The 113130-nt window shown below is 61.8% G+C and carries 108 protein-coding genes (2 of these 108 cut by a window edge); 55 read left to right on the forward strand and 53 right to left on the reverse strand.

Annotation, left to right across the window (positions count from 1 at the left end):
- The 4 genes from AC07UR_RS23055 to ribH all read right to left on the reverse strand — a co-directional run.
- Positions 1 to 940 carry the beginning of a sodium-translocating pyrophosphatase gene (locus AC07UR_RS23055; RefSeq protein ID WP_173419635.1) on the reverse strand. It extends 1196 nt beyond the left edge of the window, so only the first 940 of its 2136 coding nucleotides appear in the window; its start codon is at positions 938 to 940; its stop codon lies off the left edge, out of view.
- Between the two features lie 199 nt (positions 941 to 1139).
- A complete protein-coding gene (locus AC07UR_RS23060) occupies positions 1140 to 2345 on the reverse strand; it encodes an MFS transporter (RefSeq protein ID WP_173421001.1) in 1206 nt (401 codons plus the stop codon).
- Between the two features lie 31 nt (positions 2346 to 2376).
- The gene (gene nusB, locus AC07UR_RS23065) at positions 2377 to 2859 is read right to left on the reverse strand and encodes a transcription antitermination factor NusB (RefSeq protein ID WP_025426528.1); all 483 of its coding nucleotides are present in this window, start codon (positions 2857 to 2859) and stop codon (positions 2377 to 2379) included.
- On the reverse strand, positions 2856 to 3317 hold the full coding sequence (gene ribH / locus AC07UR_RS23070) for a 6,7-dimethyl-8-ribityllumazine synthase (protein WP_077498536.1): 462 nt from the start codon (positions 3315 to 3317) through the stop codon (positions 2856 to 2858). The genes nusB and ribH overlap by 4 nt, the downstream gene beginning before the upstream one ends.
- Before the next feature lie 276 nt (positions 3318 to 3593).
- Between ribH and AC07UR_RS23075 the strand changes: the two genes are divergently transcribed.
- From AC07UR_RS23075 to AC07UR_RS23090, 4 genes are all read left to right on the forward strand, one after another.
- Positions 3594 to 4307: an HAD family hydrolase gene (locus AC07UR_RS23075; protein WP_234941938.1), complete on the forward strand. Its 714-nt coding sequence runs from the start codon at positions 3594 to 3596 to the stop codon at positions 4305 to 4307.
- A 174-nt stretch (positions 4308 to 4481) separates the two neighbouring features.
- Positions 4482 to 4982, forward strand: a complete 501-nt coding sequence (locus tag AC07UR_RS23080) for a cupin domain-containing protein (RefSeq protein WP_173419634.1) — start codon at positions 4482 to 4484, stop codon at positions 4980 to 4982.
- A gap of 37 nt (positions 4983 to 5019) precedes the next feature.
- Positions 5020 to 5598: a GNAT family N-acetyltransferase gene (locus AC07UR_RS23085; protein ID WP_209791224.1), complete on the forward strand. Its 579-nt coding sequence runs from the start codon at positions 5020 to 5022 to the stop codon at positions 5596 to 5598.
- A gap of 276 nt (positions 5599 to 5874) precedes the next feature.
- Entirely contained in the window at positions 5875 to 6225 is a 351-nt protein-coding gene (locus AC07UR_RS23090; RefSeq protein WP_173419632.1) for a hypothetical protein, read from the forward strand.
- Positions 6226 to 6310: 85 nt separating this feature from the next.
- On the opposite strand, the gene AC07UR_RS23095 is transcribed toward AC07UR_RS23090, so the two are convergent.
- The 7 genes from AC07UR_RS23095 to AC07UR_RS23125 form a co-directional block, all read right to left on the reverse strand.
- Complete coding sequence (locus AC07UR_RS23095) at positions 6311 to 6931, reverse strand: riboflavin synthase (protein ID WP_077498544.1); 621 nt, start codon at positions 6929 to 6931, stop codon at positions 6311 to 6313.
- Entirely contained in the window at positions 6931 to 8040 is a 1110-nt protein-coding gene (ribD, locus tag AC07UR_RS23100) for a bifunctional diaminohydroxyphosphoribosylaminopyrimidine deaminase/5-amino-6-(5-phosphoribosylamino)uracil reductase RibD (RefSeq protein WP_209791223.1), read from the reverse strand. The genes AC07UR_RS23095 and ribD overlap by 1 nt, the downstream gene beginning before the upstream one ends.
- A 19-nt stretch (positions 8041 to 8059) precedes the next feature.
- Entirely contained in the window at positions 8060 to 8533 is a 474-nt protein-coding gene (nrdR, locus tag AC07UR_RS23105; RefSeq protein WP_003529310.1) for a transcriptional regulator NrdR, read from the reverse strand.
- Positions 8534 to 8543: 10 nt separating this feature from the next.
- Complete coding sequence (gene glyA, locus AC07UR_RS23110; RefSeq protein ID WP_173419629.1) at positions 8544 to 9839, reverse strand: serine hydroxymethyltransferase; 1296 nt, start codon at positions 9837 to 9839, stop codon at positions 8544 to 8546.
- A gap of 183 nt (positions 9840 to 10022) precedes the next feature.
- Positions 10023 to 11348, reverse strand: coding sequence for a L,D-transpeptidase family protein (locus tag AC07UR_RS23115; protein ID WP_173419628.1), 1326 nt, complete (start codon positions 11346 to 11348; stop codon positions 10023 to 10025).
- A gap of 392 nt (positions 11349 to 11740) precedes the next feature.
- On the reverse strand, positions 11741 to 12253 hold the full coding sequence (gene ldtR / locus AC07UR_RS23120) for a transcriptional regulator LdtR (RefSeq protein WP_173419627.1): 513 nt from the start codon (positions 12251 to 12253) through the stop codon (positions 11741 to 11743).
- A gap of 130 nt (positions 12254 to 12383) precedes the next feature.
- Positions 12384 to 12821 carry a DUF6163 family protein gene (locus AC07UR_RS23125; protein WP_173419626.1) on the reverse strand — a complete coding sequence of 146 codons (438 nt, stop codon included), beginning with the start codon at positions 12819 to 12821 and terminating at the stop codon, positions 12384 to 12386.
- 181 nt (positions 12822 to 13002) lie between these two features.
- On the opposite strand from AC07UR_RS23125, the gene hemB reads away from it, so the two are divergent.
- From hemB to AC07UR_RS23145, 4 genes are all read left to right on the forward strand, one after another.
- A complete protein-coding gene (gene hemB, locus AC07UR_RS23130; RefSeq protein ID WP_173419625.1) occupies positions 13003 to 14019 on the forward strand; it encodes a porphobilinogen synthase in 1017 nt (338 codons plus the stop codon).
- Positions 14020 to 14117: 98 nt separating this feature from the next.
- Positions 14118 to 14582, forward strand: coding sequence for an RDD family protein (locus AC07UR_RS23135; protein WP_209791222.1), 465 nt, complete (start codon positions 14118 to 14120; stop codon positions 14580 to 14582).
- A 134-nt stretch (positions 14583 to 14716) separates the two neighbouring features.
- Positions 14717 to 15505: an arginyltransferase gene (locus AC07UR_RS23140; protein ID WP_209791221.1), complete on the forward strand. Its 789-nt coding sequence runs from the start codon at positions 14717 to 14719 to the stop codon at positions 15503 to 15505.
- A gap of 3 nt (positions 15506 to 15508) precedes the next feature.
- Positions 15509 to 16408, forward strand: coding sequence for a DMT family transporter (locus AC07UR_RS23145; protein WP_209791220.1), 900 nt, complete (start codon positions 15509 to 15511; stop codon positions 16406 to 16408).
- A gap of 46 nt (positions 16409 to 16454) precedes the next feature.
- Here the strand turns inward: AC07UR_RS23145 and AC07UR_RS23150 are convergent, their stop codons facing one another.
- Positions 16455 to 16784 carry a helix-turn-helix domain-containing protein gene (locus AC07UR_RS23150; RefSeq protein WP_412728391.1) on the reverse strand — a complete coding sequence of 110 codons (330 nt, stop codon included), beginning with the start codon at positions 16782 to 16784 and terminating at the stop codon, positions 16455 to 16457.
- Positions 16785 to 16929: 145 nt separating this feature from the next.
- Complete coding sequence (gene parC, locus AC07UR_RS23155) at positions 16930 to 19206, reverse strand: DNA topoisomerase IV subunit A (RefSeq protein WP_209791219.1); 2277 nt, start codon at positions 19204 to 19206, stop codon at positions 16930 to 16932.
- 452 nt (positions 19207 to 19658) lie between these two features.
- On the opposite strand from parC, the gene AC07UR_RS23160 reads away from it, so the two are divergent.
- On the forward strand, positions 19659 to 20852 hold the full coding sequence (locus tag AC07UR_RS23160; RefSeq protein WP_209791218.1) for an aq_1923 C-terminal domain: 1194 nt from the start codon (positions 19659 to 19661) through the stop codon (positions 20850 to 20852).
- A gap of 162 nt (positions 20853 to 21014) precedes the next feature.
- Here the strand turns inward: AC07UR_RS23160 and AC07UR_RS23165 are convergent, their stop codons facing one another.
- Positions 21015 to 21425 (reverse strand): hypothetical protein, encoded by a 411-nt coding sequence (locus tag AC07UR_RS23165; RefSeq protein ID WP_209791217.1) that lies wholly within the window; start codon positions 21423 to 21425, stop codon positions 21015 to 21017.
- 32 nt (positions 21426 to 21457) lie between these two features.
- Here AC07UR_RS23165 and AC07UR_RS23170 point away from each other — a divergent pair, with 32 nt between their 5' ends.
- The 4 genes from AC07UR_RS23170 to groL all read left to right on the forward strand — a co-directional run bounded on the left by AC07UR_RS23170 (position 21458) and on the right by groL (position 26015).
- Positions 21458 to 22888, forward strand: coding sequence for a cytochrome P450 (locus AC07UR_RS23170; RefSeq protein ID WP_209791216.1), 1431 nt, complete (start codon positions 21458 to 21460; stop codon positions 22886 to 22888).
- On the forward strand, positions 22878 to 23885 hold the full coding sequence (locus AC07UR_RS23175) for a lysophospholipid acyltransferase family protein (protein ID WP_209791215.1): 1008 nt from the start codon (positions 22878 to 22880) through the stop codon (positions 23883 to 23885). Before AC07UR_RS23170 ends, AC07UR_RS23175 begins: the two co-directional genes overlap by 11 nt.
- Before the next feature lie 168 nt (positions 23886 to 24053).
- A complete protein-coding gene (locus AC07UR_RS23180; RefSeq protein ID WP_025426507.1) occupies positions 24054 to 24272 on the forward strand; it encodes a hypothetical protein in 219 nt (72 codons plus the stop codon).
- 114 nt (positions 24273 to 24386) lie between these two features.
- Positions 24387 to 26015, forward strand: coding sequence for a chaperonin GroEL (gene groL, locus AC07UR_RS23185; protein WP_209791214.1), 1629 nt, complete (start codon positions 24387 to 24389; stop codon positions 26013 to 26015).
- A gap of 68 nt (positions 26016 to 26083) precedes the next feature.
- On the opposite strand, the gene AC07UR_RS23190 is transcribed toward groL, so the two are convergent.
- Complete coding sequence (locus AC07UR_RS23190; protein WP_209791213.1) at positions 26084 to 26776, reverse strand: TetR/AcrR family transcriptional regulator; 693 nt, start codon at positions 26774 to 26776, stop codon at positions 26084 to 26086.
- Positions 26777 to 26800: 24 nt separating this feature from the next.
- On the opposite strand from AC07UR_RS23190, the gene AC07UR_RS23195 reads away from it, so the two are divergent.
- Positions 26801 to 28006: a serine hydrolase domain-containing protein gene (locus AC07UR_RS23195; RefSeq protein WP_209791212.1), complete on the forward strand. Its 1206-nt coding sequence runs from the start codon at positions 26801 to 26803 to the stop codon at positions 28004 to 28006.
- 79 nt (positions 28007 to 28085) lie between these two features.
- Here AC07UR_RS23195 and aspS read toward each other — a convergent pair whose 3' ends face one another.
- On the reverse strand, positions 28086 to 29873 hold the full coding sequence (gene aspS / locus AC07UR_RS23200) for an aspartate--tRNA ligase (protein ID WP_173419612.1): 1788 nt from the start codon (positions 29871 to 29873) through the stop codon (positions 28086 to 28088).
- A gap of 311 nt (positions 29874 to 30184) precedes the next feature.
- Between aspS and AC07UR_RS23205 the strand changes: the two genes are divergently transcribed.
- From AC07UR_RS23205 to AC07UR_RS23220, 4 genes are all read left to right on the forward strand, one after another.
- Positions 30185 to 31423, forward strand: coding sequence for an MFS transporter (locus tag AC07UR_RS23205; RefSeq protein WP_209791211.1), 1239 nt, complete (start codon positions 30185 to 30187; stop codon positions 31421 to 31423).
- A gap of 101 nt (positions 31424 to 31524) precedes the next feature.
- Complete coding sequence (locus AC07UR_RS23210) at positions 31525 to 32925, forward strand: multicopper oxidase family protein (RefSeq protein WP_209791210.1); 1401 nt, start codon at positions 31525 to 31527, stop codon at positions 32923 to 32925.
- 78 nt (positions 32926 to 33003) lie between these two features.
- The gene (gene rnd, locus AC07UR_RS23215) at positions 33004 to 34155 is read left to right on the forward strand and encodes a ribonuclease D (RefSeq protein ID WP_173419609.1); all 1152 of its coding nucleotides are present in this window, start codon (positions 33004 to 33006) and stop codon (positions 34153 to 34155) included.
- A 172-nt stretch (positions 34156 to 34327) separates the two neighbouring features.
- Positions 34328 to 35368 (forward strand): adenylate/guanylate cyclase domain-containing protein, encoded by a 1041-nt coding sequence (locus AC07UR_RS23220; RefSeq protein WP_209791209.1) that lies wholly within the window; start codon positions 34328 to 34330, stop codon positions 35366 to 35368.
- Positions 35369 to 35371: 3 nt separating this feature from the next.
- Here AC07UR_RS23220 and AC07UR_RS23225 read toward each other — a convergent pair whose 3' ends face one another.
- Positions 35372 to 35779, reverse strand: a complete 408-nt coding sequence (locus tag AC07UR_RS23225; protein WP_209791208.1) for a DUF2000 family protein — start codon at positions 35777 to 35779, stop codon at positions 35372 to 35374.
- Here AC07UR_RS23225 and AC07UR_RS23230 point away from each other — a divergent pair.
- Positions 35778 to 36674, forward strand: coding sequence for an AraC family transcriptional regulator (locus tag AC07UR_RS23230; RefSeq protein ID WP_209791207.1), 897 nt, complete (start codon positions 35778 to 35780; stop codon positions 36672 to 36674). The genes AC07UR_RS23225 and AC07UR_RS23230 overlap by 2 nt on opposite strands.
- A gap of 114 nt (positions 36675 to 36788) precedes the next feature.
- Complete coding sequence (locus AC07UR_RS23235) at positions 36789 to 38147, forward strand: esterase-like activity of phytase family protein (protein WP_173419605.1); 1359 nt, start codon at positions 36789 to 36791, stop codon at positions 38145 to 38147.
- Between the two features lie 56 nt (positions 38148 to 38203).
- On the opposite strand, the gene ppx is transcribed toward AC07UR_RS23235, so the two are convergent.
- From ppx to AC07UR_RS23255, 4 genes are all read right to left on the reverse strand, one after another.
- Positions 38204 to 39727, reverse strand: coding sequence for an exopolyphosphatase (gene ppx / locus AC07UR_RS23240; RefSeq protein ID WP_209791206.1), 1524 nt, complete (start codon positions 39725 to 39727; stop codon positions 38204 to 38206).
- A gap of 11 nt (positions 39728 to 39738) precedes the next feature.
- A complete protein-coding gene (locus AC07UR_RS23245; RefSeq protein ID WP_209791205.1) occupies positions 39739 to 41925 on the reverse strand; it encodes an RNA degradosome polyphosphate kinase in 2187 nt (728 codons plus the stop codon).
- 65 nt (positions 41926 to 41990) lie between these two features.
- Entirely contained in the window at positions 41991 to 42680 is a 690-nt protein-coding gene (hdaA, locus tag AC07UR_RS23250) for a DnaA regulatory inactivator HdaA (protein ID WP_209791204.1), read from the reverse strand.
- A 46-nt stretch (positions 42681 to 42726) separates the two neighbouring features.
- The gene (locus AC07UR_RS23255) at positions 42727 to 43848 is read right to left on the reverse strand and encodes an AI-2E family transporter (protein ID WP_173419601.1); all 1122 of its coding nucleotides are present in this window, start codon (positions 43846 to 43848) and stop codon (positions 42727 to 42729) included.
- Between the two features lie 260 nt (positions 43849 to 44108).
- Between AC07UR_RS23255 and purM the strand changes: the two genes are divergently transcribed.
- Positions 44109 to 45179: a phosphoribosylformylglycinamidine cyclo-ligase gene (purM, locus tag AC07UR_RS23260; RefSeq protein WP_209791203.1), complete on the forward strand. Its 1071-nt coding sequence runs from the start codon at positions 44109 to 44111 to the stop codon at positions 45177 to 45179.
- Positions 45176 to 45850 (forward strand): phosphoribosylglycinamide formyltransferase, encoded by a 675-nt coding sequence (gene purN / locus AC07UR_RS23265; protein WP_173419599.1) that lies wholly within the window; start codon positions 45176 to 45178, stop codon positions 45848 to 45850. The genes purM and purN overlap by 4 nt, the downstream gene beginning before the upstream one ends.
- A 7-nt stretch (positions 45851 to 45857) precedes the next feature.
- Here the strand turns inward: purN and AC07UR_RS23270 are convergent, their stop codons facing one another.
- From AC07UR_RS23270 to AC07UR_RS23290, 5 genes are all read right to left on the reverse strand, one after another.
- A complete protein-coding gene (locus AC07UR_RS23270) occupies positions 45858 to 47243 on the reverse strand; it encodes a virulence factor family protein (protein WP_209791202.1) in 1386 nt (461 codons plus the stop codon).
- Positions 47240 to 49849 carry a bifunctional lysylphosphatidylglycerol flippase/synthetase MprF gene (gene mprF / locus AC07UR_RS23275; protein WP_209791201.1) on the reverse strand — a complete coding sequence of 870 codons (2610 nt, stop codon included), beginning with the start codon at positions 49847 to 49849 and terminating at the stop codon, positions 47240 to 47242. The genes AC07UR_RS23270 and mprF overlap by 4 nt, the downstream gene beginning before the upstream one ends.
- 103 nt (positions 49850 to 49952) lie before the next feature.
- On the reverse strand, positions 49953 to 50549 hold the full coding sequence (locus AC07UR_RS23280; protein ID WP_209791199.1) for an NUDIX domain-containing protein: 597 nt from the start codon (positions 50547 to 50549) through the stop codon (positions 49953 to 49955).
- A 47-nt stretch (positions 50550 to 50596) separates the two neighbouring features.
- A complete protein-coding gene (locus AC07UR_RS23285; RefSeq protein WP_209791198.1) occupies positions 50597 to 51490 on the reverse strand; it encodes a cation diffusion facilitator family transporter in 894 nt (297 codons plus the stop codon).
- 15 nt (positions 51491 to 51505) lie between these two features.
- Positions 51506 to 53641, reverse strand: coding sequence for a molybdopterin-containing oxidoreductase family protein (locus AC07UR_RS23290; RefSeq protein ID WP_209791197.1), 2136 nt, complete (start codon positions 53639 to 53641; stop codon positions 51506 to 51508).
- A 69-nt stretch (positions 53642 to 53710) separates the two neighbouring features.
- Between AC07UR_RS23290 and AC07UR_RS23295 the strand changes: the two genes are divergently transcribed.
- The 4 genes from AC07UR_RS23295 (at position 53711) to AC07UR_RS23310 (ending at position 56591) form a co-directional block, all read left to right on the forward strand.
- Positions 53711 to 54583 (forward strand): 23S rRNA (adenine(2030)-N(6))-methyltransferase RlmJ, encoded by an 873-nt coding sequence (locus AC07UR_RS23295; protein WP_209791196.1) that lies wholly within the window; start codon positions 53711 to 53713, stop codon positions 54581 to 54583.
- A gap of 47 nt (positions 54584 to 54630) precedes the next feature.
- Positions 54631 to 55077, forward strand: a complete 447-nt coding sequence (locus tag AC07UR_RS23300; protein WP_173419592.1) for a hypothetical protein — start codon at positions 54631 to 54633, stop codon at positions 55075 to 55077.
- A gap of 2 nt (positions 55078 to 55079) precedes the next feature.
- Positions 55080 to 55796 carry a ribonuclease T2 family protein gene (locus tag AC07UR_RS23305; protein WP_209791195.1) on the forward strand — a complete coding sequence of 239 codons (717 nt, stop codon included), beginning with the start codon at positions 55080 to 55082 and terminating at the stop codon, positions 55794 to 55796.
- A 204-nt stretch (positions 55797 to 56000) separates the two neighbouring features.
- The gene (locus AC07UR_RS23310) at positions 56001 to 56591 is read left to right on the forward strand and encodes a glutathione S-transferase (protein WP_209791194.1); all 591 of its coding nucleotides are present in this window, start codon (positions 56001 to 56003) and stop codon (positions 56589 to 56591) included.
- 48 nt (positions 56592 to 56639) lie between these two features.
- On the opposite strand, the gene AC07UR_RS23315 is transcribed toward AC07UR_RS23310, so the two are convergent.
- Positions 56640 to 57278 (reverse strand): outer membrane protein, encoded by a 639-nt coding sequence (locus AC07UR_RS23315; RefSeq protein ID WP_209791193.1) that lies wholly within the window; start codon positions 57276 to 57278, stop codon positions 56640 to 56642.
- 365 nt (positions 57279 to 57643) lie between these two features.
- Here AC07UR_RS23315 and AC07UR_RS23320 point away from each other — a divergent pair, with 365 nt between their 5' ends.
- The 5 genes from AC07UR_RS23320 (at position 57644) to AC07UR_RS23340 (ending at position 61973) form a co-directional block, all read left to right on the forward strand.
- Positions 57644 to 58408 carry an SDR family oxidoreductase gene (locus AC07UR_RS23320; RefSeq protein ID WP_209791192.1) on the forward strand — a complete coding sequence of 255 codons (765 nt, stop codon included), beginning with the start codon at positions 57644 to 57646 and terminating at the stop codon, positions 58406 to 58408.
- Positions 58405 to 60429, forward strand: a complete 2025-nt coding sequence (gene uvrC / locus AC07UR_RS23325) for an excinuclease ABC subunit UvrC (protein ID WP_209791191.1) — start codon at positions 58405 to 58407, stop codon at positions 60427 to 60429. Before AC07UR_RS23320 ends, uvrC begins: the two co-directional genes overlap by 4 nt.
- A 230-nt stretch (positions 60430 to 60659) precedes the next feature.
- Positions 60660 to 61247: a CDP-diacylglycerol--glycerol-3-phosphate 3-phosphatidyltransferase gene (gene pgsA, locus AC07UR_RS23330; RefSeq protein ID WP_077498627.1), complete on the forward strand. Its 588-nt coding sequence runs from the start codon at positions 60660 to 60662 to the stop codon at positions 61245 to 61247.
- On the forward strand, positions 61244 to 61504 hold the full coding sequence (gene moaD / locus AC07UR_RS23335) for a molybdopterin converting factor subunit 1 (protein ID WP_209791190.1): 261 nt from the start codon (positions 61244 to 61246) through the stop codon (positions 61502 to 61504). The genes pgsA and moaD overlap by 4 nt, the downstream gene beginning before the upstream one ends.
- 4 nt (positions 61505 to 61508) lie before the next feature.
- Positions 61509 to 61973, forward strand: coding sequence for a molybdenum cofactor biosynthesis protein MoaE (locus tag AC07UR_RS23340; protein WP_173420999.1), 465 nt, complete (start codon positions 61509 to 61511; stop codon positions 61971 to 61973).
- Between the two features lie 17 nt (positions 61974 to 61990).
- On the opposite strand, the gene AC07UR_RS23345 is transcribed toward AC07UR_RS23340, so the two are convergent.
- Positions 61991 to 62887 carry a branched-chain amino acid ABC transporter permease gene (locus tag AC07UR_RS23345; RefSeq protein WP_209791189.1) on the reverse strand — a complete coding sequence of 299 codons (897 nt, stop codon included), beginning with the start codon at positions 62885 to 62887 and terminating at the stop codon, positions 61991 to 61993.
- Positions 62888 to 62952: 65 nt separating this feature from the next.
- Here AC07UR_RS23345 and AC07UR_RS23350 point away from each other — a divergent pair, with 65 nt between their 5' ends.
- Both AC07UR_RS23350 and AC07UR_RS23355 read left to right on the forward strand, forming a co-directional pair.
- Positions 62953 to 63513 carry a CGNR zinc finger domain-containing protein gene (locus AC07UR_RS23350; RefSeq protein ID WP_209791188.1) on the forward strand — a complete coding sequence of 187 codons (561 nt, stop codon included), beginning with the start codon at positions 62953 to 62955 and terminating at the stop codon, positions 63511 to 63513.
- The gene (locus tag AC07UR_RS23355; RefSeq protein WP_209791187.1) at positions 63510 to 64019 is read left to right on the forward strand and encodes a hypothetical protein; all 510 of its coding nucleotides are present in this window, start codon (positions 63510 to 63512) and stop codon (positions 64017 to 64019) included. The genes AC07UR_RS23350 and AC07UR_RS23355 overlap by 4 nt, the downstream gene beginning before the upstream one ends.
- Before the next feature lie 74 nt (positions 64020 to 64093).
- Here the strand turns inward: AC07UR_RS23355 and ndk are convergent, their stop codons facing one another.
- Complete coding sequence (ndk, locus tag AC07UR_RS23360; protein ID WP_025426476.1) at positions 64094 to 64516, reverse strand: nucleoside-diphosphate kinase; 423 nt, start codon at positions 64514 to 64516, stop codon at positions 64094 to 64096.
- Positions 64517 to 64618: 102 nt separating this feature from the next.
- Positions 64619 to 65308: a glutathione S-transferase family protein gene (locus AC07UR_RS23365; protein ID WP_209791186.1), complete on the reverse strand. Its 690-nt coding sequence runs from the start codon at positions 65306 to 65308 to the stop codon at positions 64619 to 64621.
- Positions 65309 to 65448: 140 nt separating this feature from the next.
- Between AC07UR_RS23365 and AC07UR_RS23370 the strand changes: the two genes are divergently transcribed.
- Positions 65449 to 65961 (forward strand): DinB family protein, encoded by a 513-nt coding sequence (locus AC07UR_RS23370; protein ID WP_209791185.1) that lies wholly within the window; start codon positions 65449 to 65451, stop codon positions 65959 to 65961.
- Here AC07UR_RS23370 and AC07UR_RS23375 read toward each other — a convergent pair.
- A complete protein-coding gene (locus AC07UR_RS23375) occupies positions 65902 to 68556 on the reverse strand; it encodes an AMP-binding protein (protein WP_209791184.1) in 2655 nt (884 codons plus the stop codon). The genes AC07UR_RS23370 and AC07UR_RS23375 overlap by 60 nt on opposite strands.
- Before the next feature lie 249 nt (positions 68557 to 68805).
- Here AC07UR_RS23375 and AC07UR_RS23380 point away from each other — a divergent pair, with 249 nt between their 5' ends.
- Positions 68806 to 69891: a GGDEF domain-containing protein gene (locus AC07UR_RS23380; RefSeq protein ID WP_209791183.1), complete on the forward strand. Its 1086-nt coding sequence runs from the start codon at positions 68806 to 68808 to the stop codon at positions 69889 to 69891.
- Positions 69892 to 69975: 84 nt separating this feature from the next.
- Here the strand turns inward: AC07UR_RS23380 and AC07UR_RS23385 are convergent, their stop codons facing one another.
- The 3 genes from AC07UR_RS23385 to AC07UR_RS23395 all read right to left on the reverse strand — a co-directional run bounded on the left by AC07UR_RS23385 (position 69976) and on the right by AC07UR_RS23395 (position 71170).
- Positions 69976 to 70446 carry a MarR family winged helix-turn-helix transcriptional regulator gene (locus tag AC07UR_RS23385; RefSeq protein WP_173419579.1) on the reverse strand — a complete coding sequence of 157 codons (471 nt, stop codon included), beginning with the start codon at positions 70444 to 70446 and terminating at the stop codon, positions 69976 to 69978.
- Positions 70447 to 70534: 88 nt separating this feature from the next.
- A complete protein-coding gene (locus AC07UR_RS23390) occupies positions 70535 to 70813 on the reverse strand; it encodes a hypothetical protein (protein ID WP_173419578.1) in 279 nt (92 codons plus the stop codon).
- Positions 70814 to 70882: 69 nt separating this feature from the next.
- Positions 70883 to 71170 carry a hypothetical protein gene (locus AC07UR_RS23395; RefSeq protein WP_173419577.1) on the reverse strand — a complete coding sequence of 96 codons (288 nt, stop codon included), beginning with the start codon at positions 71168 to 71170 and terminating at the stop codon, positions 70883 to 70885.
- 325 nt (positions 71171 to 71495) lie between these two features.
- On the opposite strand from AC07UR_RS23395, the gene AC07UR_RS23400 reads away from it, so the two are divergent.
- Positions 71496 to 73385: an ABC-F family ATP-binding cassette domain-containing protein gene (locus tag AC07UR_RS23400; RefSeq protein ID WP_173419576.1), complete on the forward strand. Its 1890-nt coding sequence runs from the start codon at positions 71496 to 71498 to the stop codon at positions 73383 to 73385.
- Between the two features lie 42 nt (positions 73386 to 73427).
- Here the strand turns inward: AC07UR_RS23400 and AC07UR_RS23405 are convergent, their stop codons facing one another.
- The gene (locus AC07UR_RS23405) at positions 73428 to 74270 is read right to left on the reverse strand and encodes a GNAT family N-acetyltransferase (RefSeq protein ID WP_209791182.1); all 843 of its coding nucleotides are present in this window, start codon (positions 74268 to 74270) and stop codon (positions 73428 to 73430) included.
- 226 nt (positions 74271 to 74496) lie between these two features.
- Between AC07UR_RS23405 and AC07UR_RS23410 the strand changes: the two genes are divergently transcribed.
- The gene (locus tag AC07UR_RS23410; protein WP_209791181.1) at positions 74497 to 75423 is read left to right on the forward strand and encodes a Gfo/Idh/MocA family protein; all 927 of its coding nucleotides are present in this window, start codon (positions 74497 to 74499) and stop codon (positions 75421 to 75423) included.
- 181 nt (positions 75424 to 75604) lie between these two features.
- Here AC07UR_RS23410 and AC07UR_RS23415 read toward each other — a convergent pair whose 3' ends face one another.
- Together AC07UR_RS23415 and AC07UR_RS23420 are read right to left on the reverse strand one after the other, a co-directional pair.
- On the reverse strand, positions 75605 to 76054 hold the full coding sequence (locus AC07UR_RS23415) for a DNA polymerase III subunit chi (protein ID WP_173419573.1): 450 nt from the start codon (positions 76052 to 76054) through the stop codon (positions 75605 to 75607).
- 41 nt (positions 76055 to 76095) lie between these two features.
- A complete protein-coding gene (locus AC07UR_RS23420) occupies positions 76096 to 77586 on the reverse strand; it encodes a leucyl aminopeptidase (RefSeq protein WP_209791180.1) in 1491 nt (496 codons plus the stop codon).
- A 325-nt stretch (positions 77587 to 77911) separates the two neighbouring features.
- Between AC07UR_RS23420 and lptF the strand changes: the two genes are divergently transcribed.
- The 6 genes from lptF to rsmA all read left to right on the forward strand — a co-directional run bounded on the left by lptF (position 77912) and on the right by rsmA (position 85508).
- Entirely contained in the window at positions 77912 to 79081 is a 1170-nt protein-coding gene (gene lptF, locus AC07UR_RS23425; RefSeq protein WP_173419571.1) for an LPS export ABC transporter permease LptF, read from the forward strand.
- Positions 79078 to 80160 (forward strand): LPS export ABC transporter permease LptG, encoded by a 1083-nt coding sequence (gene lptG, locus AC07UR_RS23430; protein WP_173419570.1) that lies wholly within the window; start codon positions 79078 to 79080, stop codon positions 80158 to 80160. Before lptF ends, lptG begins: the two co-directional genes overlap by 4 nt.
- The gene (locus AC07UR_RS23435) at positions 80160 to 82511 is read left to right on the forward strand and encodes an LPS-assembly protein LptD (RefSeq protein WP_209791179.1); all 2352 of its coding nucleotides are present in this window, start codon (positions 80160 to 80162) and stop codon (positions 82509 to 82511) included. The genes lptG and AC07UR_RS23435 overlap by 1 nt, the downstream gene beginning before the upstream one ends.
- Before the next feature lie 184 nt (positions 82512 to 82695).
- On the forward strand, positions 82696 to 83637 hold the full coding sequence (locus AC07UR_RS23440) for a SurA N-terminal domain-containing protein (protein ID WP_209791178.1): 942 nt from the start codon (positions 82696 to 82698) through the stop codon (positions 83635 to 83637).
- A gap of 15 nt (positions 83638 to 83652) precedes the next feature.
- Positions 83653 to 84681: a 4-hydroxythreonine-4-phosphate dehydrogenase PdxA gene (gene pdxA / locus AC07UR_RS23445; protein WP_209791177.1), complete on the forward strand. Its 1029-nt coding sequence runs from the start codon at positions 83653 to 83655 to the stop codon at positions 84679 to 84681.
- Positions 84681 to 85508 carry a 16S rRNA (adenine(1518)-N(6)/adenine(1519)-N(6))-dimethyltransferase RsmA gene (gene rsmA / locus AC07UR_RS23450; RefSeq protein ID WP_209791176.1) on the forward strand — a complete coding sequence of 276 codons (828 nt, stop codon included), beginning with the start codon at positions 84681 to 84683 and terminating at the stop codon, positions 85506 to 85508. Before pdxA ends, rsmA begins: the two co-directional genes overlap by 1 nt.
- Positions 85509 to 85733: 225 nt before the next feature.
- Here rsmA and gmk read toward each other — a convergent pair whose 3' ends face one another.
- The 7 genes from gmk to fabD form a co-directional block, all read right to left on the reverse strand.
- Positions 85734 to 86393 (reverse strand): guanylate kinase, encoded by a 660-nt coding sequence (gene gmk / locus AC07UR_RS23455; RefSeq protein WP_112810031.1) that lies wholly within the window; start codon positions 86391 to 86393, stop codon positions 85734 to 85736.
- A 3-nt stretch (positions 86394 to 86396) separates the two neighbouring features.
- Positions 86397 to 87284, reverse strand: coding sequence for a YicC/YloC family endoribonuclease (locus AC07UR_RS23460; RefSeq protein ID WP_209791292.1), 888 nt, complete (start codon positions 87282 to 87284; stop codon positions 86397 to 86399).
- A 104-nt stretch (positions 87285 to 87388) separates the two neighbouring features.
- Positions 87389 to 88576: an endolytic transglycosylase MltG gene (gene mltG, locus AC07UR_RS23465; RefSeq protein ID WP_209791175.1), complete on the reverse strand. Its 1188-nt coding sequence runs from the start codon at positions 88574 to 88576 to the stop codon at positions 87389 to 87391.
- A gap of 371 nt (positions 88577 to 88947) precedes the next feature.
- Positions 88948 to 90213, reverse strand: a complete 1266-nt coding sequence (gene fabF / locus AC07UR_RS23470) for a beta-ketoacyl-ACP synthase II (RefSeq protein WP_173419563.1) — start codon at positions 90211 to 90213, stop codon at positions 88948 to 88950.
- A 220-nt stretch (positions 90214 to 90433) separates the two neighbouring features.
- On the reverse strand, positions 90434 to 90670 hold the full coding sequence (locus tag AC07UR_RS23475) for an acyl carrier protein (RefSeq protein WP_003531676.1): 237 nt from the start codon (positions 90668 to 90670) through the stop codon (positions 90434 to 90436).
- Between the two features lie 336 nt (positions 90671 to 91006).
- Positions 91007 to 91744, reverse strand: coding sequence for a 3-oxoacyl-[acyl-carrier-protein] reductase (gene fabG, locus AC07UR_RS23480; protein WP_077498685.1), 738 nt, complete (start codon positions 91742 to 91744; stop codon positions 91007 to 91009).
- Positions 91745 to 91771: 27 nt separating this feature from the next.
- Positions 91772 to 92716, reverse strand: a complete 945-nt coding sequence (fabD, locus tag AC07UR_RS23485; RefSeq protein WP_209791174.1) for an ACP S-malonyltransferase — start codon at positions 92714 to 92716, stop codon at positions 91772 to 91774.
- A gap of 246 nt (positions 92717 to 92962) precedes the next feature.
- Here fabD and AC07UR_RS23490 point away from each other — a divergent pair, with 246 nt between their 5' ends.
- From AC07UR_RS23490 to rplI, 6 genes are all read left to right on the forward strand, one after another.
- Entirely contained in the window at positions 92963 to 94006 is a 1044-nt protein-coding gene (locus AC07UR_RS23490; RefSeq protein ID WP_173419560.1) for an aldo/keto reductase, read from the forward strand.
- A gap of 14 nt (positions 94007 to 94020) precedes the next feature.
- A complete protein-coding gene (locus AC07UR_RS23495; RefSeq protein ID WP_209791173.1) occupies positions 94021 to 94533 on the forward strand; it encodes a ClbS/DfsB family four-helix bundle protein in 513 nt (170 codons plus the stop codon).
- A 284-nt stretch (positions 94534 to 94817) separates the two neighbouring features.
- Entirely contained in the window at positions 94818 to 95264 is a 447-nt protein-coding gene (gene rpsF / locus AC07UR_RS23500) for a 30S ribosomal protein S6 (protein WP_025426449.1), read from the forward strand.
- A 27-nt stretch (positions 95265 to 95291) separates the two neighbouring features.
- On the forward strand, positions 95292 to 95540 hold the full coding sequence (rpsR, locus tag AC07UR_RS23505; RefSeq protein WP_025426448.1) for a 30S ribosomal protein S18: 249 nt from the start codon (positions 95292 to 95294) through the stop codon (positions 95538 to 95540).
- Positions 95541 to 95735: 195 nt separating this feature from the next.
- On the forward strand, positions 95736 to 96689 hold the full coding sequence (locus tag AC07UR_RS23510) for a DUF2232 domain-containing protein (protein ID WP_209791172.1): 954 nt from the start codon (positions 95736 to 95738) through the stop codon (positions 96687 to 96689).
- A gap of 34 nt (positions 96690 to 96723) precedes the next feature.
- Entirely contained in the window at positions 96724 to 97299 is a 576-nt protein-coding gene (gene rplI / locus AC07UR_RS23515) for a 50S ribosomal protein L9 (protein WP_173419557.1), read from the forward strand.
- A 73-nt stretch (positions 97300 to 97372) separates the two neighbouring features.
- Here rplI and AC07UR_RS23520 read toward each other — a convergent pair whose 3' ends face one another.
- The 3 genes from AC07UR_RS23520 to AC07UR_RS23530 form a co-directional block, all read right to left on the reverse strand.
- A complete protein-coding gene (locus AC07UR_RS23520; RefSeq protein ID WP_209791171.1) occupies positions 97373 to 98437 on the reverse strand; it encodes an HlyD family secretion protein in 1065 nt (354 codons plus the stop codon).
- 17 nt (positions 98438 to 98454) lie between these two features.
- The gene (locus AC07UR_RS23525) at positions 98455 to 100023 is read right to left on the reverse strand and encodes an MFS transporter (RefSeq protein WP_209791291.1); all 1569 of its coding nucleotides are present in this window, start codon (positions 100021 to 100023) and stop codon (positions 98455 to 98457) included.
- Positions 100024 to 100166: 143 nt separating this feature from the next.
- Complete coding sequence (locus tag AC07UR_RS23530) at positions 100167 to 100610, reverse strand: MarR family winged helix-turn-helix transcriptional regulator (protein WP_173419555.1); 444 nt, start codon at positions 100608 to 100610, stop codon at positions 100167 to 100169.
- A gap of 330 nt (positions 100611 to 100940) precedes the next feature.
- On the opposite strand from AC07UR_RS23530, the gene AC07UR_RS23535 reads away from it, so the two are divergent.
- Positions 100941 to 102443: a replicative DNA helicase gene (locus tag AC07UR_RS23535; protein ID WP_115420622.1), complete on the forward strand. Its 1503-nt coding sequence runs from the start codon at positions 100941 to 100943 to the stop codon at positions 102441 to 102443.
- 19 nt (positions 102444 to 102462) lie between these two features.
- Here AC07UR_RS23535 and AC07UR_RS23540 read toward each other — a convergent pair whose 3' ends face one another.
- The 3 genes from AC07UR_RS23540 to AC07UR_RS23550 all read right to left on the reverse strand — a co-directional run bounded on the left by AC07UR_RS23540 (position 102463) and on the right by AC07UR_RS23550 (position 104399).
- Positions 102463 to 102768 carry an AzlD family protein gene (locus AC07UR_RS23540; protein WP_209791170.1) on the reverse strand — a complete coding sequence of 102 codons (306 nt, stop codon included), beginning with the start codon at positions 102766 to 102768 and terminating at the stop codon, positions 102463 to 102465.
- Positions 102765 to 103418 carry an AzlC family ABC transporter permease gene (locus tag AC07UR_RS23545; protein ID WP_209791290.1) on the reverse strand — a complete coding sequence of 218 codons (654 nt, stop codon included), beginning with the start codon at positions 103416 to 103418 and terminating at the stop codon, positions 102765 to 102767. Before AC07UR_RS23545 ends, AC07UR_RS23540 begins: the two co-directional genes overlap by 4 nt.
- 123 nt (positions 103419 to 103541) lie before the next feature.
- Positions 103542 to 104399: an AraC family ligand binding domain-containing protein gene (locus AC07UR_RS23550; RefSeq protein ID WP_494700202.1), complete on the reverse strand. Its 858-nt coding sequence runs from the start codon at positions 104397 to 104399 to the stop codon at positions 103542 to 103544.
- Between the two features lie 154 nt (positions 104400 to 104553).
- On the opposite strand from AC07UR_RS23550, the gene alr reads away from it, so the two are divergent.
- From alr to AC07UR_RS23575, 5 genes are all read left to right on the forward strand, one after another.
- The gene (gene alr, locus AC07UR_RS23555) at positions 104554 to 105693 is read left to right on the forward strand and encodes an alanine racemase (RefSeq protein WP_209791168.1); all 1140 of its coding nucleotides are present in this window, start codon (positions 104554 to 104556) and stop codon (positions 105691 to 105693) included.
- A 154-nt stretch (positions 105694 to 105847) separates the two neighbouring features.
- On the forward strand, positions 105848 to 107251 hold the full coding sequence (radA, locus tag AC07UR_RS23560; protein WP_209791167.1) for a DNA repair protein RadA: 1404 nt from the start codon (positions 105848 to 105850) through the stop codon (positions 107249 to 107251).
- A gap of 134 nt (positions 107252 to 107385) precedes the next feature.
- Positions 107386 to 108009 (forward strand): CvpA family protein, encoded by a 624-nt coding sequence (locus tag AC07UR_RS23565; protein ID WP_173419549.1) that lies wholly within the window; start codon positions 107386 to 107388, stop codon positions 108007 to 108009.
- Positions 108010 to 108153: 144 nt separating this feature from the next.
- The gene (purF, locus tag AC07UR_RS23570) at positions 108154 to 109644 is read left to right on the forward strand and encodes an amidophosphoribosyltransferase (RefSeq protein WP_209791166.1); all 1491 of its coding nucleotides are present in this window, start codon (positions 108154 to 108156) and stop codon (positions 109642 to 109644) included.
- A gap of 12 nt (positions 109645 to 109656) precedes the next feature.
- Complete coding sequence (locus AC07UR_RS23575) at positions 109657 to 110397, forward strand: SDR family NAD(P)-dependent oxidoreductase (protein ID WP_209791165.1); 741 nt, start codon at positions 109657 to 109659, stop codon at positions 110395 to 110397.
- Positions 110398 to 110473: 76 nt separating this feature from the next.
- On the opposite strand, the gene pssA is transcribed toward AC07UR_RS23575, so the two are convergent.
- The 3 genes from pssA to AC07UR_RS23590 all read right to left on the reverse strand — a co-directional run.
- Positions 110474 to 111346, reverse strand: a complete 873-nt coding sequence (gene pssA / locus AC07UR_RS23580) for a CDP-diacylglycerol--serine O-phosphatidyltransferase (protein WP_209791164.1) — start codon at positions 111344 to 111346, stop codon at positions 110474 to 110476.
- Positions 111347 to 111356: 10 nt separating this feature from the next.
- On the reverse strand, positions 111357 to 112055 hold the full coding sequence (locus AC07UR_RS23585) for a phosphatidylserine decarboxylase (protein ID WP_209791163.1): 699 nt from the start codon (positions 112053 to 112055) through the stop codon (positions 111357 to 111359).
- A 113-nt stretch (positions 112056 to 112168) separates the two neighbouring features.
- On the reverse strand, positions 112169 to 113130 hold the 3' portion of the coding sequence (locus tag AC07UR_RS23590; RefSeq protein WP_209791162.1) for an ABCB family ABC transporter ATP-binding protein/permease. The gene runs 931 nt beyond the window's last position; only the last 962 of its 1893 coding nucleotides appear in the window; its start codon lies off the right edge, out of view; its stop codon occupies positions 112169 to 112171.

Consider the following 113130-nt stretch of genomic DNA (forward strand, 5'->3'; position numbering starts at 1 on the left):
GCGACGTAGCGGCGCCAAGCCCGACGATCGACAGCAAACCAGTGACGATCAGGCCCCGGTAGAGCGCACCCATGATCGAGTTGTTGGTCCCGAGCTTGACGAAGAAGGTACCGATGATCGAGGTGATGATGCAGGTCGCGCAAATCGCCAGGGGATAAGCCATGACGGTCGAGAGCACGGGCGTTCCGGCAAAGAAGATCGCAGCCAGAACCATGGTTGCAACCACCGAGACTGCATAGGTTTCGAACAGGTCGGCCGCCATGCCGGCGCAATCACCGACATTGTCGCCGACGTTGTCGGCGATGGTGGCAGGGTTGCGCGGATCGTCTTCCGGGATCCCGGCTTCCACCTTGCCGACGAGGTCGCCGCCGACGTCCGCACCCTTGGTGAAGATGCCGCCGCCGAGACGAGCGAAGATCGAGATCAGCGACGCGCCGAAACCGAGCGCCACGAGCGCATCGATCACCTCACGCGACCCGGGCTCGTGCCCGAGGCCCGCAGTCAGGATGAGATAGTAGACAGATACGCCGAGCAGGGCGAGGCCCGCGACGAGAAGACCGGTGATGGCGCCGGATTTGAAGGCGATATCGAGACCAGATGCGAGGCTGACAGAGGCGGCCTGCGCGGTGCGCACGTTTGCGCGAACCGAAACGTGCATGCCGATGAAACCGGCAGCACCCGAAAGCACTGCGCCAACGAGAAAGCCGAAAGCGGCTGCGGAAGAAAGAAGAAACCAAGCGCCGATGAAAACGACGACGCCGACGATGGCGATGGTTCTGTATTGACGCGTGAGATAGGCTTGTGCCCCTTCACGAATGTAGCCTGCGATTTCTTGCATGCGGGCGTTCCCCTGGTCGGCGGCAAGCACCGACTGTGTTGCCCAGATGGCGTAAGCCACCGCGAGCAACCCGCATGCGATAACGCCCAATAAAATGGTCATTTCGCATTACCCTCCGTTTCAACCCGCGGACTCACTCCCGGCCGCAGGCCCCTCAAATCCGCGAATCACGCACCACCTCCTCAAGCAGCACCCCTCACGGCGAGGCCAGAGTGCGGTTGCAACGAAAGATCGTCAAGCCCCGGAAATCTAACTACCGGCGGCCTTCTGAGAACTGAAGATTTAGGAGAAAAGTGGCGGCTCAGGCCGCAACGTTAGGGCGAGCGCGCATCAGCAAGAAGAGCAGGAGAAGGCAGACTGATGTCACCGGCCAGACGACGGCATTCAGCATATCCCAGCCATAAACCGAGAGAACCTTGCCCGAGGCAAAGGACGACAGCGCGACGGTGGTGAACAGGACGATGTCGTGAAAGGCCTGAACCTTGTCGGCCTCTTGAGGGCGATAGCTGCCGGCAACGATGGCGGTCGAGCCGATGAAGCCGAAATTCCAACCCAGACCGAGAAGCACCAGCGCACCCCAGAAATTCCAGAGTTCCAGGCCCATATGTGCGACCGCAGCGCAGGCCATGAGCAAGAGCAGACCGCAGGCGACGATGCGTTCGGCGCCGAAGCGCGTGATCAGCCACCCGGTAAAGAAGCTCGGCGCGAACATCGCAAGCACGTGCCACTGGATGCCGAGCGTTGCAAGCTCGGTGGAAAAGCCGCAGCCGACAACCATGGCAACCGGCGCACCGGTCATCATGAATGTCATCAACGCATAGCTCGAGATACCGCAGACCATGCCGGTGACGAAGCGTTGGTTGCGAACGATTTCGCCGAGCGTACGCGTGGGCTGGCCATGATACTCGCTCGCCACTGTCCCCTGCTCCGGCAAGCGCAGCGGCGCAAAGAACAATGCGGCCAGCAGGCAGATCGGCAGCAAGGCGATGAAGGCGCCGACGAAGGCGACGGGCGCGAACAGATCTCCGGCGAAAATGACGATCTGCGGGCCGAGAACGGCCGAAACGATTCCCCCGCCCAGGATCCACGATATCGCCTTCGGCTTGTAGAAGGACGGCGAGGCGTCGGCGGCGGCGAAGCGCAGTTTTTGGGTAAAGCCGTTGGAGGAACCGAGAACGGCGAGACCGAAGGCAAAGAGCCAGAAACTCTCCCGGAACAGCGCGACTGCGGCGATCGCGGCGCCGACGGACGCAATCCCGGTACCGACCATGAAGGCGAACCGCCGGCCGATAAGGCGTGAGAGCGTTGCGACGAGAATGACGCCAAGCGCCATACCGACATTGTAGGCGGTCAGCGGCGCCGTCGCCAGCGACTTGTCGTCCGCGAGCAGCTGGTAGCCGGCAACGCCGCCGACTGCAAAGCAGATCGGGCCGACGACACCAAGGATCGCCTGCGCCGCCGTCAGAAGGAAAACATTGCGGCGCGCTTCTCGAAGGGCAGAGCCCATATCATCGACGGCAGCCGCAACCATGGCCGCGCTACTTCTTGGGCTCGCCGCGAACCTGCCGGGCAATCCGATCAAGAACGGCATTGACGAGCTTCGGCTCGTCGTCGCCGAAGAAAGCCTTGGCGATTTCGACATATTCGGTGACGATCACCGCAACAGGCACATCCTTGCGCTCCAGCATCTCGAAGGTGCCGGCGCGCAAAATGGCACGAACGGTTGAGTCGAGCCGCGACAGCGCCCAGTCGTCCTGCAATGCCGAGCCGATCAAAGGATCGAGCTTGCGTTGATCGCGCACGACGCCGGCAACGATCGAGCGAAACCACGAGGCATCGGCCTTGAGATAGGTATCGCCGTCCAGCTCCTGGCCGAGGCGATGCATTTCGTATTCCGCGACGACTTCGAGTACGCCGGTACCGCCGATATCCATCTGGTAGAGCGCCTGCACGGCTGCAAGACGCGCCGCGCCGCGTTGGTTAGCCTGCTTCAACGGCTGATCCGAGGGGGTGTTCGTCACTGTTCTGTGCCCAATTTCTTCTTCAGTTCAATCATGGTCAGCGCAGCACGCGCGGCAAAACCGCCCTTGTCGCCCTCCGACCGGCGCGCACGCGCCCAGGCCTGATCGTCGTTTTCGACCGTCAGGATGCCATTGCCGATGGCAAGGCTTTCGCTGACGGCGAGGTCCATGATCGCGCGCGAGGATTCGTTCGCGACGATATCGAAATGATAGGTCTCGCCGCGAATGACCATACCGAGCGCGACGAAGCCGTCATATTCGACGGCGCCCTCGTCTGCGCCATCAAGCGCCATTGCGATTGCCGGCGGGATTTCGAGGGCACCGGGTACCGTTACGATATCATAGGTCGCGCCGGCTGCATCCAGTGCATGTTTGGCGCCATCGAGCAATGCGTCGGCCATATCGTCATAGAAGCGTGCTTCCACAATCAGGATGTGGGCAGCCTTGGTCTTCGCCATGGATCACCTGTCTTGAGATTTCCGCGCCGGTGCGACCGGCTGAGGCGGCGGTCAAACCATGACCGGCGTCGAATGGCAAGCAAATTCCGCTGTTGGCGCCCTTTTGCCGCGTTGCGCGCCCTCCAGAAGAGCCCGTGACAGACGGCGTGGAACGCTCATGTCACGCTTGAGGGGGTAGCCAGGCGTTTCCGACAATGACAATAATCAGGACTGACACAACGCCTGATCGGGGACAACGCCGCTTAGGCAAAGGAAATCGAGCGAAAGTTGTCTCCGATGCATGATGTCGATCCGTCGATGTCGATCCGCCTGCCCCGTATGCCTCAGGCCGTCGTCTTTGACATGGATGGCCTGTTGTTCGATACCGAGGCGCTCTATCGCGATGCCATGCTCGCCGCTGCGCAGGTGCTCGGGCGGACCATGCCACTTTCGCTCTATCTGGCATCGATCGGCCTTTCGGGCGAAGCGACACGACAAGCGCTCGGCGAATATTTCGGGCCGGATTTCGACCTCGATCGCTTCTGGAAACAAGCGGCGACCGCCTTCCATGCTCGGACAACGACCGAACTGCAGTTGAAGCCGGGCGTGGTCGAGCTCGTCGGCTCCCTGGAGGAGCTCGGCATTCCCTTTGCTATCGCAACATCGTCCGGGCATCACGATGTCGAGCGAAACCTGGGCCTCTACGGGTTGTTCGATCGCTTTCCGGTCGTCGTCGCCCAAGGCGACTACCAACTGGGCAAGCCGCATCCCGAACCTTTCCTGACAGCTGCCCGGCGGCTCGATGTCGCGCCCGAGCTTTGCCTGGCGCTGGAGGATAGCCATAACGGCGTGCGTTCGGCGTCATCAGCCGGCATGATGACGATTATGGTGCCGGACCTTCTCGCGGCAACGGAGGAGATCCGAAGCCTCTGCATCGGCGTCGCAGGCAATCTTGGTGACGTTCACGCCGCCCTCCTCCACCATGCACGGGGCGCCCATGTCCCCGCCTGACCGCGGCCCTGCCACGGCCCCTTGGCCGCGATCGATTTGCAAACGCTTCCGCGGGAATGGACGGCCGCCACCGGACACGTGAGAGTTTGGCAATTGACGGAAAGTCAAACGCCCGACACGGATGACCGGGAGCGGTTCTCCGTTCGGAGACGATAACGCCGGGGAGGAATATATATGGCGGACAGCAACAAACCCATCATCAACCCAAGGGACCTTGCCCTCGACCATTGGTCGGAAGGCACGTTCTTCGAATCCAGCGACACGTCATTCGGCAGCCGGCTTGGCCTGAAAGACCTCGGCGTCGGCTATGGCGAAGTACCGCCGGGCAAATCCGGTTGCCCCTTCCACAACCACCACGTGGAAGAGGAACTCTTCATCATTCTCGAAGGCGAAGGCACCTATCGGTTCGGAACAGAGCGCTATGCCGTCGGACCGGGCGACATCCTTGGCGCACCGGCAGGCGGGGCGGAGACGGCGCATCACCTGATCAACACCGGAACCGTGCCGCTCAAATATCTCTCCATCTCGACGATGGCCGCCACCGAGATCTGCGAATATCCGGATAGCGGCAAGTTTCACGCCAGGACGCGCACAGCCGCCGGCGAACGCCGGTTCCAGTTTACCGGCAGGCCTGAAAGTGCTGCCGACTACTGGGACGGCGAGCCCGGCATCTGATCATCCCACCTACCAAACCCATAGCAGCGGATAAAACATGCACAGTGTTCCTATCATCGAGACCGAACGTCTGGTCCTGCGCCCCTATAGACGCGACGACTTCACGGCCTATGCCGCCCTGTTTGCCGACAGCGAGGTTACGCGTTTCGTCGGCGGCGTTCCCTATACGCGCGAGCAATCCTGGACACGTTTCCTGCGCCAGGTCGGCATGTGGCATTATTTCGGCTTCGGTTTCTTCGCCATCCAGGATCGTACGACCGGCACCTTTCTCGGAGAGGCCGGATTTCACGACGTGCATCGGCTGATCACGCCGTCGCTTGAGGGGACGATGGAGACCGGTTGGGCGCTCTCCCCAAAAGCACACGGACAGGGGCTTGCAACCGAGGCCGTCAGCGCCGCGCTCGAATGGGCCGATCGGCAGTTTCCCCAAGTGCGAAAAACCTGCATCATCGATGTCGGCAACCGTGCCTCGGTCCGTGTCGCCGAAAAGCAGGGCTTCAAGGAATTCTGGCGCACGCGCTATCACGGCACGCATGTCATCATGTTTGAACGGCAGCGAACGCTTGCTGGTGCCACGGCCCGTAAGGCGCCAATGCCCGCGCATTTGGAGACGTAAACAATCCTCAATTGTCGTTTTGATGAAAACGCCATCGAAACGTCTATATTGCAGGCAAGATTGCCTGGCATCGGGTGCAGGCGAACTACAACAGGCAACACCACCCGATCAGACAAGGGAATCCAACACATTTTGCTGCGGGTAAGTCGCCCGTAATGCAGCCTGCTGACGACTGCGACACGCATCTCAGCAGGCCTTCCGGAAACCCGCATCGGGTATTGTGTTCGGGTATCAGGTTACTGGTCACTGCGCCGCAGACAACCAAGGAGCATGATCATGAATCGCATTGCAAAGCTATCAGTCATTGCTGCGTTCTCGTCCCTCGCCTTCGCAGCTATACCGCACGCTCAGGACGCCAAAATGGAATGGCCGGCTGAAATCGAGCAGACGGTGCGCGACTTCAAGGGGGACAAGTTCAACATCGTCGATATCTCCACGCTGAGCGAGCAGGATCAGACCCGCCTGTGGGTCGAGCATGCGACGGCCGAACAACGCGCAGCCCTGCAAGCTGCGGTCAACGGCAACGCGGAATTGGCCGCGCAGCTAAAGGCCAAGAACGTCGAAATGGGTAATATCGGAGGCGCTCAGCAGGGTGCCGACGGAAGCCTCACCATCTACATGCGTTGAATACGCGTTCAGTCAACGAATAAGAAGCGCACCATCTCCACACGCGAGATGGTGCGCTTAGTCGGTTTCTGGCGGCGGCGGCCGTCTATTCGGCCTTCGGGGCCGGAAACTCCGCAAGGCGAGCGGCGTAGCGCGCCATCGTGTCGACTTCGAAATTGACGAAATCGCCCGCCCGGCGTTCGCCCCAGGTCGTCACCTCAAGCGAATGGCGGATCAAGAGGACGTCAAAGTCGGCTGCATCGACTTTGTTGACTGTCAGCGATGTGCCGTCGAGCGCAACGGATCCCTTCGGCGCGACGAACTTGGCCAAATGCGCGGGCGCACGCAGCCTGAACCGCACGGCGTCGCCCTCGGGTTCGACCGATAGAATCTCCGCCTTGTCGTCGATATGACCGGAAACGAGATGTCCACCGAGTTCATCGCCGATCTTCAATGACCGCTCGAGATTGATCCGCGTCCCCTTTTTCCAGCCAGCGATGGTCGTCAGGCGCAAAGCCTCTTCCCACGCCTCGACCTCGAACCAGCGTTCGTTGCTGCCGCCGTCCGGCAGGGCCGTCACCGTCAGGCAAACACCGGAATGGGCGATGGACGCCCCCATATCGATGGTCTTCGGATCGTATGTGGTGGCGACGCGTAGCTTCACGCCTTCCTTCAGCGGCGTGACGGCATCAACGGTGCCGATGTCAGTGACAATGCCTGTGAACATCAGTTCTCTCTTTCGTATTCTTCGAAAAGATCGTCGCCGTATTGCGCGGAGCGAACGAGCTTAAAGCCAGGGGGCACGGATTTCCGATCAAATGGGGATGCGATGCCGTTTTCGCCAATGGTTTGCGGGCCGGTATAAATCTGAATGCGATCGACCAGCCCAGCGTCCAGGAAAGCGCGAGCGGCAACTGCACCACCCTCGACGAGCAAAGAGGAAATGCCGCGCGAGCCCAGTGCCGTCAGCAGATCGGCAACCGTTCCGGTTTCCAGCACCTCGACACCGGCGGCCTCCAGCGCAGCGCGCCGGCCAGCCCGTTCGCTGGCCTGCTCCAGTTCCGATTGTGTCGATGGCTCTCCCGACACCACGATGACAGGGGTTTGCGCCGCCGACCGCACGAGCTTCGAGCCTAGCGAAAGATCCAGTCGCCGATCGAGGACGATGCGGATGGGCGAGCAGTCTTCAAGACCTGGCAAACGCACGGTCAATTCCGGATCATCCGCAGTCGCGGTACCAATGCCCACGAGGATCGCGTCGGTCTGCGCCCTGAGGATCTGGACCTGCGCCCTGGAAATCGGGCCTGTAATACGGACCTGTCCGGCACCTGTTCGGCCGATCATGCCGTCGGCAGAAACTGCAAGTTTGAGAGTCACATGTGGGCGCTTGCTGACCTGTCGCGTGAGATAGGCTTCGAGCGCGCCATGTCCCTCCAGCGGCAAAACGCCGATATCGACCGCGATGCCGGCTTCACGCAAACGCACCACGCCGCGCCCGGCGACGCGTTCATCGGGATCGAGGATCGAAATGACGACGCGGGCAACGCCGGAGGCGACCAGCGCATCGGCGCAGGGCGGCGTCTTGCCGTGATGAGAGCAGGGTTCAAGGGTGACATAAGCAGTTGCGCCGCGTGCCCGCTCGCCCGCTTCGGCAAGTGCCTGAGCTTCGGCATGGGGCCGGCCGCTTCTTGCCGTCACCGCACGTCCGACGATGACACCATCCTGGACGATCAAGCAGGCGACGGAGGGATTGGTGGATGTCTGGCCGAGATGCTGGCGTGCCAGCCGCAGCGCCGCCGCCATGAACCTCTCGTCCTTACGGGTGGGGTTGGCCATGGCGGTCCGGTGCGCCTTCCTATTCGCCGGGGTCGCGCGCAATCTTGGCGCTGATCTCGGCGATGACCTTTTCGAAATCTTCGGCGTGGGAGAAGTCCCGATAGACCGACGCGTAGCGGACGAAGGCGACATCGTCGAGGCTCTTCAGTGCTTCCAGCACCTGCAAGCCGATCTCCTCCGAAGGGATTTCAGTCTCGCCGGAGCTTTCGAGCCGACGCACGATGCCGGAGACCGCCCGCTCGATGCGGTCACGATCAACAGGGCGTTTTCTGAGCGCGATCTCGAAGGACCGCAGCAGCTTGTCCCGGTCGAAAGGCACCTTCCGACCGGTCTTCTTGATGATCATCAGCTCACGCAGCTGCACCCGTTCGAAGGTCGTGAAGCGACCACCGCAATCCGGGCAGATACGGCGGCGGCGAATGGCGTTGCCGTCCTCTGCCGGACGGCTGTCCTTCACCTGGCTGTCTTCGGAACCGCAATAGGGGCAGCGCATGATGAGCCGATCACATGTAGCCGTACATCGGGAAGCGGCCGGTGAGCGTCATCACCTTTTCGCGCACGCCCGCTTCGACGGCGGCATTGCCTTCGTCGGAGTTGGCGACCTTGAGGCCGTCGAGGACTTCGACGATCAATTCGCCGATTTCCTTGAATTCGGCTTCCTTGAAGCCACGGGTGGTGCCCGCCGGGGTACCGAGACGGACGCCCGACGTGACGAACGGCTTTTCAGGATCGAACGGGATGCCGTTCTTGTTGCAGGTGACGTAGGCACGGCCGAGGGCTGCCTCGGCGCGCTTGCCGGTCGCGTTCTTCTTGCGCAGGTCGACGAGCATCAGGTGGTTGTCCGTGCCGCCGGATACGATATCGAGGCCGTTGGCCTTGAGCGTCTCGGCAAGCGTGCGGGCGTTCTTGACGACCTGAGCCGCATAGTCCTTGAAGGACGGCTGCAGTGCCTCACCGAAGGCAACGGCCTTGGCGGCGATGACGTGCATCAACGGGCCGCCCTGGAGGCCCGGGAAGACCGCCGAGTTGATCTTCTTGGCGATATCCTCGTCGTTGGTGAGGATCATGCCGCCGCGCGGACCGCGCAGCGACTTGTGCGTCGTCGTCGTGGCAACGTGGCAATGGGGAACCGGCGACGGATGCTGGTCACCGGCAACGAGGCCGGCGATGTGCGCCATGTCGACCATCAGGTACGCGCCAACTTCATCGGCGATCTCGCGGAAGCGCTTCCAGTCCCAGATGCGGGAATAGGCGGTGCCACCGGCAATGATCAGCTTCGGCTTGTGCTGGCGTGCCTTCTCGGCGACATCGTCCATGTCGAGCAGGTGATCGCTCTCGCGAACGCCGTAGGAAACCACGTTGAACCACTTGCCGGACATGTTGACCGGCGAACCATGCGTCAGGTGACCGCCGGAATTGAGGTCGAGGCCCATGAAGGTGTCGCCCGGCTGCAGGAGCGCGAGGAACACAGCCTGGTTCATCTGCGAGCCGGAGTTCGGCTGCACGTTGACGAACTTGGCGCCGAACAGCTTCTTGGCACGCTCGATCGCCAATTCCTCGGCGATATCGACGAACTGGCAGCCGCCATAATAGCGCTTGCCTGGGTAACCCTCGGCATATTTGTTGGTCATGATCGAGCCCTGAGCCTCGAGCACGGCGCGCGAAACGATGTTCTCGGACGCGATCAATTCGATCTCGTGGCGCTGACGACCCAGCTCCTTTTCGATCGAACCGAAGATTTCCGGATCGCTGTCGGCGAGAGAGCGGGTGAAGAAGGCATCATTGTTCTGTGCAAGCATCGGCGCGAGGCTCCTCTCAAAGGTGGCAGTTCTTTAGCTTCCTCGCACGGCGAGAGCAATATCCGCTGTGCGGTTTGCGTCATTTCCCCCATCTGCCGCGCCTAAACATCGCAGCCGCGGACCAACGAAAAAGCCGCGCTGCCAGGGGAAGCGCGGCTTTTGCAATGAATTGCCCGACTTTGCTTATTGCGGCAGAGCATCCGACTCGACCGAGCCGGCCGATTGCTCGACGCCGTAAGGCGTCTGCAGCGCCAGTTCGGTCGCGCCATCACGCTGATAGATGTCGTCGCGGAACTGCACGACACCATCCTTCGCCGACCAGGCAGTGATGTAGGTGAAGAAAACCGGGACCTCTTCGGCCAGCGTGATCGGCGTGTTGACACCGGTCTTGATCGTGGCCTCCATCTGCTGGCGCGACCAGCCGGGGGTTTCCTTCAAAAGCCAGCTCGAAAGGTCGCGAACGTTCTGGACGCGAACGCAGCCGGACGATTCGAAACGCATCAGCTTGTTGAACAGGCCCTGCTGGGGCGTGTCGTGCATGTAGACCTGATGCTCGTTGTGGAAGTTGATCTTCGTCGAAGACATCGCGTTGATCTTGCCCGGATCCTGACGGAACATCAGGTTCGGCGCCTTCTCGGCATTCCAGTCGACCGTTTCCGGCGACACTTCGCCACCGCTGCCGTCGAACAGGCGAATGGCGTTGCGCTTCAGGTAGGTCGGGTCCTTGCGCATCAGCGGCATGATATCCTTCTGGATGATCGAGCGCGGCGCAGTCCAGTAGGGATTGAGGATGACCTCATAGATCTTGGAGTTGAGGATCGGCGACTGGCGGTCGATCTTGCCGACAATAGCGGTGTGGCGCAGCGCGACGCGGCCGTTTTCCACCGCTTCGATGTAAGCGGCCGGAATGTTCACCATCACATAGCGGCGACCGAGATCGCCGGACATCGACTGCAGGCGCACGAGGTTGGTCTGCAGCTGGCCGAGACGGGTGGTCGCCGGAACGTTGATTGCCTTCAGCGTGTATTCGCCAATGACGCCGTCTGCCGGCAAGCCATGGCGTGCCTGGAAATGCTTGACCGCGCCGTCGACGTAGGAATCAAAGGACGACGAGATGCCGGCGGAACGCGGCAGATCGCCGGAAACCATCAGGCGCTGACGCAGTTGCTGCACCGAAGGATCCGTAACACCGAGTTCGAGCTTGACGCTGGTTTCGACCATCGGCCAACCGCCCGACGAAACGATGTTCTGATAATCGAAGATCGCCTGCTGGACATGGTTGATCGTCTCCGGGCCGAAGACCGGCGTATTGGACACGACCGTCGTCGCCGTGCGCGACGCCTTTGCGTCGTACTGGTCGTCCCAGGAGCCGCGGCGAGGCGAATTGATGATCTCGTTCAGGGCGTCCTGAGCGCCTGCGGCTCCCGCCCAAGCGACGGCACCGAAGGTTGCGGCCGAACGCAGAAATGCGCGGCGCGAGAATGCATCAATTCCATTCTTTTTTGACATATCCTACCATCCCAATGCGTTGGCACGCGCCCTATGCGCAGGCACGCATGTTGCCGGAGCCCTAACACGATCGTGGTTAACAAAGGTCAACCAACGAGCCACCCTGCCCTCACATGATTTCACGATACCGCGAGCGAGGACCCTCATCCGGCAGGCGAACGCAAAACGAATCCACGTCGATGAAAACACGTGGCCGCACCTACCGCATACCCTCGTCGCTGTCACAGCAATATGGCCAATTCGTGTCTCGGACTGCGGCCGAAGGCATGTGGCACGCCTCTTGCTTCAAGCCACTGCAGCCTTTCTGCAACATCGCCGGTGTGGAAAAACGGCAAAGGCCGGACACGCAGGGATTGCGTCCGGCTCTTTGAACTGGAGGTGTGCGACGCCTGTTACAGGCGGTACATGATCGAGTCGTTCCAGAAGCGATCAAGGCGCTGCAGCAGCTTGTTCATCTGGGTGAATTCGTCCGAACCGATGCCGCCGACCTTCTGGATCGAGCCGATATGACGCTCGTAGAGCTTGGCGACGGTTTCGGCGATTTCCTGGCCGTCTTCCGTCAGGCTGATGCGGACCGCGCGACGGTCGACACGCGAGCGCTGGTGGTTGATCAGGCCGAGATCGACGAGCTTCTTGACGTTGTAGGAAACGTTGGAGCCGAGGTAGTAGCCACGCGAGCGAAGCTCGCCGGCGGTCAGTTCGGAGGTGCCGATGTTGAAGAGCAACAGGGCCTGGACGGCGTTGACATCGTCGCGACCCTGACGGTCGAACTCGTCCTTGATGACGTCGAGCAGACGGCGGTGCAGGCGCTCGACGAGGTGGAGGGATTCCATGTAGAGACCACGGACGGCTTCTTCCTGAGGGTCTCGGGGCGCAGTGACCTGCGGCTTCATCTTCGTGTTCATTTGACTGCCTCACTGTTTTGTTTGGCGGTGTCTGTTTGTCTTCCCGCCTTGAGTGAGAACCTAACGAATACGTCTAAAATTCTACTTAAACCGCAGCCTTAACATGAGCTTACCAATCGGCGACCCTGTCTCAGGGTGAATCAACCCTTACCTGTCTTGCCTGCCGGAAGCGCTGATAGAAGAGTGCTGCCCTGAAAAGGATGAATGTGACGGCGACCGCGACGTGCAAGACAACCAGCATCGGACGGTGGCCGAAACTGACGGGATAGAACTCGTACATCGCGATTTCGATCGCTGCCGCCACCACCCATACAACAGGCCCCCAAGAGACCAGCAGCCACAGCCCAAGGGCTGCAACCGGGTAGACGACGGCAAGCGCGGTTGCCGCTGCCCGCCATTCCGGCGTCAGGAGATCGAAGCGGCCGGCACCGCCATGGGAAAAGCCGATCAGCATTGCCCAATAGTTCAGCGCGAACCAGAAGCACGAGGCCGATACCAGCCGCAGGAACAGACCGAAAAGGATCTCGGTCAGCGATGGTTTCGGAACATGGGCAGAATCATGAAGCATGGGCGGCAAGATAGGGCGGGTCGGCGCCATCCGCCAGCACGAAGGAAGCCCCCTCCCCCGCCGCGGTCCAGCAAAAGGAAGAAATGCCGCAGGCCCGTTGTCGGCGGCACCGTTCCCAAGCGCGGCCCCCACATGATAAAGCGCATCCCAGCTCACAGTTTTCAGGGAAAGGCGCGGCGCGATGAACGACAGGACGAATCTTGTGGACAGGATCACGGGCCACCGCCGCATGCGCCGCAACCGCAAGGCCGACTGGACGCGCCGGCTTGTGCAGGAGAACCGCCTGACGGTCGACGACCTAATCTGGCCGATCTTCATCGTGCCGGGCGAGAACATCGTCCAGCCGATCGATGCCATGCCGGGCGTCAACCGCATGAGCATCGACAAGGCTGTCGAAGCGGTGAAGGAAGCCGCTGATCTCGGCATCCCGGCCATCGCCACCTTTCCCAACATCGATCTGTCGCTGCGCGACGAGACCGGCTCCAACAGCCTTGCCGCCGACAATCTCATCAACCAGGCAACGCGCGCCTTCAAGAAGGCCGTGCCCGAGATCGGCGTCATCACCGACGTGGCGCTCGATCCCTTCACCAGCCACGGCCATGACGGCATCCTGCGCAACGGCGAAATCGTCAACGACGAGACGGTCGAGATGATCGCCAGGGCAGCCGTTGCCCAGGCCGACGCCGGTTCCGATATCATCGCCCCCTCGGACATGATGGATGGCCGCATCGGCGCGATCCGTCAGGCGCTGGACGCCGCGGGCCACCAGAATGTTGGCATCATGGCCTACGCGACGAAATTCGCTTCCGGCTTCTATGGGCCATATCGCGAGGCGATCGGCACCGGTGGCCTGCTCAAAGGCGACAAGAAGACCTATTACATCGACCCGGCCAACGGCACCGAGGCGATCCGCGACGCCGCACTCGACGTCGAGGAAGGCGCCGACATGCTGATGGTCAAGCCCGGCCTTCCCTACCTTGATATCTGCTGGCGCATGAAGGAAGCTTTCGGCCTTCCGGTCTTCGCCTATCAGGTTTCGGGAGAGTACTCTCAGATCAAGGCCGCTGCCGCCAACGGCTGGATCGACGGCGACAAGGTGATGCTCGAGACGCTGCTCGCCTTCAAGCGGGCCGGCTGCGACGGCATCCTCAGCTATTTCGCCGTCGAAGTCGCCAGGATCCTGGCCAAGGGGCGGTAACACGCCTTGCAAACGACAGGCGGACCGTGGTGGGCAATCCTTGTTTTGCCGGCAATGCTAACCCATATCCAGCTTGAAACCATGCGAGGCCACGAGAGATGACGATGCACAACGATGAACTGCGGCTGCCGAGCAATGACTGGCGCGCCTACCAGGGTGTGCTGTCGCGGCGGGTGTTCGCCTTCATTCTCGATTATGTCATCATCGCGCTGTTGTGGATCCCGGCCGCCGTGGTGGTGTTCTTCCTCGGCATTCTGACGCTCGGCCTTGGCTTCCTGCTCTATCCCGTGCTCTTTGCACTGGTGGCGATGCTCTATTTCGGCGTGACGGTCGGCGGCCGTGAGCAAGCATCGCCCGGCATGCGGATGATGGGACTGGCGATTGCGCGCACGGACGGGCGCCCGATGGATTTCCTGACGGCGATCGTGCATCTCGTCATCTTCTGGATCGCCAACGCGCTGCTGACGCCCCTCATTCTGCTGATCGGGCTGTTCACGGATCGCAGCCGTCTGCTGCACGATCTCTTGATCGGCACCGTGACGGTCCGTCGCGAAAGCTACTGATCCCCGCCGAAACAATCAACGACGAACAATCCGCGCGCCAGGGGCAACCGCCCCAAACGTGTGAGTTGACGTTTTTCATTCTTCCGCCATGCTACTGTCATGAACAACCGCGCCAAGAGTGACCGCCGCACTCGATGAACACACAGACCACACCGTCTCCGCAATTTTATCTCACTGCGCCGGCAGCCTGCCCTTATCTGCCGAACGAGATGGAGCGAAAGGTGTTTACCCACATGGTGGGGGAGCGCGCACCGGAGCTCAACGACCTCCTGACCCAGGGTGGCTTCCGTCGCTCGCAGAACATTGCGTATCGGCCGGCGTGCGAAACCTGTCGCGCCTGCGTTTCCGTTCGCATCCTTGCGAATGAATTCTCGCCCACCCGATCGATGCGCCGCGTGCTCGCCGCCAACAGCGATGTGATTTCGTCGGAGTATCCGGCCGAACCATCGAGCGAGCAATACAATCTCTTCCGCCGCTATCTCGACCAACGGCATCAGAAAGGCGGCATGTCCGACATGTCGGTTCTCGACTATGCGATGATGGTCGAGGACACCCATGTGCACACCAAGATCATCGAATATCGCCTAAGGGTCGAAGGCGACGGTATCAGCGAGAGGGCTCGCGGGCCGTTGATCGCAACCGCGCTGACCGACCGGATGGGTGACGGGCTTTCGATGGTCTACTCCTTCTTCGACCCGGCCTACGAAGACCGCTCGCTCGGCACCTTCATGATTCTCGACCACATCCGCCGCGCCAAGGAACGGGGCCTCCCACACGTTTATCTCGGCTATTGGGTCAAGGGGTCGCGCAAGATGGGGTACAAGACGAAATTTTTGCCACAGGAGCACCTTATGCCGCGTGGCTGGGAGCGTTACGATGGTCCTGAGCCTGTTTCAGAAACGCCCCCCACCGAAACGGATTGAAAATTGAGCCCTTCCTCTGATGCCGCGCTGCACCGGCGTGGACTTGCCATCACCGGCCTTGGCGGCCTTGCTCTCTCCTTCGACATTCCGCTCATCCGATCCGCCGGTGGCGAAGTCTGGTCGCTGCTCGCCGTGCGCAGTCTTTCGACTTTCGTGATCGGGCTCCTGGCATGGTTCGTGATCAACAAGGTACTTGGTCGCAAGATCTCGCTCATGCCGGGCAAGGCCGGACTGATTGTCGGCCTCTTTTACGGCATCAACTCGTGCACGTTCCTGCTCGCCGTCTTCAATACGTCGACGGCGAACGTCGTCTTCATCCTTGCGTTTACATCGATGTTTGCGGCCCTGCTCTCCTGGATATTTCTGAAGGAGCGCCCCTCCAACGCAACACTTGTGACAATGGGAGCAATGGTGCTCGGCGTCGGGCTGATCGTGCAGGACGGACTTGAGAGCGGTCATCTCTTCGGCGATGCGATGGCGGCAAGTTCCGCCTTCCTCTTGGCCAGCGCCATCACCATCAGCCGGGCAAGCGGCCGCGACATGGCTTTGGTTCCGCTGGTGACTGCCATCTTTCCAGCCGCAGTGGCACTTCTGATGCTACCTGCCGGTGGTTTTGCGATCGCAGCTCCGCAATACATCTTCTTCAACGGTTTGGTGATGATCCCGCTGGCGTTCTTCTGCCTGGCCACGGGCCCGCGGTTCCTGTCGGCACCGGAAGTGGGCATGTTCTATCTGCTCGAGACCATCCTGGCGCCAATCTGGGTCTGGCTGGTCTTTGCGGAAAGCCCGACGGCGCAAACGCTTGCGGGCGGCGCGATCCTGATCTTCGCGCTCATCGGTCATTCACTTTGGCAGATGCGCAGCCGGGCGGCCCGCGGCGCGGCACAGCCCTGCCCGGAATAGACTGCCGACACCTCGAGGCAGCGCTGGTATTGGACAACTGAGGTCGTCAGGTTGGCGTCACGCCGGCCTCCAGGGATTTCGGCGCATGGATGTGCATCGACCAGAGTTCGCGGTTCATCTCGATCCACGCGGCAGCGATGTCCAGAGGCGCGGGATTGCCGCACACGGCCTCCCCGCCGCCGGCAGGCAGCCGCGAAACCAGGCAGGCCTCCTCCAGGATGCGCAGATGCTGCTCAAGCGCATCAGGCGTCACGGCAACGGCGGCCGCAACCTCGACAACCCGAGTTTCCCCCCCGAGCAATATTTCGAAGATGCGACGGCGAATCGGATTTGCCAGGGCGAGGAGAATATCGTCGAGGGCAGCGGAATTCGGCATGGTCTTCATCCTGTTGGGATGGGTATTGATCCACGACCGCACGTTGCTTTCAAGCGCCGAAAACGGGGCATTCCTCTAAATTTCAGATTGCTTACGAAGTCGACGAGACCTGCCCGCGCAGCGAAGCCGCGCAGGCAGCGATGAATCAGCCGCTGAACTTTCCGCTGCGCGGGAAGCCCTTCGGCACCACACGGCCAGCGGAGGCACGATCAGCAAGCCACTCGATCAGTTCGTCCTTGCTCTTGGTAAAGACGCGGCCGGCACTGTCTTCCCAGACGAGGCCGTCTGCGACCGCAAAGCAACGGATATCCGAAATGCCGCCATCCTTGTAGCGCTGCAGCCGGACACCTTTGCCACGCGCCATCTCAGGGATCTGCACCAGCGGGAAGACGAGCATCTTGCGGTTTTCACCGACGACCGCAACGTGGTCGCCCTTGACCGGAATGACCAGCTTGGTTTCATCGGGCATGGCAACGTTCATCACCTGCTTGCCCTTGCGAGTGTTGGCAACGATATCGCCTTCTGCAACCACGAAGCCATTACCGGCCGCCGACGAAACGATCAGCTTTCGGACAGGATCGTGCACGAACGCCGTCAGAACGTCCTGATCGTTTTCCATATCGACAATGATGCGCAACGGTTCGCCATGACCGCGACCGCCTGGCAGCTTGTCGCCGCCGAGCGTGTAGACCTTGCCGCCGGTGGTGAAGACCAGGATCTTGTCGGTGGTCTGGGCCGGGAATGCGACCTTCAGCGCATCGCCTTCCTTGAACTGCAGCGTCGAGGTATCGGAGATGTGGCCCTTCAGCGCGCGGATCCAGCCCTTTTCCGAGATGACGACGGTGATCGGCTCCTTCTCGATCATCGCCTGCTGGATGGCTTCAATATCGGCCTCCGGCGCATCGGCAAAGGTGCTGCGACGCTTGCCGATCTCGGTCGCCTTGGCGAACTTCTTCTTCACTTCGCCAATTTCCCAGGCGACGGTCTGCCACTGCTTCTCCTCGGAAGCGAGCAATGCCTCGATCTCCGCCTTTTCCTTCGACAGCGCGTCGAACTCGGTGCGGATCTCGAACTCTTCCAGCTTGCGCAAGGAGCGCAGCCGCATATTGAGGATCGACTCGGCCTGAAGGTCCGTGAGCGAAAACCGCTCCATCATCACGGCCTTCGGCTCGTCGTCCTCGCGGATGATGCGAATGACCTCGTCGATATTGAGATAGGCGACGAGGTAACCACCGAGGATTTCCAGGCGGCGATCGATCGCGGCCAGACGGTGACGCGAACGTCGCTGCAGGACATCGCGGCGGTGGGCGAGCCACTCCGAAAGCACTTCGTTGACCGCCATGACGCGCGGCACGCGCCCCATCGACAGCACGTTCATGTTCAGCGGAATACGGCTTTCGAGCTCGGTGAGCTTAAAGAGAGATTCCATCAGGATGCCGGCATCGACAGAACGGCTCTTCGGCACCAGCACGATACGGATGTCTTCGGCCGATTCGTCGCGGATGTCTTCCAGTAGTGGCAGTTTGCGCGCGACGAGAAGCTCGGCGATCTTCTCGATCAGCCGCGACTTCTGGACCTGGTAGGGGATCTCGGTGATGACGATCTGATAGCCGCCCCGCCCGAGCTCCTCGGACGCCCAGCGCGCCCGCACGCGAAAACCGCCGCGGCCGGTGCGATAGGCTTCCGCCATGCTCGCGCGGCTTTCGACGATGACGCCGCCAGTCGGGAAGTCCGGCCCCTCGATCCCACCCTTCTGCGGATTGGCCGGATCGTAGAGAAGGTCTTCGACGGTTGCCTCCGGATGGCGGATCAGGTGCAGCGCCGCATCGCAAAGCTCATGGGCGTTGTGCGGCGGGATCGACGTCGCCATGCCGACGGCAATGCCGGTCGCGCCGTTGGCGAGCAGGTTGGGGAAGGCTCCCGGGAGCACGGTCGGCTCCTGGTCTTCCTCGTTGTAGGTGGGCCGAAAGTCCACCGCGTCCTGATCGATACCCTCAAGCAGAAGCGAGGCGACATCGGTCATCTTCGCTTCGGTGTAACGCATGGCGGCAGCGTTATCGCCGTCGATATTGCCGAAGTTACCCTGGCCATCGACCAGCGGATAACGGATGGCAAATTCCTGGGAAAGCCGCACCAGTGCGTCGTAGATCGAGGCGTCGCCATGGGGGTGGAACTTACCCATGACGTCGCCGACGATGCGGGCGCATTTCTTGAACGAGGTGTTCGGCCTCAGCCCCATCTCGCTCATGGCATGAACGATGCGACGATGCACCGGCTTCAGGCCGTCGCGGACATCAGGAAGCGCGCGATGCATGATGGTCGACAAGGCATAGGCCAGGTAACGCTCTTCCAGCGCCGCCTTCAGGTCAACCGGCTGAATATGATCATCCCCGCCAGACGGGGGAGTAAGGCTTTGTCCCATATGTTCTTGCTAGCGCAACAAACCCGGAACATCAAGGATTTCAGGGGATCGCGCTGTGGAGAACCACATGGCGCCACCTATGCGCTATTGAAGGGCGCAGACCCGGTCCTGCAATGTTCGTGCAACGTCCAGACGGTTATGGCATGGGTGAGCGAGCGCCGTCGGTAACGTCCTGGAAAGCATCCGGGCGAGGAAGCGCGCGTGATTTCATCGAGCGAATATAATTTCGCCCTGTTTCGTATTAGGTTCGGCTGCTGTTGATTTGGATGATTTGCGAGGGGGACATTGCGGGACGCGAACTGACGGGAGGACGGGCCTCAGGCATGGCATATTTCGCCGGCCGATACGGCTATCTGCCTCAGTTGACGCAGCTTGCCGACATGAACCAGACTAGCGATGCCGCATCCTCGACACAGCTAAACAATCAGATATTTTCACGAAGGAACTCCACAATGATGCATACGCGCAAGATCCGCCTGATGATGGCCAGCGCCGCACTCCTGACCCTCACCGGCCCGGCCTTTGCGCTGGACGGCGCGGACCTGATGAAGAAGCTCGATGCGGCGATGAGTTCGAACGGCACCACGCTCACCTTCGACAAGGCCGAAGTCAGCGGCGACACCGTGACGGCCTCGGGCGTCCAGATCAAGCTCGCGGGCCAGCCCGGCGACGCGTTGAAGATCGGTGACATCACCTTCGAAGGCGTCGAGGAAACCGAAGGCGGCGGCTACTATGCCGAGACCGTTTCCTTCCCTGACGTCAACGTCGCACAGGATGAGGGCAGCCTCGCCGTCAAGGACATTCTCGTTTCGGGCCTGTCCATTCCGGCCAACCCGGCAGGCGGCACGCTCGACGATATCCTGCTTTACGAAAGCGCGAGCACCGGCCCGATCACGGTCAGCGCCAAGGGCAAGGAAGTCTTTTCGCTGGAAAGCAGTGAAGCAAACCTCGCCCGCCAGGAAAACGATGCCGGCTTTGACTTCGATGCAACCGCTGCCGGCCTCAGGGCAGACCTTTCGCAAATCGAAGACCCCAAGACCAAGGAGGCCATCGAAAAGCTTGGCCTGACCAAGCTGGATGGCGCGGTGACGATGAAGGGCAGCTGGGAAGTCGAAAGCGGCAACGTCGCGCTCGAGGAATACGCCTTCGACTTCAAGAATGTCGGCCGGCTGAACCTCGCTGTTGACATCTCTGGCTACACGCTTGCCTTCATGAAGTCGCTTCAGGAAGCCATGAAGTCCGCCGAAGCGAACCCCAACAAGGAAGAGGCCAATCAGGCGATGGGTCTCGCCATGATGGGGCTGATGCAGCAGCTGACCTTCAACAGCGCCGAAATCCGCTTCGACGACGCCTCGATCACCAAAAAGGCACTCGACTACGCGGGTTCGCAGCAGGGTGTGACGGGCGATCAGCTGGCGCAGTCGCTGAAGGGCCTCGTTCCGTTGATGATGGCACAGCTCAACGTGCCGGAACTGCAGAACCAGGTATCGTCCGCAGTCAATACCTACCTCGACGGCCCGAAGAGCCTGACGATCAGCGCAGCTCCGGAAAAGCCGGTTCCGTTCCCGATGATCATGGGCGCAGCAATGGGCGCACCGAACACGATCCCTTCGGTCCTCGGTGTGAAGGTGACGGCAAACGATTGACCGGTAAAGCTCCGGCCTGAAAATCAACGCCGGCGACTTCGCATGACCTGTCGGTCGTCGAAGTCGCCGGCGTTTCCGTATCCAGCACACAGCCCGGCTTCACGACACGCATGAGGACCGCAGATACGGCGTTCGACGGCCACGATACCCAAGCACCAGTTCTCATTCAGGCCGAGCAGTCAATCGCGTTTCGGATTGCCTCCTCGCAGCCGTGTCATATTCTTGTCGAGTGGCCGTTTTCGGTTGAAAACCCTTGTTTCGACGGCCTGTTTTACTTGCGCCGCCTTGCGCCTCGAAGACTGCACCGCCAGTATTATCCCCTGATCTGCTTCGAACGACCGCAGCTTTTTCTCGCATGCCCCATTCGCATGAAACGTCAACGGCGTTTTGCCTGACCATTCCGTACTGCACGCATTTTTCGACCACGCTGTAATCCCGGATGAAGAACAATTCAGATCCGGCAACCGTGAAAACTGTCGTTTTGTAGAACAGGCGCAAGATAGAGAACAGCAGACAAATATCGAGAGCCACACTCTCGCGAACATTGTTCTGAACGCCGAAACGTAAGTGCATTTATTCGTTTCTTTTCGACAGATCGGGCGTCAATGGCTGGATGGTTCCATCAATCGGTAAAGTTCAGAGAAGAGCTGTCGGAAGAAAGATTTGAGCCTGCGCGCGCCGACTATTACTCCGGCCCACCCGGCAAGCCGCTGCGGCTTCTGCTTCAGGCACGAACGGATTTTCTGTCGATCTGGCGTAACAACGACTTTACGGAGAAGGTTTCCCAGATCCGGCTGATCGGGCGGCAGGTCATTCTGGTTAACTCGCCCGACCTCATCCGCCAGGTTGTCGTCAAACGTCATGAGAACTTCGAGCGCAAGAGCCCGCAGATGCGCCGCGCACTCGAGTTCCTGCTGGGCGACGGCCTTTTCATCTCGGACGGCGACATCTGGAAACAGCGGCGTCCCCTGGTCGCCGACATCGTCCATGCCAAAAGGGTGCCTGCCTTCGGTCCGGTCATGGAGCGCACGACCAGCGAACTGGTCGCGCGCTGGAACGGGATGCCAGACGGTGCGCAGGTCAACGCCCTGCACGAAATGGCTGGCCTGACCGCCGAGATCATTGCGCGCAGCGTCTTTGGAAACCAGCTCGGAGACGACAGCGCGGCGGCAGTCACCGACAGCTTCACCAGCTACCAGTCGCTGGTCGATTCGATCAATCTCGGCTACTTCCTCGGCTTCGACGATGGGCTCCCGATCTTGCGAACACCGACACTTCGTCGCTCGGTCAAGCGTATCCACCGTATCATCGACAAGGTGGTCGAGGATCACCTCGAAGGCTGCGGCGACCACAACTCCATGGTTGAGCTGTTGATCCGTCGCCAGCAGCGAAATCCTGAACTCAAGCTCGACCTGGTTGCCCTGCGCAACGAAGCGGCGACGATTTTCATGGCGGGTCATGAGACGACGGCCGCCACGCTCACCTGGGCCTGGTACCTCCTGTCCCGCGCCAAATGGGTCGAAAAGGCGCTCCATGATGAGATTGGCCGCGTCTGCGGCGATCGGGTGCCGACGATCGACGACGTGCCGCAGCTCGAATTGTGCAAGGCCATCATAGAGGAGACGCTTCGCCTCTACCCGCCCGTTCCCATTCTGGCGAGACAAACCCGTCAGGCAGAAATGATCGGCGATATCGCCGCGGAACGCGGCTCGCTCGTGCTGATCGTGCCTTGGCTTCTCCACCGGACGGAAAGCCTGTTCGAGGACCCGCATCATTTCCGCCCTGACCGGTTCATGGGAGGGCGTCGCCCAACGCCCTATAGTTTCATTCCATTTGCCAGTGGGCCGCGCGTCTGCCCCGGCTTGCATTTCGGGCTCACGGAAGCAATTCTGTGCCTGGCGATCATCGCGCAGCAGTTTCGGGTAGCGGTCGTCGACGGCCACAAGGTGGAGCCCATCTGCCGCCTGACGCTGCGACCGAAGGGCGGGCTTCCGGTCACCCTCCATCGACGGCAGAGGCCATCCCATGACCATTGAAGAACCGCAACGGGCCGAAAGAATTGCCAAGCGCAAGGCATGGACATTCGCCAGCCAAGAGCGCCCCTCCCTTGCGGATGCGCTTTCCGGCCGGGAGGGCTTGCGTGCCTTCTGGCGCTACTGGGTAACCGATAATCTCTGGAACCTCGCGCACCTCAGCGGGCATTTCGGCATGAAGCTCCTCCCGATGGATGCCTGTTCCAAGCTGGGTGCAGCGCTCGGTTTGTTTGCCATGCCGCGCTTCCACAAGGTGGCGTCGCGCCGCGCGCAGGAAACCATCCGCGCATTGCGGCCGGACCTCAACGAGACCGAGCAGCAGGAACTGTTTCGCGAAAACTGCCGAGCGCAGGGCCGGCTGATGACCGAGTTCTCCGTGGTGAACCGGTTGCAGAACAATCGCGATCGGCTGATATTCCACGGTCTCGACATCATCGATGATGCCGTCAAGGCCGGCCCGGTCATCATCGTCGGCATGCATCTCGGCAACTGGGAAGTTGGGCCAACCGTTCTTCAGAGGATCAACGTCCACCCCTATGCCTTCTACCTCCCGCCCAAGGGCCGGGCCAAGGCCTGGATCGCCGAGCGCGTTCGCAGCAAGGCGGGTTTGCGGTTCCTGCCGCCCGGCGCCGAAGGCATTCGCCCTGCGATCAAGATCCTGAAGAGCGGCGGCGTCGTCAGCACCTTCTGCGACGAAGGTTTTGGCGGCTTGATCCGTGGTCCGTTCTTCGACCGCAAGCCACATCTCGAAGGCAACCTCGCCATTGCCATCCGCCTCGCCCGCATGACCGGCGCCACCATCTGCCCGTGGTACAACCTGCGCGCCGACGGCTTCCGCTTCGAATGCCGGGCACTGCCCCCGATAAAGCTTCCGCCCGAGGACCGCCCCGGCGCCCGGCAGCTGGATGACATCCTGATGTTGAACAACGCGATCGAACCGATTATCCGGGCCAATCTCGACCAGTGGTACTTTCTCGACAATAGCCTTCGACCCGAGTGATCCGATCGGAACCTGGCAAGCCCGTCCTCAAGCCGGGCTTTTTCGCGCGAACACGTTCCATGTTATGATGGCCTCTGCTTGATGCACGAGCGCCGTCGCCTATCTACATTTCTCTGAAGGCAAGACTTCATCCGGCATTCCTGACCGATCACACGGAAGGAGAACGTCATGGGACTGAAACATGCGGATATCACCGCCATTCTTGGCCCGGTCGACGAAACGCTGATGGCGGAGCTACTGGCGACGGGAGCCAGTGCGGCAGAACTCGCCGAAGCAATCGCCTGGGTCAACAACGACGAGGCGCTGATCGGCGAAGGACGGCATCTGCCGGCTGGACGGGTCGCTGCGTTGATCGACATCCTGACGCCTGATGATGGCGAAGAGTAACGTGTTGAGCGGCAGCGCTTCCGATGAGGGCGCCACATTGACGATCGGTAGCGTCAGGGCCCTTTTCGATCGCGGGCCACGTGACTGCGAGTTTCGTGTTGAGGGAGGCCGACAATGACAGCCAAGGAAGTCAAATTCAGTAGCGACGCGCGCGACCGCATGCTGCGCGGCGTCGATATCCTTGCCAATGCCGTGAAAGTGACGCTCGGACCGAAGGGACGAAACGTCGTCATCGAAAAGTCCTATGGCCCCCCGCGGATCACCAAGGACGGCGTTTCCGTCGCCAAGGAAATCGAACTCGAAGACAAGTTCGAAAACATGGGCGCACAGATGCTGCGCGAGGTGGCATCGCGCACCAGTGATGTTGCGGGCGACGGAACGACGACGGCAACAGTCCTCGCGCAGGCGATCGTCAAGGAGGGCGTCAAGGCGATCGCTTCCGGGATGAATCCGATGGACCTCAAGCGCGGCATTGACCTGGCCGTGGACGCCATCGTCACCGAGCTCAAAGTCCGCGCCCGCAAGATCGCCAATAACGAGGAGATCGCGCAGGTCGGCACCATATCCGCCAACGGCGACACGGAGATCGGCCGTTACCTCGCCGAGGCGATGGAGAAGGTCGGCAATGAAGGCGTCATTACCGTAGAAGAGGCCAAGACTGCCGAGATCGAGCTGGAGATCGTCGAGGGCATGCAGTTCGACCGAGGCTATCTCTCGCCCTATTTCATCACCGACCAGCAGAAGATGCGGGTCGAATTCGAAGATCCCTACATCCTCATCTACGAAAAGAAGCTTTCCAACCTGCAGGCGATGATCCCGATCCTCGAATCGGTGATCCAGGCGAGCCGCCCACTTCTCATCATTGCAGAGGATGTCGAAGGCGAGGCCTTGGCAACACTTGTCGTCAACAAGCTGCGTGGCGGCCTCAAGATCGCTGCCGTCAAGGCGCCGGGTTTCGGCGACCGGCGCAAGGCGATCCTCGAGGATATCGCGGTGCTGACCGGCGGTACGGTCGTTTCCGAAGATGTCGGCATCAAGCTTGAGAATGTCACGCTTGAAACGCTCGGCCGTGCCAAACGGGTGATGATCGAGAAGGAAAACACCACCATCGTCGACGGCGCCGGCAGCAAGGCCGACATCGGCGCCCGGGTCAGCCAGATCAAGGCGCAGATCGAGGAAACAACCTCCGACTACGATCGGGAAAAACTGCAGGAACGGCTTGCCAAGCTTTCGGGCGGCGTGGCCGTCATCCGGGTCGGAGGCTCCAGCGAACTGGAGGTGAAGGAAAAAAAGGACCGGGTGGACGACGCGTTGCATGCCACCCGTGCGGCCGTCGAAGAGGGCATCCTGCCAGGCGGCGGTGTCGCCCTGCTTCGGGTGGTCGGTGCGCTGGACGGCATCAAGGTTGCCAACCAGGATCAGCGGGTCGGCATCGAGATCGTCCGGCGCGCGGTGGAGATGCCGGTGCGCCAGATTGCCGAGAATGCCGGCGCCGAAGGTTCGATCATCGTCGGCAGGCTGCGCGAGAAAACCGACTTCGCCTATGGCTGGAATGCACAGACGGGCGAATACGGTGATCTCTTCAAGATGGGCGTTATCGATCCGGCCAAGGTGGTGCGCGCAGCGCTTCAGGACGCTGCCTCCGTTGCCGGACTTCTTGTGACCACCGAAGCGATGATCGCCGAGAAGCCGAAGAAGGATGGCGCCGCACAACCGCCCAACGGTCCGGGCATGGACTTCTGAGAAGCGGGGATGAGTGCCATGGGTTGCGGACCGGCCAGCTCAGACCGAGGAGCGGGATTGCCGTGAACTCAGGCCGCGGCCCGGCAGTGACGCGCGACCTCGGCAATGGCAAATTCGGCAATCGGCAAGAGATCCGCCTCTCCGGCTCCGTCCTGAGCCTGCACCGTCATTCCCTGCAGGATGGCGCCGATAAAGCGAGCAAGCCCGCCCGCATCCGTGTGCTCTTGCAATTCACCTTCTTCGATGCCACGGCGAAGCCGCGCCTCGAGCGCCGCGAGTGTCTGGCTGCGAAGAGCGGTCACGTGGCGGGCGATCGCGTCATTTTCGACAGCGCATGTCAAAACGGCGGTCGAGATCATGCAGCCTTTCGGCCGACCGGGAAGCGAAAACTCATGGGCTGAAATCCGAAGAAGCCTCGCAATAGCATCGACCACGTGCCCTTCACCGTTCAGGCTCCGGCCGGCCGCCGCCCCTTCCTCCTGCCGATAGCGCTCAAGCGCCTCGCGATAGAGCTCCGCCTTGGAGACGAAGGCCGCATAGAGGCTCTGCGGCGTAATCCCCATGGCTGCGGTCAGATCGGCAATCGATGCCCCCTCGTATCCCAGTCGCCAAAAGGTTTCTCCGGCGGCCGCAAGCGCAACATCGCGGTCGAAAGCACGTGGTCGTCCACGCCGGCGGGTAGATGATTCCAACAAACTGCTATTTTTCACAACGATCACTCTAGAATTAGAATCGCATCTGACATATTCAGGAACGGTCATTGTGATTATAGGAGGTTTTCCACGATGAGTCTCCACCTCAAGAGTGCTGCCCTGGTCTCCGCGCTGCTCGCCTTTCCGGCACTTGCCGACGATCACGGCCAATCGGCACTCAAAGCGCAGCTCGACCCGGTGATCGATCGAGCGATTGCCGAAAAACGCATTGTCGGCACCGTCGTTCTCGTCGCTCGCGATGGCGAACTTGTTTATGCCAGAGCTGCGGGCATTGCCGACCGGGAAGCGAACCGTGCCGCGCACCAGAACGATATCTTCCGCTTTGCCTCGGTGACCAAGCCGTTGGTAACGGTGACAGCGATGCGGCTTGTCGAACAGGGACGCATCAAACTGGACGATCCCGTCAGCAAATGGCTTCCGGATTTCCGGCCCAACTTCGAGGGCAACGAGGCGCCGATCCTGGTGCGCCACCTCCTCAACCATACCGCCGGGCTCGAATACGGCTTCTTCCAGCCGCCAGGCGGTTCCTACGCGAAGGCCGGCGTTTCCGATGGGCTCGATCTCTCCGGCATCACCCTCGACGAGAATCTGAAGCGCATCGCCACCGTTCCGCTCGCATCGCGACCGGGCGAGACCTGGCGCTATTCCGTGGCGATCGACGTGCTCGGCGCCGTCATCGAGAAGGCCACGGGCAAGACGCTGGACAAGGCTGTCGACGAACTGGTCGTGACGCCGCTTGCATTGGCCGACACCGGGTTTTCGGTGAAACAGACGGACAGGCTGACCGCAGCCTACTTCGATGGCTCGCCCGCGCCGGTCCGAATGGAGGGTAACGCGGCCGTACCGATCGGCGAGGGCAAGGTGCTCTTCTCGCCCGACCGCATCCTCGACGCCCATGCCTTCCCCTCTGGCGGCGCCGGCATGGCGGGGACCGCGAACGACCTGCTGACGTTCCTGGAAACGATCCGCAAAGGCGGCGGGCCACTGCTCTCGCCGGAAACGGTCAGCACCATGATGCAGGACCACACCGGCCCCAAGGCGGAAACACAGGGTCCCGGCTGGGGCTTTGGCTACGGCTGGGCCGTGCTCGTCGATCCCGCGGCGGCCGGCACGCCGCAGTCCAAGGGCACGATCCAGTGGGGCGGCGCCTATGGCCACAACTGGTTCGTCGACCCGGTCGAAAACATCACGGTGGTGGCGCTGACCAACACGGCGTTCGAAGGCATGTGGGGCCAGTTTACCCGCGATGTGCGCGATGCCGTCTACGCCAAGCCCTGAGCTTGCACCCACGTAGAAATGAAAAGACCCGGCGGTGAAGGCAACCGCCGGGTCTCTTGTTTCTCAGTCTGTGAAGACCTTAGTCCTTCTTCTGCGGGATCGGGCGAAGCGCCAGTTCACGCAGCTGCGCCGGCGTCGCCTCGGACGGCGCGCCCATCAGGAGGTCGACGGCCTGCTGGTTCATCGGGAAGATCGAGATCTCGCGCAAGTTCTTGGCACCGACGAGCAGCATGACGACGCGGTCGATGCCGAAGGCCATGCCGCCATGCGGCGGCGCGCCGTACTGGAACGCACGGTAGAGACCACCGAACTGCTCTTCGACTTCCTGCTGTGACTTGCCGGTCAGCTCGAACGCCTTGACCATGACTTCCGGCAGCTGGTTACGGATCGAGCCGGACGCGATCTCGAAGCCGTTGCAGACCATGTCGTACTGGTAGGCCTTGAGCGACAGCGGATCTTCGCTGTTCAGCGCCTCAAGGCCACCCTGCGGCATCGAGAAGGGGTTGTGGGCGAAATCGATCTTCTTTTCGTCTTCCAGCCATTCGTAGAACGGGAAGTCGACGATCCAGCAGAACTCGAAGCGGTCACGGTCGACGAGGTTCAACTCCTCGCCTGCCCGCGTGCGGGCCTCACCGGCAAACTTGTAGAACTTCGACGGATCGCCGGCGACGAAGAAGCAGGCATCGCCGTCATCGAGACCAAGCTGCGTGCGGATCGCATCGGTGCGTTCCTCGCCGATGTTCTTGGCAAGCGGGCCAGCGCCTTCGAGCTTTTCGCCTTCCTTACGCCAGAAGATGTAGCCGAGGCCTGGCTGGCCCTGGCTCTGCGCCCAGGCATTCATGCGGTCGCAGAAGGCGCGCGAACCACCGGTCTTGGCCGGGATGGCCCAGACTTCGACCTTCGGGTTCGAGGCGATCATGTTGGCGAAGACCTTGAAGCCGGAACCGGCGAAGTGCTCGGTAACCGCCTGCATCTCGATCGGGTTGCGCAGGTCCGGCTTGTCGGAGCCGTATTTGCGGATGGCCGTGTCGTAAGGAATGCGCGGGAACTTTTCCGTCACCGGCTTGCCGTCGGCAAACTCGACGAAGATGTCGCGGATGACCGGCTCCATCGTCGTCCAGACGTCTTCCTGCTCGACGAAGCTCATTTCCAGGTCGAGCTGGTAGAATTCGCCCGGCAGGCGGTCGGCGCGCGGGTCTTCATCGCGGAAGCACGGCGCGATCTGGAAGTAGCGGTCGAAACCGGCAACCATCAGCAACTGCTTGTACTGCTGCGGCGCCTGCGGCAGGGCGTAGAAGCTGCCGGGATGGATGCGCGACGGCACGAGGAAGTCGCGTGCGCCTTCCGGCGACGACGCCGTCAGGATCGGGGTCGTGTATTCGGTGAAGCCGACTTCGCCCATGTGGCGGCGCATCGACGAGATGATCTGCGTGCGCTTGACGATGTTCTTGTGCAGCGTGTCGCGGCGCAGGTCGAGGAAGCGGTACTTCAGGCGCACGTCTTCCGGATAATCCGGCTCGCCGAAGACCGGCAGCGGCAATTCCTTGGCGGCAGAAAGAACCTCGATCTCCTGGGCGTAGAGCTCGATTTCGCCCGTCGGCATGCCCTTGTTGACGGTGTCGTCCATGCGGGCCTTGACGAGGCCGTCGATGCGCACGACCCATTCGCCACGAACCGTTTCGGCCGCCTTGAAGGCGGGGCTGTCGGGATCGGCGACGACCTGGGTGATGCCGTAGTGGTCACGCAGATCGATGAAAAGCAAGCCGCCATGGTCGCGGACGCGGTGGACCCAACCGGAGAGGCGAACGGTGGAGCCGACATCCGACTTGCGGAGGGCGGCACAGGTGTGGCTGCGGTAGCGGTGCATCGTGTTATCCCGGAATTGCAAAGCGCCGCGCAGGCCGGAACGGCGCGCGGCAACATGATCAAAATCGGGCGGAAAAGCGCATGATGCGCCGGCTTTGTCAAGCCGAGACGTCTGCGTTCCCTTCGGGAAGCGTCGCCGACGGCGGACAAATTCGCCCCTGTTCACGGGCTGAAGACAAGGCTTTCGCTCAAACGGCGCGAAAAGAACGGATATCGTCACAATTCGCGACTGTGCGCCATCCGAATGCGCCGTTACACATATTGCGTCCGCCTTTATCCCGACTCGCGAGCCCTTCGGAAGTCGCCTGCCCCATGTCGCAAATTCGTCCGCTCATTCCGCTTCTTGTCACCGCAGGCATCCTCATCGGTGGCAACGGACTGCAAGGCACGTTCATCTCGCTCAGAGCGCTGGAAGAAGGCTTCTCGACATCGCTGATCGGTGTCATCGGCGCCGGCTACAATATCGGCTTCGCGCTTGGCTGCATCTATGTCACCCGCATCCTGCGCTCGATCGGGCATATCCGCACGTTCTCGGCGATGGCAGCAATCGCATCGGCGGCGGCGATCGCCATGGTGCTCGTCATCAACCCGTTCATGTGGTTCCTGATGCGGCTGGTCGCCGGTATCGCCTTCGCCTGTCTTTTTGCGACCGTTGAGAGCTGGCTGAACGCCAGCGTCACCAATACGAATCGCGCGCGGACGCTGTCCGTCTATCGCCTGGTCGATCTCGGCTCGGTTACCGCGGCCCAATACATCATTCCTGGCATCGGGATCGGCGGCTTCGAACTCTTTGCCATCATCTCGATGGCATTGACCCTGTCGCTCGTGCCTATTTCCTTTGCCGATCGGTCGAGCCCGGTAGCGCCGGAGGCGATCCGCTTCGACGTCAGGGCGCTCTGGAACATCTCACCGCTCGCGACCGTCGGGTGCATCGTCGTCGGCCTGACCAATGCCGCCTTCCGCTCCCTTGGCCCGATCTACGCGCAAGGGATCGGGCTGTCGGTCACGGCGATCGCCACCTTCATGAGCGCCGGCATCATCGGTGGCGTCGTCTTGCAATACCCGCTCGGCCACTACTCCGATCAGATCGACCGGCGCCTGATTATCCTGATTGCCACCTTCGGGTCCTTGCTCGCTGGGCTTTTCCTCGCCTTCGGCGCCGGCAACGACGAGTTGCTGAACTTCGCCGGCATCTTCCTGTTCGGCGCTTTCGCCATGCCGCTCTATTCGCTTTGCTCGGCTCATGCCAACGACCATGCGGCGGAAGGCCAGCATGCGCTGGTCTCCGCGGGCATGCTGTTCTTCTGGTCGCTCGGTGCGATCATCGGCCCGCTGTTTGCCTCCTTCCTGCTCGAAATCTTCGGCCCGCAGGCGCTGTTCATCTATACCGCCGCCATCCTCTTCCTCTTCATGCTCTATACAATCAGGCGCATGACGGCCCGCAGCGGCGTGCCGACGGAAGCCCGTGCCATGCCCTTTCGCAACCTGCTGCGGACATCGTCCTTCTTCAACAAGCTCGCGGGTGGAAACCAACCGCGCAAGGACGACTGAACCCCCTGCGGCAAGATGTGCCTGCGCGAGCGAATTGCTGATTGCGACGATCAGGTTTAGAACCTGACCTGTCGTCCCATCCAGTTGCCGAGATTGCCAGAATGTCCCTGATCAGCCGCCGCACGTTCCTCCAGGGCTCCGCCGCTTTGGGTGGCGCTTTCGCATTCGGCGCCGGCATGGCGGCACGCGCCGGGGCTGCACCGGATCCGCAGATCCTGACGGCCCAGCTGACCGAGGCTCGGATTGCCGCGGACGGCGTTACACCCAAGGTCATGACCTATGGGCTCGGGGACTCTGTCAGCAACGGCATGCCGCCCGTGCTGCGGATGCGCATGGGCGAGCCCTACGCCGCGCGTCTCGTCAATCGCCTCGACGAGCCGACCACCGTGCATTGGCACGGGCTTCGCATCCCCAACGCCATGGACGGCGTGCCCGAGATGACCCAGCCCTACGTCTATCCGGGCGATCCCTTCGACTACGTCTTCACGCCGCCGGACGCCGGCACGTTCTGGTACCACCCGCACTGCAACACGCTGACCCAGATGGGAAGCGGGCTCACCGGTGTCATCGTCGTCGAAAACCCTGACGATCCCGTGTTCGACGCCGAGATCGTCTTGAACCTGCGCGACTGGCGGCTCGGCAAGGGCGGCGCATTCATCGACCCGTTCAAGCCGCGCGATGCCGCGCGCGGCGGCACCTACGGCACGGTGCGCACCACCAACTGGCAGCAGGAGCCGAGCTATGACGCGCCGGCCGGCGGCCTCGTCAGGGTCCGGATTGCCGCAACGGACGTCACGCGGATCTATACGCTCGGGCTGGAGGGCGCGGACGCCATGGTCGTGGCGCTGGACGCCAACCCGCTCGACAAGCCCTTCCCTCTCGACCGCTACGACGTCGGCCCCGGTCAGCGCATCGACCTCGTCGTCAGGATGCCGGACAGCGAGGGCGCCACGGTGAAGCTCGGCAATCTGCGCGGCTCGCATCCCTGGACGATCGCAAGCTTCCGCGCGGCGGGGCCATCCTTGAAACGAGATATCCGCGATGTCTCAGCCCTGCCCGCCAATCCGATCGCCGAGGCGGACCTGTCGGTTGCCACGCGCATTCCGATCGACCTGACGGCCACCGCCGAACACAAGGCGACACCCTCGATCTGCGGCTCGCTCGGCTACACCTTCTGGGCGATCAACAAGGTGCCGTGGCCGGGCGACACGCCCGATCCGATCGCGCCGATCGAGGAGATGAAGCTCGGCAAGAGCTATGTGATGCAGATCGCCAACCGGACGCCACATGCCCATCCGATCCATCTGCACGGCATGAGCTTCCGCATTCTAAGCTCGAACAAGCGGACATTCCTGCCGCCGCCGACCGACACCATCCTGCTTTTGCCCGACGAACAGGCGGAAATTGCGCTTGTTGCCGACAATCTTGGCGACTGGGTGTTCCACTGCCACATCATCGAGCATCAGAAGACCGGCATGACCGGTTATTTCAAGGTGGTCTGAGAATTTCGATTGTGACGGATGGCACGAAGGGCTACACGAAAAACCTAGCCGCATTTTTGCCACAGTGATTTAAATCCGATGATTGAAACAACCGCAGATCTAGAGGCCGCCTGCCAGCAGCTGGCCCGCTCAAGTTATATTACGATCGACACGGAATTCCTGCGTGAGACCACCTTCTGGCCGGAGCTTTGCCTGATCCAGATGGCGAACCCGGATATGGCCGTCATCGTCGATCCGATGGCCAAGGGCATCGACCTCGCGCCGTTCTTTGCGCTGATGGCCAACCCTGACGTGATCAAGGTGTTCCATGCCGCGCGCCAGGATATCGAGATCATTTTCCATCTCGGCAACCTGATCCCGCACCCGATTTTCGACACCCAGGTCGCCGCCATGGTCTGCGGCTTCGGCGACAGCGTCTCCTACGACCAGCTCGTCAACCGGATCAAGGGCGAGCAGATCGACAAGTCCTCGCGCTTTACCGACTGGAGCCGACGCCCGCTGACCGAGAAACAGCTCGATTACGCGCTGGCCGACGTCACGCATCTGCGCGACGTCTATCAGCACCTGAACGCGCAGCTCGAGCGCGAAGGCCGTTCGCTGTGGCTGTCGGAGGAAATGGCCATCCTCGAAGCCAAAGACACCTACGACCTGCATCCCGATGACGCCTGGCAACGCCTGAAGATGCGCGTCAAGAAGCCCATCGAACTTGCCGTTCTGCAGAAGGTTGCGGCCTGGCGCGAGCGTGAGGCGCGCAATCGCAACGTTCCCCGCGGTCGCATCCTCAAGGACGATGCGATCTATGAAGTGGCACAACAGCAGCCGAAGGATTCCGAGGCACTGGCGCGGCTGCGAACGATCCCGAAGGGCTGGGAGCGCTCGAGCGCGGGAGCAGCGCTGACCGAGGCGGTCAACGAAGCGCTTGCTATTCCCAAGACCGACCTGCCACGCTTGCCGCGACAGAACCACACGCCCGAAGGTGCTGCCGCCGCCACCGAAATGCTCAAGGTGCTGTTGAAGCTGATCGCCGAGAAACAGGGTGTGGCTGCCAAGATTATCGCCAACAGCGACGATCTCGACAAGATCGCCGCCGAGGGCGAGAAGGCCGACGTCGGCGCGCTGAAAGGTTGGCGGCGTGAGCTGTTCGGCGATACGGCGCTGAAATTGATCAACGGCGAAGTGGCTCTGCGCTTCGTCGACAAGAAGATCGAAGCGATGGAAATCGGCGACTGAAGGCGCGCGGGCGGACAACAATCTTCCGCCCGAATCCGGCTCTAGCCAAGGCCCCTTGGCGCCACCGATTCGCAATCCTAGGGATCGCGAATCGGCGCGCTGACGCGACACGGTACAACGACGTTGGCCGACGTGCCCCTTCTTCCGTTATCGGGTTCCGAGGCCTTTCCGCATGCGCTGGCGTTTCTCCACTTTCGAAGGACTTCTCCTGCTGCTGGTCGTTGCTGCGGCCGGCGCCGTCTACGCGTGGATTGTTTATGGGACAGGTTGGCTGATCGGCGCGACCTATGCACTGTTCATGTGCACGCCGATCATTGCATTCGAGCGCCGCATCATTTTCCGGCGTCTCAATCGACGGATCCATACCTTCTCGACACCGGTCTTCTTCGTCGCCTCGCTCGCAATCTATTTCGTGCTGCTCGATATCGGTTACGCAGCCGCCGGCCTGATCATGGGGATGAGCGGCGTGATGAACGATCACTGGATGGAGGCGATGCTGCCGTCCAAGACGGTTCTGCTCTTTGCATTGGCCATCTCGGGCTCGCTCGTCTTCATCCTCAGGGTCCGTGAGCTGCTCGGGCGCGACGTCTTCCTAAGCCTGCTGACCGGGCGCTACCGCAGGCCGGTCCAGGAAGAGCGTGTCTTCCTGTTCATCGATCTCGCCGGTTCGACCTCCTATGCCGAGCGCAATGGCGACCTGCGGATGCAGGAATACCTCGGCAAGCTGTTCGCGACGATCGCAGATCCGGTTCTGCGCTATCGCGGATCGATCGACGACTATGTGGGAGACGCCGCAGTCATCACCTGGCCCTTCGACCGGGCCACAAACAACGCAGCTTGTATCCATTGCGTCTTCGACATTCTGGAGATGATCGACGCGGACGCGCACCGCTGGCAGAAGGAATTCGGCGAGGTTCCGCGTCTGCGTGCGGCTCTCCATGGGGGAACCATAGTCGCGGCCGAGATCGGCCTCGACCGCCACAAGATCACCTATTTCGGCGACACGGTGAACACGACGGCCCGGCTTGAAGGCTTCTGCAAGACGTTGAACCATCAAGTTCTCATTTCCGCCGACCTTGCTCGCAAGATGCGACTGCCTCACTATGTGCGTGTCGAGGATCTCGGTGAGCACGCAGTCAAGGGACGCGGACAGAAGCTCGGCGTGCTGGCGCTTCGCGCCGGGGGTGCGCCGGCGCCGCAACTGGCCAGCTAGCCTTCATCCATGCAGCTTTGCACCCTTGGTGATCTTGTCGACCAGCTTCTTGTCGGCATGAACGGCGATGCCGGCGACCTTCGCGTCATCAGGCCGCGTCTCGGCAAAGACCGCACGATTGGCGCTATCATGGCCGGTCGAGAACATGGCATCGACATAAACAGAGGTGCGAATCTCTCTTTCGATCGCGCGCCGTTGAATCTGTCCGAGCGTCGCACCATCTGCCGATAACACGATGATCGGCTGGACGCTCAACGCGTTGTAGACATTGCCGGCGCCATCGCGATAGGCTTCACCGATGATTGCCGGCTTCTGTCCGGCGATGCCGGTGGCCAGAAATGCGGTGACGTTCAGCTTCTGCCAGGTGGCCAGATCCTCGCGCAACACGATCGCGAACTTGGTGTCGAACATGACGGGTATCTCCATTTCAGGACATCAGGGCGTGCCCGAGGAGGCCTTAGCCGAAGACGCGTCGGTCGATCTTGAACGATTGTGCGGATCGCCGGGTGACGGCATCCGCGTCGCTGCGCCAGTAGACGGCATAGAGCGGATTGAAGCTCGGCTGCATGGAAAGGTGTTCGAGCCGCATCGTCACGACACCTATGCGCTCGGCGTCACGCTCGGCGGCATCCAGACCTTCCAGTATCGCGGCGAGAGCCGCTACAGCACGCCCGGAAGCATCATCATCATTCATCCCGACGAGATGCACGACGGTGGCGCCGGTACGGAGGCGACCCTTCGCTACCGGATGATGTATCTGCGGCCGGAACGGTTGATCGCAGCGCTTGGCGACACCGGCGCAGCCCTGCCTTTCATCGCCGCGCCAGTGGTCGGCGACGTCGCCCTGCGCCAGGCCATCAGCGAAGCCGTCATGGATCTCGACTGCGGCATCGACGAACTGGCGCTGGACGACATTCTCACCCGCATCGCCGAGGGCCTGTGCCGCCATGCCGGAACAACGGGCAAGGCTGCCGGCAGGTCTGCGAAACGGGCAGTCTTCGAGGCGACGGATTACCTCAGAGCCAACCTCGATCGCCCTGTCGGGTCGCAGGAACTCGAGACCATCAGCGGCCTTGATCGCTTCACGCTCGCCCGCCAGTTCCGCAAGGTTCTCGGCACCAGCCCGCACCGCTACCTGCTGATGCGGCGGCTGGAACAGGCGCGCCGGATGATCGCCACCGGCCACAGCCTGGCGGGTGCGGCGCTCGACACCGGCTTTGCCGACCAGGCCCATTTCACCCGCCACTTCAAGCGCGCCTATGGCGTCACACCCGGGCGATGGGCAACGCTTGCCCTTGCCGGCTGACGCCGATGCCCTGTCATTAAAGCTTCACCGCGCTGTAAGCCAGATATCACCCAACCGTCATCAAAGCCGCCTATCGGGTTTGCGTACTCTGGCATCCAACCGATGGTGACTTTCATGACCAAAACGCTTCTCGCCACCGCGGCGCTCTCCCTTTTGATGACGACGACCGCCCTGGCTGAGGAAAAAGCCTTTCCCGCAACCCTCAAGGCGCATGCGATCCTGCCGGCAAACACGATCCTGGCCGCACCGTCGGACGCACCGGAATATCTCAAGACCTCGGGCAAGTTCACCACCGCCGACCGCAAGCGCGCTGACGCGCTCGGCACCGTGCCCGGCAAGGACGGCGTGCGCCCGACCGGCCTGTCGCTGCCGTTCAACGGCCAGCCGATGCAGGGCTTCTCCGGCATCAAGGCGATGGAAGACGGCACCTTCTGGAGCCTGTCCGACAACGGCTTCGGCAGCAAGCTGAACTCCACCGATGCCATGCTGATGCTGCACCACGTGAAGATGGACTGGGACGCCGGCAAGGTCGAGGCGCTGAAGACAGTGTTTCTCACGGATCCCGACCGCAAGGCCCCCTTCCCGATCGTCATGGAAGGCTCCGACAAGCGCTACCTGACCGGCGCCGACTTCGACGTCGAATCGATCCAGCCTGTCGCAGACGGCTTCTGGGTCGGCGAGGAATTCGGTCCTTATATCCTGAAGTTCGACGTCGACGGTAAGCTGACCGACGTCATCGCGACGACGGTCAATGAAAAGCCGGTAATGTCGCCCGACAACCCGACCCTGACGCTGCAGGGCGACCCCTCGAAGAAGACGCCAGCCTTCAACCTGAAGCGCTCCGGTGGCTATGAAGGCATGGCCCTTTCGAAGGACGGAGCCAAGCTTTACGGCCTGCTCGAAGGCCCGATCTGGACCGACAGCGAAACCGTCGAACAGGCGGAAGGCCGTCCGGCGCTGCGCGTCATCGAACTCGACGTCGCCACCAAGGCCTGGACGGGCCGCAGCTGGCTCTATCCGCTTGCGGAAGGCGGCGAAGCCATCGGCGACTTCAACATGCTTGACGACAGAACAGCCCTGGTAATCGAACGCGACAACGGTGCCGGCACGCTCGACAAGGCCTGCGCCGACCCGAAAGATCCGAAGCCGGATTGCTTTGCAGTCGGATCGAAGGTGAAGCGCGTCTACAAGATCGCCTTCGACGACAGCAATGTCGGCAAGGCCGTACGCAAAATCGGTTACATCGACCTCTTGAAGATCGCCGATCCTGACAACAAGAAGCGACAGGGCGGCGGCGACGGCTATTACGACATGCCGTTCGTGACGATCGAAAACGTCGATCGCGTCGATGCCACGCACATCATCGTCGGCAACGACAACAACCTGCCGTTCTCGGCCGGCCGCGCGCTCGACAAGGCCGACGACAACGAGTTCGTCCTGCTCGAAGTCGGCGACTTCCTGAAAGCCGAATAAACAAAAGGGCGCGCGGATTTCAGTCCGCGCGCCCTTCAACTGAGATCGAGAAGCGTTTAGCTCACGAAATGGAATGCCAGTCTTCTGCCGGTCAGCTTGCCGAGCTGCTGCAGCCGCCCGTCGAGGCGCTCGCCGGCAAACTCAGAATAGGCCGCGGGCACGACGATCTCCAGATCGATATCCGGCAATGACGATTTGCGGAACGTCAGGTTCTTCGCCACACCCGGCATAGAAGCAGAGAAGAGATAGGCGACGCGCAAAAGGCCGCCGAGCAGCTTTGCCAGTTCCAGCAGCCGCGGCGTGGTAATCCCGGTCAGGGCGCCGGTCGCGCCATCATCGTTCAGGCCTTCGAAGCGATAGTAATTGGCAAGCGCGATATAGGCCCGTCCCGCATGGGTGATGCCGGAGAAAGTCGAGTGGGCGATGATGTTCAGCGCCTGCAGGCCTCGATAATCCGGATGGGCTCGCCAGCTGATATCGGCAAGAAGGCAGGCCGCCTGGCGATAGCGGCTTTCCTCTTCGGTTTCCTCGACGCCGAAGAACGGCACCATGCGGCCGGTCCAGTCGGCAAGCTCGCGGGCATGTTCGGGCGAACGCGCCCGCAGGATGGCGATTTCGCCGGCAGCGGTCAGCAGCGGATCCTGCGCCCGCTCGTTCTCGTTCAGGAGGGAGAAGAGATAGCCTTCGCGAACGCCGAGCGCCGAGAACGAAATCCGTTCCGGCCTCATAATCGACAGCGCCTCCTGCATCACGATGGCGCCGAAAGGAAGCAGGCTGCGGCGGCTCTTGGAGATCGTCGCGTAGGCCGACGGCTTGATGTTCTTCGGCTCGATCACTTCCGGTAGCAGCGCCATCGCCTCGTCGTAGGAAATCTCGTAGCCCTGCATCATATGCAGGGGATAGTTCCGGATTTCCATGTGCAGCTTGGCGATCGAGCGCCAGGTGCCACCGACGGCATAAAAAGTGCGGCCTGCGCCGGCTTTCAGCACCGGTGTGCTTTTCATGAATTTGCGCACCCAGGTGCGTGCCCTTGGCAGCGAGCCGCCGCTATGCTCGAAGAGGCGGATACCGCCGAGCGGGAGCGTGATGCCCTTGCCAATCGTCGTGCCGCTGACCTCATCGAGTTCCAGCGAACCGCCTCCGAGGTCGCCGACCACGCCATCGGGATCATGATAGCCGCTGACGATGCCCATGGCGGAGAAATAGGCTTCTTCCTCGCCAGTGAGGATGCGCACCTTGTGACCGAGGATGGCCTCGGCCTTGGCAATGAAGGCCGGACCGTTGCTCGCCTCGCGGGCAGCCGCTGTGGCCAGCACATACATGGACGTCGCGCGCGCCTGCTGCGACAGCGCGTTAAAGCGATGCAACGCCCTCAGAGCGCGCTCGACGCTCTCTTCGTCCATGCGGCCCGTGGCATCGATGCCCTTGCCCAGACCGCACATGACCTTTTCGTTGAACAGCATGGCCGGGGCGCGGCTCAGGCCTTCGTAGACGACAAGGCGAATGGAGTTCGAGCCGATATCCACAACGGAAACCGGGCGGATGCCGGGCAGACGCCCCTGCGCTTCAGATTCGACCATGCAAAACCAGTTTACTTGCGCCAGCTGCTCTTCCAGCCGGCAATCAGCTTCGGTGCGCTGGACTTCAGGGCTTCACCCCGGCCGGAGAGGCTGGGGTTGGTCATGAAATAATGCTGCGCGTTGAACGGCTCGGCGTCCTTGCCGACTTCCATCCGGCGAGACGTGCCGTCGGGAAGAATTTCGTAGCTCTGCTGGTTGTCGATGAGATTGCCCAGCATGATCTGCGAAAGAACCTGTTCGTGCACAGTCCGGTTGATAAGAGGCACAAGCGTCTCAACCCGCCGGTCCAGATTGCGCGGCATCATATCCGCCGAGCCGATATAGACAAGCGCATTCTCCGATGGAAGGCCATGACCGTTGCCGAAACAGAATATGCGGGAGTGTTCGAGGAATCTGCCGACGATGGACTTGACACGAATATTGTCGGAAAGGCCGGGAACCTGCGGTCGCAAGCAGCAGATGCCGCGCACGACGAGGTCGATTTCGACGCCTGCACGGCTGGCCTTGTAGAGGGCATCGATGATGTCGGGGTCGACGAGCGAATTCATCTTCATCCAGATCGCGGCGGGCCGGCCGGCCTTGGCGTGCTCGATCTCCTCCTCGATATGCTTGAGGATGCGAGGGCGCAGCGTGTGCGGTGAAACCGCCAGCTTCATGCCGGCTTCCGGCTCGCCGTAGCCGGTGATGAAATTGAAGATGTTCGCCATGTCGTGGGCCATGACGGGATTGCACGTGAAGAATGACAGGTCGGTGTAGATCTTCGCCGTGACCGGGTGATAGTTGCCGGTGCCGAGGTGGCAATAGGTGCGCAACCGGCCCTCCTCGCGGCGCACGACCATCGACATCTTGGCATGGGTCTTGAGCTCGATGAAGCCGAAGACGACCTGCACACCGGCGCGCTCCAGGTCACGCGCCCAGCGGATGTTGGCTTCCTCGTCGAAGCGCGCCTTCAGCTCAACCAGCGCCGTCACCGACTTTCCGGCTTCGGCCGCGTCGACAAGCGCGCGCACGATCGGGCTGTCGTTCGAGGTGCGGTAGAGCGTCTGCTTGATCGCCACCACTTCCGGATCGCGAGCCGCCTGCAGCAGGAACTGCACCACGACGTCGAAGGATTCGTAGGGGTGGTGGACCACCATGTCCTTTTCGCGGATCGCGGCAAAACAATCGCCGGCGTGCTCGCGCACGCGCTCCGGGAAGCGCGGATTGTAGGGCTCGAAGCGCAGATCGTCGCGCGGCGCCTTGGTGATCTCCGACAGCGTGTTCAATGCCAGAAGGCCTGGCAGTACGGCGACGCGGTTTTCCGGAACGCTCAATTCCTGAACGACGAACTGGCGCAGCGACGCAGGCATTTCCGAATCGAGTTCGATGCGGATCACCGAGCCGCGGCGCCGGCGCTTCAGCGCGGTTTCAAAGAAGCGCACCAGATCTTCCGCCTCTTCCTCGACTTCGATGTCGCTGTCTCGGATGATGCGGAACGTGCCGGAGCCATTGACCTCATAGCCCGGGAACAGCCTGTCGATGAACTGACTGACCATGTCTTCCAGCGTGATGTAGCGGATGACGTTCTTGAAATCGGGCAGGCGGATGAAGCGGTCGAGCGCCACCGGCAGGCGCAACAGCGCCGTCATCGGCTCGCGGCCGTTCTTGCTGACGAGCTGAAGGCCCATCGAGAAACCGAGGTTCGGGATGAATGGGAATGGGTGCGCCGGATCGATCGACAGCGGCGTCAGCACCGGAAAGATCAGCTGGTCGAACTCGTTGGCAAGCCAGCTCTTGTCCTGTGCGGACAAGGACGCCGGCCGGACGATCAGGATGTCTTCCTTGGCAAGATATTGCTGCAACACAGCAAGCGAGGCCTGCTGCTCCATTTGCAGGTTATCGATTTCCTTCAGGATGTCTTCGAGCTGCTCGGCCGGTGTCTTACCGTCAGGCGACCGCATGGCGAGCCCCTGGCGCACCTGGCCTTCAAGGCCGGCGACACGCACCATGAAGAATTCGTCGAGGTTGGCGGCCGAAATCGACAGGAAGCGAACCCGCTCCAACAGCGGATGCGCCGTGTTGAGCGTCTCTTCAAGCACGCGTCGATTGAACTGCAGCCAGGAAAATTCGCGATTGATGAACCGCTCCGGGCTGGAGAGCAGATCGACTTCCTCCACCGTCTGTTTGTTCTCGTTCACCGCAGACGTCGCATTATCCATTGCCGATCAGACCCCATTTCTCCGCAGGCAGGAACTATAACAGTTTGACGACGGAACTGTGACAGTCAATCGGAATGGCGTTGATTTCCAAGCTCTTCCAGGACTTCGGCCGCAAGCGACCTGGTCAGCCTGACACCTCGGGCAAGCGCCAGCCGGTCGATGCGCTCGACGATCGTCTGGGCCGCCTCGAGCGAGCGCTCCATGCGCTGGACGATATAGCCGACGAGCCGTTCATCGATCAAAAGCTGGCGATCGGCAAAGAGCTTGATCAGCACCTGCGTCAACAGTTCGTCATCAGGCTCGCCGATTTCGACGACGGTCGCCGCCTTCAGGCGCGAGCGCAGATCGGGAAGAACGACTGGCCAGGACATCGGCCAGAGCCGCGAAGTCATCAACAGACCGGTGCCATGCTGGCGGACGCTGTTGATGACATGAAACAGCGTGGTGTCGTCAAAACCCTGTCGGTCGGCGTCCTCGAACAGAACAGGACCTTCCGCGGCGATCAACGCCGCATCACTGTCCGCGACCGGGTGGATCATCCGCGCGCCCGCCCTCTCCTTCCAGATGCTGGCGAGATGCGATTTTCCGGAACCGACCGGCCCCGCGATGATGACAACAGGCGACGGCCAGTCGGGCCAGTGGTCGACGATGGCAATCGCCGCGCTCAACCGATCAGAAACGAGCAGATCTTCACGACCCGTTGCCGGGTCGTGGTCGAATGCCAAAGGCAGTTGTTCGAAGGGACGTTTTGTCATGCTGTACTCGGGACAAGGAGGGGACGATCAGCCGGGCTGATTGCCATCACCCGGGCTGATTGCCCTTTGTCTTCTTCACCGCGACCTTCCCATGCCCATGGTAGAGGTCACTATCAAGGTATCGCTGGATGCCGAAGCGAACAAGCACGCCGATGGCCGCCGCCGCGGGAACGGCAACGAGCAGCCCGACGAAACCGAAGAGGGCGCCGAAGGCAAGGAGCGCGAACATCAGCCAGACCGGATGCAGGCCGACGCTCTTGCCGACCAGCTTGGGCTGCAGGATGTTGCCTTCCAGAAACTGGCCGCTGAAGAAGATGGCGGCGACAAGCCCGATCCAGAGGTAATCCGGCCAGAACTGCACCAGCGCCACGCCGACCGCCAGCACCAGCCCCACCATCGAGCCGACATAGGGGACGAAGCTGATCATGCCGGCAAACAGGCCGATGAGCAGGCCGAAATTGAGACCCACGAGAGATAGGCCGATGCCATAGTAAAGGCCAAGGATGATGCAGAGCGAGCCCTGACCGCGAACGAAGCCAGCGATCGTCGTGTTCATGTCGCGGGCGATCTGGCGGACGACGCCGACATAGTCGCGCGGCACCCAGCTGTCGACCCTATCGACCATCCGATCCCAGTCGAGCAGCAGATAGAAGGCGACAACAGGCGTGATGACGAAGAGCGACAGGATGTCGAGCAGCGCCATGCCGGAATTCCAGAGCTGCTGGAAGAGCGTGCCGAGGAAGCTGGCGCCCTGCTCCAGCAGTTTGGCCGAATTCTGCTTGATCGCCGTCATCTGGTCCGCAAGCCAGTCCGGCAACAAGGTCGACTGGCTGTCGGTCAACAGTTCCTGCAGCTTGGCGATATAGCCGGGCATCTTCTGGATGAAATCGGCGGCTTGCGTGAAGATCACGGGAATGATGATCATCAACGACAGGGCAAAGATGACCACGAAGCCGATGAGGATCACGACTGTCGCCATCAGCCGGCTGAGACCGAGACGCTCAAGGCGGTCGGCGACCGGATCGAGGAAATAGGCCAGCGCCATGCCCGCCAGGAACGGCAGCAGGATCGAGCTGAAAACCATCAGGAAGGCGATGAAGGCGGCAAGCACCAGCAGCCAGAAAATAACCTGGCGCTGAAGTCCCGAACCGCTGACCTTTATGTCCATGGTGTTCCCCGTAACACGCCAAGCATGCCGTTGCCGCATCATATTCTCGTTGTGGAGATAGGGGGCCGGCGGCGCGGCGGTCAAGTCCGCGCGCCTCCCAGGCCCCCAAATTGAACTCTCAACCGCCGTCTTGCCGGTGGGATATGGGCAAAATGGTGAAAAAAGGCCGAGAAGACAGGCTGTCGGCTTGCACTCCCTTGCCCGCCGTGCAATTCGCATCCGCAAAATACCTGTCGCGCGACCAGCCTTGGAGAACCAGCATGAGCCAGTCGGGAAAGAACGGCCTCACCTACAGTGATGCGGGCGTGGATATCGATGCCGGCAATCTGATGGTGGAGAAAATCAAGCCACATGTGCGCTCGACCCGGCGCCCGGGTGCCGACGGCGAGATCGGCGGCTTCGGCGGCCTTTTCGACCTGAAGGCTGCAGGCTTCACCGACCCCGTGCTCGTTGCCGCCAATGACGGTGTTGGCACCAAGCTCAAGATCGCCATCGATGCCAACAAGCACGATACGGTTGGCATCGACCTCGTTGCGATGTGCGTCAACGACCTGGTGGTCCAGGGTGCGGAACCGCTGTTCTTCCTCGACTACTTCGCCACGGGCAAGCTCGACCCGGATCAGGGTGCCGCAATCGTCGCCGGTATTGCCGACGGCTGCCGCCAGTCCGGTTGCGCGCTGATCGGCGGCGAAACTGCGGAAATGCCGGGCATGTATTCCGGCGGCGACTACGACCTTGCCGGCTTTGCCGTCGGTGCGGCCGAGCGCGGGCAGTTGCTTCCCGCCGGCGACATCAGTGAAGGCGACGTCATTCTCGGTCTCGCCTCGTCGGGTGTTCACTCCAACGGTTATTCTCTCGTGCGCAAGATCGTCGCGTTGTCGGGTCTTGCCTGGGATGCGCCTGCCCCCTTCGGCGAAGGCACACTCGCAGACCTGCTGATGACGCCGACGCGCATCTATGTGAAGCCGCTCCTGAAGACGATCCGCGAAACCGGCTCGATCAAGGCGCTGGCGCACATCACCGGCGGTGGCTTCCCAGAAAACATTCCGCGCGTGCTGCCGAAGCATCTTGCCGCCGAAATCGACCTCGATGCCATCAAGGCACCGAAGGTCTTCTCCTGGCTTGCCCAGACCGGCGGCGTCGCGGCCAACGAAATGCTGCGGACCTTCAACTGCGGCGTCGGCATGATCGCTGTCGTTCCGGCAGACAAGGCGCAGGCAGTGGCCGCCGTGCTTGAGGCCGAAGGCGAAACCGTCTTCACGCTCGGTCGCATGGTCGCCCGCACCGAAGGCGCCCATGGCACGATCTACAAGGGCAGCCTCGCCCTATGATCAAGGACGTGACGGCAGGCCGGAAAAAAGTCGTCGTCTTCATCTCGGGCGGCGGCTCCAACATGCTCGCGCTGGCCAAGGCCGCGGCTGAGCCTGGTTTTCCAGCCGAGATCGTTGCAGTGATCGCTGACAAGGCAGACGCCGGTGGGCTTGCCAAGGCGGAAGCGCTCGGCATCCCGACCTATGCGTTCCTGCGCAAGGATTTCGACAGCAAGGACGCGCACGAAGCGGCGATCCTTGCCGAACTCGATCGGCTGTCTCCTGATATCATCTGCCTTGCAGGCTATATGCGGCTGCTGTCGGCGACCTTTATCCAGCGCCACGAAGGCCGGATCATCAACATCCATCCGTCGCTTCTGCCGCTTTTTCCCGGCCTCCACACTCATCAGCGTGCCATCGACGCCGGCATGAAGGTTGCGGGGTGCACCGTGCATTTCGTCACCGAAGGCATGGACGAAGGCCCGATCGTCGCGCAGGCGGTGGTGCCCGTCGTCGACGGCGACACGGCCGACACGCTTGCCGCCCGCGTGCTGACGGTCGAGCACAGGACGTACCCGATGGCGCTCCGGCTGCTGGCCGAAGGCAAGGTTCGTATGGATGACGGACGGGTCGTCACTGAGAACGTCGATCCGTCGCCCGCATCCTCCATCCTGATCTCGCCGGCCGCCTGAGACCGGACTACTTCGCGGAAGCCAGCCTCCGGTCGAGTGCGTCGAGCACGCGACGGGTCAGCGCCGGATAGTCCTCGTCGAAATGGTGCCCGCCTTCGATGGCGACGACATCGACACCGGTGCCCTTCAGGTCAGGGCAGGCATCGTCCTCTTCCTCCGTGCCATGGATGCATTGCACCAGCGATGGGTCGATGCGCTTGATATCGTCGATAGGATCGCCCGCGTCGCCCTGCCCGGATGCGCCGAGCCAGCCAAGCACCGAGATCTTGTAGTCGACCCGATGCGACAACGCCATCAGCGTGACCTGCCGCACGCGGGCGCGCTCGGCCGGCGGGAGCAGGTTGAACGTGCGTGGCAGGATATCGGCACCGAAGGAATAGCCGATCAGCAAGACGTTTCTGACATTCCAGCGCTTCCGATAATAATCCATCACCTTGGCGAGATCGTCGGCGGTCGCCTGCGGATCGCGCTCGGACCAGAAATAGCGCAGGGAATCGATGCCGACGACAGGGACGCCCTGTTGCTGCAGCACGTCGCCGACTTGCTTGTCGATATCGCGCCAGCCGCCATCGCCAGAATAGATCACGGCCATCGTATCGCGGGTGGGCTTGGTATCGAGCACAGTCAGAGGCAAGCCGAATGGGTTGTCGGACGCGGCCTCGTTGTCGATCAGATCCGTCAGATGGCTGGAAAGGGTCGCATAGGCTTCGCCGTCCGTCTCTTCCTGTGTGATATCGGGGTGTTTTTCTGCGAGCGCTGCCACGTGATTTCGGCCGTCGTCGGATGCCGTCGGCGTAAAGACGACGGAGATCGGATCAGGAAGGGGGCCGTCCGTCAGGCCGTACACCATGCGGTCGCCCTTGCGCACCTTTTCTGCCGGCGTGCAGAGCTGTTTCGTCAACGCGATGCCTTCCTCGGGATCGACGGCGAGCGTCTGGCCGATGGTCGCGGCGGGCGTCTGCGCGGCAATTGCCAGCGCCATGGCCCCGCCTGCGCCGACGGCGGCAACGATCGGCGGCAGATAGGCATCGCTCTTGAGAGACCGCTGAACCTGCTGGCTCAGCGCTTCGATATCCGAGACCATATAGATGCAGTCGCCGTCATCCTTGCCGAGAGCGGCCAGATAGGCCTTGAGATCGATGCCGATTACAACGGCTTTGTCATCGACAAGGTCGCGCGCCACCGCGTCTTCCTTGTCGCTCCAGCCCTCGGCGCCGGACAACAGGACAACGAGGGCGGACGCCGTGTCCTGCGGGACGAGGACGTGGGGTGCCGGGATCATGCCCGTATCGTAGGTCGCCGGCTTCTCCTGCGCCGAGACCGGTGCAATCGCCGTGGTCGCCAGAAGGGCGACGCCTACCAGAGGCTTCCAGAGATCAGAGATCCGCATCATCTTTTCATCACTCCCTTGAGGCCGCCGCCGATCAGGAATGTTGCATCCATCAAGGCAAGGATCGGATTGATGCCGCCACTCGCCACGAGGTAGCGCGGCTGCCAGTGCGGGTGGAATTTAGACTTGAAGGCGCGGAGGCCCTTGAAGTTGTAGAAGCGTTCGCCGTGTTCGAAGAACGTCCGCCCTGCCCGGTCCCAGACCGGCGCGATCTGGCGCGAAGACATGCCCGACAGCGGCGCCATGCCGAGATTGAAGGTGCGGTATCCTTCCGCCTTCAAGTATTCCATCACCTGGGCGAAGAGGAAATCCATCGATCCCTTGGGTGCATCCGGCGCAAAGCGCATGAGATCGACGGTGCCCTCCTGCTTCGTCGCGGTCACCAGGATATTGGCAAAGGCGACGATCCGTCCCTCGTAGGTCAGGACGGCCACCGGTTGTTCGACCAGATAGTCAGGGTCGAAGGCACCGAGGGAAAACCCCTTCTCCTTGGCGTTGTGGTGGGCGAGCCAGGCATTGGAAATCGCGGTCAGTTCGCCCATGATCGCCGGAACGTCCGCCGGCGCCACCATCCTGAATTCGAGCCCGTCGCGCTGGGCGCGGCTGACCTGCTGGCGAAGATTGGCCCATTTTCCGCCCTTCATTTCGAACCGGGCGAGATCGACGTGGGCGAGTTCGCCGAGCCTGAAGGCACGCAGCCCCGCGTCGGCATAATAGGCAAGCCCGAGCGGCGAGACCTGGTAGAACACCGCGCGGCAGCCGCTGGCGCGGGCCGTCTCGATGAATTGCCAGATCAACTCCGGCCAGGCGTCGACAGGACCCACCGGATCGAACAGCGCGATCCACGAGCGGGCGCGTTGGCCATACATGATGAAGGCGCGGCCGTCGGCGGAAAACATCAGGCTCTTGTCACCCATGCGCACCAGATTGGCATCGGACATGTCCTGCGCATCGACGATTGCCAGGGCCCGTTCCATGGCGTCGTCGCTTGCCGGAGCGGCACCCGAGGCCGCCGGGCGCATCAGGCTCCAGATGGCAATGGCGCTGGCGCCGATGGTGACGCCGAGCAGCGCACGCAGGCCGCGCGGCGCTTCAGCGGAGAATTCGAACTGCCACCAGAGTTCGTGGCTGTAGTCGACGTCGCGATAGACGAACATGAGAACGACAAATCCGCCGAGGCAGATGACGCCGAGCGCAGTCAGCCACGGCAGCGTCAGCGCCTGACCGAAGAGCGAAGCCGGCCGCACGAACAGGCGGCGGCTGACGATGAGACCGACAAGGAAGAAGGCCAGCATGCCGGCCTCGACTAGCGCAACCGCCTTGATCAGCGAAAGCAGCAGTGCGGCAACGGCGATTGCGACCGACGCCCACCAGGCGCCATCCAGCCGCTGCGCGAGGCCGCGCGAGACGATGACCAGCGCCAGACCGAGCAGGCTTGCGAGAAAATGCGCGCCTTCGACGATCGGCAGCGGCAGCAAGCCCTCGAGGAACGCCAGATTTTCGTCCGGCGTCGGGGTGACGCTCGAGAGCACCAGCATGATCGCCAGCACGATGCCGAGCGTCGCCAACAAAAGCGGCGTGATGCGGCCGCCGATACGGCGCACGCTGGAGGCGACAGGATGCCCGGACAATTGGCGGAGTTCGATGCCGACAACGACGGCGATCGCGATCAGCAGCGGCAGGACATGGTAGATGACGCGGTAGAGAACCAGCGCGCCGAGGATGGTGTCGACATCGGCGTTGTGACCCAGCGTGGCGATGATGATCGTCTCGAAAACACCGAGACCAGCCGGCACGTGGCTGAGCACGCCGATGCCGACGGCCAGCGAATAGATCGCCAGGAAGGCGGGCCATCCGATCGTGCCTGCGGGAAGCAGCACGTAGAGCACGGTGGCCGACGCCGCCAGGTCCAGCGCCGTGACGAGGAACTGGCGTGAGGATGTGCGCGAATCCGGCATCCGCAGCGCAAAGCGCCCGATGGTCACCTCATGTCCGTCCCGCCCCTTGACGAAGACGGCGAGCACGACGCCAAGAATGGCAACGGCGATCATGCGCAGCCAGAACGGGTCCAGCCCCGTCATCGGCGCCACATATTCGCCGACGGCGAGCAGGCTCAGGCATGTGACCGTCAGAAGCCCAAGGCCAAAGGCGAGCGTGACAAAGGCGATGATCCGGGCGATGTTTTCCGGTTCGATGCCCAGACGCGAATAGGCGCGGTAGCGGATGGCGCCACCGCTCAAGGCACCAAATCCGGCCGTGTTGCCGACCGCATAGGCGCAAGCCGCCGTCAACGCGACATCGGCATAGGGGAGCTTTCGCCGGACATACTCCAGCGCACCGACGTCGTAGAAGGTCAGAGCGAAAAAGCTCAGGGCGGTGAAGAGAATAGCCGCAACGACGGAGGTCCAGCTGGTATCGGCAAGCGCCTGGACCACGTCGTCATATTGGACCTCGGAGGTCAGATGGAAGATTGCAAGGCCGAAGAGGCCGATAACCAGCAAGGTTGCGAGCGCCTGAAGGTAACGCCGGTTACGACGCAGGAAGGGCCTCCACCCTGCCTCGACCTGCTGATCGTCGTTGGCTGCACGTTCCGTAGAGGAGGACGTCATGGGTTGCCCATGTCATTGATGAAGACATCAGCGCTGTAGCCTACCGGAGAACGATCAAAAAGTGAAATATCCGTAATGTATTGTTTGCTTACAAAACAAGATCTTATGCCGCAAGCGCGCCACGGTTCAGCTGCGCCCATTGTAGCAGCATGATGGTTTTGGCATCGCAGATCTCGCCGGTGGCAATCATCGCGACCGCTTCGTCAAAGGGAATATCGAGAACCTCGATATCCTCGCCCTCATGCGCCAGGCCGCCGCCATCACCGGCCTTTTCCTCCACGTCGATCAGCCCGACGAAGAAGCTGGTTCGCTCCGTCAATGAACCGGGGCTCATATAGGCATCGAACAGATGCCTGGCCGCATCGACGTGATATCCCGTTTCCTCCAATGCTTCGCGGCAGATGGCCACCTCCGGCGTATCGTCGTCGAGCAGGCCCGCCGGCGCTTCGATCAGATAGGCGGGATCGCCCTGCAGCAGCACCGGCACGCGCAACTGCCGAACGAATACGACGCTCTGACGCCTGGGATCGAACAGCAGGATGGTCGCGGCGCGGCCGTGATCATGCACTTCACGCTTCAGTGTCGCCGTCCCCCCATCGGACATGTCCTGCTCGAGCGTGACTTCCTCCAGATGAATGAAACCGTCCGACAGCGTGCGCCGGTCGATGATCCTCACACGTGGATCGTTGTGTTTCGTCATGGCGGGATCCTTGATCGGGAGAGAAGATGTGCGGTCGCGCTTGACCGTCAATGGATATGTTCCGATGGCGCGCAGCTTTCGCGCTCCATCTGCAACGTCGTGTGGTGCAGATCGAACTCGTCGCGCAGGCGCTGCTCGATCGCACGCCGCACCGTCTCGCCGTCGGCATCCTCGGCCAGAACGATATGTGCGGTCAGAGACGGCTGGCTCTGGGTAATCGCCCAGAGGTGCAGATCATGCACCGAAGCAACATCCGGCACGGTGGTGATCGCTGCATGCACATCCGCCAGGCGCATGCCCGGTGGCACGCCTTCCAGGAGAATGTTGACGCACGCCTTCAAGAGCACCCAGGTGCGCGGGAAAACCATGAAGCCGATTCCAACGGCGAGCAACGAATCAACCCACTGCCAGCCGGTGAACCAGATGATCGCCGCACCCGCTATCACCGCCACCGAACCGAGCATGTCCGACCAGACCTCGAGATAGGCACCCCTGACGTTGAGGCTCTCTTCCTTGTGGCTGGTCAGAAGCCGCATCGAAATCAGGTTGACCACGAGGCCGACGACGGCGATCAGCAGCATGCCGCCGGACTGGATCTCCTGCGGCAGCGACAGGCGCTGCCAGGCCTCGTAAAGAATGTAGAAGGCGACGGCGAGCAGCAGCAAGGCGTTGAAGGCCGCCGCGAGAATCTCGAAGCGGGCATATCCATAGGTGCGCAGCAGATCGGAAGGCCGGCGGCCGACATGGATGGCAACCAGCGCGATCGCAAGAGCGGCCGCGTCGGTCAGCATGTGCATCGCATCCGAGATCAGCGCCAGGCTGCCGGTCAGAATGCCGCCGACGACCTCGGCCAGCATGAAGCCGCCCGTAAGCCCGAGCGCACCCCAGAGGCGCGAGACCGGCGTGTTGCTGACATCCGCATGTTGATGGTCGCCGCTCATCGATGCATCCCGTGGCTAGGGGGCGGGTCGGACCCAGACCCTGTTGTCGTGGAAGGCCGCGCCACCATAGGGTGCAACAGCATCGGCACCGGTCAGCACGTTGATGCCCTCGCCGTCGAGATGGGCGCCGTTCGGCCACAAGCCTTCGGCGATCACCACACCGCGGCGCGCGCCGCCACCGACTGTGACATGCAGGCGCACCTCGCCGCGTTGATTGCCGAGCTTGACGATGTCACCGTCGCCGACGCCGAGCGACGCGGCATCATCCGCATGCATCATCACGAGCGGGCGGACTTCCTTCTGGATCGAAGACGGGGTCTCGGCGAAGGTCGAGTTGAGGAAGGAGCGGGCCGGCGATGTGGCCAGACGAAAGGGATGGTCCGCGTCCGCAACCTCGATCAGGTCGACATGGTCAGGGAATTCCGGCAGCGCCGCATGCGGCCCCTGCAAGCCCATAGATTTGGGCGGGCGGTTCGGCGCCGGTGTGCCGGTCCAGTCCGCCTTGAAGCGGAACTTGCCGTCGGGATGGCCAAAGCCTTTGAGGTAATGCGCGTCCTCGAACGCTGGCTGACAGTCGAGCCATTTCTCGCGCTTCATCTCTTCGTAGCCGATGCCGTAGTTGGCGAGCAGCAGGTCGATATGCTGGCGCTCGGACAAGCCGAAGCCGGCATGATCTGCCACGCCGAGGCGCCTGGCCAGTTCCTCGATGACAAAAAGATTGGTGCGCACGGTCGATGGCGGCTCCACCACCTTCGGCCCGATAAGGATATGCTGGTGGCCGCCACCGCGATAAAGGTCGTCATGTTCCAGGAACATCGTCGCCGGCAGCACGATATCGGCGAGCTGCGCCGTGTCGGTCATGAACTGCTCGTGCACCGCGACAAAGAGGTCGTCGCGCAGGAAGCCGCGTTTCACCAGCCGTTGTTCAGGCGCGACATTCACCGGATTGGTGTTCTGGATCAGCATCGCCGTCACCGGGCCGCCATGGCGCAGCGCCTCGGCATCGCCGGTCAGCACCCGGCCGATCTGCGACTGGTCGAGCATGCGCACATCAGGGTCATGAAACGCTGTCCCGATGAGCTCGCGCTTGTCGAGCTTGAAGATGTCATTGTTGGAATGAAACGCGCCGCCGCCTTCATGCTTCCACGAACTGAGCACCGTGGCGACGGAGGCGGCCGCGTGGATCGCCACCGAGCCGTTGCGCTGGCGAGTGAAGCCGTAGCCGAGGCGGAAGAACGTTTTCGGCGTCGTGCCGACGAGTCTGGCGAACGCCTCGATCTCCTCGACGGAAAGACCTGTGATCGCCGATGCCCATTCGGGCGTGCGCGATCCCAGATGTGCTTCGAGCCCGGCCGGATCGTCAGCAAATTCCGCCATGTAGGGACGGTCGGCGTAACCGTCGCGGAAAGCGACATGCATCACCGCGCAGGCAAGTGCGGCGTCCGTTCCCGGTTTCAGCACCAGGCCCATGTCGGCCTGCTTGACCGTGGGATTGTCATAGATGTCGATGACGACGATCTTGGCACCGCGTTCCTTGCGGGCCTTGATCGCATGGGTCATGACGTTGACCTGGGTGGCAACCGCATTCGTCCCCCAGATCACCACGCAGTCGGATTTCGCCATCTCACGCGGATCGGGACCACGCAACGACCCGGTCGCCATCGAAAAACCGGTCCAGGCCATGTTGGTGCAGATCGAGCCGAAGAAGCCGGAATAGCGCTTGGCGTGGCGGAGGCGGTCAATGGAATCGCGCTGCACCTGGCCCATGGTGCCGGCGTAGAAATAGGGCCAGATGGCCTCGGCCCCATGCTTCTGCTCGGCCTTGACGAATTGGTCGGCGATTTCGTCAAGAGCCGCCTCCCAGGAAATCTCCTGCCAGTTGCCACCGCCCTTTGGCCCGACGCGACGCTGTGGCACCATCAGCCTGTCGGGATGATAGATGCGCTCGGAATAGCGCGCGACCTTGGCGCAGATGACGCCAGCGGTATATGTGTTGGCGGCGGCGCCGCGCACGCGTCCGATCCGGCCTTCGGCGGTCAGATCCACTTCCAGTGCGCAAGCCGAGGGACAGTCGTGCGGACAGACGGAGTGGCCGATCGACTTTTCTGCTTTGATGGGGGTCGCAACGTTCATGGCTTTTCTATATGGCATCGACAATCGGGCTCAAAGAGCCAAACGCCCATCCATCGAAACAATTGATAACAGCCATCGGCGGCCCTCATGAACTATCGGCATATCTACCACGCGGGCAATTTCGCCGATGTTCTCAAGCATGCGGTGCTGGCCCGGCTCGTGACCTATCTCCAGCAGAAAGAGAAGGCGTTCCGGGTCCTCGATACCCACGCGGGCATCGGCCTCTATGATCTGTCGAGCGAAGAGGCTCAAAAAACCGGTGAATGGCGCGACGGTATCGGCCGGCTGCTCGAGGGCGACCTTCCGGCACCGATCGCCGCAATCCTCGAACCTTACCTCGCCACCGTTCGCGAGCTGAACCCCGGTTCGGAGCTGACGCGTTATCCCGGCTCTCCGAAGCTGGTCCGCATGCTCTTTCGCCCTCAGGACCGTCTGTCGGCGATGGAGTTGCACCCGGATGACTATGAAACGCTGCACCGGCTCTTCGACGGCGACTTCCAGAGCCGCGTCACCGAGCTTGATGGCTGGTTGGCGCTTGGCGCTCACCTGCCACCAAAAGAAAAGCGCGGGCTGATCCTCGTCGACCCTCCCTTCGAGATCGAGGGCGAATACGAGCGGCTGGCCGACGGCCTCGCCAAGGGCTATCGCCGGTTTGCCGGCGGCACCTTCTGCCTGTGGTATCCCCTGAAAAAAAATGCGCCGATCAAGGCTTTCCATGAGGCGCTCAAGGCGCTCGAAATCCCGAAGATGCTCTGCGCCGAGCTCTCGGTGCGCAGCGACCGCGACACCACCGGATTGTCGGGTTCGGGCCTGATTATCGTCAACCCGCCCTTTACGCTGAAGGGCGAACTCGACGTGCTGTTGCCCTTCCTGAAAACCCGGCTCGGACAGGACCGTTTTGCGTCATCGCGCTGCTTCTGGCTGCGTGGAGAAGAAGCAGCAACCCGGGCCCTTGACTGAAAGGCTCAGAAAGCCGCAATCTTGCGAGACGATCCAGGGAGACGCCCATGACTCGCAAGTTCGCTGCAACGCTTCTGGCCTCGCTTTCCATCGCCGCCGCGACGGCGCCCGCCGCCACGGCGGCCGACTATCTCGGGACTTACCGCGACCAGCCGACGTCCTATAGCGCAGGCGTCTGTGGCGACGCCTCGGTTCTCGGTTTCATCACCTCGCGGTTCGAGTACAGGGCTGCGAACTATCTGCACGCCAATCTCTCGATTGCCGAGATTCGCAACATGGGCCAGAACCGGCTTGAGCTGCGGGATTACACGCACCGCGTCGAGCGCGAATACTGCCGCGCAACAGCCGTCATGACCGACGGAGAACAGCGGTCGCTCTATTACCTTATCGAGCGCAACTGGGGCTTTGCCGGTATCGGCCGCAGCATCGAATTCTGCGTCGGCGGGCTTGATCCCTGGTACGTCTACGGCGCCCATTGCGCTTCGCTTCGCTGATCATGCCAACGCATTGCCGACAGCGCCGGCTCCTGCCGGCGCTTTTCTTTGCGCTGGCACTTGCGGGCTGCAGCGACGACAGCGCGCAGAAGAAGCCACCGGCACAAGCTCCGGACAAAGCAAAAGCCGATGCTGTCATCCCTGTTGGCCAGGGCTTTGATTTCTATGTTCTCTCACTCTCCTGGTCGCCAACATGGTGCGACGACAACGACCCGTCCGGCAAAACCGGTCAATGCAAGATAGGCAGCAATCGCGGGCTGATCGTGCATGGGCTGTGGCCGCAGAACGACCGAGGCTACCCCGATTTCTGCCCGACGCGGCAATCGGATCGCGTACCGGAGACACTTGGCCGCCAGTATCTCGACCTTATCCCGTCCATGGGGCTGATCGGGCACCAATGGCGCAAGCATGGCACCTGCTCTGGCCTCAGCCAGCAGGACTATTTCGCCGTCACCCGGGCGGCGCGTGAGCGCGTCGTATTGCCGGAGGAACTCAGTACACCGCGTCGGGAAAATTCGCTTTCCGTCAGCGCGATAGAGGCGGGCTTCGTGGCCAGAAATCCCGGCATGACGACCAACGCGGTCGCTGTTACCTGCGAGGGCAAGCGGCTGGAGGAAATCAGGATCTGCTTCGACAAGGGGCTGAATTTCCGCCCCTGCCCGGAAGTCGATCGCCAGGCCTGCCGAAGGGACACCGTTATCCTGCCGCCGGCATCCTAAAGTATGTCGCGCAAAAGTGTGCCGCGGTTTTGCGATAGCGACATGCGTAAAGACAAAAACTTAAAGCGCCCCAAGCGGATCTGAAAGATCGCTACGCGCTTTACGTCGATGCCGGGGGCACCATACGGGGCCTGCTATTTTGAAACAGCGCCTGGCCTTCCGTTTTTCGATACGGGAGCCATGCGCGAAAGGGAAAGATGCTCGATGAAAATACTCTACTCGCCCACGTCCCCCTACTCCAACAAGGTCCGCATGGCTGCGCATTATGCCGGATTTGCGGTGGAGAGCGCCCTGACCGACACCAATGCCAACTCGCCTGAGCTTATCGGCAGCAATCCGCTCGGCAAGATTCCGACGCTGATCACCGGCGACGGCAAATCGATCTACGACAGCCGTGCGATCATGAACTTCATTGACCGGGAAACGAAGGGCAAGCTCTACCCGAAGAATGGCGGGAAACGCACCGAAGTCGACATTCTCGAGGCGCTGTGTGACGGCATCTGTGACTGCCTGCTGGCCATCGTCTACGAGAAGCGCATCCACCCGCCGGAAAAGGTCCATCAGCCCTGGATCGACATGCAGTGGACCAAGGTCGAACGCGGCCTCGACCACCTGAACGAAAACCTGCCCAAGACGGGAGCCAAGCTGCATGCCGGGCATTTCGCGCTCGCGGCATTGCTTCGCTACGTCGAGCTGCGCTTCAGCGGAGAATGGCAGCGGGGACGCGCCAAGCTGAAGAACTGGCCGAGCAAATTCGAGAAGCACTTTCCTGAATATTCCAAATTCAAGGCATAAAAAAAGGCCGGGTCTCCCCGGCCTTTTCCTTGATCGGGCAGAAGCCGATCAGAACTTGACGCCCATACCGACGCGGACGCTGTGCTCGTCGTAACCCGACGATACGTTGGTACCGCCAACGTTGAAGTCCTTCGAGCCGTAGTCGGTGTAACGGTATTCGACGCGTGCGGTGATGTTGTCGGTGACAAAGGTTTCGGCACCAGCACCGGCCGTCCAGCCGACCATGGTGTTCTTGTCCGAGCCAGCCGAGCTCGACGCCTTGGTCTGGCCAACGGCGAGACCTGCCGTACCGTAGAGCAGAACCGGGTTCAGATCGACACCGACGCGAGCGCGCAGCGAGCCGTTGACGCCCTGCTTCATGCGCAGGTCACCGCTGGTGGAGTCCTGACCGGAGTAACCGACGTCAGCTTCACCGCCGTATACGATCTGGCCGCTCTGCATGTTGTAACCGCCGTAGAGACCGCCACCGAAACCAGCTGCGGTGTTGTTGCCGGTCGCATCGGCCTGACCATGGTGCCAATCAGCGGTACCACCGACATAGGCGCCCGACCAGTTCTTGGCTGCCGGCTCGGTGTACTCGGCTGCCGGAGCTGCCGGAACTTCGTCGATCGCGTCTGCAGCCTGGGCGGCCTGGAAGGCGATGAGGGTTACGGCCGAAGCCATGAGGGTGGTGATGAGCGTACGCATAAATATTCTCCTTTACGAACCGATGCCCCAAGGGTTGGGATCCCTCAATGAAACATCGGACAACTTTCAATTAACCCGCCCGGTTGAGCTGAAATTGGCCAGCAAATGAGGATTCACAAGAGCCAAAATGTGAAATTTTAGTGGCACAATCACGTCCAAAATTTGATGTTGCTTTCACGCCACAGGGATTTTATTAACCATCTTTCAAGATTAACGAAAGCTATACTATATAACTTCAAAATAATACAATTTACGCGAATTCCATTAATTTTTGCGAAATGATTGATCAGGGAGAGTTTCAGGGCGGCGTTTCTTGCCTATATCTTCGTCCGCTGGCACGAAGATTCGAAAAGCGGGATGAAACGTTGAAGAAAGCACTGAAGGTGGCACTCGTAACAGGTGGCGCCAAACGGATCGGCAAGGCTATAGTTGAAGACCTCGCGGCGCACGGCTTCGCGGTCGCTATCCACGCGAACGGCTCGCTCGATGAGGCCGAGGCACTTGCGGCCTCACTGTCGAAAGAAGACGTCGGCGCCGTTGCAGTGAAGGCAGATCTTACGGACACCCAGGAAACGTCCGCGCTGATGGCGCAGGTCAACGGGGCGCTCGGACCGATCGACCTGATCGTCAACAATGCCTCGTTGTTCAAGAAGGACAGCCTCGATGCTTTCGACGAAAAGGTATGGGATCGGCATTTCGCCTTGCATGTGAAAGCCCCGTCCCTGCTCACGCGTGACTTTGCCCGCCAGCTGCCGCGCGGCGTCTCCGGCCTCGTTGTTAATGTGATTGACCAGCGCGTCTGGTCTCCAAACCCGCGCTTTTATTCCTATATGTTGTCGAAGTCCGCTTTGTGGACGGCAACACAAACGATGGCTCAGGCACTCGCGCCGGATATCCGCGTCAACGGCATCGGCCCAGGGCCGACCTTGCCGAACGAGCGACAGGATCCGCGCGATTTCCAGGCACAGGTCGATGCGCTGATTCTCAGGCGCGGTCCGGCGCTTGGCGAATTCGGGCGGACGATCCGCTTCCTGTTCGACACGCCGTCGATTACCGGGCAGATGATCGCACTGGACGGCGGCCAGCACCTCGCCTGGGAAACGCCTGACATCAGGGAGATAGTGGAATGAACGGACGCGTGCCGGCCGACGGCGGCATCCTCTATGACGGCAATGAAGCCGAAGACGACGACGACCTGATCGAGGTCGCCGAAGGCGCGCCCGCGGCTCCGGCCATCGAATGGGCGGAAAACCGCAATGAGGTCGAAGGCCTCAAGGGCGCCGAACTCATCCAGGCTTTCGTCAAGCGGCTCCCGAACGGCCCCGGTGTCTATCGCATGTTCAACGAGGACGGCGACGTCCTTTATGTGGGCAAGGCACGCAGCCTGAAAAAGCGCGTCGGCAACTACGCGCAAGGGCGTGGTCACTCCAACCGCATTTCGCGGATGATTCGCGAGACCGCGAACATGGAATTCGTCACCACCCGCACGGAGATCGAGGCGCTTCTGCTCGAAGCCAACCTGATCAAGCGACTTCGGCCGCGCTTCAACGTGCTTCTGCGCGACGACAAATCCTTTCCTTACATCCTTGTCACAGGCGACAGCCGTGCACCGGCCCTTTACAAACACCGCGGCGCGCGCAGCCGAAAGGGCGACTATTTCGGACCCTTCGCCTCGGCGGGCGCCGTCGGTCGCACGATCAACTCGCTGCAGCGCGCCTTCCTGTTGCGGACCTGCACCGACAGCGTCTTCGAAACGCGCACGCGTCCCTGTCTTCTGCACCAGATCAAGCGCTGCGCGGCGCCCTGTACGGGCGAAATCAGCAACGAGGGCTATGCCGAACTGGTGTCCGAGGCGAAGGACTTCCTGTCCGGCAAGAGCCAGGCGGTGAAGGCGACGATTGCGGCGGCGATGGGCGAGGCCTCGGAAAACCTCGACTTCGAGCGTGCCGCCCTTTATCGCGACCGGCTCGCCGCCCTCAGCCACGTGCAGAGCCACCAGGGCATCAACCCGGCCGGCGTCGAAGAGGCTGATGTCTTCGCAATCCACCACGAAGGCGGTACCTCCTGCATCCAGGTGTTCTTCTTCCGCACCGGGCAGAACTGGGGCAACCGCGCCTATTTCCCGAAGGCCGATCCGTCGTTGCCGACGGCAGAAGTACTTTCGGCCTTTCTCGCCCAGTTCTACGACGACAAGCCCTGTCCACGGCAGATCCTCTTGTGCGAGGCGGTCGAGGAACAGGAACTGCTCGGGCAAGCGCTCAGCGAGAAGTCCGGCTACAAGGTGGCGATCCAGGTGCCGCAGCGTGGCGAGAAAAAGGATCTTGTCGATCATGCGCTTGCCAACGCTCGCGAGGCCCATGGCCGCAAGCTGGCGGAAACGGCCTCGCAATCGCGGTTGCTCGACGGTTTTGCCGAGACGTTCAAGCTCGAACGGGCGCCGCGCCGAATCGAGATCTACGACAACTCGCATATCATGGGCACCAATGCCGTCGGCGGCATGGTGGTCGCCGGCCCGGAAGGCTTCGTCAAAGGCCAGTATCGCAAGTTCAACATCAAATCGACCGACATCACGCCCGGCGACGACTTCGGCATGATGCGGGAGGTGATGACCCGTCGCTTCTCACGCCTGCTGAAGGAAGAGGGCAAGCCGGACCGGACGGCGGAGATTACCGAGGATGCCGCCTTCCCCGCTTGGCCTGATGTCATCCTGATCGACGGCGGCCAGGGACAGATGACGGCCGTGCGCGCGATCCTGAAGGAACTCGATGTCGAGGATTGCGTGACGGCGATCGGTGTCGCCAAGGGCGTCGACCGCGATGCCGGGCGCGAGCGCTTCTTCGCGCTTGGGCGCGACAGCTTCACCCTGCCGCCACGCGATCCGGTGCTCTATTTCATCCAGCGGCTGCGGGACGAGGCGCACCGGTTCGCGATCGGCTCGCACCGCGCCCGACGCAAGAAGGAGATGGTGAAAAATCCGCTCGACGAGATCGCCGGCATCGGGCCGACGCGCAAGCGCGCATTGCTCACCCATTTCGGCACCGCCAAGGCCGTTTCACGCGCCGGCATGAACGACCTGATGGCGGTCAACGGGATTTCCGAGGCGGTCGCGCGGCTGGTCTACGAGCATTTCCACGAAGACGCGGCAAAATGACCTTTGCAGTGCCACACATCGCCAAAGATGCGCGGATGGCGCTGCAAAGGTTTAAGCTTGCTGCATAATCTTGCCGCTAAATCGATGCCGATTAAGGGAATTATGCAGTGGCAGTTCACCCGACGTTCAGGTGGGATGCGCCAATTATGACACCCTTCGCACAATGATTTGTTGACCTGAGGGCCGCAAAGTCATTCTGTACCTCCGAGGAAGACAGAGAACCCGAATCCATGCCCACGCCCGTCGCCTACAGCATCCCCAATCTGCTCACCTATTTCCGAATCCTGATCGTGCCGCTGATCGTGCTCTGCTTTTTCATCGAGGGCCGGCTGCACAGTTCGGATTTCGCGCGCTGGACGGCGGTCACTCTCTTTGCCATCGCCTCGATCACCGACTTCTTCGACGGCTATCTCGCCCGCATCTGGAAGCAGACGTCGAACATCGGCAAGATGCTCGACCCGATCGCCGACAAGCTGCTGGTGGCATCGATCCTGCTGCTCGTTGCCGCCGACGGTACGATTGCCGGCTGGTCGATCTGGGCCGCCATCATCATCCTGTGCCGCGAAATCCTCGTTTCGGGCCTGCGTGAATATCTGGCAGCGCTCAAGGTCAGCGTGCCGGTGACGCGCATCGCCAAGTGGAAGACGACGATCCAGATGGTGGCGATCGTCTTCCTGCTGGCCGGCCCCGCTGGCGACAAGATCCTGCCCTATACGACGGAGATTGGCATTGGCCTGCTGTGGATCGCCGCGGCGATCACGCTCTATAGCGGCTACGACTATTTCCGCGCCGGCCTCAAGCACGTGGTCAACGAATGAGCACCGTCAATCTCGTCTATTTCTCCTGGGTGCGCGAACGCATCGGCAAGGGTGAGGAAACGCTGGAGGTTCCGGCTGGTGTCGTCACCATTGCCGACCTGCTCGCCCACCTGAAGACGCTGGGAGAAGAATACGAGACGGCGCTCGAGCACCAGAATGTCATCCGCGCGGCGATCAACCAGGAACATGTCGAGCATGACGAACCGATCGCCGGCGCGCGCGAGATCGCCTTGTTCCCGCCGATGACCGGTGGCTGACACCATGGGCGCGCTCGTCACCGTGCGCGTTCAGCGCGAGGACTTCGACCTGTCGGCCGAGGTTTCCCGTCTTTCTTTCGACCGCCCCGAGATCGGGGCGGTCGTGACGTTTTCCGGCCTCTGCCGCGACGAAGCCGGCACGCTTGCCGCTCTCGAGCTCGAACACTATCCAGGGATGGCGGAGGCGGAAATCACCCGCATCTGTGAACTGGCGATCGAACGCTTCGGGCTGCAGGCGGCAACGGCGATCCATCGCTACGGCAAGATCAATCCTGGCGAGAACATCGTGCTCGTGGTCACCGCGTCGCCGCATCGCCAGGCGGCCTTCGACGGCGCCAACTTCATCATGGACTTCCTCAAGACCTCTGCTCCTTTCTGGAAAAAGGAACATCTTGCCGACGGCACGACCGGCGGCTGGGTCAGCGCCAAGGATGCCGATGACACGGCACGCGATCGCTGGAAGCGCTGACGCGCCCAACCCCGACATTACGGGATAGCTTTCTCCTGCCGCGTCACCGCAAGCACGATGATCAGGAAGCCGAAGATCGCAAAATCCCGCCAGAGCATCGGGCCGTAGGCACCCCATAGCGTTTCCAGAAGACCGATGGCTGCGGCGCCCAAGGCGGCGCAAAGCGGCGACGTCTGCCCGCCGATTGCCGCGATGAACAACACCTTGACCCCGAAGGTGAGCCCGGTGCCGAAATCCATGTTGCCATAATAGGACGCGGCCAGGATACCGCAGAAGGCGGCAGTCGATGCTGCCGCCCCATAGGCGACGATGTAGACACGGCCGGCGTCGATGCCGCAAAGGGCGGCGGCGCCACGATCCTCCGACACGGCTCGCCACGACCGGCCGGCGCGACTATGCGCCAGAAACCAGTGGCCGCCCGCTATCAGCGCCATCATCAACAGCGTGTTGAGCAACTGGATTACCGTCAGCGTCACCGGGAATTTCGGGTCGGACCAGAAGACGATGTTGCCGTTCAGAAACGGCGGAAGCCACAGGCTCCTGGTGTCCGAGGCCAGCCGCGCGGTCTCCATCAGCACCAGTAGACAGCCGAGCGAGGCGACGACGACGGTATTGGCGGACGAGAAGGCGAGCGGTCGCATCACGTAGCGCCCGGCGACAAGCCCTGCCCCGACGCCGAGCGTCAGGCCGGCGGCCGCCCCGACGCCAAGCGCTGCCGGCAGCACCAGCCACAGTTGGTTCCAGCCGAAATTGGCAAACAACACAAACATCTGCCCGGAGAAGGCAAAGAGCGCGCCATAGGTGAGATCGGCCCTGCGGGTCACGGCAAAGGCAATGGCATAGCCAAAGGCCAACGCGGCATAAAGCGCGGCGATCGGGACGGCATTGGCGATCTGCTGCAGGAAATAGAGCATGGCGCATCCGGAGCGTGACAATATCAATATAACTGGTAAAATCCGTTTTGCTAGTTAGGAATCATATGACCTTTACTTGGACCGCGCACCGATTTGCCGGCGGCACACTGGCGCTGGATGTCGCCAACTCCGTGATTTTACGCTTCGATCCCGAAAGGCGCATCGATCGCTTTGCCGACGTCGCGGCGCTCGACGCCTTCGCCGTTGCCGCCAACCAATTCTGCGCCGAAAGTCCGCGCTTCGGCACACTGCTGCCTGTTTCCGAACGGAACCGCGGCAGGCTCCTGACGTTGCGCGAGGCCACGGATCGGCATTTTCGCGCAACTGTGACGGCGGGACACCGGCCAGAGCTGATGGCCGACCTGCTGGAAGCAATCGCCTCGGTTCTGCGCGGTGCCGGCAACAGAGAACAGGCCCTTGCGCTCGATACGGCAACGGCCCATTCCGCCCTCAGCCTTGCCGCCAGTCCCGAGCCCGAGCGAATGAAGATCTGCCCCAATTGCGGCTGGCTGTTTCTAGACCGGAGCCGCAACCGCAGCCGCACCTGGTGCGACATGGCGGTCTGCGGCAATCGCAGCAAGGCCAGGCGCCACTATCACCGCAGCAAGGAGGAGGCTGGGAAATGACGAGGACGATCGCATTACTTGCCGCGATGACGGCGACACTGCTGATGGCAGGCTGTCAGCGTGAGACCGGACCCGATCCGTTGAAGCTGACGGGCAAGATGTTCGTCTTCAACTACCGGCTTGCCTACGCCACCTACATGATCACGCTGAGCAAGCTCGAACCGGTGCCGGAGGGAAGCATCGTCGTTGCGACCTTCGAGAACCCGGCTGGCGGCGAACCTTTGACCCTGACGCGCAAGCTGTTTGCGAAGCTGGAAAAGGTGGTGCTGGAAAGCCCCGATATCACCTGCGTGAAGAAGGAAAGGCCCTATGCCGTGACGATCGAAGTCAAGGGCCCGGCTGGACAGGCGCTGCAGACGATCGAGACGACTGTCACTTCCGATATCGATCAAGACATGATGCCGGCGAAGGCGCTGGTCGAGGGGCCCGCCTATGACAAGAACCCGGCGGTCTTCAGGGATGGCAAGGCGCCGGAGCATTTTGAGACGGCCAAGTGCCCGACATGAAAAAACCGGAGCGTTTCCGCTCCGGTTCAATCTAATCAATTCAAGCCGTTACGGCCGGAAATGCAGATCTTGATTCAGCCGACGATTTCGGTGCCGGAGAACCAGTATGCGATTTCTTCAGCAGCCGTTGCCGGAGCGTCCGAACCGTGAACCGAGTTTTCGCCGATCGAAAGAGCGTGAACCTTGCGGATCGTGCCTTCGTCAGCGTTTGCCGGGTTGGTGGCGCCCATGATTTCGCGGTTCTTGGCGATGGCGTTTTCGCCTTCGAGAACCTGAACGATGGTCGGGCCGGAGGACATGGACTCGACGAGTTCGCCGAAGAACGGACGCTCCTTGTGAACAGCGTAGAAGCCTTCGGCTTCGCGGCGGCTCATCCAGACGCGCTTGGAAGCAACGACGCGCAGGCCGGCGTCTTCGAGCATCTTGGTGATGGCGCCGGTCAGGTTTCGCTTCGTTGCGTCCGGCTTGATCATCGAAAAGGTACGTTCAATCGCCATTGGCTCAATCCCTTGTTTTCTTGAGAAGTGGCGGTTCATTAGCCGCCAATCCCGCGCAAAACAAGGGGGTTCGCTCACGATTCGCAGGCAGCGCTGCGGGTTTCACGCCGCTGTCACAGAGCGTCCGATGCCATCGTGCAGGTCGAGGCAACGCTCGAACCAGGAGGTTACCGAATCGCCCGGCGAAAGCAGTTGTTGCGGTGAGACGATGCGCGCCCACTGCAGGGCACCGAAGACGATGTAGTCGGCAAAGAGCGGACGCTCGCCACCGAGATAGGGCTGAAACTTCAGCATATGGCGCAACGGCTCAAGCTTTTCGGCGAAGGTCGCAAGGGCAGCACCCCCAGTTTCAGCCACGGCCTCAAGCGATGCGCCGAAACGTGCCTCGCGGCTTTCCCGGAAATAGGCCCGATCGACCGGGTCGAGGCTGTCGTGGATATCCGTGATGACGATGCGGGCGATCACCGGATGTAGTGTCGTCTGCGACCAGCCCTCGACGTAGCGAGCCATGGCCACGCCGCCAGGGCCGCCGAACAGCGACGGTCGATCCGGATAGTTCTCCTCAAGATAGACGGCAATCGCGAAACTGTCCTGCACCAGTTGGTCGCCGTCGCGCAGGAGCGGCACGAGCCTGGTCGCGCCCTCCTCCACCTTCGGGATCTCGGTAAATCCGACCGGCACGACATCGAAATCGAGCCCCTTGTGCGCAAGCGAAAGCTTGGTCTTCCAGACATGTGGCGAGAAGGGGCGTGCCCTGTCGGTACCGCAAAGCGAATAAAGCTTCCTGCTCACGTGATCTCCCGGCGAGAATGAATTGGCTTGTTCCATTGGATGCCAGACGGGCCGTACGATCAAATCATTAAATTTCATGGGTGGCATTCGCCACAGGAATGCGGATCTGCGTTAGCCTTGCCACTGAAAAGGAGAAACAGATGCTCGATCATTTTCGCATGTTCGCCGACTACAACAACTGGGCCAACCGCCGGCTCTACGCGGCAGCGGCAGAACTGCCCGACAGCGAACTGCGGCAGAGCACGGGTGCCTTCTTCGGTTCGGTCCTTGCGACGCTCAATCATATCCTTGCCGCCGATCGGATCTGGATGAAGCGCTTCACCGGCGAGGGTGACGCGCCGACAGTGCTGGATGCGATGCTCCATGACGATCTCGCCGGCCTTACCGGTGCACGCGAACGGGAAGATGCACGGATGATCACTTGGCTCGACGGGCTCGATGAGGCGCGGCTCGCGGCCAAGTTCACCTACACGCCGCTCAGCAACCCGGTCAGCATCACGCAGACGCTCGGACCTACGCTGGCCCATGTCTTCAACCACCAGACCCATCATCGCGGCCAGGTGCATGCGACACTGACAGCGCTCGGCCGCCCGTCAGTTGTGCTGGATCTCGCGTTCTTTCTGCGGGCCGAAGGCGAGAAGTGGGCGGGATAAAGCGGCGCGCAGGGCGACCGGCCGCAGTCGGTCAAGCGACAGGCTCCCGCTCGCAGCTGTCTTGAGCAGCCGGCCTTGCAGCAGCCATGCGGCAAGGCCAAGTGCGATACCGCCGGCGATCGACACCGTGGAGAACAGCACCGTCGGAAGCTGTCCCTGCAACGGCGCCAGCAACAGTTCCGGCACGAAACGATGCAGGATGTAGATATGGAAACCGGCAGCCGATAGCGGCAGCACGAGCTGCGCGGTCCAGCGCGGCACGCTCACGCGGGGCGCATAGACCAGCACGACGAGCACGGCGATCAACAGCAGGTATTTGATCTTCGTGCCGATCCAGACACCCTCGTAAAGACCGAAGAACAGGAAGGCACCCGTTCCCGCCGATACCAGCAGCAGCCGCTGCAGATGCGTTTCGGCGATCGCCGCGCACCAGCCGATCACCGCGAGATAGAATATCCATGGCAGGGTGAAAATCTGCCGGTTGCCGATTGGCCACAACAGCGGCAACGCCAGCCGGGCGGCCAGCGCCACCCCGAGCAAAAGCATGCCCGTCGCAAAGGCTCGCCGAACCGCAATCCGCCGGAAGCGCGGCATCGCAAACAGCGCAACGATGACCAGCATCATCTGGCAATAGGCTTCGATGAACCAGTAGAGGTAAGGCACCATCCCACGTGTCTCCGGATCGGCAAATCCGAAATTGCCGACGAGAAAAACGGAGGCCCAGGGGACCTTGCCCCAAACGGCAGCGTAGGCGGCAACGATGAGATAATACGGCACAAGGATCTGCGCGAGCGGCCGCAGAATGGCAAGGCCGTCGCCCGCCAGAAGTGGCCCCATCTGGAATCGAGCAAGGCTGAAGCCGGCAAGGATGACCATGGCAGCCGACCCGCCCGGCAACGGCCACAGGGTCTCGTGATGAACAACGACGAGCAAGATCGCCAAGGCACGTATGATAAGATCCATTCCAATCCGCGTGGTGGTCGTCTCTCGCCTTTCCAGCGCGGCGAGCGTCGCAATCGGCATGGCCTCCCACATTTCCGGCGCTTGACCGAGCGCTTTCTCGAGACCGATCGAGAGCTGCACGAAACGCAGCGAATCTCCGCCAAGCGAGAGGAAACTGTCCTCCGGCTTCACCCTTGCAGGATAGAACACCTGTCGGAAAAGGCTCTCAATGCCTTGGCGATCGCCGTCGCCTGCCGCGACCGCCTGCTTTGCTGCAAGGTTCAATGCGGTGTAGTCGACCTTGCCCGACGGCAATCTCGGGATGTCCGGCACATGCGTGGCCCTGATATGGGCAAGTGTCAGGCCGCTCGCAGCCACGAGCAAGCGTCGCATGTCCTCCGGTTTGGCATCTCCCTCGAAAAAGGCATGCAATCCGTCGTCATCGCCGACGATCGCCGCGACGATGCCCCGCCGCTCCAGCGCCTGCTCGACGGCATCGTGGCCGATCCGCAGGCCGGCAATCTTGGACATGCGTTTCATGCGCCCGACGATACGGAAGAGACCATCTGTCTCGCGGACAGCCAGGTCGCCCGTACGCAGTTCCGCGAGGTCGGCACCGCGGGCCAGATCCTGGCGCGACGAGGCATAGCCCATCATCACATTCGGGCCGCGATAGACGAGTTCGCCGGAGACACCTGCACCGGCAATCGGTCGCCCCTGCTCATCCTCGATCGACAGGTTGCCTCCTGGAATGGCAATGCCGATCCGGTCTTCGTTGCCCGCAAGCCGAGACGGCGGCACGTAGGCGATGCGGGCCGTCGCTTCGGTCTGACCGTACATGACGAACAAGTTGGCGCCCTGGGCGCGAAGATGCTCGTCGTAGGCACGGACGCGCTCGGGCGCCAGCCGTCCGCCGGCAACCGTCATGAAACGCAACTGCGGGAACGCACGATCGCGAAACCCGACCTTTTCCAGGAGTTCATAGGAATAGGGCACGCCGGAAAGATTGGTGCAGCCGCTCGCCGCAAGACCGTCGAGGAACCCCCGGTCAAGGATGGAGCCGTTGGGAACGTAGAGGCTGGCGCCGACGCTCAGATGGGCATTCAGCACGGAAAGGCCGTAGGAGTAATGCAGCGGCAGGATCAGACAGGCGCGGTCGTCGGCGCCAAGATCGAGATATTCGGCGATCGAGCGGGCATTGGCTGCAATATTGGCGATGGAAAGTCGCACCGCCTTGCAGCCACCTGTACTGCCCGAGGTCGACAGCAGGACGCTAAGGTTCGGATGAAGGGGCTCGTCGCTGCCGCAAAGATGTTCCGTTCGCCAGCGGCCGTCGATGCGGCGATAGGCGCAATCCGGCTCAAGCATGTCTGTCCAGGCTGGGTCGCCGGCACTGCGCGGTGCCTGCATGGCAACCACATGTCCGGCTCTCAGCGCCGCCAGATAGGCTATGATCGCGTGTTCGGAAAGCTCGGGCTCAAGCGTTACGAGCCCGCGGCTGCGCGGAAACAACGCGGCCTGACGGTCGACCCTCTCATGCAGTTCGCGGTAGCTCACGAGCCGCTGGCCGGGAAGAACCAGAGCGGCGCGTTCGCCCCATGTCGCCAGATCCGCAATGAACGAAGGGGGCATTGTCGAACCGCCACTCTGCATTCGAGCCTCCTGCCCGATTTAGCAAGGCGGCATATAATTGCTGACTGGCTCCGTCAACTATAAACATGAACTAAAATAGCAAGTTTCGACGGCCCTGCTCCGTTCGGTTGCGTCAACCTTGCCCTCGGTGAGATTCCGGCAACCATACCGCGCGGATTCGACCACCGCCGCGCTGCCTTCAGACTCCCTTAAATGCGGCCAGCCCATAGTGTCTGCAGATCCGACAAAGGCATCGAGGACGACCACGGAATGACCAGGCAAGCCGCCGCGAACACCAGCCGATCTCAGACGAAGAGCACCGCCATCATTCTGAAGGTGGCGCAGTCCATGTCTCAGCTCAGCATCGCGGCGCTGCCCCGCAATTATGAGCTTGTCTATGAAGCCTTGTCCGGCCGGTTGCCGCAGCTTTCGCGCGACCTTGCAGCGCTCGGCGCCACACCGAAGCAGGACGCCCTTGATGAACTTGGGCTCAAGCATCACCTCATAGCCCATGGAGCGCTTGCTGCCGATCGAGCGAGGGCAACGGCTCAAGAAGAACTCAACGACCTTGCGCTGCAGCTGAGGCACAGCCTTGCGCAACGACATGCCTTCAGAAGCCAGCTTGACCGCTTCAAGATCCGCCTTACCTCAGATCCGGTTGCGGGCCTTACGGAGTTTGCCGATGACGCAGCAAGACTGCGAGATGCGGCCGGCTTGCTGATGAATGAGGAACAGGCGTTTCTGACAGCCGTGCAGTCAAGTGCCGAGCGCTTTGCAGCGCTGGAAGGCGCGTTCGCCGAAAGCCGCAAGCCGTTGAACCGAGACCCCGTCACCGGCCTGCCCAATCGCCTGGCCCTGTCGGCACGCTTGAAAACACTGCTTGAATCGGAAGGTGAAACAGAGCCGGTTGCCCTGATCGTCGCGTCCGTCGAGGGGTTGCGCGGTCTTGCCGAGCAGCACGGCGCCGCCACCGCGGAAAAGGCGCTCGGCAAGCTTTCGACACTGTTTCGCAAGTCGATCAAGAAGAGCGACTTCGTTGCGCGCGTCGGCGGCCAGGAGTTTGCGTTCCTCTGCAGCGATGTCACAGAGGAGAATGCTCAAGCGATTGCGCAACGCATCCGACAATCAGTGGAGGCGTTGCGCGTCGCCCTGCCCGGCCGCGCCTTCACGGCCGAAACGCTTGCGCTCGCGGCCGGGATCGCTGTGGCCCAGCCGATGGCGACGCCGTCCGATTTCATGCAGCAGGCAGAATTGGCACTTTCGGCCGCGCGCGCGGGTTCTCGCTCGGGCGTTCTCGTCTATTCGACGGAGCTGGGCGGCAGGCGGGACAAGATCTATTCGCCGCACGCCGCCTGAGGCACATCACAATCTCGAGAATGCGCCTGCGGCGCTTCACGCGGTCGGTTTTGCGTGACATGCCTTGGCCGCATGCTCCTTTGCCTATGCGGCCTCTGCCTGCCGCTCATGGTCGATCATCCGGCTCGCGCCGATTTCGCAAGCCTTGTCACCAAGCAGACCGAGCAGACGATAGAGATCCGTGCGCTCCGCATCATTGAGCGTCGAGAAAAGCTCCTCGATCACCTGCCGACGGGGCTGAAGCGCCGCTTCCAGGCCGGCCCGACCGAGATCGGTAATCGAAATGATCTTCGCCCGCCGATCCTCGGGGTCCGGTTCGCGGACAACCATACCGTCCCGCTCCAGTCCATCGATCGCCTCGGTCACCGTTCGCGGGGCAAAACTGAGCGCCGAAGCGATGTCGGCACAGCGGCAAGGGCCGAGTTCACTGAGGTAAAACAGGAACTTGCTGCGCGCGAGCGAGACGCCTTCTTCACTCATCGACGCATTCACCAGGCGATGGACGCGGTGATAGAGTTCAAAGAGCCTTTCTGCGACTTGAATTTTTTCTGTCATGGCAAATCACCTCGTTGGCAACGCCAAAACGAGATAACCCGGCCCCGCTTGGCGGGACCGGGTTATCTGGTCGTCCGTTGGGCGTTTGTTATTGGCTGTCTTGGCTGACTTTGCCGAATGCCTTTGCGTGGCCGTTGGCAATCGCACCGGTCGCGGCGGCATCAACCGACTTGTTCTCGATGCCGGCATAATAATCACCGCTTTCGGCCGTGCTTGCTGACACGCCTGCACCGGCAGAAGCGGCAGCGCGACCGGTAAACAGCGGCGCCGGGCTGACGCCTTCATAGTAGCTGCCGCCTGCAAAGGCCGCGGAAGCGCCGGCGAGCGTCGCTGCTGCAACGAGAAGCGTTGCGATGGACTTGGTCATAGGTCTATTCCTTGATGGGGATGGAGTGTCATGGGGCTGAAAGCCCCATGACCGGCGACGGAATGCGCCTTAACGGGAGATACCCTGGTAGTATTCGCCTTCGCCGCCCTGCGCGACCCGCGGCTTGGCGTCGTAGTTGTAGACCGAGCCGGTGGCCGTGCGGTCGATATAGCCGGCTTCCGAACCGCGGATGTTCAAGGTGGAGCTACCGACGGCCTTGGGCGCGCGTTCGGTAAACAGCGGAGTCGGGCTGATGCCTTCGTAGTAGCTGCCGCCGGCAAAGGCAGCGGAGGCGCCACCGATGACGGCAGTTGCAACGAGGGCTGCGGCGAGTGCGGTGTGAACAGTGGTTTTCATCGTCTTTGCTCCTGGGAGGCTCGTTCGATTGAACGAGGGGTTTGTCAAAACTACGTTTGGCCGGATCGGTCTTTGCTGGAACGCGGTGGCCTTGCCGATGGCGTTCAGTCGATCGAGGCGGTCGGAAGAGCCTTTCGCTGCCCTTCGATTAAACAGATGGTCCCTCACGATGAGGATGTGTAGTATCGATTGTCGGAACGCGTTGTTCATGAATTGATAACAATGGCCCCTTGAAAACTGCGAACCCCACCTCAAGACGCAGGCTCGAAACGGCAGCCGCCGCACAGCTCTTGCCTTCCGCCCTGACTCCGGGCAAAAGGCCGCAATGATCCAGATTTCCGGCCTTTCCGCCCGCATCGCGGGCCGTCTCCTCATCGAAAACGCATCCGTGACGCTGCCTGCAGGCACGAAGGCCGGGCTTGTGGGGCGAAACGGCGCCGGCAAATCGACGCTCTTCCGCATCATTACCGGCGAGTTCGCGTCGGAGGCCGGCACGATTGCGCTGCCGAAGAACGCGCGGATCGGCCAGGTGGCTCAGGAAGCGCCGGGCACCGAGGAGCCGCTGATCGAGATCGTGCTCAAGGCGGACAAGGAACGCACGGCGCTGGTCACCGAAGCGGAGACCGCGACCGATCCACACCGCATCGCCGAAATCCAGACACGGCTTGCCGACATCGGCGCTCACTCCGCCGAAGCGCGGGCCGCCAGCATTCTCGCCGGCCTCGGCTTCGACCACGAAGCACAGCTGCGTCCCGCCTCCTCCTTCTCCGGCGGGTGGCGAATGCGGGTGGCCCTTGCAGGCGTGCTCTTTTCCGAGCCGGACCTCTTGCTGCTCGACGAGCCGACCAACTATCTCGACCTTGAAGGCACGCTCTGGCTCGAGGATTACATTCGTCGCTATCCGCACACGGTCATCATCATCAGCCATGACCGCGACCTGTTGAATACGGCCGTCAACGCCATCGTGCATCTCGACCAGAAGAAGCTCACCTACTATCGCGGCCCCTACGACCAGTTCGAGCGGCAGAAGGCGGAAGCTGACGAGCTGCAGATGAAGGCGAAGGCCAAGAACGACGCGGCGCGAAAGCACCTTCAAAGCTTCATCGACCGCTTCAAGGCCAAGGCCACCAAGGCCCGTCAGGCACAGAGCCGTGTCAAGGCGCTGGAGCGCATGGGCACGATCGCCGCCGTGATCGAGGATCACGTCCAGGGCTTCTCCTTCCCCGACCCGGAAAAGGAAGCGGCTTCCCCGATCATCGCCGTCACCGGCGGCACCGTCGGATACGAGCCGGGCAAGCCGATCCTCAAGCGCCTGAACCTCAGGATCGACACCGACGACCGCATCGCCCTGCTCGGGTCGAACGGCAACGGCAAGTCAACCTTCGCCAAGTTCATTTCCGGACGGCTTGCGCCCGAATCCGGCGAACTGAAGATCGCCCCGAACCTCAAGGTCGGTTTCTTTGCACAGCACCAGCTGGACGATCTGATCCCGACCCAGAGCGCCGTCGAACATGTGCGCCGCCGCATGCCGGAAGCGCCAGAAGCGAAGGTGCGTGCCCGCGTCGCGCAGATGGGCCTGGCGACCGAGAAAATGGAGACACCCGCCAAGGACCTGTCGGGCGGCGAAAAGGCGCGCCTGCTGATGGGCCTTGCCGCGTTCGACGCGCCGAACCTCCTGATCCTCGACGAGCCGACCAACCATCTGGATATCGATAGCCGCAATGCGCTGATCACGGCGCTCAACGACTATTCCGGTGCGGTGATCCTGATCTCGCACGACCGCCACCTGATCGAGGCGACCGCCGACCGGCTGTGGCTTGTGCGGGACGGGACGGTGACGAGCTACGACGGCGACCTCGAAGATTATCGAAGCCTGATCGTCGGGGGGCCGAAGGCGAAGGAAGACAAGTCCAAGTCAGTCGGTGCGGACGATTCGCTGTCGAAGGCGGACCAGCGCAAGGCCAATGCGGACAAGCGCGCCTCGCTCGCCCCGTTGAGGAAAAAGATCAACGAAATCGAATCGCTGACGGGAAAGCTGGAGAAAGTGATTCAAGCGCTCGACGCCGAACTCGCCAATCCTGCGCTCTATGAAAAGACGCCGGCAAAAGCCGCACAGAAGGCCAAGGAACGCTCCGACGCGGTCGAAAAACTTGCGCATGCAGAGGAACAGTGGCTTGAGCTCTCGTCCGAGTACGAAGAAGCGATGGCCAATTGATCCAACGCTTTCGAGCTGGCTCTTGCGCCCTGTGATCGCCGGTCAGCCGAGTTCGAAGGTGGTGATGCCGTAGATCCGGGCAAGGGGCAGATCGGGCGCAATGCCTCGATACATCCGCGCCGTTTCGAAAACCGGCTTCATGTTGTAGCGCTCGCAGAGCGCCCGCGCCGAGGCGTTCGGCTCGGGAATGTCGAGATAGACCTCCTCGCCTTTCACCGTCGCGGCCAGCTTTCGAAACACCAGGTCGGCCACCGTCTCGCTTTCGGAAAAGAGCGGGCCTATCTTGTAGCCTTGGCGGCAGGATCGCAGCGTGCCATAGCCGGAAACAGCACCGTCCCGAAACAGCACGATGCTTCGACGCGTCCGGCCAGGTCTCAGCCATTCGGTGAGAAAGGCGTCGCGCCGGGCAGGCATGAAGCGGCGGTCGTAGTCGATCAGCATCGGCGTGTGGACCGGCGCGACCTCGATCAGCTCGGTGCCTGGAGGTTCGACCACGTCGACGATGCCGCCGTATCGGATGTTTGCGTGGGCGAGAACGAAGCCGGACCGGCGATAATTTTCCTGCTCGGCAACAACGCCGTCGAGACCGACGATGCGCTGCCCGGCCGCCGTCAGCGCCTGCTGCCACATCTGACCGCCGATGCCCTGCCGGCGAAACTCCGGGGCCGTTATGTAGAAACCGAGAAAGGCATAGGTCTCGTCATAGCGCACCAATGAGATGGAGGCTGCCAGCCTGTCCTCGCGCTCCGCCACCCAGAACCCTTCCGGATCCGCCGCCCAGAACGCCGCCGCATCATCGAGCCCCGGGTTCCAGCCCTCGCGAGCCGCCCAATCGATGATGGCATCGAGCTCGTCGCGGCTGGCGTGGCGGATGTGCTGGTGCATGGTCTCTCCTCGTTCTGCCTGTTACCACTCGTGTCACGTTTGCTGACCATATTGATTGGCATCATGGATTGTAGAAGCTAGGGCACGGGAGGCCAGAGAGAATGGGGCCACTGCCGTTTGTTTTCGGCTCGGCGAACGGGACCAGCTTTTCTCGGCAGCGCTTGCCCGCGCCGCGCAATCTGCTACAAGAACCGGCAATAAATCATACTAATATGAGCGAAACACCATGCCTCCAATTCAAATCGCGCTTGTCGGCGTCGGCAAGATCGTTCGTGACCAGCATTTGCCTGCCATCGCCAAGAACGGCGACTATCGGCTGATTGCCGCGGCGAGCCGCCACGGCACCGTCGACGGCGTCGATAACTTCAAGTCAATCGAGGCAATGCTGGAGGCCGTTCCCGCAATCGATGCGGTGTCGCTCTGCATGCCGCCCCAATACCGATACGAGGCGGCGCGCACTGCCCTTGAAGCGGGCAAGCACGTCTTCCTCGAAAAGCCGCCGGGCGCCACCTTGAGTGAAGTGGCAGACCTCGAATCGCTCGCTGCTTCCAAGGGCCTTTCACTGTTTGCGAGCTGGCATTCGCGCTATGCGCCTGCCGTCGAGGCGGCAAAGTCGTTTCTCGCGGCAACGACAATCCGCGATGTGAAGATCGTCTGGAAAGAGGATGTCCGGCAGTGGCACCCGAACCAGGAATGGATCTGGGCAGCGGGCGGCCTCGGCATTTTCGATCCTGGTATCAATGCGCTCTCGATCGTCACGCATATCCTGCCGCGACCATTGTTCATTACCGCGGCCGCGCTGGAGTTCCCGGAAAACCGCGATGCCCCGATCGCTGCCACGATCGCCTTCACCGATGCGGACAAGCTGGCGGTTTCGGCAGAGTTCGACTGGCGCCAGACCGGCAAGCAGAGCTGGGATATCGTAGCGCAGACCGACGCTGGCGAAATGGTGCTGTCGGAAGGCGGCGCGAAACTCTCAATCGACGGCAAGATCGCGCACGAGGAGCCGGAACAGGAATATCCGATGCTCTACAAGCGTTTCGCCGAAATCATCAGGGCCAAGACATCGGACGTCGATCTCGCGCCACTGCGCCACGTCGCCGATGCGTTCATGCTTGGCCGACGCAAGTTCGTCGAAGCCTTCCACGACTAGAGCGTTTCCAGTTTAGACAGAGTCGCAGAAACGCTCTAGCACCTTGTTTTTACGCATTTCCTGACGGAAAACCGCTTCGCACTTTTCCTGGAAATGCTCTAGTCGCCGAGACGACGGCAAAAGAGAAAGCCCGCGGCTTCCCGCGGGCTTTTTCATGGTCAAGCATTCTTGGGTGTGTCGATCAGGCCTTCTTTTCCCATCGGCCATCACGGTTCTGCTGCCAATAGGTGAGGCTGTGGCCCTCACCTTTCAGCCGTTTCCAGTGCCCGCGGGCGGCTTCGAGCTGTTGCTGGTCGTAGCCGTCGAACATGAAGACGATTCGCTCATAGCTCTCGACCGGTGGCGGATTGGCGCCATCGACAAGGAAACGAACTGTTGCGGCGTTCTGGTTGCCTTCGTCGGCGACGAGGAGAACCGGCTGCTCGGCAGCAAGGTCCCCGGCGTCTGTCCCGTGCGGCAGGAAGCTTTCGTCCCGGTAGACCCAGAGATGTGTGTCGAGCGCATCGCGCCTCTCGGCATCGACCGTCTGCACCACCACTCTCCAGCCGCGCTCGACGCTCTTGTCGAGCAACGGCGGAAGTGCATCCTCGAGCTTCGATTCCGTCAGATGATAGAAAAGGATCTCGGTCATGCCGATCTCTCCACGGCCTTCGTCATCGCCTGCGATGCCGGTCAGGACTCGTAGCTCGCGCGGACCAACTCATCGAGCAGACGAACGCCGAAACCGGAGGCCCACGACTGATTGACTTCGTCAGTCGGCGACCCCATCGCGGTGCCGGCGACATCCAGGTGGGCCCAGGGCGTGTCCCCGACGAAGCGCTTCAGGAACTGCGCCGCGGTAATCGCACCGCCATAACGTCCGCCGGTGTTTTTCATGTCGGCAAACTTGCTGTCGATCATCTTGTCGTATTCCTTGCCAAGCGGCATGCGCCAGAGGCGCTCCTGCGTGGCAACGCCGGCGGCCAGCAATTGGCCGGCCAGGCGGTCGTCATTGGAAAACAGGCCGGCGTGATGGGTGGCAAGCGCGACCATGATCGCGCCGGTCAGCGTTGCGAGGTCGATCATCGCCTGCGGCTTGAAGCGGTCGTTGCAATACCAGAGCGCATCGCACAACACGAGACGTCCCTCGGCATCGGTATTGATGACCTCGATCGTCTGACCGGACATCGACGTCACGATATCACCCGGACGCTGCGCGCTGCCGTCGGGCATGTTTTCCACAAGGCCGATGATGCCGACGACATTGACCTTGGCGTGACGCGCCGCAAGCACGTGCATCAGGCCGGTGACGGCAGCGGCACCGCCCATGTCGCCCTTCATCTCTTCCATGCCGGCAGCCGGCTTGATCGAGATGCCGCCGCTGTCGAACACCACGCCCTTGCCGATGAAGGCAACCGGGCGCTCCTTGGACTTGCCGCCCTTCCACTGCATCACGACCAGTCGCGGCGGGCGCGTCGAGCCCTGGGCAACGCCGAGAAGCGCGCCCATTCCCAGCTTCTTCATTTCCTTTTCGGTGAGGATCTCCACCTCGACGCCGAGCTTCTCCAGCTCCTTCGCCTTGGCGGCGAACTCCAGCGGACCGAGGACGTTTGCCGGCTCGTTGACCAGGTCGCGGGCAAGGAACACGCCCTCGCCGACCGCCTGCGCCGTCGCAAAAGCTTTCTTCGCCGCAATCACCGCGCCGGTCACGATGGTGACCTTCACCGGCTTGCCCGCGGACTTGGCCTCATCATCGGCCTTTTTCGTCTTGTAGCCGTCGAAGTTGTAGGCGTTCATTTCCATACCGAGCGCGAAGTCGGCCGCCGCCTTGCCGCTGACTTCGAGATCGGGAACGTCGATGAAGATCGTAGCCTTTTCGGCCCCACGCAACTTCGCCGCTGCGGCACCACCTGCCTTCAGCCAATCGTGATCGGTCAATACATCGGGGTTACCGAGGCCGAGCACGATGATCCGGTCTGCGGGCGAGCCATGCGGCGCGAGAATATCGAGGGTGGAGAATGCCTTGCCGCTGAACTTCTTGATCTTCGCCGCCTTGGCCAGAACCCCTTCCGGATCGGCGACATCGGCGCCCGCTGCCTGTCCAACGGTCGCTTTCAACAGAATTGCAACACCACCCGCCGGGCGATGAGACTTGGCGAAGGTGAACTCAAATTTCATAGACATTACAAAACTCCGGGCATTTCTTGGTCTTACGCGCTCGCCCCTGTTACCGGGCGGTTACAGTGGCAAACATTCGCTGCGTCTGCCGCCGTCAAAGCTGTGGTCGGCACCCTTCTCGCTTTTCAACGGCTTGGCAAGATGCCCTCAGATGTTTACATGCGGTTAACCGAGGTTCTTCGCCTTAAATTATCCCAGTTGCTTTACACTTTGAGCAATGCCGGAGATGAGACGAAAGCTCGGTTCCCGCTGATGGCGGCAGCAGAAACAGGCGTTTCGATGCAGCGATGCGGGACGGAAACATGAGCAGGAATTTGGACCGGAAACGGACATGAAGCTGATTGAACGCTACATTTTCCGGCGTGCCCTGACCATGTTCCTCGCGACACTTTTGCCGTTGCTCGGCATCGTGTGGACGACGCAGGCCCTGACCAACGTCAATCTGGTCACCGATAGCGGCCAGTCGGTCTTTGCGTTCCTCAAACTCGCGACGCTCATCCTGCCCTCGGTCGTACCGATCATTCTGCCGTTCGCGCTGGTCATCGGCGTGACCCAGACGTTGACGACGATGAACACCGATTCTGAACTGACGGTGCTGAATGCTGCCGGAAGCTCGCGCATGACGATCATCCGTCCGATCATCCTTCTCGCTGCCGGCCTGAGCGTCCTCTCCTTCGTGGTCGACAATTTTGTTGAGCCCTATTCGCGCGTCGCCGTGCGCAAAATGCTGGCAACGGCCAATGCGGACCTGCTTTCCTCGGTCGTCCAGGAGAATGCCTTCCGCAAGATTACCGACGGGCTTTATGTGCAGGTTGGCGGCCGACGCGGCGGTGGCGTGCTCGAAGGGATCTTCGTCGCCGATTCCCGCAACCCGGCTTTCGAGCTCGTCTATTATGCGCGCGAAGGTGCCGTGGACGAGAAGAGCTCGGCGCTGGTCATGAAGGACGGCGAAGTTCAGCGAAAGCTGCCCGACGGCGGCGTGTCGATCATCAAGTTCGATTCCTACGCCTTCGATCTCGCCGACATGACGAAGACGACGCGCGAAGCGACGATCCGTGCCAAGGATCGCGACCTTCCCAATCTTTTCAACCCGGACCCCAACGATCCCGTCTATCAGGGTAACCCGCTTGCCTTCACCGCCGAGCTGCACCGCCGCTTGACGGAATGGACGTTCCCGCTGCTGTTCGGCCTGATCGCGCTTGTCTTCTGCAGCGATGCCCGCTCGCACCGCGAGGCGCGAGTCCACCCGATGGTCAGCGCCCTCGGCTCCGCCTTGGTCATTCGCTGGATGACCTTCTATGCGGGCAACAGCGCCGAAGATTCGGTCTGGTTCGTTCCGCTGATGTATGTCGTTCCACTTGCCACCGGCGCGCTTGCCATTCACCAGCTCGCCAGCAACCGTCGGCTCGACATTCCCATGACCTGGCAGGAAAAGCTGTCCGAGTTGATGGTGCGCCTTCGCCTCGTGCGCCCGGCCCCTGACGGGAGCAACGCATCGTGATCTTCACCACCCTCGGTCGCTACTTCCTCACCCGTTACGTCGTCACAACCTTCTGGTTTCTGGTCGGTATCTTTTCGCTGGTCTTCATCATCGACTTCAGCGAACAGGCGAGCCGCCTGTCCAACCTTCCGCATTATTCGATAACGGCCGCGTTGCTGATCAGTGCCTTCCGGATCCCAACCATTCTGCAGCAGACCGTTCCCTTCGTCGCGCTTTTCTCTGCGATGGCCGCCCTGATCTCGCTCAACAGGCGTTACGAACTCGTGGTCACCCGGGCTGCGGGCATTTCGGTGTGGCAGTTCCTGCGTCCGTTTGTCCTTGGCGCCTTCCTGTTCGGCGTGCTCGCCGTGCTCGCACTCAACCCGCTGGCAGCCTGGGGTGCCAAGAAGGAAGAGGCCATGCTTGCCGCCCTTGGTTCGTCGCGGACCTCGGATGCCGGCTCGATCCCGTGGCTCAGACAGATCTACCAGGGCACCGATACAATCATTGGCGCCCGCTCGGTTCAGGACGGCGGCACGACGCTTGTCAACGTCACCGTCATCCACTTCGATCCACAGGGTTCGATCATTCTGAGACAGGATGCCGCCTCGGCGAAACTCGAAGATGGTTACTGGCTTCTTAACGACGTCGCGGAAACACGCAGCGGACAGCTGCCTCGTCGTCTGCAAACGGCACAACTGCGCACCAATTTGAAGCCGGAGTTTGTTCAGGAAAGGCTTGCAAAGGCTGATTCCATTCAGTTTTTCGACCTCCCTCGAAAGATCGAAGTGGCTCGCTCATTCGGCTTTTCGACCAACGGCATGGAAACCCAATTCCACTCCCTTTTGTCCTTGCCGCTGCTACTTGTCGCCATGACGCTGATTGCCGCGTGCGTGTCGCTGAAATTTAGCCGGTTCAACCAATCCCGCTCGGTAATTCTCGGTGGAATCCTATCGGGCTTCGTGCTTTATGTCGTCACCGTGCTTGTCAAAGCATTCGGGAGCAGCGGTATAGTGCCTCCTTTCGTTGCAGCCTGGTTGCCAGTTGTTGTAGCGATGGCGCTGGGCTCGACGATTCTTTTAAACCAGGAGGATGGCTAGTGGCGGCAGGCAACCGCAAACGTACAAAGCTGATCAACGCTGCCCTGTTCGCAGGCGTGGCGCTGCAGACACTTGCCATGGGAATGAGTGCGCCCGCGCTCGCGCAGCAGACTTCGGAGCGCCTTGATTCGCTGCGCCCGAACATGCCGGAAGATGCCAAGCTGCTTCTGTCCGCCAATGAGCTTGTCTACAACAAGGACGCCGAGAAGGTGATTGTGCGCGGCAACGTGCAGATCGACTACGGCGGTTACAAGATGGTGGCCCGGCAGGTCGAATACGACCAGAAGGCGGGACGCATTCATGCCACCGGTGAAATCCAGCTGATCGAGCCGGGCGGCAATGTCGTCTACGCCGAAAAGATGGACGTGACCGACGACTTCGGCGACGGTTTCGTCGATGCCATGCGCATCGAGACGACGGATCTGACGCGGCTTGCCGCGACCAGCGGCGAGCGCCGGAACGGCGAAGAATTCATCCTCAACGAGGCCGTCTACACGGCCTGCACGCCGTGCACGACGAAGCCCGATCACCGTTCGCTGTGGCATATCAAGGCGCAACGCATTGTCCAGAATGGACGCACGCGCACGATCAAGCTGGAAAACGCCCGCTTCGAGCTCTTTGGTAAGCCGATCGCCTACATTCCGGTGATGGAGATTCCCGACCACACGGTAAAGCGCAAGAGCGGCTTCCTGTTTCCGAAGTTCCGCTACACGCAGAAGCTCGGCGCCGGCGTCGGCATTCCCTACTACTGGGCGATCTCGCCCCACATGGACGCGACGGCAACATTGACGGGTCTCAGCCGGCAGGGCTTCCTGCTGGAAGGTGAGTTCCGCCAGAGATTCCACAACGGCCTTCACACCTTGAGCGTTGCCGGCATCAACCAGCTCGACAGGAGCCGGTTTACGCCCGGCACGGTCGATGCGCTCGAAACCAATCGCGGCATGATCGCCTCCAAGGGCGAATTCGAGATCAATCCGCGCTGGACGTTCGGCTGGAATGTCCTCGTCCAGTCCGACAACAACTTCGCCAAGACCTATGAACTGTCGACGTTCGACGGAACGACCTATGTCAACCAGGCCTACCTGACCGGCCTTGGCAAGCGGAACTATTTCGACCTGCGCGCCTTCTATTTCGACATTCAGGACGCGGACGCAAGCAGCGTTGCTGAAAACCAGCAGCCGGCAGCACAGGTTCTGGACTATTCCTACAAGGCGCCTCAGCCGGTTCTGGGCGGCGAACTTTCGGCAACGGTGAACCTCACCAACATAAAGCGCAACCGGCTCGACCTCGATTCCATTCCAGGCGTGGTCAATCGGTACCGTGGCCTCGAAGGAACGACGCATCGCCTGACTGCGGAACTCGAATGGAAGCGGACCTACATCGCTCCGGGCGGCATCGTCCTGACGCCGTTGCTGGCCGCCCGCGGTGACGCGCTCGGCCTGAACATGACGGACCCGGGTGCCGGCTATACGGGGGACTTCAACAACAGCGATGCCGCCACGCGGCGCATGCTGACGGCAGGCCTCGAGGCGCGCTACCCGATCCTGTTCGTGGGCGACAATAGCAGCCACGTCCTCGAGCCGATCGCCCAGGTCTATGCCCGTCCCAACGAGCAATATGCCGGCGGCCTGCCCAACGAGGATGCGCAGAGCTTCGTCTTCGACGCGACGAACCTGTTCGATCGCGACAAGTTTTCGGGCTTCGATCGCATCGAAGGCGGCACCCGCGCCAATGTCGGTCTTCGCTATACCGGGACATTCGACAGCGGCTACGGCTTGCGCGGCATCGTCGGTCAATCCTACCATCTCGGCGGCCTGAACTCGTTCGCAACGGACGACCTGGTCAAGGCGGGGGCGAATTCAGGCCTCGAAAGCAACCGGTCCGACTACGTCGCCATGCTCGGTATCGATGCGCCGTCTGGCCTGATGGCAAACCTTTCCGGCCGTCTCGACGAAGAGGATTTGGCTCTGCGCCGCGCCGATGCCACCGTGGGCTATCTCGGTCTGACCTGGCAGGCAGCCATGACCTATACGCGCATTGAGGCGCAGCCGCTTTATGGCTCGCAAAGCAATCAGGACGAAATCCAGACCGCGGCAGCCTACCGGTTCCATGACTACTGGTCGGTCTTCGGCGCGATAACCTACGACATCAACAACGATGTCATTTCGCGCAACGGCTTCGGCATCACCTATGACGATCAGGACACGCTGTTCTCGCTCGTCTACAAGCAGGAACGCGATACCGACAGCACGATCGCAAACGACTGGTCGATCGGTGCCCGCATCAGCTTCCGTACACTCGGCGACGTCAATGTCGGCGACACCAAGTTCGAAGAGCTGGACTACTATTGATACGCTTTAGCCGGAGGGGCATTCGCCAAAGGATTGCCCCTCCGCCCGCTATCGGGCCGGCCAAACGGTCTTGTCATCGTTTGGCCGCATGTATTATGCATTCCCTCCGACAAGATAGAACAACGGCGTGAGCCGGGATGCGGATCGAAGCACCACGTTTCGACCGCGCCAAGGACAGGAAAAGATGATGGGCGGGAAAATGTCGATCTTGAGGACGCTTTCGGTAATGGCTTTGGCCGGCAGCCTGAGCATTGCCGTTTGCGCCAGCGCGCAGGCTGCGAGCCAGGTGAAGGTAACGGTCAACAACACCGTGATCACCTCCGGCGACATTGCCAAGCGCGTCGCCTTCCTTCGCCTGCAACGCCAGGGCGGCAGTGCAGAGGAAGCCAAGAAGCAACTCGTCGACGAAGTATTGAAGCGCGCAGAAATCGCACGGATCGGCCAGTCGGTCAGCACGCAGGACGTGGACGCGGCCTTTGCGCGCTTTGCGGCCGGCAACAAGCTCTCTCCCGAGCAGCTTGGCAAGATCCTCGACCAGGCCGGTGTTGGCTCCGACCACTTCAAGCAGTTCATCGCCGTGCAGATGAGCTGGCCGCGCGCCGTCAATTTCCGCTTCGGTAGTGGAAACCGCCTGCAGGGCGCCGATCTCGTCAAGCGGATGATGGAAGGCGGCGGCAACAAGCCGGTCACGACCGAATACTATTTCAAGCAGGTCATCTTCGTCATTCCGGAGAAGAAGCGCGGCGCCATCACCGGCAAGCGTCAAGCGGAAGCCAACGCAGCGCGTGCTCAGTTCCCGGGATGCGATACGGCAAAGGTTTTTGCGGCGAACTATCGCGACGTTTCCATTCGCGATCTCGGCCGCATGCTGGCCCAGCAATTGCCGGACGAATGGAAGCCACTTGTCGAGAAGGCCGGCGACGGCAACACGACGGGAACGCGCGTGACCGAAAAGGGCGTCGAGTTTCTCGCCATCTGCAAGAAGCGCCAGGTCAATGATGACACCGCAGCCGAAATCGTCTTCCGCGCCGAGGACCTCGGCAAGAAGAAGGCCGGCGGCGAAGATCCGAACAGCGAAAAATATATCGAGGAACTGCGCAAGAAGGCGCAGATCGTCAACAAGTAAGATCAGCGGGCAAAAATGCGCGATACGACCGGCGGGCCCCTCGCCCTGACCATGGGCGATCCTGCCGGGATCGGGTTGGACCTTAGCCTGACCGCGTGGCTTGGTCGCCGCGAACGCTCAACCCCGCCGTTCCTTTTCATCGGCGATCCTGCCGCTCTGGCCGCCAGAGCCGACTTGCTCGGCCATGCGGTCTCGATCCGCGAGACCGATTGTGCGAACGCAGTCTCCCATTTTGATGATGCCCTGCCCGTTCTGCCCGTGCGCTGCATGGCTCCCGTCATCGCTGGCGAGGCAGATTCTGCCAACGCGCCGGCAATAACGGGTACCATCGACACGGCGGTGCGGCTGGTCATGAATGGCGAAGCTTCGGCCGTGGTCACGAACCCCATTGCCAAGGCCGTGCTCTATCTCGCCGGCTTTCGCTTTCCGGGCCATACCGAGTACCTGGCGGATCTCGCAGAGAAGGCCACCGGCGAAACCCTGTTGCCGGTGATGATGCTGGCCGGCCCCAAGCTTCGGGCCGTGCCTGTCACGATCCACATCCCACTAAAAGACGTTCCGGCCCAGCTCACAGCTGATTTGATCTACCGGACCTGCACAATCACCGCCACCGACCTTCGCACGCGCTTCGGCATCCACAAGCCGAAGCTGGCGATCGCCGGGCTCAATCCGCATGCAGGTGAAGGCGGCGCCTTGGGCGCCGAGGACGATGCGATCATCCGTCCGGTCGTCGAGCGGTTGCGCGCGGAAGGCATCAACGCCACCGGGCCACTGCCCGCCGATACGATGTTTCACGACCGGGCGCGGGCGACCTACGACGTCGCGATCTGCATGTACCACGATCAGGCGCTGATCCCGGCCAAGGCACTTGGTTTCGACGACAGCGTCAACGTCACGCTTGGCCTTCCCTTCATCCGTACGTCGCCCGACCACGGTACTGCTTTCAGCCTCGCCGGCAAGGGTATCGCCCGTGACGACAGCCTGTTCGCGGCCCTGACACTCGCGGCAGAGCTTTCCAATAATACCGCAGGAGTTATCGTCTGATGGCCGCTCTCGACGGACTCCCGCCGCTACGGGACGTAATTCAGCGTCATGGCCTCGACGCCAAGAAGGCGCTTGGGCAGAACTTCCTGCTCGACCTCAATCTCACCCAGAAGATCGCCCGGACGGCCGGGGCGCTCGAGGATGTGACGGTCATCGAGGTCGGACCTGGGCCGGGAGGCCTGACGCGTGCGATCCTGGCGCTCGGCGCAAAGAAGGTGGTGGCGATCGAGCGGGATTCCCGCTGCCTGCCAGCACTTGCCGAAATCTCCGATCACTATCCGAACCGGCTTGATGTCATCGAAGGCGATGCGCTGAAGATCGATTTCGAGGCAATCAGCGGTGGCGGCCCCGTCAAGATCATTGCCAACCTGCCTTACAATGTCGGCACGCAGCTTCTCGTCAACTGGCTGCTGCCAAAGACTTGGCCTCCCTTCTGGCAATCGCTGACGCTGATGTTCCAGCGCGAGGTGGGCTTGCGGATCGTCGCTGATGCGGACGACGATCACTACGGTCGCCTGGGTGTCCTGTGTGGCTGGCGGACGAATTCCCGCATGGCCTTCGACGTGCCGCCCCAGGCTTTCACGCCACCGCCAAAGGTGACGTCTTCGGTGGTGCATCTGGAGCCGATTGCCAATCCTATCCCGTGCGCAGTGACCTCGCTCGAAAAGGTCACCCATGCCGCCTTCGGCCAACGTCGCAAGATGCTCCGCCAGAGCCTGAAGCCGCTTGGTGGCGAAGCGCTGCTGGCAAAAGCCGAGATTGATCCGCAGCGGCGCGCGGAAACGCTTTCCGTGGAAGAATTCTGCCGACTGGCGAACTGCCTTTAGCATCTTGCGGGCAAACGGCTCTTTAGGTTCTGGTTCAGCGCCGTGAGCGCTACCGGTGAAACAGATTCACCAAGACGCTCTATCGCTTTGTTTCCATGCGTTTCCTGACGGAAAGCCGTCATGATACTTTTCGCAGAAAAAGCTTCGCGTGCGTCATCGCGCGCACATGCTTGTCGGACAACCGTTGCCGGGTGAGCGGCCGGTATTGCCCGGCCGCTGTCGTGGTCAGAACGGGTTTTCCGTCAGAAGCCCGTTGACGAATTCGAACAGGCCCGGACGACGGTCCCGACGCAGGCGTTCCGCCTCGACGATCGCACGGACGGACGAAAAGGCACGGTCGAGATCGTCGTTGAGAACGATGTAGTCGTATTCGCGCCAATGTTCGATTTCAGCACGCGAATTGGCCAGGCGCGTGGCGATCACTTCCTCGCTGTCTTCGGCACGGCGATGCAGCCGCGATTGCAGCTCCGCCATTGATGGCGGCAGGATGAAGATCGAGACGACGTCGCCGGCCATCTTCTCCTGAAGCTGCTGGGCGCCTTGCCAGTCGATATCGAAGAGCATGTCGCGGCCGGCGGCCATCGCGGCCTCGACGGCGTCGCGCGGCGTGCCGTAGAAATTGCCGTGAACCTCAGCCCATTCCAACAGCGAGTCGGTCGCCCGAAGCGCTTCGAACTCGCGGATTGACTTGAAGTGATAGTGCCGGCCATCAATTTCGCTTGGACGACGCTGGCGCGTGGTCACGCTGACCGAGATGCTCATTTCGGGATCGGCTTCCAGCAGGTTGCGCGCGATCGTCGACTTTCCCGCACCCGAGGGTGAGGAAATGACCAGCATCAGCCCGCGGCGGGCGATCTTGATGGGCGAAGGTGTCGCCGGTTTCATGCGTTACTCCAGATTCTGAACCTGTTCGCGGAACTGATCGATCACAACTTTCAACTCGATGCCTGCGGCAGAGACCGCAGCCGCATTCGACTTGGAACAGATCGTATTCGATTCCCGGTTAAATTCCTGTGCCAGGAAATCAAGCTTGCGGCCGACCGGCCCGCCTTTCGACAAGAGGTCGCGGGCGGCGACAACATGAGAGCCAAGCCTGTCCAGCTCCTCTCTCAGATCGGCCTTGGTGGCGAGCAGTGCCACTTCGGCATACAGCCTGTCGCGATCGAGCGAAGAGCCGTTGCCCACCACCAGCGCCACCTGCTGCGCCAGCTTTTCGGCAATTGCCGCCGGGCTGCGCGAAGGATCGGTTTCGACCGTTGCCGTCAGCGTCTCGATGGTCTCGACCTGCCCCAGCAGGATCTGACAGAGCGCACCGCCCTCTTCCTCGCGCATATCGCGCAGATCGTTCAGAGCGAGCTTGAGTCCGGTCATGATATCGTCGTCGAGGGCGGCACGTTGCGCTTCGCTCTCCTCGGGTTCGCGGAAGTCGACGATGCCCCGAATTGCCAGCAGCGTGTCGAACTTCAGCGGCGCGGGGTCGACGAGGTCGCCGAGTTGCTCACGCAGGCCCAGGACCGCTGTCAGTGCCGCCTGGTTCACCACCGCCTCAACAACGTTCTCCGCTCCGCTGACGGACAGACTGACCTGCAGATTGCCTCGGGAAAAGAACTCCGCAGCAAGCCGGCGTACGCCCGGCTCGAACCGCTCAAGCCCTTGCGGCAAGCGTAGTCTGACATCAAGGCCCTTGCCGTTGACGGAGCGCAATTCCCAAGCCCAGCGATGGCGACCGCTGCTGCCTTCTCTCCGGGCGAAGCCGGTCATCGATTGGAGCGGCATCCTCACCTCCGTTGCATTTTCTGGAGAAGCAATAAGGCGACGGCGCGGTATCCCGCAAGGGATATCCGCGCCGTGGTAAGTCCGTCCACAATGCAAGGCTGTTGTTACTGAGGCTGCGCCGCAGTTGCTGCGTCCTCGGCGGCCTTTGCCGCTTCAGCTGCCTTTTCGGCTTCTACCTTGCGCCAGCGGCGAACATTGGCGTTGTGTTCATCCAATGTGACGGCAAAAACGTGGCCGCCCGTGCCGTCGGCAACGAAGTAGAGCTCCGGTGTGCGGGAAGGATTGGCAACGGCTTCAAGTGCTGCGCGACCTGGATTGGCGATCGGCGTCGGCGGCAGACCCTTGATGATGTAGGTGTTGTAGGGCGTATTCTTGTCGAGATCCGACTTCAGGATCGGCCGGTCCGCCGGTTTCCCGTCGCCGCCGAAAATGCCGTAGATGATGGTCGGGTCGGACTGCAGGCGCATGCCCTTGTCCAGCCGGTTGATGAAGACGGAGGCAACGCGTGGACGTTCGTCGGCACGCCCGGTTTCCTTTTCCACAATCGAAGCAAGCGTGACGAACTCCTCGACGGTCGAGACCGGAAGGTTCGGATCGCGCTTCTCCCAGATCTGGTCGACCAATGCCTTCTGGGCGGCCGCCATCTGCTGCACGATTTCCACACGCTTGGTGCCGCGGGTAAATTTATAGGTGTCCGGCTTCAACGAACCCTCGACAGGCAGTTCCTTTGGCAGATCGCCGACAAGAACCTCGTCACCGGACAACCGGCTGAACATCTGCTTGACGGTCAGTCCTTCGGGCAGCGACACGGAGTAGAGAATGGACTTGCCGGATTTCAGCAGTTGCATGATCTCCTGCATCGAGGACCCGGCCTTGATCTCGTATTCGCCTGCTTTGAGCGTGTCGTTGTCGAGGTAAGCCTCAGAGACGAACCTGAAGACGCGGCCATCGGTGATGATGTTGCCACGCTCGAGACCGCTGGCGATCTCGCTGATACCGGCGCCGCTTCTGACGATGAAGTTCTTGTTGGCTTCGAGCGGGCCTGCCTTCTCGTATTGGTGCATGGCGTAGTAGACCGCGCCGGCCGCGGCGAGTGCGGCGAAAACGATAACGGTCATGACGAAATTCAGGAAGATGACAACCTGGCTGCGCGCCTTGCGCGAACGCTTCGGCGGCTGCGGTGCCTTCTCGGGCCGCAAGGCTTCGCTGGCCGATTTCGGAATGATCGGCCCGTTGTTCCCGGTGTCACTGCGGCCGAATTGCGCCGCGCCGTTCTCGTTTGAGTCGCTCACGATTGTCCCGAACCCGAAATTCGCATCCTCATTCTAGCTGCCGCGGTGCGAATTTCGGCCTGGACCGTGGCAGGTATAAATCAAAACGTTTGAGCCGCAGCCAGCCCTTGGGGCCGGCAGTGGAATAAATGGTTTCGGCGCACCCGCCAGTCAACGGCATTTTTTCGCTCGACGACAGCCAGCATGCGCGCGGCAATAGCGATACAACAGACTGTCAGATGTGCCTTGCGCGAACATAGCCGTCAGGCAGTGCCAATCCCCCTACAAAAAGGCGGCACGTCCTCCTGCTACATGCTTGTAGCGAGCAATGCGGCAAAAGCAGGATCAACGGGGCTGTGATGAACATCGCCCCGTTGATAAGCTCGGCATTATCAAGTGCCGGTATAGCGGCGCAAAACCAGCGAAGCGTTTGTACCGCCGAAGCCGAAGGAGTTCGACAGAGCGACATTGATCTCGCGCTTACGGGCAACATGCGGCACCAGGTCGATCTTGGTCTCGACGGAGGGATTGTCGAGGTTCAGCGTCGGCGGCGCGATGTTGTCGCGGATCGCCAGCACCGAAAAGATCGCTTCGACCGCACCGGCAGCACCCAGCAGGTGGCCGATTGCCGACTTGGTCGACGACATGGAAATCTTCGAGGCATGTTCGCCGACAAGCCGCTCGACTGCACCAAGCTCGATCGTGTCGGCCATGGTCGAGGTGCCGTGGGCGTTGATGTAGTCGACGTCGGCCGCCGTCAATCCGGCGCGCTTCAGCGCCATCTGCATGCAGCGATAGGCACCATCGCCATCTTCGGACGGCGCCGTGATGTGATAGGCGTCGCCGGAAAGGCCGTAGCCGACGACTTCGGCATAGATCTTCGCGCCGCGCGCCTTGGCATGTTCCAGTTCTTCCAGGATCACGATGCCGGCGCCTTCGCCCATGACGAAACCGTCGCGATCGACATCATAGGGACGCGATGCCCTTTGCGGATCATCATTGTGCTGTGTCGACAGCGCCTTGCAGGCGGCAAAGCCCGCAAGCGAGATACGGCAGATCGGCGATTCCGCACCACCGGCCACCATGACGTCGGCGTCGCCGAGCGCAATAAGGCGCATCGCGTCGCCGATAGCATGCGCGCCGGTCGAGCAGGCGGTGACGACAGAGTGATTGGGACCGCGCAGCTTGTGGCGGATCGAAACCTGGCCCGAGGCAAGGTTGATCAGGCGGCCGGGAATGAAGAAGGGCGAAATGCGTCGAGGGCCCTTGTCGCGCAGCGTATAGCCACCTTCGACAATGCCTTCGAGACCACCAATGCCCGAACCGATCAGGACGCCGGTTGCAATCTGGTCTTCGTCGTTTTCGGGTTTCCAGCCGGCGTCGGCCAGCGCCATGTCGGCAGCGGCCATCGCGTAGACAATGAAGGGGTCAACCTTGCGCTGTTCCTTCGGCTCCATCCAGTCATCGGCATTGAAGGTGTTGTTCGAGCCATCGCCGAATGGAAGGCGGCACGCAATTTTCGCGGGCAGATCTTCGACTTCGAATTCCGTGACCCTGCGCGCAGCATTGTCGCCCGCGATCAGGCGCGCCCAAGTTGCCTCGGTTCCGCAACCCAAAGGAGATACCATGCCGGTACCGGTGATAACGACACGTCTCATAGTCCGCGACCCACCCTGACTGTTCAATTTCAGAGCCGGATCGGACCACGTGTGACGAACCCGATCCGTGCATCCATTTTAAGTTCTTGTAGCAACGATCAGAGGGAAATGCCGGACCGCATTGCTGATCGAGAACCCGCGCTCAGCACGGGACAGCCCACTTCCCCTGGGCTGGTACGGGCCGCTGAACGCGGCCCGTCTACGGCTTGGCCGTGAAATATTAGGCCTGGGCCTTTTCGATGAACTTGACGGCGTCGCCGACAGTCAGGATCGAATCCGCGGCATCATCCGGGATTTCGACGCCGAATTCTTCTTCGAATGCCATGACCAGTTCGACGGTGTCGAGCGAGTCCGCGCCGAGGTCATCGATAAAGCTTGCGCCTTCGCTGACCTTTTCGGCGTCGACGCCAAGATGATCAATAACAATTTTCTTTACGCGTTCTGCGATATCGCTCATGTCGGAGTTCCTCGACCTTCGTTTCTCTGGGCGCCTTTCTGGCACCGGTACTCTCAATACGCCTGATAGACCAAGACGGTCCAACGGGCAATCCATCCAACCAGAACCGCGGCAAACCCAAGGCAGCCAAGGCTGCCGGACACCTGGCGGGGCCGGTCGACTGCTAACAGTCATGGCCCGATTAACACGGTTTAGGTCTGCCGCAAAGTGCGAAAATGCCTGACAATCGCTTGCTCAACATTGAATTTCAGGCATTTGGCAGGTGATATACCGGAGCATTGCAGGCAGAAAACGCGCCTGTTGGTGCGCGCGCAATGCAGGGCCCCGGACACCACGTCAGATCATTGCCATGCCACCGTTGACGTGAATCGTCTGGCCGGTAACGTAGCCTGCTTCGTTCGAAGCGAGATAGGCGACGGCAGACGCAATCTCGGCGCCGGTTCCCATGCGTCGCATCGGGATCGCTCCCATGATGGCGTCCTTCTGCTTGTCGTTCAGCTTGCCGGTCATGGCGCTCTCGATGAAGCCGGGCGCAACGCAGTTGACGGTGACGTTGCGGGTCGCGATTTCCTGAGCGAGCGACTTCGAAAAGCCGATCATGCCGGCCTTCGACGCACAGTAGTTTGCCTGGCCGGGGTTGCCGGTGACGCCGACGATCGAGGTGATGTTGACGATGCGGCCGAAGCGGCGGCGCATCATCGGATGGGTCAGCTCGCGGGTCAGGCGGAACACGGCGGTCAGATTGACCTCCAGCACATTGTCCCAGTCCTCGTCGCTCATGCGAACGAAAAGACCATCCTTGGTGATGCCGGCATTGTTCACGAGGATGTCGACGCCGCCCAGTTCAGCCTCGGCCTTCTCGCCCAGCGCCTTGACTTCGGCGCGATCGGAAAGGTTGGCCGGGAACAGCTGGACGCGTTCGCCGAGTTCGTTGGCAAGCGCCTCAAGCTTTTCGACGCGCGTGCCATGAAGGCCGACGATTGCGCCCTGGGCGTGCAGCATGCGGGCGATTTCTTCGCCGATACCACCGGATGCACCGGTTACAAGAGCCTTACGGCCGGAAAGATCGAACATCGGATTGATTCCTTATAACTGGAGCACTCAGGCCAGAAGCGCCGAGAGCGCGGTGTCGATATCGGCAGGCGTGTTGACTGTAATGCCGGTGACGGACTTGTCGATCCGGCGGGCAAGCCCGGTGAGAACCTTGCCGGAACCCACTTCATAAAGCGTCGTGACGTTGTTGGCGGCGAACCACTCCACCGTCTCGCGCCAGCGAACCTGGCCCGTCACCTGCTCGACCAGAAGGCGCGCAATCTCTTCGGCGTCACTGACCGGAGCGGCCAGGACGTTGGCGATGACGGGGACGGACGGATTGTGCTTCTCAACCTTGGCAAGCGCCTCGCGCATCGCATCGGCCGCGGGCGCCATCAGGCTCGAATGGAAAGGAGCCGAAACCGGCAGCATCAGGGCGCGCTTGGCGCCCTTCTCCGACGCAAGTGCCGCAGCCTTTTCGACGGCCGCCTTCTCGCCGGAGATTACCAGCTGACCGCCACCATTGTCATTGGCGATCTGGCAGGAGCCGAGAGCGGAGGCTTCGCGGCAGATGGCATCGACATCCGCATGCTCAAGACCGATGATCGCCGCCATCGCACCCTTGCCGACGGGAACGGCCGCCTGCATGGCATTGCCGCGGATGCGCAGGAGGCGCGCCGTGTCGGCAATCGAGAAGGTTCCGGCGGCACAGAGCGCCGAATACTCGCCGAGCGAATGGCCGGCCACGAACGAGACCTTGCTCTTCAGATCGAGGCCCTTGGCTTCCAGCACACGGATCACCGCCATCGACACGGCCATCAGCGCCGGTTGGGCGTTGGCCGTCAGTGTCAGCGTTTCCTCGGGGCCGTTCCACATGACCTCGGAGAGCTTCTCGCCGAGCGCGTCGTCAACCTCGGCAAACACCGCCGCTGCTTCCGGAAACGCGTCCGCCAGATCCTTGCCCATACCGACAGCCTGGCTGCCCTGGCCCGGGAACGTGAATGCAATACTCATGGGATTGTCCCTTCCCTAGTTTTCCTCTCCATTCACATTCCTGAACGGTGAGTCAAGCGCGCAGGCCCGGCTTTGCGGGCTTCAGGCGGCCTTTTGCCCTTGATCTTCGCCAATCAAGGCGTAAGTTTGCCGCGCATCGCCGCCCTGCCCGTTCAACCTCCCCTGGGCTTGCGGCCTTCACCCTTTTCTATCGCGGGCACCCTTCGTCCTGGGTCGAGACCCGCCATCCATAAGGACCATCACGCAATGCGTTACAACACGCTTGGCCGGACCGACATCAAGGTTTCCGAAATCTGCCTGGGCACAATGACCTGGGGCTCGCAGAACTCCGAAGCCGAGGCGCACGAACAACTCGACTACGCCTTCGACAAGGGTGTGAACTTCATCGACACTGCTGAACTCTACCCAACGACGCCGCTTTCGGCCGAAACCTATGGCGATACCGAGCGCTTCATCGGCGAGTGGCTGGCCAAACGCGGCCGTCGCGACGACGTCGTGGTCGCCACCAAGGTTGCCGGCTCCGGGCGACCTTATATTCGCAATGGCGGCCCGATCACCCCCGAGGGCATCGATGAAGCGGTCGACGCCAGCCTCAAGCGGCTGAAGACGGATTACATCGACCTCTACCAGATCCATTGGCCGAACCGCGGTCACTACCATTTCCGCAATGCCTGGTCCTACGAGCCCGCCAAACAGAACAAGGCCCATGTAGCGGCCGACCTCCAGGCGATCCTCGAAAAGCTCGGTGACGTGGTGAAAGCCGGCAAGGTGCGGGCAATCGGTCTCTCGAACGACACCGCCTGGGGCACGATGAAGCTCATCGACATGGCCGAACGCCACGGCCTGCCACGCGTCGCCTCGATCCAGAACGAATACAATCTTCTCTACAGAGCCTACGACCTCGATCTCGCCGAGCTTTCGCATCACGAGGACGTAGGGCTTCTCGCCTATTCGCCGCTCGCAGCCGGCCTGTTGACCGGCAAGTACCTCGACGGCATCAGGCCGACCGGCTCGCGGCTTGCGATCAACGGCGATCTCGGCGGCCGCTTCACGCCGCACCAGGAGCCGGCCGTCGCCGGCTATGTGGCGCTGGCCCGCGAGCATGGGATCGACCCCTCGCAGCTGGCGATCGCCTTCTGCCTCTCCCGCCCGTTCATGGCTTCCGCCATCATCGGCGCAACCTCGATGGAACAGTTGAAGACGGATCTCGGTGCGGCCGGAATGACGCTGTCGCAGGACGTCATGAACGGCATTCGCCGCCTGCACCGACTCTATCCCATGCCGATCTGAGCGCGAAACAGCCCATGTCCGTGCCCCAGACGAAAGCGGAACTGCTCTTCGCCATCCAGACGGAGTTCGCCAAACTCCGCCGCGAACTCGACGGCATAGCACCGGAGCGATTCGCCGAGCCTTCGCTCGATGGGCATGCCAAGGGCACGATGATGAGTGTGGGCGACCTCGTCGCCTACCTCATCGGCTGGGGCGAACTGGTGATCAAGTGGATCGAACGGGACGAGCAAGGCCTGCCGGTCGATTTTCCGGAGACGGGATACAAGTGGAACGAACTCGGCCGGCTCGCGCAGAAATTCTATAATGACTACCAGGCGCTTCCACCCGCCGAACGCCTGTCGCGCCTCGCAGCCAGCAAGGATCGATTGGTCGCCCTGATCGAGGCGCGCGATGACCGAGCACTCTACGGTCAGCCCTGGTACGGCAAATGGCCGCTTGGCCGCATGATCCAGTTCAACACGTCCTCACCCTATGCCAATGCCCGCGGGCGTTTGCGCAAGTGGAAGAAGACCGCGGGAACTGCTTGAAAGGCAAAACCGGGCGAAAAGACCGGCCAAGCCTTGCCTTTCGCTGAAATATGCGTATAAGCGCGCTGTTCGAAATGCCCGGTCTTCTGGCTGGTGGCTGAACGGAGGGCCGGCTTCCTCGAGGGGAGCCGTTAGGATTGCAAGTCTTTCCGGCCTCCCGTGTCTCCGCTCTCGACCGTCTCGATACAACACTTTCTTGCCGGCTGCGTGTCAGCCACTAAGAACAGTCGTTGAGGCTTAGCCGCCGATGTCCGGGCTGATTAACGCAAGAAAGGTAAGCCACAATGGCTCTTTATGAACACGTATTCCTGGCCCGCCAGGACATCACGCCGCAGCAGGTCGACGGTCTCGTCGAGCAGTACAAGGGCGTCCTCGAAGCAAACGGCGGCAAGGTCGGTCGCGTCGAGAACTGGGGCCTCAAGTCCCTCACCTACCGCATCAAGAAGAACCGCAAGGCTCACTACGTTCTCATGGACATCGATGCTCCGGCAGCCGCTGTTCACGAAATCGAGCGTCAGATGCGCATCAACGAAGACGTCCTGCGCTACATGACGATCGCCGTCGAGAAGCACGAAGAAGGCCCGTCTGCCATGATGCAGAAGCGCGACCGCGACGACCGTCCGCGCCGCGATGGCGACCGTCCGGAGCGTGGCTTCGGCGACCGTGGTCCGCGTCCGGACCGTGGCGACCGCGAAGACCGCCCGCGTCGTCCGCGCGAAGACCGCGCTTAATCAAGAAACTTTAGGAGATTAAAGACAATGGCTGAAGTTTCTTCCGCTCCGGTTCGTCGCCCGTTCCACCGTCGCCGCAAGACCTGCCCCTTCTCGGGCGCAAACGCTCCGCGGATCGACTACAAGGACATCCGTCTGCTGCAGCGCTACATTTCCGAGCGCGGCAAGATCGTTCCTTCCCGCATCACGGCCGTTTCCCAGAAGAAGCAGCGCGAACTCGCCCAGGCGATCAAGCGCGCCCGCTTCCTCGGCCTGCTGCCTTACGTCGTTTCGTAACAACGGCTGACCTTCCGTTGGTCGCCTGACTCAACGGAAACCGACTCTGAGGCAAGGCGCTCCCTTTACGTGACGCCTTGCCCTCTCCCTTCCGCGTTGGGCGCGGATCGGAACCCTCGTGTGGAAACACACGGAAATCCCATGTTGGGGCTGACCCTTGGCCATCCCCTAACTGCACGAAGCAGGACAGCGACCGTGAACACCGTGAACAAGACATCGCTGCTGACCGGCGCTCTCGCCGGCGTTACCGCTGCCCTCCTGTCGATGGGCGCGAACACGCAGTCGTCGCTTACGATCGTTCTCTATGCCGCTTCGGCGCTTCCCATTCTTATTGCCGGCCTCGGCTGGGGCAATGCAGCCGCGATCACCGCCATCATCAGCGCCGGCGCGACCGCTGCCGCTCTGATTTCACCCCAGTTCGCGCTGCTGATCCTCGTCGTGACGCTCATCCCGGCCGGGTGGCTCAGCCATCTCGCCAATCTGGCGCGCCCAGCAACCGAGCTCGGCGGCCCTGATGGTGCGCTTGCCTGGTACCCGCTTTCCGACATTCTCAGCCACCTCGCCGGCCTGGTAACTGCCGGCATGATCATCGTCGGCATCATCGTCGGATATGATTCAGGCGTGTCCGACCGCATGGTCGACATTGTCATCGAGGCGGTGAAGGCCCAGGAACCCCTCTACAACCCCGACGCCGCGGCGATTGCGCAGATCAAGTCGATCTTCACGCTGGCCCTCCCGCTCATCCAGGGCGCCGTCTGGGTGGTGATGCTGTTTACCGCCTACTACATCGCCACCCGCATCGTGCAGATGTCGGGCAAGTCGTTGCGCCCGCGCGAAGACATTCCGTCGACGCTGCGCATGCACCGCAATGCGATCTTCATTTTTCTCGGCGGGCTGGTCCTGACCTTTCTGGGCGGCGCTCCGGCGACGATCGGCGCGCTCATCTGCGGAACCTTCGGCGCGGGCTTCCTGCTTGCCGGTTTCGCATCCTTCCACTTCCGCACGCGCGGCAAGTCCTGGCGGCTTCCCGTGTTGTGGATCGCATACCTGTCGGTGCTCGTGTTCACGATCCCGGCAATCTTCTTCCTCCTGACGGGACTGACCGATACGCGACGCACCATCGCGGTCACCCCGGTGGGAAAAAACTGACCTCACCAAACCTGAACTCTGAAAGGACAAGATCATGGAAGTCATTCTTCTCGAACGTATCGCAAAGCTCGGCCAGATGGGCGAAACCGTAAAGGTTCGCGACGGCTTCGCACGCAACTACCTGCTGCCGCTCGGCAAGGCACTGCGCGCCAACGCTGCCAACAAGACCCGCTTTGAAGCCGAGCGCTCGACGCTCGAAGCCCGTAACCTCGAGCGCAAGTCGGAAGCCCAGAAGGTTGCCGAGAAGCTCGAAGGCAAGTCCTTCATCATCGTGCGCTCGGCTGGCGAAACCGGCCAGCTCTACGGTTCGGTTGCTGCTCGCGACGTTATCGAAGTTCTGGCTGCCGCCGGCTTCAACATCGGCCGCAACCAGGTCGACCTGAACCACCCGATCAAGTCGATCGGCCTGCACAACGTTACGCTGCACCTGCATTCGGAAGTCGAAATCGCAGTTGAAGTCAACGTTGCCCGTTCGGCTGAAGAAGCTGAGCGCCAGTCCAAGGGCGAAAGCCTGACCTCGGCCGACGCCATCTACGGCGTTGACGAAGACGCGCTGAAGCCGGAAGACTTCTTCAACCCGGAAGCCGACTTCGACGGCGAAGAAGAATAAGCCTTACTGGCCGTTCTGATTGAGAGAGCCCGGATCCCAGGATCCGGGCTTTTTCTTTTGCGCCGACTTGGCTTCAGCTATGGGCAGGCTCGGCCACGGGCGCGGCGTTCTTGTCGACGCGCACGACGACGGAAAGACCGGGCGACAGCAGATCGGCAAGCGGTTGGCCGGGATCGACCGCGATCCGCACACCAACGCGCTGGGCGACCTTGGTGAAATTGCCGGTGGCATTATCAGGGCGGATGATGCTGAACTCGGAGCCGGCGGCCGGCGAGAAACGCTCGATATGCCCGGTCAGCATGCTCTTTTGCAGTGCATCGACGGAAATGGTCACCGGCTGGCCTGCCTTCATGCCATCGAGCTGCGTTTCCTTGAAATTCGCCAGCACCCACACGTCGTGCGGCACGACGAACAGAAGTTGCGAGCCGGGCGTGACGTATTGGCCGAGGCGTGCGCCGATCTCGCCGAGCTTGCCATCGCGGGGGGCGACGATGCGGGTGTTGTCCAGATCGATCCGCGCCAGTTCGACGGCAGCCTCGGCGCCGGCAACGGCTGCCTGAAGGCCGGCGCGGGCGCCGAGCGTCGTCGCCAGCGCCTGCCGCGAGACCTCCAGGCCGGCCTCCGCCTGATTGACGGCTGCTATCGCTTGCTCGAATGCGGCTTTCGACTGGTCCGCATCGCTGCGGGTCGAGATGCCCTTTTCCGCCAGCGGCCGGATTCTGCCCCAGGATGCCTCCGCTCTGTTGAGCGCCGCTTTCGCACTGTCCAATTGCGCTTCACTTGCGGCGATACCCGCCTTGGCCGACAACTCCTGCTGCCGTGAATTGGCAAGCGATGCCTTCTGGGCGGCAAGTGCAGCCTCAGCCTGCGCCAGCTTCTGGGCGTAGATTCGGTCATCGATCTTGACCAGCAACTGGCCGGCCTTGACCTCCTCGTAGTCGTGCACCGGAACCTCGGCGACATAACCTGACAGTTGCGGACTCATGATCGTCAGGTAGCCCCTGACATAAGCGTTTTCGGTCATCTCCACGGAACTGTGGAACGGCGGCAGCCGCCAGGCATAGAGAACCAGGGTCAGCCCGGAGAGGCCGGCGAGCAAAACGATGATTGTCGTGGGTGAGCGCAAGAATTTCAGCATGGTGGTAACTCTGTTCGTCAAGACGTGAGCGCAGCTGCGGGAGGCACAAGGCGCCCCGCAATCCGCTTGTAAAGGATATGCGCCAGCAGGCCGGCCAAGGCGCAAAGCGCGATGACCGACGCCAGCAGAAAGGCGTCGTTGTAGGCAAGAATGTTCGCCTCTCGGGTGACCTGCTGTCCAAGCAGCGCGACGCCCTCGCCGTCCAGCAGGGCCCTGTCGCCGATCACGCGGCGATAGGCGGCAGCCAGTTGACTGATGCGCTGGGCGATGAGCGGGTTCGACATCACGACCTGCTCGGCCAGTACATTGGAGTGAAACTTCTCACGCAAGGTAACGAAGCTGCCGAAGGCAGCCGTACCGATCAGGCCGCCGATGCTTTGGGTAAAGAGGAAGATGACGATGAAGCTGAGAATGTAGTTCGGCCCCTTCATCAGCGCCGCCTTGAAGCCGCTGGCCATGGCAGGCGGCAGGAAAAGCGCGGTTCCGGCGGCGATCATCGCCTGGCTCATATACATCTGCGCCGGTCGCGTCAGATTGGTCGCCTGGCTGTCGATATAGGCGCCGGCTGCCAGGAGGCTCAATGCCAGGACATGCACGAACGGTGCGTGATCCGGCTTCATGAGTGCGGCGCAGAGCATGCCGCCGGCGATCGATGCGCCAAGAATGACCCAGCAAAGCGTTGCGACCTGTTCGAACTGCAACCCGAGCAGCTGATAAAAATTTGCCGCAATCGCCGACTGCTCGGAGGCAACCAGACGGAAGACCAGCAGCACCGCGGTAAAGTGCAGGATTTCCCTGGAGGCGAGCCAGCGAACGTCGATCAGCGGCAGTTCGCGATTGAGTTCGATCAGCACCACGCCGGTCAGGGTCACGACCGCGATGGCCAGGAGCACGCCGAGCCATGGCGCCTCGAACCACCAGTATAGCCGCCCCATCGTCAGCACGATGGCAATGCAACCGAAGCCGACGGCGACCAGCAGGTAGCTGAGGATATCCGTTCGCTGGATCACCTTCGCATGCGGCACCGGCGTCAGTGGCATGAGATAAATGATTGGCAAGGCCATCAGCGCCAGCGCCATCTCGAGCGTATAGAGCGCATGCCACTGCCCATACTCGATCAGCGTCGGCGAGATCAGCCGGGTGATCGGCGCCGAGATCGTTGTGCATGTCAGCGCCAGGGCGAGTCCGACCGTCAATTTGCGCGCCGGCGGGAAGGCCTCCAGCATATAGAGGAAGCCGAGCGTCGACATGGGGGCAGCCGCAATGCCGCTGATGAAGCGAACGACGATCGCCGAATGCAGATCGGAAACAAAGACGTTCATCAACGAAACGATCACGAAGCCGAGGATGCCGATTTCGGCGAAACGGCGCAGCCCGTATTGCGCACGGATCTTGACCAGCGCGATGGACAGCGAAACATTCGGCGCCATATAGGCCGCCGAGAGCCAGGCGGCCTCGATCGAGGTGGCCGAAAGAGACCCCTGAAGCTGGGTAAGATTGGCCAGCGCCAGGTTCATGCCCAGGCCCTGGGTCAGGAACAAGAGCGCCGAACAGACCACGTAGGTCGATGACCTGGCAACACTCATCGGCTGCGGCGTGGGCGGCGTTGCAACGCTCGGCGCCGGGAAGCGGGAGACTTCGTCTGCGCCTACGGGCGCCTCCGCCTCGCCTTCGACGACGGCGGCCCTGTTGTCGTTGGCTGCAGCGCTCGCGGCGGCACTCATCACCATCATTCCTTGGCGAGCGATTGAACGTTGTCGGCGATGGTGCGGACCACCTTCAGCGCGGCCGCGACCTCGTCAGCGTCGACACCCAGCAGCACCTCTGCCCGGATCTCATCGGCAAGCCTGAGGATCTCGTCGGCGATCGTGCGGCCAAGCTCGGTCATGTGGACCTGCTTGGCCCGGCGGTCCGAGGCCTCAACCCGACGCTCGATAAAGCCCTGCTTTTCCATGCCATCCAGCAGGCGCACGATCGTCGGCGTCTCGATATCGAGTTCGTCGGCCAGTTCCCGCTGGTTCAAGCCATCCTTCTTCGTTAGCGCAAACAGCGCCCTTGCCCGTGACAGGGTCAGTCCGCGTTCCTTGACGCGGGCATCGAACACCGCCCGCAGCTTGCGATTGACCATCGCCAGGGCGTCGAACAATTCGCGATTCACGGTCGGCTGATACATAGTACCTTTTCCATATTAGTAGCATGCTAATTATATTGTGACTATCTAATCCATCCAGCGGCTCTTTTCAAGATGCCGTTTTGAGCGCAGCGGCAAACGGCGCTAGAATTGAGGCCGTCGCGGGTCGCAGCGATTCGCAGCGTCAACGTCGTTTTTCAAGCGGGCATTATTTTTCGCACTTTTGTGACGCCAGCCTGTGGATCAGTCGAACAACGGGCAAAGGCAACGGGTCGCAGCACATGGCCAGCGACTGTGGCACTGCTGCACTTGACCGGCATGGACGCAGAGATCAAACCGGGTGCACACCAGAAAAGGCAGAGACGAACGACCATGAACGACGCAGCGCGAAAGCTAGCCCCTATCGGCAAGGACCAGTCGGACCAGCACTACCGCGAGGCGCCGAACAACCTTGAAGCCGAACAGGCGCTGCTCGGCGCGATCCTCGTCAACAACGATGCGTTCTACCGCGTCTCCGACTTTCTGAAGCCGGTCCACCTGTTCGAACCGTTGCACCGCCGCATCTACGAGGTTGCCGGCGATATCATCCGCATGGGCAAGACCGCCAACCCGGTGACGATCAAGACCTTTCTCAAGGCAGACGACAAGGTCGGCGACCTGACGGTCGCGCAGTATCTCGCGCGCCTTGCCGCCGGCGCCGTCTCGATCATCAATGCGGAAGACTATGGCCGCGCCATCTATGACCTGGCGCTGCGGCGTTCGCTGATCACCATCGGCGAGGACATGGTCAACATCGCTTTCGACGCTCCGCTCGACATGCCGCCGCAGGGCCAGATCGAAGACGCGGAGCGGCGGCTATTCGAGCTTGCCGAAACCGGCCGTTACGACGGCGGCTTCCAGTCCTTCAACGACGCGGTGGCGCTTGCCATCGACATGGCCGGCCAGGCTTTCGAACGCGACGGCAGCCTGTCGGGCATTTCGACCGGCATCCTTTCGCTCGATGCCCGCATGGGCGGTCTGCAGCGCTCGGACTTGATCGTGCTTGCAGGACGCCCCGGCATGGGCAAGACCTCGCTCGCCACCAACATCGCCTACAACATCGCTGCCGCCTATGATCCGGAGGTCCAGGCCGACGGTTCGTTCAAGGCGAAGAACGGCGGCGTCGTCGGCTTCTACTCGCTCGAAATGTCATCCGAACAGCTGGCCACCCGTATCATTTCCGAGCAGACCGAGGTTTCCTCCTCGAAGATCCGCCGCGGCGACATCTCCGAAGCCGATTTCGAGAAGCTCGTCGCCTGCTCGCAGATGATGCAGAAAGTGCCGCTGTTCATCGACCAGACCGGTGGCATCTCGATTGCCCAGCTCTCAGCCCGTGCCCGCCGCCTGAAGCGCCAGCGCGGCCTTGATTGCCTGGTCGTCGACTACATCCAGCTCATGACCGGCTCGGGCAAGTCGAGCGACAACCGCGTGCAGGAAATCACCCAGATCACCACCGGCCTGAAGGCGCTCGGCAAGGAGCTGAACGTGCCGATCATCGCGCTGTCACAGCTCTCCCGTCAGGTAGAAAGCCGCGAAGACAAGCGGCCCCAGCTCTCCGACCTTCGTGAATCGGGCTCGATCGAGCAGGACGCCGACGTCGTGCTCTTCGTGTTCCGTGAAGAATATTACGTGAAGAACCTCGAGCCGCGCGACGAGTTCGACCCAAAGTACGACGAGTGGAAGATGAAGATGGAGCAGGTGAAGGGCACGGCCGACGTGATCATCGCCAAGCAGCGTCACGGACCGACCGGCACCGTCAAGCTTGCCTTCCAGTCGGAATTCACCCGCTTTACCGATCTGGCCGATCCGTCCTTCACCCAGTACGAAGAACACTGAGCAAGCTTTGGGGGCGTCTTTACGCCCCCAAAACCATTCTGAGGATGGCCACGGTGACAACGCCGGCCGCGACGGCTGCGAGCAGCGGCAGGCGCATGGCGACCAGCGCCGTGACCACGGTCGCAATCGTTTCCGCCGGCCCGGTGACCAGCGCCGTCGGCGCAATCACCGCCATCAACACGGCTGGCGGGATTGCCTCAAGGGCGCGCCTCTGCGTCTCCCCGATCGTCACGAACCGAATGAGCACCAGCCCGCCGATGCGGGTGGCGATGGTGGCAATTGCCATCGCGAGGATGGCGAGAAACGTGTGCGGATCGACTGTCATGCGTGCGCCTCCTCGCGCCGGCGGCCGAGAAGCGCGACCGCAACCCCGGCGGCGGCACCGGCAGCGATATACCAGACGCCAGGAAGGAAATGGTGCGTCAGCACCGCAGCGGCGGCACTGGCGGCCAGCACCGCTCCGGTCTCGCGCCCCTTCCAGAAGCTCATCACCAGGACGATGAAGACCGCGGGAAAGGCAAAATCGAGCCCCGTCACCTTGGGATCGCCGAGGAAGGCGCCCAGCAAGGCGCCGGTAAGGCTCGTCGTCACCCAGACGAGATAGAAGGGCACGGCCAGCCCTGCGAACCACGCAGGCGTGAGCTTGCCTTCCTTCGCCCTCATCTCCGCCATCGCCCATATCTCGTCGGCGAGCAAAAGCATCGAGGCGTATTTCGCCGGGCCTGAGAACCCTTGCAGCTTGGCGCCGAGCGACGCGCTCATCAGCACATGCCTGACATTGACGAGCAGGGCCGAAAACGCGAGTGCTGCCCAGGAGGCCGGATGCGTCCAGATATCCATGGCCACGAATTGCGAGCCACCGGCAAAAACCAGCGCACTCATCAACGTCACCTCAACCCCCGAAAGACCCTTGCCGGCAGCAACCGCGCCGAAGACAAGCCCGATCGGCATGACCGCCACGATCAGCGGCGCCATCGCCATGGCCCCGGCTCTAAAATCTGGAAGGAATCCCGTATCGCTCAATGCCCTTGTCTCCCGATCAATCATGACCGGTGCACACCTAGGCGCAGTTTAGCGGGGCGTATTGAACGAAAGTGATCATCCGGCGCGGAAGGCGCCGGGTGTCACTCCGGTTCGGGCCTTGAAGTGCCGGGTAAAATGCGCCTGATCGGCAAAGCCGCATTGATAGGCGGTATCGACCGCCGACCAGCCATGCCGCAGCAGCGTCTTTGCCGCCCGGACCCGCTTGTCGGTGAGGAAGGCATGCGGCGTAATGTGGTACTGTCGCCGGAAGGCCCGGATCAGATGGGCACGGCTGAGGCCCGCGACCTTTGCCAGTTCGTCGAGGCCAATGTCTTCGGCATAATTCTCGGTCAGATAGTCGCGCGCCCGTTGCACCGCGGACTGTTCCCTTGTTTCGACCGGCACGATGATCGAACTGCCGTGCCGTTCGAACATGGTGGCCAGGACGCCAAACATGCGTTCTTCGGCCTCCAGCGCACCCGTCGCCTGCTCCAGCGCTTTGTGTGCGTGATAGAACGATTGAGCCAGATCCGGGTCGCGCAGCATCCGTTTCGAGAATGAGGGCGTTCCCTTGAACGGGCGCCCGGTGACGTCTTCCAGGATATTCACCAGAAGCTCGGTGCTCGGATAGACCATGCGGTAGCGATAACCGCCGCCGCCCGGGTGGCCGTCGTGGATCTCGTCCGGGTTGATGAGGTAGAAGTCGCCGGGTCCCGCCTGCGACCGTTCGCCCCTGATCTTGCTGATCTGCGAGCCCGCCTCGATCGCGCCGATACTGAACGTGTCATGCGCGTGCGGTGCAAACTCATGCGTGATGAAAGTCGCGGTCAGACACTCCATGCCGTCGAATCGGGTGTCCCGCCAGAATCGGGTCCGCTCCGCGCCTTCCAGCGGCATGACATCAAGGGCTTGTTCCTGCGAGATCGTATGCATGCAACGATCCTAGCGTCCGCAACGACAAGCGTCTTGCATAAAAGTGCTCTTCGCTCCTGCCTGCGACCCGAATGCCGCCATGCGGCAGGACGGCATTTGCGGGCAAGCGTGGTTGACTGTATTGCTTTTTGATCGTCCACGCAGAGTGCCAGGCATGCTCAGTCCAGAATTTCTCTCCGCCTCCAACCGGCTCACGATCGATCTCAATGCATTGGCAGACAACTGGCGCTCGATGAATGCCCGCTCGGGCAAGGCACGTGCCGCCGCGGTGCTGAAGGCCGATGCCTACGGCCTTGGGATCGTTGAGGCAGCACCTGCGCTTTATGCCGCAGGCGCCCGCGATTTCTTCGTTGCCAATGCCGAGGAAGGCGCCGACCTGCGGCCGCTGGTGCCCGAAGCCCGGATCTACATCCTGGCCGGCATGTGGCCCGGCAACGAGCCGCTGTTCTTCGACAACGATCTGGTGCCGGTGATCAACTCCGAGGAACAGCTGGCCGTTTTCATGGCCGCACTGTCCGAGCGTGGCGACCATCCTTGCGTGCTGCATGTCGATACCGGCATGAATCGGCTGGGGCTGACGGTCGAGGAAGCCGTTGCTCTTGCCAACGATCCGGCGCGCCCTGCCAGCTTTTCCCCCGTCCTGATCATGAGCCACCTCGCCTGTGCCGACGACCCGGGCAACCCGCTCAACGACTACCAGCTTCGGCGCTTCCGCGAAGCGACGGGCGCATTCGAAGGGGTCGACGCAAGCCTTGCCAACTCCGGCGGCGTCTTCCTCGGCAATGATTATCATTTCGAACTGACGCGCCCTGGGATCGCCGTCTACGGCGGCGAAGCGGTCAATGACGTTGTCAATCCGATGAAACCGGTGGTGACGGCTGAAGCCCGGATCATTCAGGTGCGCACCGTCGTCTCCGGCGGCCACGCGAGTTACGGAGCGTCCGCCCGTTTCAACCGCGACAGTCGCATCGCGACCGTTGCTGTCGGTTATGCAGACGGCTACCACCGGTCCGTCTCGGGTGGTGGCGTGACCCTCAGGCAAGCGACGCCTTCGGGCGCCTTCGGCTTCCTGCACGGACAGAAGGTGCCGCATGTCGGCCGGGTGACAATGGACCTCAGCCTCTTCGACGTCACCGACCTTCCGGAAAACGCGGTTCGCCCCGGCGACTACATCGAGTTGTTCGGTCGGCATATCGCCGTGGACGATGTGGCGCGCGCCGGCGGCACAATCGGCTATGAGATGCTGACGAGCCTCGGCCGCCGCTACGAACGTCACTATGTCGGTGCGGTCTGAGGCGGCTTTCCCGCTCCTTTACAGTCTGTCGCCGAAAATCACCTTTTGTTCCGCGTTTCGCGGCATTATGTGGAGGCGAAAGTGATTCTCCGATCACCGGTCGCATCGCCATTGGCGATGCGCTGAAGTCTCCGCACCGTGAAAGTCATATCCGATGGCGAAAGCCCGCACCCAATTCGTCTGCCAGAACTGCGGCACCATCCATACCCGCTGGGCCGGCAAATGCGAGGGCTGCGGCGAATGGAACACGATCATCGAAGACGACCCGACTGCCGGCATCGGCGGCGGCCCTTCGCGTGCACCGAAAAAGGGGCGTCCCGTCGCGCTCACCACGCTATCAGGCGAGATCGAGGATGCTCCGCGCATCCAGACCGGCATATCCGAGCTTGATCGCGCCACCGGCGGCGGCTTCGTTCGCGGCTCCGCCCTGCTCATCGGCGGTGATCCAGGCATCGGCAAGTCGACAGTGCTGATGCAGGCGGCTGCCGCCCTTGCCCGACAGAAGCACCGCGTCATCTACGTCTCCGGTGAAGAGGCCGTGGCCCAGGTGCGCCTGCGCGCCCAGCGGCTCGGTGCCGCCGACAGCGACGTTTTGCTCGCGGCCGAAACCAATGTCGAGGATATTCTCGCGACGCTTGCCGAGGGCAAGCGTCCCGACCTCGTCATCATCGACTCGATCCAGACGCTCTGGAGCGACATCGTCGATTCGGCCCCCGGCACGGTCACGCAGGTGCGCACCGGCGTGCAGGCGATGATCCGCTTTGCCAAGCAGACGGGTACCGCCGTCGTGCTCGTCGGCCACGTCACCAAGGAAGGCCAGATCGCCGGTCCCCGCGTTGTCGAGCACATGGTCGACGCCGTGCTCTATTTCGAAGGCGATCGCGGCCATCACTACCGGATCCTGCGAACAGTGAAGAACCGCTTCGGACCAACGGACGAGATCGGCGTCTTCGAGATGTCGGACAAGGGCCTGCGCGAGGTCGCAAACCCGTCGGAACTGTTCCTCGGCGAGCGCAACGAGAAATCGCCGGGGGCTGCCGTCTTTGCCGGAATGGAGGGCACGCGGCCGATCCTGGTCGAAGTGCAGGCGCTGGTGGCGCCGACCTCGCTTGGCACGCCGCGCCGCGCCATCGTCGGCTGGGACTCGGCTCGCCTTTCCATGATCCTTGCCGTGCTTGAAGCCCATTGCGGCGTCAGGCTCGGCCAGCACGATGTCTACCTGAACATCGCCGGTGGCTACCGGATTTCCGAACCTGCCGCCGACCTGGCTGTGGCTTCCGCACTGGTTTCGTCGCTTGCCGGGCTTGCCCTTCCGGCTGATTGCGTCTATTTCGGCGAAGTCAGCTTGTCGGGCGCCATCCGGCCGGTTGCGCATACCGCTCAACGCCTCAAGGAAGCCGAGAAACTCGGTTTCTCGCAGGCTGTTCTGCCGGCTGCCTCGACCGAATTGCCGAAGAATGGCAATGGCCGGTGGAGCGAGCTGGAAAGCCTGCCGGATCTGGTGGCGCGCATCGCGGGATCGCGAAACGCGCTGAGACCGGTAGAGGACGCAGATTGAAGGTGCGGGTGCTGCAAGCGGCTCCACGAGGCGGTTTCTGAGCAGGCTCACAACAATGCCCTGGATATCAGGCAGGGCCGACGGCGGATAGGCTTGAGGAGACCCGGACGAACCGGGTTCGGAGTAAGGACAAAATGCCCATTACAATTCTCGACGGTATCGTTCTCGGCGTCGCGCTGTTTTCAGCAATCCTGGCCATGGTCCGAGGCTTCTCGCGCGAGGTCCTGTCGGTTGCGAGCTGGGTGGGCGCTGCGGCAGCGGCCTACTTCCTCTACCCGCACCTCCTGCCCTATGCCAAGCAGTACACCAGCAGCGACACGGTCGCGCTGATCGGCTCGGCGGCAGTGATCTTCCTGGTCGCGCTCATCATCATTTCCTTCATCACCATGCGGATTGCCGATTTCATCATCGACAGCCGCATCGGCGCGCTTGACCGCACGCTTGGCTTTCTCTTCGGTGCCGCACGCGGCATCCTGCTCGTGGTCGTCGCCATGCTGTTCTTCAACTGGCTGGTCGCTCCGCAGCAGCAGCCGGGCTGGGTTACGCAGGCGAAGTCCAAGCCGCTGCTCGACAATCTCGGCAACAAGCTGATTGCGCTCCTGCCCGAAGAAGCCGACGCCACCATCCTCGACCGCCTGCGCGGCAAGGACACGACCGGCGAAGGCGAAGGCGAGGCGCCGGCTGGAACGCCCGGACAGGCACCGTCGGGTTCGCCCGACCAGGCGCCGGTTGACGACGCCCCGGCCACCAACGGCTGAGACATGGAAAAACTGCCGACAAAGCCCGCTGCGCGGGCTTTGTCCTTTTGGGAATAACGCTTGTGTCCGTTTTCAGCTAATATCGCTTGAAGACGGCGGGCCTGATCACGATATGCGCACCGGCACGGAGCAAAGGCGACTGTGATGACCGATCTGAGATCCAAGGAAATCCATGACGAAATCGATGGTGATACCCTGCACGAAGAGTGCGGCGTGTTCGGCATCCTGGGGCATCCGGATGCCGCCGCGCTGACGGCGCTCGGCCTGCACGCGCTCCAGCATCGCGGCCAGGAGGCCGCCGGTATCGTCACCTTCGACGGCAAGCAGTTCTGCACGGAAAAGCGCATGGGCCTTGTCGGCGACCACTACACCGACCCCGCGACCCTGGCAAAGCTCCCGGGCTTCATGTCCATCGGCCACACGCGCTACTCGACAACAGGCGAAGTGGCGCTGCGCAACGTCCAGCCGCTGTTTGCCGAGCTGCATGAAGGCGGCATCGCGATCGCCCATAACGGCAACTTCACCAACGGCCTGACGCTGCGCCGCCAGATCATCTCGGATGGTGCCATCTGTCAGTCGACCTCCGATACCGAAGTCGTCCTTCACCTCATCGCCCGCTCGAAGCACGCTTCGACCACCGACCGCTTCGCGGATGCGATTGCGCAGGTCGAAGGTGGCTACTCGATGCTGGCGCTGACCCGCACCAAGCTGATTGCCGCCCGTGACCCGCACGGCATCCGTCCGCTCGTCATGGGCGAACTCGATGGCAAGCCGATCTTCTGCTCGGAAACCTGCGCACTCGATATCATCGGCGCCAAGTTCGTGCGCGACGTCGAGAATGGCGAAATCATCATCTGCGAGATCCAGGCCGACGGCTCGATCTCGATCGATGCCCGCAAGCCTGTCGCCCCGCAACCGGAGCGGCTCTGCCTGTTCGAATACGTCTACTTCGCCCGTCCGGATTCCGTCGTCGGCGGCCGCAACGTCTATGTCGCGCGCAAGAACATGGGCCAGAATCTTGCCAAGGAAGCGCCTGTCGAAGCCGATGTCGTCGTGCCGGTTCCCGATGGCGGCACGCCCGCTGCGATCGGCTACGCGCAGCAGAGCGGCATCCCCTTCGAACTTGGCATCATCCGCAACCATTATGTCGGGCGCACCTTCATCGAGCCGACGCAGCAGATCCGCGCCTTCGGCGTCAAGCTGAAGCACTCGGCCAACCGTGCGATGATCGAGGGCAAGCGCGTCGTGCTCGTCGACGATTCGATCGTTCGCGGCACCACCTCGGTCAAGATCGTGCAGATGATCCGCGATGCCGGCGCACGCGAAGTGCATGTGCGCGTTGCCAGCCCGATGATCTTCCACCCCGATTTCTACGGCATCGACACACCGGATCGCGACAAGCTGCTCGCCAACCAGCATGCCGACCTCGCTTCCATGTGCCGCTTCATCGGTGCGGATTCGCTCGAATTCCTGTCGATCGACGGCCTTTACGAAGCTGTCGGCGGCGAAAAGCGCGATCCGAAGGCACCGCAGTTCACCGATCACTATTTCACCGGGGACTATCCGACCCGCCTTCTCGACCAGGAAGGCGCCAGCAATGTCCGCAAACTCTCGGTTCTCGCCAGCAACGGATAATCAGACAATAAAATGACGATCAATTTGAAAGACCGGGTCGCCGTCGTCACCGGCGCATCGCGCGGTATTGGCTATTTCACGGCCCTCGAACTCGCCAAGGCTGGCGCCCATGTCGTCGCCTGCGCCCGCACCGTCGGCGGCCTCGAAGAGCTTGATGACGCGATCAAGGCGGTTGGCGGCTCGGCCACTCTCGTTCCCTTCGACCTTGCCGACATGGCCGCAATCGACAAGCTCGGCGGCGCCATCAACGAGCGCTGGGGCAAGCTCGACATCATGGTCGCCAATGCCGGCGTGCTCGGCACCATCTCGCCGATCGGCCATGTCGAGGCCAAGGTGTTCGACAAGGTCATGACCATCAACGTCAACGCGACCTGGCGGCTGATCCGCACGCTCGAGCCGTTGCTGATCAAGTCCGATGCCGGACGTGCGCTCATTCTTTCCTCAAGCGCTGCCCACAAGTGCAAGCCGTTCTGGGGACCCTACTCCGCCTCCAAGGCCGCCGTCGAGGCGCTCGCGCGCACCTGGGCCGCAGAGACGCAGCGGCTGCCGCTGCGCATCCTCAGCGTCGATCCGGGCGCCACCCGCACCGCCATGCGCGCACAGGCGATGCCTGGAGAGGACCCGGAAACCGTGCCGCATCCGTCCGAAGTGGCGGCTCAGCTTCTGCCGCTGATCGGCCCAGACCAGACCGAAACCGGCAAGCTCTATATCGTTCGCGAAAACAAGATCGTCGACTACCGCCTGCCGGAGTAGCGGCTGCCACAAACCCGGAATCAAAAAGGCCACCGTGTTTCCACGGTGGCCTTTTTGTTTGTGCGGCCGCTCAGGCTTAGTCCTTGTCGCCCGGCAGTCCGTCACCGCCGTGGGCGGGATGGGCGGGCCAGTCGCCGCCATACTTGCGCTGCCACGAGCGCGCGCCGAACGGCAGCGTGATCAGATAACCAAGAGCGGTCACCGCCATCGTCTCCCATGTGTAGGTCATCAGCGTCGCGACATAGAACACGACGACGAGAATGACCGGCAGCACGAGATCGCGGCGCACGCGGCTTTCCGACTTGCCCGACCAGACCGGCAGACGGCTGACGAGCAGGAAGGCAATCAGCACGGTGTAACCCGATGCGATCAGCGCCATGGTGCGTTCAGGCGCCAGGCCAAGCAGGCCGAGATAGACCGGCAGCAGCACCAGCATGGCGCCTGCCGGTGCCGGCACGCCGACAAAGTACTCCGACTGCCACGCCGCCTTGGACTGGCGCTCGGCCATGACATTGAACCGCGCCAGCCGCAGGCCGCAGGCGATCGCGTAGACCAACGCCGCGATCCAGCCGATCGAGCGGGCCTGATCGAGGATGAAGACGTAGAGAACCAGCGCCGGTGCAACGCCGAAGTTGATGATATCGGCAAGCGAATCCATCTGGCCGCCGAAATTCGACGTCGCCTTCAAAAGACGGGCGACGCGGCCGTCGATGCCGTCGAGAAAGGCGGCAAGCAACACCATGGCGACGGCGAGTTCGATGCGGTTTTCAAACGCAAGCCTGATGCCGGAGAGACCCGCGCAGATCGCGAGCACGGTGATCATGTTCGGGATCATCAGGCGCAGCGGTATCTCGCGCAGCCGCGGGCCGCGGCCGGTGTCGTTGGAACCATTCGCCTCGTCCGCCACTTTCGGCGGTTCGGCTGGGTTTTCCTGTTGAGGACCTTCCATAGGGGCTCCTTTAAGCGCGACGGCTGATGACCGGGCCCTTGGACGAGCCGAATTCGGCCAGCACGGTTTCACCGGCAATCGCGGTCTGGCCGAGGCTGACGCGCGGTTCGACACCTTCCGGCAGGAAGACGTCAAGGCGCGAGCCGAACCGGATGAGGCCAAAACGCTCGCCGGCGTCGAGCGAGGCGTTTTCATACTTCCAGCACATGATGCGGCGGGCAACGAGGCCGGCGATCTGCACCACGCCGATGGCGCCGTGCTTCGTCTGTATGACGAGACCGTTGCGTTCATTCTCGTGGCTGGCCTTGTCGAGCTCGGCGTTGACGAACTTGCCGGCGCGATAGGCGATGCGGCTGATGCTGCCGGCCATCGGCGCACGGTTCACATGGCAGTTGAAGACATTCATGAAGACAGAGATGCGCAGCATCGGCTCTGAACCGAGACCCAGTTCTTCCGGCGGCGTCACCATGGCGATCGACGACACGCGGCCATCGGCCGGGCTGATCACCAGATCGTCGTCGATCGGCGTCATGCGCTCGGGATCACGGAAGAAATAGGCGCACCAGGCGGTGAGCAGGAAGCCGATCCACATCAACGGCTCCCACAGGAAGCCCAGCGCCAGCGACACGACGAAGAAGATCGCGATGAAGCGATAGCCTTCCTTGTGCACCGGGACCAGCGTGTTGCGCACCGTATTGACCAAGCTCATGAACTCTACTCCAGATTTGCTGTGGAACGTGACCTAGCGCGAAATGCCGCCTACGGCAACGCCGCCCGCCCGACAGCGACAATACGCGTCGTGATCAGCCAATGGGCATGCCGTCATAAGGCCGGCTCGCCACGCGTGACGATGCCCAGATCATCGCTCTCGCGTACACGCTTCAATTGTTCTTCCGCCTGGGTCGCCTCACGCTGGCGGCTCCACATGGAAGCATAAAGTCCGCTGCGATCGATCAGTTCCCCGTGCGTGCCTCGCTCGGCGATGACGCCATCCTTCAGCACGATGATCTCGTCGGCATTGATCACCGTCGAAAGCCGATGAGCGATGACCAGAGTCGTGCGGTTGCGCGATACGACATCGAGCGCCGACTGGATTTCTTGTTCGGTGCGGGTGTCGAGCGCCGAGGTTGCCTCATCGAGAATGAGGATCGGCGGCGCCTTCAGGATCGTACGGGCGATGGCGACACGCTGTTTTTCGCCACCGGAAAGCTTCAAGCCCCGTTCGCCGACCATTGCCTGGAAGCCTTCGGGAAGCGATTGGATGAAGGTGGCGATCTGTGCCGCCTCGGCCGCAGCCACGACCTCCTCCTCGGTCGCCGAAACGCGCCCGTAGCGAATATTGTAGGCGATGGTGTCGTTGAACAGTACCGTATCCTGCGGCACCATGCCGATGACCGCACGCAGGCTCTTCTGCGTCACATCGCGCACATCCTGCCCGTCGACGGTGATCGTGCCCTGCTGCACGTCGTAGAAGCGATAGAGAAGTCGCGACAGCGTTGATTTGCCGGCGCCCGAAGGGCCGACGACGGCAACGGTCTTGCCGGCCGGAACCTCGAACGAAATGCCCTTGAGGATCGGCCGCTTCGGATCATAGGCGAAGTGAACGTCGTTGAAGGCGATTGCCCCGTTGGCAATGGCAAGCTGACGCGCATCCGTGCGGTCGACCACTTCGGCTTCCACGTCGAGCAGATCGAACATGTGTTCGATGTCGGTCAGGCCCTGACGGATCTCGCGATAGACGAAACCGATGAAATTGAGCGGAATGGCCAGCTGGATCAGCATGG

The sequence above is a fragment of the Ensifer sp. GW821-FHT05G01 genome (assembly GCF_059419585.1).

Bases quoted from the DNA above. Each gene is read 5' to 3' on its own strand.
- AC07UR_RS23350 (WP_209791188.1), top strand. From the start codon at position 62,953: ATGACCTTTACTTGGACCGCGCACCGATTTGCCGGCGGCACACTGGCG.
- purF (WP_209791166.1), top strand. From the start codon at position 108,154: ATGACCGATCTGAGATCCAAGGAAATCCATGACGAAATCGATGGTGAT.
- AC07UR_RS23385 (WP_173419579.1), bottom strand. From the start codon at position 70,446: ATGACAGAAAAAATTCAAGTCGCAGAAAGGCTCTTTGAACTCTATCAC.
- rpsF (WP_025426449.1), top strand. From the start codon at position 94,818: ATGGCTCTTTATGAACACGTATTCCTGGCCCGCCAGGACATCACGCCG.
- AC07UR_RS23230 (WP_209791207.1), top strand. From the start codon at position 35,778: ATGACGGGTATCTCCATTTCAGGACATCAGGGCGTGCCCGAGGAGGCC.
- AC07UR_RS23270 (WP_209791202.1), bottom strand. From the start codon at position 47,243: ATGATGCGGATCTCTGATCTCTGGAAGCCTCTGGTAGGCGTCGCCCTT.
- AC07UR_RS23585 (WP_209791163.1), bottom strand. From the start codon at position 112,055: ATGAGCTTGGTCAATACGGTGCGCAACACGCTGGTCCCGGTGCACAAG.
- aspS (WP_173419612.1), bottom strand. From the start codon at position 29,873: ATGCACCGCTACCGCAGCCACACCTGTGCCGCCCTCCGCAAGTCGGAT.
- AC07UR_RS23370 (WP_209791185.1), top strand. From the start codon at position 65,449: ATGCTCGATCATTTTCGCATGTTCGCCGACTACAACAACTGGGCCAAC.
- purM (WP_209791203.1), top strand. From the start codon at position 44,109: ATGAGCCAGTCGGGAAAGAACGGCCTCACCTACAGTGATGCGGGCGTG.
- AC07UR_RS23285 (WP_209791198.1), bottom strand. From the start codon at position 51,490: ATGAGCGGCGACCATCAACATGCGGATGTCAGCAACACGCCGGTCTCG.
- AC07UR_RS23520 (WP_209791171.1), bottom strand. From the start codon at position 98,437: ATGCTGAAATTCTTGCGCTCACCCACGACAATCATCGTTTTGCTCGCC.
- AC07UR_RS23225 (WP_209791208.1), bottom strand. From the start codon at position 35,779: ATGTTCGACACCAAGTTCGCGATCGTGTTGCGCGAGGATCTGGCCACC.
- AC07UR_RS23205 (WP_209791211.1), top strand. From the start codon at position 30,185: ATGTCGCAAATTCGTCCGCTCATTCCGCTTCTTGTCACCGCAGGCATC.
- ppx (WP_209791206.1), bottom strand. From the start codon at position 39,727: ATGGTCGAATCTGAAGCGCAGGGGCGTCTGCCCGGCATCCGCCCGGTT.
- AC07UR_RS23340 (WP_173420999.1), top strand. From the start codon at position 61,509: ATGGGCGCGCTCGTCACCGTGCGCGTTCAGCGCGAGGACTTCGACCTG.
- alr (WP_209791168.1), top strand. From the start codon at position 104,554: ATGCTCAGTCCAGAATTTCTCTCCGCCTCCAACCGGCTCACGATCGAT.
- AC07UR_RS23420 (WP_209791180.1), bottom strand. From the start codon at position 77,586: ATGTCTATGAAATTTGAGTTCACCTTCGCCAAGTCTCATCGCCCGGCG.
- ribD (WP_209791223.1), bottom strand. From the start codon at position 8,040: ATGGCCAACCCCACCCGTAAGGACGAGAGGTTCATGGCGGCGGCGCTG.
- AC07UR_RS23490 (WP_173419560.1), top strand. From the start codon at position 92,963: ATGCGTTACAACACGCTTGGCCGGACCGACATCAAGGTTTCCGAAATC.
- AC07UR_RS23315 (WP_209791193.1), bottom strand. From the start codon at position 57,278: ATGCGTACGCTCATCACCACCCTCATGGCTTCGGCCGTAACCCTCATC.
- purN (WP_173419599.1), top strand. From the start codon at position 45,176: ATGATCAAGGACGTGACGGCAGGCCGGAAAAAAGTCGTCGTCTTCATC.
- rplI (WP_173419557.1), top strand. From the start codon at position 96,724: ATGGAAGTCATTCTTCTCGAACGTATCGCAAAGCTCGGCCAGATGGGC.
- lptF (WP_173419571.1), top strand. From the start codon at position 77,912: ATGAAGCTGATTGAACGCTACATTTTCCGGCGTGCCCTGACCATGTTC.
- rpsR (WP_025426448.1), top strand. From the start codon at position 95,292: ATGGCTGAAGTTTCTTCCGCTCCGGTTCGTCGCCCGTTCCACCGTCGC.
- ldtR (WP_173419627.1), bottom strand. From the start codon at position 12,253: ATGAACACGAAGATGAAGCCGCAGGTCACTGCGCCCCGAGACCCTCAG.
- uvrC (WP_209791191.1), top strand. From the start codon at position 58,405: ATGAACGGACGCGTGCCGGCCGACGGCGGCATCCTCTATGACGGCAAT.
- AC07UR_RS23405 (WP_209791182.1), bottom strand. From the start codon at position 74,270: ATGCACCAGCACATCCGCCACGCCAGCCGCGACGAGCTCGATGCCATC.
- AC07UR_RS23080 (WP_173419634.1), top strand. From the start codon at position 4,482: ATGGCGGACAGCAACAAACCCATCATCAACCCAAGGGACCTTGCCCTC.
- pdxA (WP_209791177.1), top strand. From the start codon at position 83,653: ATGCGCGATACGACCGGCGGGCCCCTCGCCCTGACCATGGGCGATCCT.
- AC07UR_RS23380 (WP_209791183.1), top strand. From the start codon at position 68,806: ATGACCAGGCAAGCCGCCGCGAACACCAGCCGATCTCAGACGAAGAGC.
- glyA (WP_173419629.1), bottom strand. From the start codon at position 9,839: ATGCTTGCACAGAACAATGATGCCTTCTTCACCCGCTCTCTCGCCGAC.
- AC07UR_RS23220 (WP_209791209.1), top strand. From the start codon at position 34,328: ATGCGCTGGCGTTTCTCCACTTTCGAAGGACTTCTCCTGCTGCTGGTC.
- pssA (WP_209791164.1), bottom strand. From the start codon at position 111,346: ATGGAAGGTCCTCAACAGGAAAACCCAGCCGAACCGCCGAAAGTGGCG.
- moaD (WP_209791190.1), top strand. From the start codon at position 61,244: ATGAGCACCGTCAATCTCGTCTATTTCTCCTGGGTGCGCGAACGCATC.
- AC07UR_RS23375 (WP_209791184.1), bottom strand. From the start codon at position 68,556: ATGCAGAGTGGCGGTTCGACAATGCCCCCTTCGTTCATTGCGGATCTG.
- AC07UR_RS23540 (WP_209791170.1), bottom strand. From the start codon at position 102,768: ATGACAGTCGATCCGCACACGTTTCTCGCCATCCTCGCGATGGCAATT.
- gmk (WP_112810031.1), bottom strand. From the start codon at position 86,393: ATGAAACCGGCGACACCTTCGCCCATCAAGATCGCCCGCCGCGGGCTG.
- AC07UR_RS23180 (WP_025426507.1), top strand. From the start codon at position 24,054: ATGGGACTGAAACATGCGGATATCACCGCCATTCTTGGCCCGGTCGAC.
- groL (WP_209791214.1), top strand. From the start codon at position 24,387: ATGACAGCCAAGGAAGTCAAATTCAGTAGCGACGCGCGCGACCGCATG.
- AC07UR_RS23545 (WP_209791290.1), bottom strand. From the start codon at position 103,418: ATGGCGCCGCTGATCGTGGCGGTCATGCCGATCGGGCTTGTCTTCGGC.
- AC07UR_RS23415 (WP_173419573.1), bottom strand. From the start codon at position 76,054: ATGACCGAGATCCTTTTCTATCATCTGACGGAATCGAAGCTCGAGGAT.
- AC07UR_RS23410 (WP_209791181.1), top strand. From the start codon at position 74,497: ATGCCTCCAATTCAAATCGCGCTTGTCGGCGTCGGCAAGATCGTTCGT.
- ndk (WP_025426476.1), bottom strand. From the start codon at position 64,516: ATGGCGATTGAACGTACCTTTTCGATGATCAAGCCGGACGCAACGAAG.
- hdaA (WP_209791204.1), bottom strand. From the start codon at position 42,680: ATGACAAAACGTCCCTTCGAACAACTGCCTTTGGCATTCGACCACGAC.
- fabF (WP_173419563.1), bottom strand. From the start codon at position 90,213: ATGAGACGTGTCGTTATCACCGGTACCGGCATGGTATCTCCTTTGGGT.
- AC07UR_RS23125 (WP_173419626.1), bottom strand. From the start codon at position 12,821: ATGCTTCATGATTCTGCCCATGTTCCGAAACCATCGCTGACCGAGATC.
- AC07UR_RS23210 (WP_209791210.1), top strand. From the start codon at position 31,525: ATGTCCCTGATCAGCCGCCGCACGTTCCTCCAGGGCTCCGCCGCTTTG.
- nrdR (WP_003529310.1), bottom strand. From the start codon at position 8,533: ATGCGCTGCCCCTATTGCGGTTCCGAAGACAGCCAGGTGAAGGACAGC.
- rsmA (WP_209791176.1), top strand. From the start codon at position 84,681: ATGGCCGCTCTCGACGGACTCCCGCCGCTACGGGACGTAATTCAGCGT.
- AC07UR_RS23395 (WP_173419577.1), bottom strand. From the start codon at position 71,170: ATGAAAACCACTGTTCACACCGCACTCGCCGCAGCCCTCGTTGCAACT.
- AC07UR_RS23060 (WP_173421001.1), bottom strand. From the start codon at position 2,345: ATGGGCTCTGCCCTTCGAGAAGCGCGCCGCAATGTTTTCCTTCTGACG.
- AC07UR_RS23535 (WP_115420622.1), top strand. From the start codon at position 100,941: ATGAACGACGCAGCGCGAAAGCTAGCCCCTATCGGCAAGGACCAGTCG.
- AC07UR_RS23135 (WP_209791222.1), top strand. From the start codon at position 14,118: ATGACGATGCACAACGATGAACTGCGGCTGCCGAGCAATGACTGGCGC.
- AC07UR_RS23170 (WP_209791216.1), top strand. From the start codon at position 21,458: ATGGCTGGATGGTTCCATCAATCGGTAAAGTTCAGAGAAGAGCTGTCG.
- AC07UR_RS23245 (WP_209791205.1), bottom strand. From the start codon at position 41,925: ATGGATAATGCGACGTCTGCGGTGAACGAGAACAAACAGACGGTGGAG.
- AC07UR_RS23305 (WP_209791195.1), top strand. From the start codon at position 55,080: ATGCCAACGCATTGCCGACAGCGCCGGCTCCTGCCGGCGCTTTTCTTT.
- AC07UR_RS23075 (WP_234941938.1), top strand. From the start codon at position 3,594: ATGCATGATGTCGATCCGTCGATGTCGATCCGCCTGCCCCGTATGCCT.
- AC07UR_RS23140 (WP_209791221.1), top strand. From the start codon at position 14,717: ATGAACACACAGACCACACCGTCTCCGCAATTTTATCTCACTGCGCCG.
- AC07UR_RS23400 (WP_173419576.1), top strand. From the start codon at position 71,496: ATGATCCAGATTTCCGGCCTTTCCGCCCGCATCGCGGGCCGTCTCCTC.
- AC07UR_RS23460 (WP_209791292.1), bottom strand. From the start codon at position 87,284: ATGCCGCTCCAATCGATGACCGGCTTCGCCCGGAGAGAAGGCAGCAGC.
- radA (WP_209791167.1), top strand. From the start codon at position 105,848: ATGGCGAAAGCCCGCACCCAATTCGTCTGCCAGAACTGCGGCACCATC.
- AC07UR_RS23355 (WP_209791187.1), top strand. From the start codon at position 63,510: ATGACGAGGACGATCGCATTACTTGCCGCGATGACGGCGACACTGCTG.
- AC07UR_RS23530 (WP_173419555.1), bottom strand. From the start codon at position 100,610: ATGTATCAGCCGACCGTGAATCGCGAATTGTTCGACGCCCTGGCGATG.
- AC07UR_RS23195 (WP_209791212.1), top strand. From the start codon at position 26,801: ATGAGTCTCCACCTCAAGAGTGCTGCCCTGGTCTCCGCGCTGCTCGCC.
- rnd (WP_173419609.1), top strand. From the start codon at position 33,004: ATGATTGAAACAACCGCAGATCTAGAGGCCGCCTGCCAGCAGCTGGCC.
- hemB (WP_173419625.1), top strand. From the start codon at position 13,003: ATGAACGACAGGACGAATCTTGTGGACAGGATCACGGGCCACCGCCGC.
- AC07UR_RS23440 (WP_209791178.1), top strand. From the start codon at position 82,696: ATGATGGGCGGGAAAATGTCGATCTTGAGGACGCTTTCGGTAATGGCT.
- AC07UR_RS23295 (WP_209791196.1), top strand. From the start codon at position 53,711: ATGAACTATCGGCATATCTACCACGCGGGCAATTTCGCCGATGTTCTC.
- mprF (WP_209791201.1), bottom strand. From the start codon at position 49,849: ATGACGTCCTCCTCTACGGAACGTGCAGCCAACGACGATCAGCAGGTC.
- AC07UR_RS23190 (WP_209791213.1), bottom strand. From the start codon at position 26,776: ATGACCGTTCCTGAATATGTCAGATGCGATTCTAATTCTAGAGTGATC.
- pgsA (WP_077498627.1), top strand. From the start codon at position 60,660: ATGCCCACGCCCGTCGCCTACAGCATCCCCAATCTGCTCACCTATTTC.
- AC07UR_RS23390 (WP_173419578.1), bottom strand. From the start codon at position 70,813: ATGACCAAGTCCATCGCAACGCTTCTCGTTGCAGCAGCGACGCTCGCC.
- AC07UR_RS23095 (WP_077498544.1), bottom strand. From the start codon at position 6,931: ATGTTCACAGGCATTGTCACTGACATCGGCACCGTTGATGCCGTCACG.
- AC07UR_RS23565 (WP_173419549.1), top strand. From the start codon at position 107,386: ATGCCCATTACAATTCTCGACGGTATCGTTCTCGGCGTCGCGCTGTTT.
- AC07UR_RS23165 (WP_209791217.1), bottom strand. From the start codon at position 21,425: ATGCACTTACGTTTCGGCGTTCAGAACAATGTTCGCGAGAGTGTGGCT.
- AC07UR_RS23150 (WP_412728391.1), bottom strand. From the start codon at position 16,784: ATGCCGAATTCCGCTGCCCTCGACGATATTCTCCTCGCCCTGGCAAAT.
- AC07UR_RS23575 (WP_209791165.1), top strand. From the start codon at position 109,657: ATGACGATCAATTTGAAAGACCGGGTCGCCGTCGTCACCGGCGCATCG.
- AC07UR_RS23255 (WP_173419601.1), bottom strand. From the start codon at position 43,848: ATGGACATAAAGGTCAGCGGTTCGGGACTTCAGCGCCAGGTTATTTTC.
- fabG (WP_077498685.1), bottom strand. From the start codon at position 91,744: ATGTTCGATCTTTCCGGCCGTAAGGCTCTTGTAACCGGTGCATCCGGT.
- ribH (WP_077498536.1), bottom strand. From the start codon at position 3,317: ATGGCGAAGACCAAGGCTGCCCACATCCTGATTGTGGAAGCACGCTTC.
- AC07UR_RS23085 (WP_209791224.1), top strand. From the start codon at position 5,020: ATGCACAGTGTTCCTATCATCGAGACCGAACGTCTGGTCCTGCGCCCC.
- AC07UR_RS23090 (WP_173419632.1), top strand. From the start codon at position 5,875: ATGAATCGCATTGCAAAGCTATCAGTCATTGCTGCGTTCTCGTCCCTC.
- fabD (WP_209791174.1), bottom strand. From the start codon at position 92,716: ATGAGTATTGCATTCACGTTCCCGGGCCAGGGCAGCCAGGCTGTCGGT.
- AC07UR_RS23290 (WP_209791197.1), bottom strand. From the start codon at position 53,641: ATGCCATATAGAAAAGCCATGAACGTTGCGACCCCCATCAAAGCAGAA.
- AC07UR_RS23160 (WP_209791218.1), top strand. From the start codon at position 19,659: ATGATGCATACGCGCAAGATCCGCCTGATGATGGCCAGCGCCGCACTC.
- AC07UR_RS23300 (WP_173419592.1), top strand. From the start codon at position 54,631: ATGACTCGCAAGTTCGCTGCAACGCTTCTGGCCTCGCTTTCCATCGCC.
- AC07UR_RS23525 (WP_209791291.1), bottom strand. From the start codon at position 100,023: ATGAGTGTTGCCAGGTCATCGACCTACGTGGTCTGTTCGGCGCTCTTG.
- AC07UR_RS23175 (WP_209791215.1), top strand. From the start codon at position 22,878: ATGACCATTGAAGAACCGCAACGGGCCGAAAGAATTGCCAAGCGCAAG.
- AC07UR_RS23495 (WP_209791173.1), top strand. From the start codon at position 94,021: ATGTCCGTGCCCCAGACGAAAGCGGAACTGCTCTTCGCCATCCAGACG.
- AC07UR_RS23235 (WP_173419605.1), top strand. From the start codon at position 36,789: ATGACCAAAACGCTTCTCGCCACCGCGGCGCTCTCCCTTTTGATGACG.
- AC07UR_RS23475 (WP_003531676.1), bottom strand. From the start codon at position 90,670: ATGAGCGATATCGCAGAACGCGTAAAGAAAATTGTTATTGATCATCTT.
- AC07UR_RS23310 (WP_209791194.1), top strand. From the start codon at position 56,001: ATGAAAATACTCTACTCGCCCACGTCCCCCTACTCCAACAAGGTCCGC.
- AC07UR_RS23280 (WP_209791199.1), bottom strand. From the start codon at position 50,549: ATGACGAAACACAACGATCCACGTGTGAGGATCATCGACCGGCGCACG.
- AC07UR_RS23550 (WP_494700202.1), bottom strand. From the start codon at position 104,399: ATGCATACGATCTCGCAGGAACAAGCCCTTGATGTCATGCCGCTGGAA.
- AC07UR_RS23115 (WP_173419628.1), bottom strand. From the start codon at position 11,348: ATGTCAAAAAAGAATGGAATTGATGCATTCTCGCGCCGCGCATTTCTG.
- parC (WP_209791219.1), bottom strand. From the start codon at position 19,206: ATGGGACAAAGCCTTACTCCCCCGTCTGGCGGGGATGATCATATTCAG.
- AC07UR_RS23345 (WP_209791189.1), bottom strand. From the start codon at position 62,887: ATGCTCTATTTCCTGCAGCAGATCGCCAATGCCGTCCCGATCGCCGCG.